Origin of the sequence: Nonomuraea mesophila (assembly GCF_004352805.1) — a bacterium.
GTDB classification, from domain to species: Bacteria; Actinomycetota; Actinomycetes; order Streptosporangiales; family Streptosporangiaceae; genus Nonomuraea; species Nonomuraea longispora.
This window is the reverse complement of record NZ_SMLD01000012.1, coordinates 1-109426: the sequence shown is the minus strand read 5'-3', so window position 1 is coordinate 109426 and position 109426 is coordinate 1. Positions and strand designations below refer to the sequence as shown.

104 protein-coding genes and 2 pseudogenes are annotated in these 109426 nt (G+C 69.0%); 54 read left to right on the top strand and 52 right to left on the bottom strand.

The window, feature by feature from the left end:
* Positions 1 to 244 precede the first annotated feature (244 nt).
* From E1295_RS07455 to E1295_RS07440, 4 genes are all read left to right on the top strand, one after another.
* Positions 245 to 1453, top strand: a complete 1209-nt coding sequence (locus tag E1295_RS07455) for a cytochrome P450 (protein WP_132628928.1) — start codon at positions 245 to 247, stop codon at positions 1451 to 1453.
* Between the two features lie 5 nt (positions 1454 to 1458).
* The gene (locus tag E1295_RS07450; RefSeq protein WP_132628927.1) at positions 1459 to 2385 is read left to right on the top strand and encodes an ATP-binding cassette domain-containing protein; all 927 of its coding nucleotides are present in this window, start codon (positions 1459 to 1461) and stop codon (positions 2383 to 2385) included.
* Positions 2382 to 3140: an ABC transporter permease gene (locus E1295_RS07445; protein WP_132628926.1), complete on the top strand. Its 759-nt coding sequence runs from the start codon at positions 2382 to 2384 to the stop codon at positions 3138 to 3140. Before E1295_RS07450 ends, E1295_RS07445 begins: the two co-directional genes overlap by 4 nt.
* A gap of 395 nt (positions 3141 to 3535) precedes the next feature.
* Positions 3536 to 3760: a hypothetical protein gene (locus E1295_RS07440; RefSeq protein WP_132628925.1), complete on the top strand. Its 225-nt coding sequence runs from the start codon at positions 3536 to 3538 to the stop codon at positions 3758 to 3760.
* A 226-nt stretch (positions 3761 to 3986) separates the two neighbouring features.
* On the opposite strand, the gene E1295_RS07435 is transcribed toward E1295_RS07440, so the two are convergent.
* Entirely contained in the window at positions 3987 to 4097 is a 111-nt protein-coding gene (locus E1295_RS07435) for a TetR family transcriptional regulator (RefSeq protein ID WP_166427126.1), read from the bottom strand.
* 248 nt (positions 4098 to 4345) lie between these two features.
* Here E1295_RS07435 and E1295_RS07430 point away from each other — a divergent pair, with 248 nt between their 5' ends.
* Positions 4346 to 4768 carry a hypothetical protein gene (locus E1295_RS07430; protein ID WP_132628923.1) on the top strand — a complete coding sequence of 141 codons (423 nt, stop codon included), beginning with the start codon at positions 4346 to 4348 and terminating at the stop codon, positions 4766 to 4768.
* A gap of 63 nt (positions 4769 to 4831) precedes the next feature.
* Here the strand turns inward: E1295_RS07430 and E1295_RS07425 are convergent, their stop codons facing one another.
* The gene (locus tag E1295_RS07425) at positions 4832 to 5110 is read right to left on the bottom strand and encodes a DUF6191 domain-containing protein (protein WP_132628922.1); all 279 of its coding nucleotides are present in this window, start codon (positions 5108 to 5110) and stop codon (positions 4832 to 4834) included.
* A gap of 399 nt (positions 5111 to 5509) precedes the next feature.
* On the opposite strand from E1295_RS07425, the gene E1295_RS07420 reads away from it, so the two are divergent.
* The gene (locus E1295_RS07420; RefSeq protein ID WP_132628921.1) at positions 5510 to 5695 is read left to right on the top strand and encodes a hypothetical protein; all 186 of its coding nucleotides are present in this window, start codon (positions 5510 to 5512) and stop codon (positions 5693 to 5695) included.
* 50 nt (positions 5696 to 5745) lie between these two features.
* Here E1295_RS07420 and E1295_RS07415 read toward each other — a convergent pair whose 3' ends face one another.
* Positions 5746 to 6684 carry a trypsin-like serine peptidase gene (locus E1295_RS07415; protein ID WP_132628920.1) on the bottom strand — a complete coding sequence of 313 codons (939 nt, stop codon included), beginning with the start codon at positions 6682 to 6684 and terminating at the stop codon, positions 5746 to 5748.
* Between E1295_RS07415 and E1295_RS07410 the strand changes: the two genes are divergently transcribed.
* The gene (locus E1295_RS07410; RefSeq protein WP_132628919.1) at positions 6674 to 6889 is read left to right on the top strand and encodes a hypothetical protein; all 216 of its coding nucleotides are present in this window, start codon (positions 6674 to 6676) and stop codon (positions 6887 to 6889) included. The two genes, E1295_RS07415 and E1295_RS07410, sit on opposite strands and share 11 nt — an antisense overlap.
* Positions 6890 to 7104: 215 nt before the next feature.
* Here the strand turns inward: E1295_RS07410 and E1295_RS07405 are convergent, their stop codons facing one another.
* A complete protein-coding gene (locus E1295_RS07405; RefSeq protein ID WP_132628918.1) occupies positions 7105 to 7512 on the bottom strand; it encodes a hypothetical protein in 408 nt (135 codons plus the stop codon).
* Positions 7513 to 7575: 63 nt separating this feature from the next.
* Here E1295_RS07405 and E1295_RS07400 point away from each other — a divergent pair, with 63 nt between their 5' ends.
* Genes E1295_RS07400 through E1295_RS07390 form a run of 3 tightly spaced genes read left to right on the top strand, consistent with a single transcriptional unit; the run spans position 7576 to position 9104 of the window.
* On the top strand, positions 7576 to 7953 hold the full coding sequence (locus E1295_RS07400) for an ArsR/SmtB family transcription factor (protein WP_132628917.1): 378 nt from the start codon (positions 7576 to 7578) through the stop codon (positions 7951 to 7953).
* Between the two features lie 12 nt (positions 7954 to 7965).
* Positions 7966 to 8613 (top strand): SRPBCC family protein, encoded by a 648-nt coding sequence (locus E1295_RS07395; protein ID WP_166427125.1) that lies wholly within the window; start codon positions 7966 to 7968, stop codon positions 8611 to 8613.
* Positions 8613 to 9104 (top strand): SRPBCC family protein, encoded by a 492-nt coding sequence (locus E1295_RS07390; protein ID WP_132628916.1) that lies wholly within the window; start codon positions 8613 to 8615, stop codon positions 9102 to 9104. The genes E1295_RS07395 and E1295_RS07390 overlap by 1 nt, the downstream gene beginning before the upstream one ends.
* Before the next feature lie 179 nt (positions 9105 to 9283).
* Here the strand turns inward: E1295_RS07390 and E1295_RS50010 are convergent, their stop codons facing one another.
* From E1295_RS50010 to E1295_RS07350, 8 genes are all read right to left on the bottom strand, one after another.
* The gene (locus tag E1295_RS50010; protein WP_220448589.1) at positions 9284 to 10327 is read right to left on the bottom strand and encodes a TetR/AcrR family transcriptional regulator; all 1044 of its coding nucleotides are present in this window, start codon (positions 10325 to 10327) and stop codon (positions 9284 to 9286) included.
* 29 nt (positions 10328 to 10356) lie between these two features.
* Complete coding sequence (locus E1295_RS07380) at positions 10357 to 10749, bottom strand: ester cyclase (RefSeq protein WP_132628915.1); 393 nt, start codon at positions 10747 to 10749, stop codon at positions 10357 to 10359.
* A gap of 33 nt (positions 10750 to 10782) precedes the next feature.
* Positions 10783 to 11748, bottom strand: coding sequence for an alpha/beta hydrolase (locus E1295_RS07375; RefSeq protein WP_132628914.1), 966 nt, complete (start codon positions 11746 to 11748; stop codon positions 10783 to 10785).
* A 122-nt stretch (positions 11749 to 11870) separates the two neighbouring features.
* Positions 11871 to 12695 carry an alpha/beta fold hydrolase gene (locus tag E1295_RS07370; protein ID WP_132628913.1) on the bottom strand — a complete coding sequence of 275 codons (825 nt, stop codon included), beginning with the start codon at positions 12693 to 12695 and terminating at the stop codon, positions 11871 to 11873.
* A 173-nt stretch (positions 12696 to 12868) separates the two neighbouring features.
* On the bottom strand, positions 12869 to 15628 hold the full coding sequence (locus E1295_RS07365; protein WP_220448588.1) for an ATP-binding protein: 2760 nt from the start codon (positions 15626 to 15628) through the stop codon (positions 12869 to 12871).
* A gap of 667 nt (positions 15629 to 16295) precedes the next feature.
* On the bottom strand, positions 16296 to 16982 hold the full coding sequence (locus E1295_RS07360; protein ID WP_132628911.1) for an SDR family NAD(P)-dependent oxidoreductase: 687 nt from the start codon (positions 16980 to 16982) through the stop codon (positions 16296 to 16298).
* A gap of 300 nt (positions 16983 to 17282) precedes the next feature.
* Complete coding sequence (locus E1295_RS07355; protein ID WP_220448587.1) at positions 17283 to 17996, bottom strand: SDR family NAD(P)-dependent oxidoreductase; 714 nt, start codon at positions 17994 to 17996, stop codon at positions 17283 to 17285.
* A 234-nt stretch (positions 17997 to 18230) separates the two neighbouring features.
* Entirely contained in the window at positions 18231 to 18641 is a 411-nt protein-coding gene (locus E1295_RS07350) for a RidA family protein (RefSeq protein WP_132628909.1), read from the bottom strand.
* Positions 18642 to 18720: 79 nt separating this feature from the next.
* On the opposite strand from E1295_RS07350, the gene E1295_RS07345 reads away from it, so the two are divergent.
* A complete protein-coding gene (locus E1295_RS07345; protein ID WP_132628908.1) occupies positions 18721 to 19092 on the top strand; it encodes a winged helix-turn-helix transcriptional regulator in 372 nt (123 codons plus the stop codon).
* A 43-nt stretch (positions 19093 to 19135) separates the two neighbouring features.
* Here the strand turns inward: E1295_RS07345 and E1295_RS07340 are convergent, their stop codons facing one another.
* Positions 19136 to 19882, bottom strand: a complete 747-nt coding sequence (locus E1295_RS07340; RefSeq protein WP_166427124.1) for an SDR family oxidoreductase — start codon at positions 19880 to 19882, stop codon at positions 19136 to 19138.
* 64 nt (positions 19883 to 19946) lie between these two features.
* On the bottom strand, positions 19947 to 20645 hold the full coding sequence (locus E1295_RS07335; protein WP_132628907.1) for an SDR family NAD(P)-dependent oxidoreductase: 699 nt from the start codon (positions 20643 to 20645) through the stop codon (positions 19947 to 19949).
* Positions 20646 to 20757: 112 nt separating this feature from the next.
* Between E1295_RS07335 and E1295_RS07330 the strand changes: the two genes are divergently transcribed.
* From E1295_RS07330 to E1295_RS48560, 4 genes are all read left to right on the top strand, one after another.
* Complete coding sequence (locus tag E1295_RS07330; RefSeq protein WP_220448586.1) at positions 20758 to 21627, top strand: helix-turn-helix transcriptional regulator; 870 nt, start codon at positions 20758 to 20760, stop codon at positions 21625 to 21627.
* Positions 21624 to 22289 carry an NADPH-dependent F420 reductase gene (locus E1295_RS07325; RefSeq protein ID WP_132628906.1) on the top strand — a complete coding sequence of 222 codons (666 nt, stop codon included), beginning with the start codon at positions 21624 to 21626 and terminating at the stop codon, positions 22287 to 22289. Before E1295_RS07330 ends, E1295_RS07325 begins: the two co-directional genes overlap by 4 nt.
* Before the next feature lie 132 nt (positions 22290 to 22421).
* Entirely contained in the window at positions 22422 to 23102 is a 681-nt protein-coding gene (locus tag E1295_RS52370; RefSeq protein WP_132628905.1) for an integrase core domain-containing protein, read from the top strand.
* Positions 23087 to 23254, top strand: a complete 168-nt coding sequence (locus E1295_RS48560; protein WP_166427123.1) for a hypothetical protein — start codon at positions 23087 to 23089, stop codon at positions 23252 to 23254. Before E1295_RS52370 ends, E1295_RS48560 begins: the two co-directional genes overlap by 16 nt.
* Here the strand turns inward: E1295_RS48560 and E1295_RS07315 are convergent.
* From E1295_RS07315 to E1295_RS07255, 13 genes are all read right to left on the bottom strand, one after another.
* On the bottom strand, positions 23251 to 24195 hold the full coding sequence (locus E1295_RS07315) for a phosphotransferase (protein WP_132628904.1): 945 nt from the start codon (positions 24193 to 24195) through the stop codon (positions 23251 to 23253). The two genes, E1295_RS48560 and E1295_RS07315, sit on opposite strands and share 4 nt — an antisense overlap.
* 204 nt (positions 24196 to 24399) lie before the next feature.
* Positions 24400 to 24783 carry a thiol-disulfide oxidoreductase DCC family protein gene (locus E1295_RS07310; RefSeq protein ID WP_281284722.1) on the bottom strand — a complete coding sequence of 128 codons (384 nt, stop codon included), beginning with the start codon at positions 24781 to 24783 and terminating at the stop codon, positions 24400 to 24402.
* 57 nt (positions 24784 to 24840) lie between these two features.
* The gene (locus E1295_RS07305; protein ID WP_166427122.1) at positions 24841 to 25860 is read right to left on the bottom strand and encodes a S66 family peptidase; all 1020 of its coding nucleotides are present in this window, start codon (positions 25858 to 25860) and stop codon (positions 24841 to 24843) included.
* Positions 25857 to 27068, bottom strand: coding sequence for an MFS transporter (locus E1295_RS07300; protein ID WP_132628901.1), 1212 nt, complete (start codon positions 27066 to 27068; stop codon positions 25857 to 25859). Before E1295_RS07300 ends, E1295_RS07305 begins: the two co-directional genes overlap by 4 nt.
* A 115-nt stretch (positions 27069 to 27183) precedes the next feature.
* A complete protein-coding gene (locus tag E1295_RS07295) occupies positions 27184 to 28452 on the bottom strand; it encodes an ATP-grasp domain-containing protein (RefSeq protein ID WP_132628900.1) in 1269 nt (422 codons plus the stop codon).
* Positions 28439 to 29464 carry a TauD/TfdA family dioxygenase gene (locus tag E1295_RS07290; protein WP_246079894.1) on the bottom strand — a complete coding sequence of 342 codons (1026 nt, stop codon included), beginning with the start codon at positions 29462 to 29464 and terminating at the stop codon, positions 28439 to 28441. The genes E1295_RS07295 and E1295_RS07290 overlap by 14 nt, the downstream gene beginning before the upstream one ends.
* Positions 29403 to 30698 carry a methylaspartate mutase gene (locus E1295_RS07285; RefSeq protein ID WP_246079893.1) on the bottom strand — a complete coding sequence of 432 codons (1296 nt, stop codon included), beginning with the start codon at positions 30696 to 30698 and terminating at the stop codon, positions 29403 to 29405. Before E1295_RS07285 ends, E1295_RS07290 begins: the two co-directional genes overlap by 62 nt.
* 42 nt (positions 30699 to 30740) lie before the next feature.
* The gene (locus tag E1295_RS07280) at positions 30741 to 31175 is read right to left on the bottom strand and encodes a cobalamin B12-binding domain-containing protein (protein ID WP_132628899.1); all 435 of its coding nucleotides are present in this window, start codon (positions 31173 to 31175) and stop codon (positions 30741 to 30743) included.
* Between the two features lie 121 nt (positions 31176 to 31296).
* On the bottom strand, positions 31297 to 32256 hold the full coding sequence (locus E1295_RS07275) for a diiron oxygenase (RefSeq protein ID WP_132628898.1): 960 nt from the start codon (positions 32254 to 32256) through the stop codon (positions 31297 to 31299).
* Entirely contained in the window at positions 32253 to 33506 is a 1254-nt protein-coding gene (gene ectB, locus E1295_RS07270) for a diaminobutyrate--2-oxoglutarate transaminase (protein ID WP_132628897.1), read from the bottom strand. The genes E1295_RS07275 and ectB overlap by 4 nt, the downstream gene beginning before the upstream one ends.
* 16 nt (positions 33507 to 33522) lie before the next feature.
* Positions 33523 to 34758 carry an ATP-grasp domain-containing protein gene (locus tag E1295_RS07265; RefSeq protein WP_132628896.1) on the bottom strand — a complete coding sequence of 412 codons (1236 nt, stop codon included), beginning with the start codon at positions 34756 to 34758 and terminating at the stop codon, positions 33523 to 33525.
* Entirely contained in the window at positions 34755 to 35981 is a 1227-nt protein-coding gene (locus E1295_RS07260; RefSeq protein WP_220448585.1) for a cytochrome P450, read from the bottom strand. Before E1295_RS07260 ends, E1295_RS07265 begins: the two co-directional genes overlap by 4 nt.
* 2 nt (positions 35982 to 35983) lie before the next feature.
* Entirely contained in the window at positions 35984 to 37723 is a 1740-nt protein-coding gene (locus tag E1295_RS07255; RefSeq protein ID WP_132628894.1) for a non-ribosomal peptide synthetase, read from the bottom strand.
* A gap of 140 nt (positions 37724 to 37863) precedes the next feature.
* Between E1295_RS07255 and E1295_RS07250 the strand changes: the two genes are divergently transcribed.
* The 12 genes from E1295_RS07250 (at position 37864) to E1295_RS07195 (ending at position 61389) form a co-directional block, all read left to right on the top strand.
* Positions 37864 to 39771, top strand: coding sequence for a hypothetical protein (locus E1295_RS07250; RefSeq protein WP_132628893.1), 1908 nt, complete (start codon positions 37864 to 37866; stop codon positions 39769 to 39771).
* Between the two features lie 443 nt (positions 39772 to 40214).
* Positions 40215 to 41228 (top strand): helix-turn-helix transcriptional regulator, encoded by a 1014-nt coding sequence (locus tag E1295_RS07245; protein WP_166427121.1) that lies wholly within the window; start codon positions 40215 to 40217, stop codon positions 41226 to 41228.
* Positions 41221 to 42708 (top strand): alpha/beta fold hydrolase, encoded by a 1488-nt coding sequence (locus E1295_RS48555; RefSeq protein WP_166427120.1) that lies wholly within the window; start codon positions 41221 to 41223, stop codon positions 42706 to 42708. Before E1295_RS07245 ends, E1295_RS48555 begins: the two co-directional genes overlap by 8 nt.
* 11 nt (positions 42709 to 42719) lie before the next feature.
* Positions 42720 to 51992 (top strand): non-ribosomal peptide synthetase/type I polyketide synthase, encoded by a 9273-nt coding sequence (locus tag E1295_RS07235; RefSeq protein WP_132628891.1) that lies wholly within the window; start codon positions 42720 to 42722, stop codon positions 51990 to 51992.
* Between the two features lie 172 nt (positions 51993 to 52164).
* On the top strand, positions 52165 to 52725 hold the full coding sequence (locus E1295_RS07230; protein WP_132628890.1) for a hypothetical protein: 561 nt from the start codon (positions 52165 to 52167) through the stop codon (positions 52723 to 52725).
* 1 nt (position 52726) lies between these two features.
* Positions 52727 to 53641 (top strand): hypothetical protein, encoded by a 915-nt coding sequence (locus E1295_RS07225; RefSeq protein WP_132628889.1) that lies wholly within the window; start codon positions 52727 to 52729, stop codon positions 53639 to 53641.
* Between the two features lie 11 nt (positions 53642 to 53652).
* Positions 53653 to 54693 carry an amino acid--tRNA ligase-related protein gene (locus E1295_RS07220; RefSeq protein ID WP_132628888.1) on the top strand — a complete coding sequence of 347 codons (1041 nt, stop codon included), beginning with the start codon at positions 53653 to 53655 and terminating at the stop codon, positions 54691 to 54693.
* 50 nt (positions 54694 to 54743) lie between these two features.
* Positions 54744 to 55610 carry a class I SAM-dependent methyltransferase gene (locus E1295_RS07215; protein ID WP_132628887.1) on the top strand — a complete coding sequence of 289 codons (867 nt, stop codon included), beginning with the start codon at positions 54744 to 54746 and terminating at the stop codon, positions 55608 to 55610.
* A 108-nt stretch (positions 55611 to 55718) separates the two neighbouring features.
* Positions 55719 to 56984: an ATP-grasp domain-containing protein gene (locus E1295_RS07210; RefSeq protein ID WP_166427119.1), complete on the top strand. Its 1266-nt coding sequence runs from the start codon at positions 55719 to 55721 to the stop codon at positions 56982 to 56984.
* Positions 56985 to 58028, top strand: coding sequence for a phenylalanine--tRNA ligase subunit alpha (pheS, locus tag E1295_RS07205; RefSeq protein ID WP_132628885.1), 1044 nt, complete (start codon positions 56985 to 56987; stop codon positions 58026 to 58028).
* Positions 58025 to 60115 carry a phenylalanine--tRNA ligase subunit beta gene (locus tag E1295_RS07200; protein ID WP_132628884.1) on the top strand — a complete coding sequence of 697 codons (2091 nt, stop codon included), beginning with the start codon at positions 58025 to 58027 and terminating at the stop codon, positions 60113 to 60115. Before pheS ends, E1295_RS07200 begins: the two co-directional genes overlap by 4 nt.
* Positions 60112 to 61389 (top strand): alanine--tRNA ligase-related protein, encoded by a 1278-nt coding sequence (locus E1295_RS07195; RefSeq protein WP_132628883.1) that lies wholly within the window; start codon positions 60112 to 60114, stop codon positions 61387 to 61389. Before E1295_RS07200 ends, E1295_RS07195 begins: the two co-directional genes overlap by 4 nt.
* A 60-nt stretch (positions 61390 to 61449) precedes the next feature.
* On the opposite strand, the gene E1295_RS07190 is transcribed toward E1295_RS07195, so the two are convergent.
* Positions 61450 to 61902, bottom strand: a complete 453-nt coding sequence (locus E1295_RS07190) for a MarR family winged helix-turn-helix transcriptional regulator (RefSeq protein WP_220448584.1) — start codon at positions 61900 to 61902, stop codon at positions 61450 to 61452.
* Positions 61903 to 61988: 86 nt separating this feature from the next.
* On the opposite strand from E1295_RS07190, the gene E1295_RS07185 reads away from it, so the two are divergent.
* The 3 genes from E1295_RS07185 to E1295_RS07175 all read left to right on the top strand — a co-directional run bounded on the left by E1295_RS07185 (position 61989) and on the right by E1295_RS07175 (position 64797).
* Entirely contained in the window at positions 61989 to 62558 is a 570-nt protein-coding gene (locus tag E1295_RS07185) for an NADPH-dependent FMN reductase (RefSeq protein WP_132628882.1), read from the top strand.
* A gap of 33 nt (positions 62559 to 62591) precedes the next feature.
* Positions 62592 to 64133, top strand: a complete 1542-nt coding sequence (locus E1295_RS07180; RefSeq protein ID WP_132628881.1) for an amidohydrolase family protein — start codon at positions 62592 to 62594, stop codon at positions 64131 to 64133.
* Between the two features lie 202 nt (positions 64134 to 64335).
* Entirely contained in the window at positions 64336 to 64797 is a 462-nt protein-coding gene (locus E1295_RS07175) for an alpha/beta hydrolase (protein WP_132628880.1), read from the top strand.
* Between the two features lie 97 nt (positions 64798 to 64894).
* Here the strand turns inward: E1295_RS07175 and E1295_RS07170 are convergent, their stop codons facing one another.
* The gene (locus E1295_RS07170; RefSeq protein WP_132628879.1) at positions 64895 to 66364 is read right to left on the bottom strand and encodes an alpha/beta fold hydrolase; all 1470 of its coding nucleotides are present in this window, start codon (positions 66362 to 66364) and stop codon (positions 64895 to 64897) included.
* A gap of 146 nt (positions 66365 to 66510) precedes the next feature.
* Between E1295_RS07170 and E1295_RS07165 the strand changes: the two genes are divergently transcribed.
* The 3 genes from E1295_RS07165 (at position 66511) to E1295_RS07155 (ending at position 69519) form a co-directional block, all read left to right on the top strand.
* The gene (locus E1295_RS07165) at positions 66511 to 67758 is read left to right on the top strand and encodes a sensor histidine kinase (protein ID WP_166427118.1); all 1248 of its coding nucleotides are present in this window, start codon (positions 66511 to 66513) and stop codon (positions 67756 to 67758) included.
* A 12-nt stretch (positions 67759 to 67770) separates the two neighbouring features.
* Positions 67771 to 68415, top strand: a complete 645-nt coding sequence (locus tag E1295_RS07160; RefSeq protein ID WP_132628877.1) for a response regulator — start codon at positions 67771 to 67773, stop codon at positions 68413 to 68415.
* Positions 68416 to 68685: 270 nt separating this feature from the next.
* The gene (locus E1295_RS07155; protein ID WP_132628876.1) at positions 68686 to 69519 is read left to right on the top strand and encodes an SDR family NAD(P)-dependent oxidoreductase; all 834 of its coding nucleotides are present in this window, start codon (positions 68686 to 68688) and stop codon (positions 69517 to 69519) included.
* A gap of 108 nt (positions 69520 to 69627) precedes the next feature.
* On the opposite strand, the gene E1295_RS07150 is transcribed toward E1295_RS07155, so the two are convergent.
* A complete protein-coding gene (locus tag E1295_RS07150) occupies positions 69628 to 70077 on the bottom strand; it encodes a DUF1801 domain-containing protein (protein WP_132628875.1) in 450 nt (149 codons plus the stop codon).
* 229 nt (positions 70078 to 70306) lie between these two features.
* On the opposite strand from E1295_RS07150, the gene E1295_RS07145 reads away from it, so the two are divergent.
* Positions 70307 to 70660 carry a VOC family protein gene (locus E1295_RS07145; RefSeq protein WP_220448583.1) on the top strand — a complete coding sequence of 118 codons (354 nt, stop codon included), beginning with the start codon at positions 70307 to 70309 and terminating at the stop codon, positions 70658 to 70660.
* A 184-nt stretch (positions 70661 to 70844) separates the two neighbouring features.
* Here E1295_RS07145 and E1295_RS51770 read toward each other — a convergent pair whose 3' ends face one another.
* From E1295_RS51770 to E1295_RS48550, 3 genes are read right to left on the bottom strand one after another with little or no spacing between them, the layout of a single operon-like run.
* Positions 70845 to 72092, bottom strand: coding sequence for a sensor histidine kinase (locus tag E1295_RS51770; protein WP_220448582.1), 1248 nt, complete (start codon positions 72090 to 72092; stop codon positions 70845 to 70847).
* 2 nt (positions 72093 to 72094) lie between these two features.
* Entirely contained in the window at positions 72095 to 72748 is a 654-nt protein-coding gene (locus E1295_RS07135) for a response regulator transcription factor (RefSeq protein WP_132628873.1), read from the bottom strand.
* A gap of 48 nt (positions 72749 to 72796) precedes the next feature.
* Positions 72797 to 73039 (bottom strand): hypothetical protein, encoded by a 243-nt coding sequence (locus tag E1295_RS48550; RefSeq protein WP_166427117.1) that lies wholly within the window; start codon positions 73037 to 73039, stop codon positions 72797 to 72799.
* Between the two features lie 64 nt (positions 73040 to 73103).
* Between E1295_RS48550 and E1295_RS07130 the strand changes: the two genes are divergently transcribed.
* Complete coding sequence (locus E1295_RS07130) at positions 73104 to 74186, top strand: serine hydrolase domain-containing protein (RefSeq protein WP_166427116.1); 1083 nt, start codon at positions 73104 to 73106, stop codon at positions 74184 to 74186.
* On the opposite strand, the gene E1295_RS07125 is transcribed toward E1295_RS07130, so the two are convergent.
* On the bottom strand, positions 74187 to 74987 hold the full coding sequence (locus tag E1295_RS07125; protein WP_246079891.1) for an aldo/keto reductase: 801 nt from the start codon (positions 74985 to 74987) through the stop codon (positions 74187 to 74189).
* A complete protein-coding gene (locus tag E1295_RS07120) occupies positions 74909 to 75580 on the bottom strand; it encodes a TetR/AcrR family transcriptional regulator (RefSeq protein WP_132628871.1) in 672 nt (223 codons plus the stop codon). Before E1295_RS07120 ends, E1295_RS07125 begins: the two co-directional genes overlap by 79 nt.
* A 39-nt stretch (positions 75581 to 75619) precedes the next feature.
* Between E1295_RS07120 and E1295_RS50005 the strand changes: the two genes are divergently transcribed.
* From E1295_RS50005 to E1295_RS07095, 7 genes and pseudogenes are all read left to right on the top strand, one after another.
* A complete protein-coding gene (locus E1295_RS50005) occupies positions 75620 to 76003 on the top strand; it encodes a hypothetical protein (protein ID WP_220448581.1) in 384 nt (127 codons plus the stop codon).
* Between the two features lie 24 nt (positions 76004 to 76027).
* On the top strand, positions 76028 to 76411 hold the full coding sequence (locus tag E1295_RS50000) for an MFS transporter (protein WP_281284721.1): 384 nt from the start codon (positions 76028 to 76030) through the stop codon (positions 76409 to 76411).
* A 5-nt stretch (positions 76412 to 76416) separates the two neighbouring features.
* Positions 76417 to 76599: a hypothetical protein gene (locus E1295_RS49995; protein WP_220448579.1), complete on the top strand. Its 183-nt coding sequence runs from the start codon at positions 76417 to 76419 to the stop codon at positions 76597 to 76599.
* The gene (locus E1295_RS07110) at positions 76596 to 77594 is read left to right on the top strand and encodes a saccharopine dehydrogenase family protein (RefSeq protein ID WP_132628870.1); all 999 of its coding nucleotides are present in this window, start codon (positions 76596 to 76598) and stop codon (positions 77592 to 77594) included. The genes E1295_RS49995 and E1295_RS07110 overlap by 4 nt, the downstream gene beginning before the upstream one ends.
* Positions 77591 to 77875: pseudogene (locus E1295_RS50735) on the top strand (DUF418 domain-containing protein); the annotation flags it as partial. The gene E1295_RS07110 and the pseudogene E1295_RS50735, both read left to right, overlap by 4 nt.
* Before the next feature lie 79 nt (positions 77876 to 77954).
* Positions 77955 to 78674: a DsbA family protein gene (locus tag E1295_RS07100; protein WP_246079890.1), complete on the top strand. Its 720-nt coding sequence runs from the start codon at positions 77955 to 77957 to the stop codon at positions 78672 to 78674.
* Positions 78655 to 79296 carry a vitamin K epoxide reductase family protein gene (locus E1295_RS07095; protein ID WP_220448576.1) on the top strand — a complete coding sequence of 214 codons (642 nt, stop codon included), beginning with the start codon at positions 78655 to 78657 and terminating at the stop codon, positions 79294 to 79296. The genes E1295_RS07100 and E1295_RS07095 overlap by 20 nt, the downstream gene beginning before the upstream one ends.
* 349 nt (positions 79297 to 79645) lie before the next feature.
* On the opposite strand, the gene E1295_RS07090 is transcribed toward E1295_RS07095, so the two are convergent.
* Positions 79646 to 80767: an epoxide hydrolase family protein gene (locus E1295_RS07090; protein ID WP_220448575.1), complete on the bottom strand. Its 1122-nt coding sequence runs from the start codon at positions 80765 to 80767 to the stop codon at positions 79646 to 79648.
* Between the two features lie 65 nt (positions 80768 to 80832).
* On the opposite strand from E1295_RS07090, the gene E1295_RS07085 reads away from it, so the two are divergent.
* The 3 genes and pseudogenes from E1295_RS07085 (at position 80833) to E1295_RS07075 (ending at position 85763) form a co-directional block, all read left to right on the top strand.
* Complete coding sequence (locus E1295_RS07085; RefSeq protein ID WP_132628867.1) at positions 80833 to 83454, top strand: ATP-binding protein; 2622 nt, start codon at positions 80833 to 80835, stop codon at positions 83452 to 83454.
* Positions 83455 to 83469: 15 nt separating this feature from the next.
* A pseudogene (locus tag E1295_RS07080) lies at positions 83470 to 83775 on the top strand (STAS domain-containing protein); the annotation flags it as partial.
* A 956-nt stretch (positions 83776 to 84731) separates the two neighbouring features.
* Complete coding sequence (locus tag E1295_RS07075; RefSeq protein WP_132628865.1) at positions 84732 to 85763, top strand: TerC/Alx family metal homeostasis membrane protein; 1032 nt, start codon at positions 84732 to 84734, stop codon at positions 85761 to 85763.
* A 294-nt stretch (positions 85764 to 86057) separates the two neighbouring features.
* Here E1295_RS07075 and E1295_RS07070 read toward each other — a convergent pair whose 3' ends face one another.
* The 4 genes from E1295_RS07070 to E1295_RS07050 all read right to left on the bottom strand — a co-directional run bounded on the left by E1295_RS07070 (position 86058) and on the right by E1295_RS07050 (position 90818).
* Complete coding sequence (locus E1295_RS07070; protein ID WP_246079888.1) at positions 86058 to 87080, bottom strand: L-threonylcarbamoyladenylate synthase; 1023 nt, start codon at positions 87078 to 87080, stop codon at positions 86058 to 86060.
* Positions 87081 to 87280: 200 nt separating this feature from the next.
* Entirely contained in the window at positions 87281 to 87913 is a 633-nt protein-coding gene (locus E1295_RS07065; protein WP_132628863.1) for a carbonic anhydrase, read from the bottom strand.
* Positions 87914 to 88814: 901 nt separating this feature from the next.
* Positions 88815 to 89432, bottom strand: a complete 618-nt coding sequence (locus E1295_RS07060) for a reverse transcriptase family protein (RefSeq protein WP_220448574.1) — start codon at positions 89430 to 89432, stop codon at positions 88815 to 88817.
* A 327-nt stretch (positions 89433 to 89759) separates the two neighbouring features.
* Positions 89760 to 90818, bottom strand: coding sequence for a helix-turn-helix transcriptional regulator (locus E1295_RS07050; protein ID WP_132628862.1), 1059 nt, complete (start codon positions 90816 to 90818; stop codon positions 89760 to 89762).
* 62 nt (positions 90819 to 90880) lie between these two features.
* On the opposite strand from E1295_RS07050, the gene E1295_RS07045 reads away from it, so the two are divergent.
* Together E1295_RS07045 and E1295_RS50730 are read left to right on the top strand one after the other, a co-directional pair.
* On the top strand, positions 90881 to 92002 hold the full coding sequence (locus tag E1295_RS07045) for an epoxide hydrolase family protein (protein WP_132628861.1): 1122 nt from the start codon (positions 90881 to 90883) through the stop codon (positions 92000 to 92002).
* Positions 92003 to 92596: 594 nt separating this feature from the next.
* Complete coding sequence (locus E1295_RS50730) at positions 92597 to 92959, top strand: hypothetical protein (protein WP_246079887.1); 363 nt, start codon at positions 92597 to 92599, stop codon at positions 92957 to 92959.
* 83 nt (positions 92960 to 93042) lie between these two features.
* On the opposite strand, the gene E1295_RS07035 is transcribed toward E1295_RS50730, so the two are convergent.
* The 7 genes from E1295_RS07035 to E1295_RS07005 form a co-directional block, all read right to left on the bottom strand.
* The gene (locus tag E1295_RS07035; RefSeq protein WP_132628860.1) at positions 93043 to 94017 is read right to left on the bottom strand and encodes a hypothetical protein; all 975 of its coding nucleotides are present in this window, start codon (positions 94015 to 94017) and stop codon (positions 93043 to 93045) included.
* A 209-nt stretch (positions 94018 to 94226) separates the two neighbouring features.
* A complete protein-coding gene (locus E1295_RS07030) occupies positions 94227 to 94667 on the bottom strand; it encodes an IS3 family transposase (protein WP_166427115.1) in 441 nt (146 codons plus the stop codon).
* Between the two features lie 52 nt (positions 94668 to 94719).
* A complete protein-coding gene (locus E1295_RS07025) occupies positions 94720 to 95064 on the bottom strand; it encodes a hypothetical protein (protein WP_132628858.1) in 345 nt (114 codons plus the stop codon).
* Positions 95065 to 95148: 84 nt separating this feature from the next.
* The gene (locus E1295_RS07020; RefSeq protein WP_132628857.1) at positions 95149 to 96303 is read right to left on the bottom strand and encodes an alpha/beta hydrolase family protein; all 1155 of its coding nucleotides are present in this window, start codon (positions 96301 to 96303) and stop codon (positions 95149 to 95151) included.
* A gap of 11 nt (positions 96304 to 96314) precedes the next feature.
* Positions 96315 to 97727, bottom strand: coding sequence for a S41 family peptidase (locus E1295_RS07015; protein ID WP_132628856.1), 1413 nt, complete (start codon positions 97725 to 97727; stop codon positions 96315 to 96317).
* On the bottom strand, positions 97724 to 98776 hold the full coding sequence (locus E1295_RS07010; RefSeq protein WP_132628855.1) for an ABC transporter permease: 1053 nt from the start codon (positions 98774 to 98776) through the stop codon (positions 97724 to 97726). Before E1295_RS07010 ends, E1295_RS07015 begins: the two co-directional genes overlap by 4 nt.
* Positions 98773 to 99663, bottom strand: a complete 891-nt coding sequence (locus E1295_RS07005) for an ABC transporter ATP-binding protein (RefSeq protein WP_132628854.1) — start codon at positions 99661 to 99663, stop codon at positions 98773 to 98775. The genes E1295_RS07010 and E1295_RS07005 overlap by 4 nt, the downstream gene beginning before the upstream one ends.
* Positions 99664 to 99839: 176 nt before the next feature.
* Here E1295_RS07005 and E1295_RS06995 point away from each other — a divergent pair, with 176 nt between their 5' ends.
* From E1295_RS06995 to E1295_RS06985, 3 genes are all read left to right on the top strand, one after another.
* Positions 99840 to 100496: a response regulator transcription factor gene (locus E1295_RS06995; protein WP_132628853.1), complete on the top strand. Its 657-nt coding sequence runs from the start codon at positions 99840 to 99842 to the stop codon at positions 100494 to 100496.
* A gap of 27 nt (positions 100497 to 100523) precedes the next feature.
* On the top strand, positions 100524 to 101720 hold the full coding sequence (locus E1295_RS06990) for a sensor histidine kinase (RefSeq protein ID WP_166427114.1): 1197 nt from the start codon (positions 100524 to 100526) through the stop codon (positions 101718 to 101720).
* Between the two features lie 94 nt (positions 101721 to 101814).
* Positions 101815 to 102123, top strand: a complete 309-nt coding sequence (locus tag E1295_RS06985; protein WP_132628851.1) for a hypothetical protein — start codon at positions 101815 to 101817, stop codon at positions 102121 to 102123.
* A gap of 570 nt (positions 102124 to 102693) precedes the next feature.
* On the opposite strand, the gene E1295_RS06980 is transcribed toward E1295_RS06985, so the two are convergent.
* Positions 102694 to 103284 carry a TetR/AcrR family transcriptional regulator gene (locus tag E1295_RS06980; RefSeq protein ID WP_246079886.1) on the bottom strand — a complete coding sequence of 197 codons (591 nt, stop codon included), beginning with the start codon at positions 103282 to 103284 and terminating at the stop codon, positions 102694 to 102696.
* 148 nt (positions 103285 to 103432) lie between these two features.
* Here E1295_RS06980 and E1295_RS06975 point away from each other — a divergent pair, with 148 nt between their 5' ends.
* The 3 genes from E1295_RS06975 to E1295_RS06965 all read left to right on the top strand — a co-directional run bounded on the left by E1295_RS06975 (position 103433) and on the right by E1295_RS06965 (position 104570).
* Positions 103433 to 103966: a dihydrofolate reductase family protein gene (locus E1295_RS06975; protein WP_220448573.1), complete on the top strand. Its 534-nt coding sequence runs from the start codon at positions 103433 to 103435 to the stop codon at positions 103964 to 103966.
* An 81-nt stretch (positions 103967 to 104047) separates the two neighbouring features.
* Positions 104048 to 104254: a hypothetical protein gene (locus E1295_RS06970; protein WP_132628848.1), complete on the top strand. Its 207-nt coding sequence runs from the start codon at positions 104048 to 104050 to the stop codon at positions 104252 to 104254.
* A 133-nt stretch (positions 104255 to 104387) separates the two neighbouring features.
* The gene (locus E1295_RS06965; RefSeq protein WP_132628847.1) at positions 104388 to 104570 is read left to right on the top strand and encodes a hypothetical protein; all 183 of its coding nucleotides are present in this window, start codon (positions 104388 to 104390) and stop codon (positions 104568 to 104570) included.
* Positions 104571 to 104759: 189 nt separating this feature from the next.
* Here the strand turns inward: E1295_RS06965 and E1295_RS06960 are convergent, their stop codons facing one another.
* The 3 genes from E1295_RS06960 to E1295_RS06950 all read right to left on the bottom strand — a co-directional run bounded on the left by E1295_RS06960 (position 104760) and on the right by E1295_RS06950 (position 107528).
* Positions 104760 to 106031 carry a glycosyltransferase gene (locus E1295_RS06960; RefSeq protein ID WP_132628846.1) on the bottom strand — a complete coding sequence of 424 codons (1272 nt, stop codon included), beginning with the start codon at positions 106029 to 106031 and terminating at the stop codon, positions 104760 to 104762.
* Entirely contained in the window at positions 106024 to 106884 is an 861-nt protein-coding gene (locus tag E1295_RS06955) for a TetR/AcrR family transcriptional regulator (protein ID WP_132628845.1), read from the bottom strand. Before E1295_RS06955 ends, E1295_RS06960 begins: the two co-directional genes overlap by 8 nt.
* 107 nt (positions 106885 to 106991) lie before the next feature.
* Entirely contained in the window at positions 106992 to 107528 is a 537-nt protein-coding gene (locus E1295_RS06950) for a VOC family protein (RefSeq protein ID WP_246079885.1), read from the bottom strand.
* Between the two features lie 91 nt (positions 107529 to 107619).
* On the opposite strand from E1295_RS06950, the gene E1295_RS06945 reads away from it, so the two are divergent.
* Positions 107620 to 108624 (top strand): helix-turn-helix transcriptional regulator, encoded by a 1005-nt coding sequence (locus E1295_RS06945; RefSeq protein ID WP_132628844.1) that lies wholly within the window; start codon positions 107620 to 107622, stop codon positions 108622 to 108624.
* A gap of 191 nt (positions 108625 to 108815) precedes the next feature.
* Here the strand turns inward: E1295_RS06945 and E1295_RS06940 are convergent.
* A partial coding sequence (locus E1295_RS06940; protein ID WP_132628843.1) for a LysR substrate-binding domain-containing protein occupies positions 108816 to 109426 on the bottom strand: 611 nt, incomplete at its 5' end.

The following is a 109426-nucleotide window of genomic DNA, read 5'->3' as shown; positions in this document are numbered from 1 at the left end:
GGTTGTGATGGGCGTGGTTGTGGTGATCAACCCATCTACCAGGAGCTCTGCTGCGTCATGGGGCTAACCTCGGACTTGCGATCATGCTGTGACCAGGGCACTCGATGCGGAGCCTGAAATAGGTTCAATGCAACGTATCGTTGCCTTTAGTCTCAGTGTCAACGCATCAATTTATTGGTCTTGACCTGGGTTGCAGCGCATCAATTGATTGACGGAATTTCTGAACGCAACGTAGCTTTCAATCATGTCAAACGCGAACTATCGCGTGGAACCGGTCACTTTGTCCCTGGACCGCGCACCCGCGTGCCCCTTCGATCCCGCCCCTTCGCTCACCGCCCTGCGCGCAGAGCAGCCGATCTCCCGCCTGGCCGCACCCGAGGGCGCGCCCGGCGTCTGGATGATCACCGGATACGACCTGATCCGCCAGATCCTCGCCGATCCACGGTTCAGCTCTCGCTACGAAACCCACTACCACCCCCTGGCGGGCGGCCGCCTGCCGCCCGCCCCTGTCGGCGACCTGACCGGCATGGACGCACCCAAGCACACCCGCTTCCGCAAACTGCTGGCGGGCAAGTTCACCGTCCGCAGGATGAACCTGCTCACTGAGCGGGTCGCCGAGATCACCCGTGAGCGGCTCGACGCGATGGAGCGGCAGGGGCCGCCCGCCGACCTCGTCGAGGTCTTCGCGCAGCCGGTACCAGCGCTGATGATCTGCGAGCTGCTCGGCGTGCCGTACGAGGACCGCGACCAATTCCAGAGCTCCACCCGGACTCTGTCCGACCCCGAGACCGCTGAGGCGCAGTACGCCACCTTCGTCGAGCTCGGCACCTACCTGCGGGAACTCGCGCTCGCCAAGCGCGAGCAGCCGACCGACGACCTGCTCAGCGACCTGGCCACCGGCGGCGACCTGACCGACGAGGAGCTCGGCGGCGTGGCCGCGTTCCTGCTCGGAGCCGGGCTCGACACCACCGCCAATATGCTCGCACTCGGCACGTTCGCCCTGCTGCGCAACCCGGCCCAGCTCACCGCCCTGCGCGACGACCCCGACCATGCTGTCGGCGCCGTGGAGGAGCTGCTGCGTTACCTGTCCGTCGCCGCCACCGGGATGCGCGGCGTACTCGAGGACGTGGAGCTCGGCGGCAGGCGGCTCAAGGCGGGCGACACGGTCATCCTCGCGATCAACGCCGCCAACAGGGACCCGGCCAGGTTCCCCGATCCCGACGTACTCGATCTGCGCCGCTCGGCCGCCGAGCATCTGGCCTTCGGCCACGGCGTCCATCAGTGCCTCGGTCAGCAGCTGGCCCGCATCGAGATGCGGGTCGCGTTTCCCGCGCTGCTCACCCGCTTCCCGACGCTGCGGCTCGCCGTACCGGCTGGAGAGCTTTCGCTGCGCACCGACCCCTCGCAGGTGTACGGCGTGCACAGCCTGCCCGTCACTTGGGATCGGGGGTGAACGCGATGCGGACCTTCGTCTCGGTGGCGGGGCTGCGTAAGTCCTACGGCGCTTACCGCGTCCTGGACAGCGTCGACCTGTCCATCCCGCAGGGCACCGTCTTCTCGCTGCTCGGCCCGAACGGCGCGGGCAAGACCACCATGGTCCAGATCCTGTCCACCCTGGTCAAGGCCGACGCCGGCGAGATCCGCGTCGCCGGGCACGACCTGGCCACGGAACCCGACAAGGTGCGGGCGGCGATCGGCGTCACCGGCCAGTTCTCCGCTGTCGACAGCTTCCTCACCGGCGAGGAGAACCTGCGCCTTATGGCCGACCTGCTCCACCTCGGCCGCGCCCGCGGACGCGAGCGCGCCCGCGAACTGCTGGAACGCTTCGACCTCACCGACGCCGCGCGCAAGCCCGCGGCCACCTACTCCGGCGGCATGCGCCGCCGACTCGCCCTCGCCATGACCCTCGTCGGCACTCCCAAGCTCATCTTCCTCGACGAGCCGACCACCGGCCTGGACCCGCGCAGCCGCCGCACCATGTGGCAGATCGTCCGCGACCTCGTCCAGCAGGACGGCGTGACCATCTTCCTGACCACCCAATACCTGGACGAGGCCGACGAACTCGCCGACCGCATCGCGCTGCTCAGCCAGGGCCGGCTGGTGGCCGAGGGCACCCCTGCGGAACTCAAACGCATGGTCCCCGGCGGACACGTCGTCGTACGCTTCGCCGACTCCGACGGTTACCTCAGGGCGGCCTCCCACCTGAGGGCCACCTCGCTCGACGAGGAGTCCCGCACGGTGCAGATCCCCGACACCGGCGTCAGCACACTGCGTCAACTCCTGGAATGGTTCGATGCACAGGCCATCGACATCGCTGAACTGTCGGTGCACACACCCGACCTCGACGACGTCTTCCTCGCCCTGACCGAGGAGTCCTCCCGATGAGAGCGATCACCGACTCGGCGACGATGCTGCGCCGCCAGATCAGGCACCTCTGGCGTTACCCCACACTGATCCTCACCTACGCGGGCATCCCGGTGGTGCTCCTGCTGCTGTTCGTCTATGTCCTCGGCGGCATCATGGGCGCCGGGATCGGCGGCGACCGCGCCGCCTACGCCGCTTACATCACCCCCGGCATCATGATCATGACGATCGCGAGCGCCGCGCAGGGAACAGCGATCTCGGTGGCCGTGGACATGACCGAGGGCATCATCGCCAGGTTCAAGACCATGGCCATCGCCCGCGTCTCCGTCCTCACCGGGCACGTGCTCGGCGCGCTGATCCAAAACTTCATCGCGATCACTGCGGTGACGCTGACGGCCCTGCTGATCGGCTTCCGCCCCACCGCCTCCGCACTGGACTGGCTCGGGGTAATCGGCGTGCTGGCGATGTTCACCTTCGCCATCACCTGGCTGTCAGCCGCGCTGGGCATGGTCACCAAGAACGTGGCCACGGCCAGCAACCTGCCGATGCCGCTGATGCTGCTGCCCTTCCTGGGCAGCGGCGTAGTCCCTGCGGAGTCGATGCCGGGCCCGCTGCGCTGGTTCGCCGAGCACCAGCCGTTCACGCCGGTCATCGAAACCCTGCGCGCGCTGCTGGCCGGGCAGCCCGCGGCATCCAGCTTCGCGGCGGCGGCACTCTGGAGCGTGGTCATCGCACTGGGCGGGTACCTGTGGGCACGCAGGCTCTACAACCGGTGAGGGCGCGCTGCTGATCCGCGAGGTGGCCCGCCGGTGACGGCTGGGGTGGCCGGGGATCATCCTGCTCGGGCTCGCCTATGCCGTGATCGAGGAGGGCCTGCTCACCCGGTCGCTGTTCGATCCCGACTATGTCGGGCTGCGGGTGCTCGACTACGGGTTCATCCCGGCGCTGGGCATCGGCGCCTACTGGACCGTGTTCGTCCTGGCCATCCATGGGGTGTGGAGCATCGCGGTGCCGATCTCGATGGTAGAGGCGGGCTCACGCGGCCGGACACGCCCTGGCCCGGCAAGGTGGGCCTCACCGTGTCAGCCGTCCTGTTCCTGCTGGGCGGCGCGGTGCCCCCCTCATCCCTGCCACGCCGGCCAGCCCGTGGACCGTCTTCGCGATCACCATCGTGGCCGGGCTGGCGTTCTGGCTCCCCACTCTGCTCGCCATGGTGGGGATCAAGCTGGAGTCCGTCGTGCCCGCGTGGATCACGGTCGGCTTCCACCTCGCGCTCTACGCCACGATGACGCTGCTCATCCTGCGCTGGTCCCGATGCATGGGCTGGGGACCCTGGCACAGGTTCGCCCTGAGCGCTGCCGGCCTGGTCACCTACGCCTGGCACGGCTTCCTGTAGCCGCCGAGTTTCCCCGCGCCCGCGCATGTGGACCTCATCGGCAACGCGGTCTTCGCGTTGGCCGCCCTCGGGCTGCTCGCCTTTGTGCTGGTACGGCTCCGCCGCACCGCTCCGCCGACTTGATTTTCGACCTTGGCGCTTGCGAGATCGCTCCAGATTTCTTAAGCACACGCTCAGCTTGGCCTTGCCGTCGTAGGAGGTGATCGGGGGCAACACCGTGCTCCTCCTACGCCGAGACCGCCTCGTCGGGATCGAGGTGACGGTAGATCGTGGCGCGGGTGACGCCGAGCCGGTCGGCGATCTGCCGGACGGTGTAGCGGCGCTTGCCGTTCGGCAAGGAGTTCCAGCCCTCCGCGCAGTCGATCCGTACCTGGGTGCGCCAGGCAGATGACGCGCCGCCTCACCCGCAGCGCCCGCGCCAGGTCGTCCTGGGGAAAGGTTTCGTGACCGCACTGCTGCGGGTTACCGTGTCGCGGAACCCACCAAACGCGACAAGCTGATCCGCAGCCATACGGCCACGAAACCCCTTGGTGAGTGACCCTCATGGGATCTCGAACCGAGCAATGCCTGAACTGCGAGGCGCCCTTGCCCCCACCCGTCGCCCGCGGCGGCCGGCCTCGCAAGTACTGCTCCGACACCTGCCGGTGGGCCTTCTGCCGGACCCGCGCCAGACGCTGGCGCCCGCTCACCCAGCGCCACCAACGCCAGGACAACACCCGCAAACAGCGCCGCCATCTCCGCGACCAGGCCGAACACCTCGCTCAAGCAGCCGGGAAACTGGTCCTCGACCTGCACGCGGAAGATCTCGCGCCGCCCACCCAGCAGACCGGCTGGAAGCCCGGCCCCATCGCCGGCTACACCAACGCCGCGCTGCCCCTGCTCGCCCAAGCCCGCGCCGTCCTGGCCGCGGCCGTCACCGCCGACCGAACCGCTGGCGCCACCTGGGACGAGATCGCCGCCGTGCTCGACGTCAGCACCGACACCGCCGCACGCCGCTTCCACCCTTGATCCAACGCACGTCGTGGTTCGCAGGCCCTATCTCTGAGCGCGTCGGCCTCCATTACCAGCTCATCACCTCCGCCGGTCGCCGTTCACCCGGATGACTGCTCGTCCACTGGTCAGGTCAATACGGAGGGAAGACGGAGGCGCGCCGTCGGTCTCGTCGTCGCGCAGCATCAGCTCGCTCTGACGCTGCTCCAGCTCTATCCGCTTCGACCCCTGGAAAGCGGCTGCCAGTTCCTCGACCCCGGGCGCAGTCACTACACGGCCGGAGCGCTTCACCCCGGACGCCCACCGCCACAGACGCTCAAGGAACACGACGAAGATCAGCAGAAGCGCCACCAGTTCCATCCGCCCGTCCCCTCGCACTAAGCCGATATGCAAGGTCACATTACCCGCAAAACACCCCACGCGCCCGGGCCTGGCCTCCACGCTGACAGGCCCCGGCCTACGCCGTGTGACGACCGGCCGTCGTACTGCTACACCCGCGTTGCCCTGCTCGCTGAGTCGCCGTCTATCTCCGCCAGCCAAATGGCTCTGTGAGCGTATTCCTCTCCACCCGCGCCTCAAGACCCAGCGCGAAAGCCGCAGGATGTCACACAGCTCACGCTGATCAACAACAACTGGAGGGTTCAGCAACACCCTCTTACCGGCACCCCTATTCCCGCCGCTTCGGTGGACGCGCCGGGCCATCCCCGGCGAAGAATCCGCTGACCGGTTTCCTTCCGCGTCGGGTCGTATGATGGCCGTATGAGACGAAAAGGCGTCGCATTGCTGGTGATCGCCGCCGCCGCATTCGTCGTGGCTGGAGTGGTCGCGATCCTAGGGGACATGGCTCCCGAGGAGGCGGCCAGAGGCGTAGAGAACACCCGATCTCCTGAAGACATTTCGTCTTACTGGACCAGGGAGCGCATGGACGAGGCCACCGGAGGGTGAGGGAAAGCGCGTGCGAGGAGCCGCGCAGACCCCTCGCACGCGATGGCAGGCTAGTTCGCGGTCACGTCGTTGTAGATGTTGAGGGCGGCGTCACCGTGGTTGGGCGACTTGTAGACGATGCTGGTCGGGTTCTGGTCGTCATCGACGTCACGGTGGCTGTTGGCCCCGATGATGTAGCCCCATCCCCGGTCGAGCTGTAGCTCCTGGAGCCACGGACCACCGCTGGACCCGTGGAACATGTCGTTATCCATGTGCATGCGATCGTCCAAGATGCCCGCCCGGCTGACGTCGCCGAAGCAGTACCACAGATCGTCACCGGTGAAGTCGGTGCGCTGGTAGCCGTCCTCGGGGTAGCCAAAGGCGTGGATGTCGGTGAAGTCCTGGCCGTATCCGAACCGGTAGCCTTGCGAGCCGACCCAGTCCTGCAGGTTTCCGCGCTGCGACTGCGGGTTGAAGGCGATGGCCGCGACATCGTAGCTCCAGTCGCCGTCCTCATACCAGCCGTTGGCGGTGGCGGCGTAGCGCCAGGTCCACCGGCCGTGCGGTTCGAGCCCGTTGTCGGTGTCGGGGACGAACATGAAGTTGCTGTACCAGTTGGCTTCACCGCCGCCGCCGGCGTGGATGCAGTGACCGGAGGTCCAGACGGTGTTCTTGTTGTCGGCCGTGATCACGCTGCCGCTGCAGTAGCCCGGTGTGCCGTTGTTGCGAACGTAGTAGATCTTGCCGATGGTGATGGCGGGCATGCTCCCCTGGCGCTGCCAGCGCTCGGCCTGTGCCCCGGCGAGGATGCCGGCCGATGGGCCGATGGGTTGGTCGAGTTTCCTGGTCGGCCGCGAGCCCTCGGCCTCCTGGCCCGGCAGGACGTTCTGGGGCGGCTCACCCTTCTGGATGAGCGGCGGGGACGAGGGGATCGGTTCCGGCGTGGCCGCGCGGACTCGCTCCTCGGTCCAGTAGCTGAGGACCCGCTTGCCGTCGGCCTTGTTCACCACGCCCTTCGACGATGCGGCAGGCGATGGCTTTGTGGTGCTGGTGGTGGAGGTCTGGCCGGAGGCGGTCGCGCTCATCCCCGAGACGGCCAGCAACGCCAATAAGACGACGATTGCGGCGTGCCTTGAGCGTGCGCTCATAACTCTTCCCTTCAAGAAGGTGGTCGGCGAAACCACCTCATCATGGGCGCAAGTTTCCGCCACGTAAAGGGGCGAGTCAGTAGATTCCCGCCAGCCGTCAAATGATGTGGGCATATTCTGCTCGCGCCGACTCCCCAGAAGGTTCCGGTTCAGCGCATGGAAATGCCAAGCCCTGGCACATGACGCTTATCGCGCGAACTTACCGGCGTCCGCAATACCTAATTCACGGACCGCATAAATACGAAATTCAGCTGACAGCTGACTATTCCGCTCCTCCTGGTGTCATCGGCGTGGGGGGTCTCGGATGAGTACGGCGCCGTCAACACCTCGGTCAGCGGGATGAAGCCCGGTCATGAAGATCCCTTCCGGTCGGCAGGCGCAAGTCCGCACAGAGAACAGAGCCGTGGCCGGGCACAGGAATACCAGCGTTGCGGCCGGGGACGCGGTGTTGGGCTCGCCCTTGCCGTCGCCGGTGAGGTCGATGATCGAGACAGCCTCGGCGAAGCGCATCAACATCATGCTTCCGGAGCGCTTCGGTGTCCCCCACAACGACGAGACGGAAGGTTGCATCGCCCCATCCGCGCGTGCAGAAGGCCGAGCAGGAGGAGCCGTCGCGTCCACCGTGCGGATGCCGGTCTCGGTCGACACCAGCATCGATGGGGCGTGCCAGGTGTCGATGTGCGTCGACATCCGGGGTCAACGCGGCAGTGCCAGCCTTGGCTTATATAAGTCCGATCTGGTAGCTTCTGGTTCGTGTACGCGTTCGACATCCTCGGCGACCCATTACGCCGGCGCATTCTGGAGCTGCTCGCCGAGGGTGAGCAGACCTCTGGGGCGATCAGAGGGGTGATCCGGGCTGTGTTCGCACTGTCCCAGCCGGCTGTTTCCCAGCGTCTTCGGGTTGTGCGTGAGAACGGGTTCGCGTCGGTCCGGGTCGAGAGGGCTCGCCGGTTCTATGCCGTCGGCCCGACGTCGCTCAGCGAGGTTGACGTGTGGTTGGACCGGTCTCCTGGGTTCTGGGATCAGCGGCTCGATGCCCTGGGCACTGAGTTGGTCCGAGGCAGGCGTGCATCCCGGGCCTGCCGGCAGCCCAACACGGCACCGACGTCGGCAAGGCCGATCCGCCAGTGAAAGGAACATGACATGAAGGACGTGCTGGACGAACTGGCCGCTGCGCGCCGGACGATGGGAACAGCGACCCTGCCCGCCGGCGACGCGTACACGATGGAGTTGCGGCGCCGCTACGACGCGCCGGTCGACGACGTGTGGAACGCCATCACCGACCCTGAGCGGCTGGGCCGTTGGTTGAAGTCGGTCACCGGAGACCTGCGGCTCGGCGGGTCGTTCGCGTTGGACGGCGGTGAGCACGGAGAGATCCTCCGGTGCGAGCCGCCGCGTCTGCTGCGGGTGTCCTGGCTCTTCGGGCCGGACGCCGACGAGTGGCCGGGCACGAGCGAGGTCGAGGTGCGTCTGTCCCCGGGCCCTGCCCTGGACACCGAGCTTGAACTGATCCATGCAGCGGCCGTCGGGGAGCCCATGTTCCCGACCTACGGCCCGGGTGCCGGCGGTGTGGGCTGGGACCTGCATCTCCTCACCCTGGCCAAGTTCCTGGCAGACGGCGAGACCCTCGATCACGAGAAGTTCCGGACCTCGTCCACGGGGCGCGAATTCGTGCGGCGCAGCGCTGCGGCTTGGGGCGAAGCTCACCTGGCCGCCGGTGGCGATCCGGATCACGTGGCGGCCGCCGTCAAGGCCACCACCGCGTTCTACGCCCCCGAAGGGAACGCTTGATGAAGTACACCACCTCGATCGAGATCGCCCTGCCGCGCGAGAAGGTGCTCCAGATGCTCGCGGACCCGGCGCACATGCCGAAGTGGCTGCGGGGCCTGGTACTGCACGAGCCGGTGAACGGAGCGCACGGCCAGCTCGGCACCACCTCGCGAGTCGTGTTTCAGATGGGGAAGCAGAGGATGGAGGCCACCGAGACCATCACGCGCCTGGAACCTGAAGACCTGCACGCCATCCCCAGTTCTGTCGTCGTGCACTACGACCGCGAGATCGCCGGCGAGGGCATGTGGCAGGCCCAGCGCGACCGGCTGATCGCCGCCGGTCCGGACACCACGTTGTGGGAGAGCGAGAGCGAATTCCGGTTCGACGGATTGCTGATGCGGCTGGTGGGGCTTGTGATGCCTGGCTCTTTCCGCAAGCAGTCGCAGCAGCACATGGAGGACTTCAAGGCGTTCGCCGAGCACGGGACGGACGTCCGCCAAGGGGCGAACTGATCTGCCACTGCGTTGGGTCTGAGCATCATGGCTCGCGCACCCACACGGGATGGTGCCGGCTACGTCGCCATCCGACGGCGTGAGATCCGCATCGAAGCCGGTCCGGCGAGCTGGTGACCTGTGCCCTGTTCGGCCTGCGCCTGCGACCCTCACGCTCTATGACTCTGTGCCGGCCCGGCTCACACTCGCGTTTCACAATCTTGTACTGGATGTCGACGGCGGGGACCTGATGAATTGCCTTTTCCATCTCCGTCGCCGGTTGGAAGTAAAAGGCTTTGATCTCTGCTGCCAAGGAGCACGAGCGGACGTCGGGACATCAGGCCAACTCCGGCAATTCTCCAACGGCCGCTTGGGATACGTCTTGGCGTCCGTGGCACCGGGCGAAGCACTCGAGGAAGTCGACTTGTTCGCACCCGCTCAGCCTCACGAGATCGCTTCAATGGAGCAACAACGTGAAGCCATCTTCCGTTTTTATGGGTGGCGTCAGGATTCGCATAGAGCCGGGAAGGAGAAGCCCGGCCCGGAATCGTGATCGCCTGCCAGTCCCGCCCGCGCGCCAGGGCCGCCTGGGGCTCCGGCGCAGTGCCCGCAGCGCACCGAAGGCGAGTGAGTCGTTCATGGCGCTCCGGCAGAGAGTTCGTCCTCGCGAGACGACCGTTACCTCTAGTCGGCCACGGCCGGGGCAACTTCGTCTGAGCCGACCAGGCGGGCCAGCTGCCGACCCGCCGCCCATAGGGTTCTTCGCTGCGGTTGACCTGGGCCGTCACTTCGGCGCCTTCCAGGGTGCTGATGATCGTGGTCGCCACGTCCCGGGCGTCCTCGGCGCGGAGGCCTGAGTGCAGCAGCTTGTCGTGGACCAACCGCTCCCAGCTGCGCAGCGCGGCCGCGCACGCCTGCTGGATCTCGGAGTCGGTGCCCAGCGTCTCCAGCGCCGCTGTGGTGACCGGGCAGCCGTCGATCCAGCCGGACTCGCGCAATGAGTCGGCGAGCCGCCTTGCGCAGGCCTCCACGGCCGCGCTCGGGTCCTCCTCGCTGTCCAGCGCTTCGCGGAGGACGGCCGCGAATTCCTGGTCGCCGTGCTTGATGGCGGCGACCGCGACGGCTTCCTTGCCGTCCGGGAAGAAGTGGTAAACCGAGCCGAGCGTGGCCTGCGCCTCCGCGGCGTCGGCCGTGCAGGGGCGCTGAAACAGAGCGGGGTGCCCCGGCCGGAAGGGCCGGGGCACCCCACTTTTGCGTTGCCGCGTCTGACGGGTCAGCCTGTGAGCTGCTTCCGCAGGGTTTCGCCGTCGTGGACGGCCGACATGTGCAGGAACTTCCCGTCGCGGACCCGGTAGATGGCGTACTCGACGATCTCGATCGGCTTGCCGTTGGGAGCGACCCCGAGCCACTCCTTGGCAGGGGTGCCGGTGTTGATCGCGCGGACGGCGATGCTGTCGCCGTTGATGGCGAGCTCCTGGACCTCCCAGTGGAAGTCGGGGACCGCGTCGACGATGCTGTTCAACTGTGCCAGGAGGGCGTCGCGGGAGCTCGGCTCGCTGTGCATGACGATGGATTCGTGGACGAACTCGTCCATGCGGTCGAACTCTCGCGCGTTGAGTGCGTCGACGTAACGCTGGTAGAAGTCGCGCAGGTTGGTGTCGGACATGATGGTCTCCTTATCTCGGGTGAAGGTGCCGGCTCAGGCGGTGCGCAGGGCCGAGCGGAGTGCGGTGACGGCCTGGGTGATGGCGGCTTCGGCGGCCTGGGTGCCGCGCAGGGCGTTCAGCATGACGAAGTCGTGAATGATGCCCTGGTAGCGGGTGGCCGTGACGGGGACGCCGGCGGCGCGCAGCTTGTTGGCGTACGCCTCGCCCTCATCGCGCAGGACGTCGGCCTCGGCGGTGATGATCAGCGCCGGGGGCAGGCCGGTGAGCTGCTCGGCGGTGGCGCGCAACGGGGATGCGGTGATCTCGGCGCGCTGTGCGGGGTCGGTGGTGTACTGGTCCCAGAACCACTGCATGGCGTCGCGGCGCAGGAAGTAGCCCTCGGCGAACTGGTGGTAGGAGCCGGTGTCGAAGTTCGCGTCGGTGACCGGGTAGAACAGCACCTGCTGCACCAGCGGCACGTCGCCGCGTTCCTTGGCCATCAGGGTCAGGGCGGCGCTCATGTTGCCGCCCACGGAGTCACCCGCGACCGCGATGCGCGAGGCGTCCAGGTCGTTGTTCGCGCCTTCGCGGACGACCCACTGCGCGACGGTGTAGTTCTGCTCGATGGCGATGGGGTAGCGAGCCTCGGGCGAGAGGTCGTATTCGGGGAAGACGACGGCGGCGTGCACGCCGGTGGCGAGTTCGCGGACCAGGCGGTCGTGGGTGTGGGCGTTGCCGAACACCCAGCCCGCGCCGTGGATGTAGAGGATGACGGGCAGCATCCCGGTGGCGCCGGCCGGGCGGACGATGCGGGCCCTGACACTGCCGGTCGGGCCGCCGGGCACAGTGATCCACTCCTCGTCGACCTGCGGCTTGGCGATCTCACCTGACTGCACCTCATCGACCGTCTTGCGGCCCTCGACGGGGCCCAGGTCGAACAGGTACGGCGGGTTGGCGGTGGCCGCGGCGAACTCGGCGGCGGCGGTTTCCAGAACGGGGGCAGTGGTGTGATGCGACATGGCGGAACTCCTTGAACATGGGTGGGAGTGATGGGTCGGTAGGCCGCCTGCTCACGAAGCAGGGGCTGAGCCGGGAAGTCGTGTTCGGTATTCCCCGGCCGGGCACCCGGGCCCGGCGGGTGTCAGCTCTTGATGAAGTCGAGGAGGTCGGCGTTGATGGTCTCGGCATTGACGGTGCCTATGCCGTGCGACAGCCCCGGGTAGACCTTCAGGCCAGCGTTCTTGACCAGCGTGACCGCCACCTCGGCGGAGCAGGCGGTGGGAACGATCTGATCGTCGTCGCCGTGCATGATGAGCGTGGGCACGTCGATCGCCCGGAGATCGTCGGTGAAGTCGGTCTCCGAGAACGCCTTGATGCCCTCGTAGTGCGCCTGCGCGCCACCGGCCATCCCCTGACGCCACCAGTTCCAGATGACGCCCTGGGACACCTCCGCGCCCGGCCGGTTGAACCCGTAGAACGGCCCGGAGGCGAGGTCGAGGTAGAACTGGGAGCGGCCGGTGGCCACGGCCTCGCGGAAGCCGTCGAAGACCTCGATCGGCACCCCTCCCGGATTCGATGCGGTTCGGACCAGGAGCGGCGGGACCGCTGCGATGAGGACGGCCTTGGCGACCCGTCCGGCGCCGTGCCCGGCGATGTACCGGGCGACCTCTCCACCGCCGGTGGAGTGACCGACGTGGACGACGTCGCGCAGGCCGAGGTGCGCCACCACGGCAGCGGCGTCCGCCGCGTAGTGGTCCATGTCGTGCCCGTGGCCGACCTGGGCGGAGCGCCCATGTCCCCGCCGGTCGTGGGCGATGACGCGGTAGCCCCGCTGGAGGAGGAACAACAGCTGGGCGTCCCACTCGTCCGAGCTCAGCGGCCAGCCGTGGTGGAACATGATGGGCCGGCCCGAGCCCCAGTCCTTGTAGAAGATCTCGGTCCCGTCGCCGGTGGTGACGAACGGCATGGTCTGCTCCTCGTGGTCCCGCCCGAGTGCCGGGCGGCTTCGATGTCTCCACAAGAGTGGCTCGGCGACCATGCCGGCAGCCTCCGTCAGCTGACTGACATCCGACCGGCTCCGTCAGGTGACTGACACCGGCCGACGGATCTTACGTCCGACCGTGGGCAGTACTGCGGCCGTCACGCCTCGGCGGCCGGCGGCTCGGGGGGCAACGCGTCCAGAGCGTCGCGGAGTTCGGCGCGTGAGGTGATGCCCAGCTTCGGGAACACGTGGTAGAGATGGGACGACACCGTCCGCGGCGACAGGAACAGACGGGACGCGATCTGCGGGTTCGACAACCCCGACGCCGCCAGCCTGGCGACCTCCAGCTCCTGCGGGGTCAGGGCCTCCCCAGCCTTGCCCCGGGCCGTCCGCGTCATTCCGGTGGCCCGGAGTTCCGCCGCCGCCCGGGCCTCCCACGGGCGGGCCCCGAGCTCCTCGAAGAGCCTGCGGGCGGCCGTCAACTGCGCCCGGGACTCGCGGTTGAGTCCTTGACGGCGCAGCGCCTCGCCGTACGCCAGATGAACGCGGCCGACCTCGAAGGGCCACTGTTCGGCGCCCGGCAGTGCGAGGGCCTCCTCGAAGCGCTGGGTCATGTCCTCGGGAGCCGAGGTCATCGCCGTGATCGTGGTCACCGTCAGCGCCATTCGCGACGACAGGCGGCCGATGCCGGATTCGCGTATCGCTTCCGCGTGCCGTCGCGCTTCCGCGTGCCGCCCGATCCGCAAGGCGGCTTCGACGAGGTCGGGTGCGGACAACTCCACATCGGGGTTGAAGGGCGGCAGCACCCCGGGGGCACAGATCGCCGTGGCGTGCCGGTAGGCCGTCTCGAAGTCGGCGGCGCCGACGGCCGCCCGGGCCGCCGCCTGGTGGGCGTGGTTCACCAGCCGCCGCAGCCGCCTCGGCCCCGACCAGTCCCAGATGGCCCGGCAGTGCTCATGGCACCCGTCGAGGTCGCCGCGCTGCGCCGCGGCCATCGCGGAGAAGTAGTGCCCCACCTGGGCGAACAAGTGGTATCCGGTCTCCTCGCACAGCGCGATGAGTTCGGCCGCGGCCTCGGCCGACGCCTGCCACCGGCTGGCGTACATATCGTCGACGGCGACGAAGATCAGACCCGGCATGCTCGACCCCACCGCTCCGCCGTCGCGGATGACCCGGAACACCTCCTCGCGACAGCCCGGGAGCCGATCGACGTACTCCGCCACCAGGGCGGTGCGGATGACCACGTCGGCGTCGGTCTGACCCTTCAGCCGCGAGATCTCCTCGTCCAGGCGGCGCAGCATGTCGTCGGTGACGGAGCCGAGGTCATGGTGGATGCGCCCCAGCGTCGCCGCGGCGGCGGGCGACGCTTCGGGAAGCCGGCCGAGCACCTCGACCAGAGGTCGCCAGTGCTCCTCCCGGCCCGAGAACTGGGTGGCGAGCGTGACGGTGAAGAGCGCGGTCTCCAGCTCGCCGTGCGGCGGGTCGGACAGGGCAGGGGCCTGCTCGATCGCGTCCATCAGCAGCGCGTGGGCCGTGTCGGCATCCCCCTCCGTGACGAGCACCAGGAAGCCGGCGGCCGCGGCCGCCGAAAGCGACCGGGCCACCGGATCGCCCCGCACCTCGCGCATGATCTCGTGCGAGACGTCCAGGTGTCCCGCGACCCAAGCGGCGAGGTACGCGGCCCGCGACAGGCGGCGCCTGCGCTCCGCCCGGTCGGGACTCAGCTCGGCCGCCCGGCGCAGCCTCGCGACCGCGCCGTCGGCGTCGCCGCGCCGCAGGCTGCTCTCGGCCGCCGACTCGATCACCGCCGCGACCCCCTCGTCGGGCACGGTCGTGGCTCTCGCGAGGTGATCACCACGCCGCTCGGGCTGGTCCACCAGCACGTCGGCCAGCCGGCGGTGGGCGCTGCGCCGCTGCTCGCCGGTGGAGCCGTCGACCACCGCGGACCGGACCAGCGGATGCCGGAAGCGCACGGCGCGGCCGTTCTCCGCGACCATGACCAGGTGGTCGCGTTCCGCCGGGGCGAGCCCTTCGAGCCCGTCCGGCCCGCCGGCCGCCTCCAGGACGCCGATGTCGCCGGAGCCTTCGAGAGCCGCGAGCAGCAGCAGGTCGCGCGTCCGCTGCGGCAGCCGTTCGACGCGGGCGCCGAACAGGGCACGGACGTCTCGCCCCGGGCCGCTCGCCCAGCCCGCGCCAGCACCGTTGCGGTCGCCGGACACGCTGGTGGACCCGGCGAACTCGAGCAAGGCGAGGGGATTGCCCTGCGCTTCCCGCGCCACGGTGGAAAGAATGCGACGGGGCAGGTGCGCGAAGCGTCGTGACAGCAGTCGCAGCGCGTCCGCGTCGTCGAGCGGCGTGATCTCGACCTCTGTCAGGCCGGTGGCCGGGAAGGGTTCGCCGGACTCCGGTCGCCGGGCTCCGAGCAGCCCGATGCGGCGGCCGGCCAGTCTCCTGGCGACGAATCCCACCGCGGACCGGCTCGCGTGGTCGACGACATGGAGATCGTCGACGACGAGGAGCAGCGGCTGCTCCTTCGCGGCCTCATCGAACAGCGACAGTGCCGCGTTCATGACGGCGATCGGTTTCGGCGCGGGACCGGCGCCGAGACCGAGCGCGACCTCGAGGGCCTCCCGCATGGCGGGCGGCAGACGGCCGAGCTCGTCCGGCAGTGCGGCGACGAGCTGGTGGAGCCCCGCGAAGCTGATGTCCGTCTCGTACTCGACGCCGCTCCCGCGGACGACCCGGGCTCCCTTGGCGACCGCCAACTCGGCGGTCGCGTCGAGGAGCGCCGTCTTTCCCACCCCCGGCTCACCGGTGAGCAGGACGGTGGCTCCGTCCGCCGCGGTCTTGTCCAGGAACATCGCGAGCTCGGCGAGCTCGCGGTCTCGGCCGATCAGCCCGATCGGGTCGAAGCCCACGCCTATCACTGATTCTGCCCGTCCCACATCCGCTGTGTTGCTCCTCCTGCCGCACGAAGCAGTCAAACGACCAAGCCACACATATGGCCCGAAACTATCTCATCGGCGGGCGGCGTGGTCCGGGAGATCTGCCGCGAGCTGGTCGGACGCCTGGGACCGTCCGGTAAGCGATCTTGTCGTGGGCCGGAATCCTGCGCTCTTGGCAAGGTAGGCGGCTGGGCTGCGCGCGGCCGTGGGGCGCGCCCACGAGGACAAGGCCGGGCACCTGATCGCCAGTCATCCACAGCAACTCCTGCCGGGATGCGCGGAGGAGGCTCGTGTACTGGCTTACCGCCCGGTGGGCGCGAGGACGCAATGCGACGAGATACCGCTTGGACGCCCCGTCGCCTTGCCCGCCTCCCTATCGCTCGCTTCCCGGCGTCCTTCGGACGACTGCCGGTTGGCCGGCAGCGGCAGCGGTCGAACGCGCAGCCCCGGTCACCGGGCCCCCTACCGGGCCCGGTGCTCGCGAGGGCGGGGAAGACCCTGCCGGCCGACCGGACACGGATTCCCGGCAGCTCCCGGATCGGCGTCCAGGGCATGGTGGTGGCCATGGCTGCGACCGTCTTCTACGCCGCCCCCAGGGCCCGCCGCCGGCTGGTGCGTTTCATCGAGGGTTCCTACGCGGCTACCAGGGCAATACCCCGTTCTCGTCCTGGAAGGTGCCCGTCGGTCCGTCCGCGTCGAGGGTCGCCAGCCCCACGACGACCTTGGCACTCTCTTCGGGAGCCCTTCCGATCCCGAAGGCCGCGGTCATGTCCGTGGCGGTGGTGCCGGGCTCCAGCGCGTTGAATTTGATGCCCGGGTGGGCCTTGGCGTACTGGAGCGTCAGCATGGTGGCCGCGGCCTTGGACGCGGCGTAGAGAACGGCCGACAGGTGGAACTCGGGCCGGTCGGGGTTGGTTGCCGCCCAGAACGACCCGGCGCTGCTCGAAACGGTGACGACGGTGGGGTTCGAGGAATTGCGCAGCAGGGGGAGCGCCGCCTCGGTGACCCGTACGATCCCCACCGCGTTGGTGTCGAAGGCGTGCAGAGCCGAGGGGCCGTCGAGGTCGCCGAGCGGCAGGATGCCCGCGTTGTTCACCAAGACGTCGAGCCGGCCCTCGGCCGCGCCGATCGTCGCCAGCGCGTTGTTCACCGACGCGTCGTCGGTCACGTCGAGCTGAACGAATCGGGCGCCGATCGCTGCCGCTGCCTTTTCTCCCCGCTCGACGTCGCGCGCGCCGATGTAGACAACGTGGCCCAACTCCAGAAGCTGTTTGGCTGTCTCGAAACCGATGCCCTTGTTGGCCCCGGTGATCAGTGTGATGGTCATGGGTTCCCTTTCCAATTATGTGGCCCAAGCGGCCACTGGACACGCTATGCGGGGCCGTTCTTCGATCCCGAAGCCCTGTGGAGCCGGAGGCTGTGACAGAGGCCCGCGGGCACGCCGAGTTGCGTTCTGCGCGGGTCACCGGCGGCCGTCGAAGCCTTCCGAAGCTCCGGCGATCGTGACGAGGCCGGGCAGCGAGCTGGCCGACCAGCCACGAGCCGATTGGCGCGCGGCGCGGCGATGCCCGGCACGGCAGCCACGCCACCGGGCGCGGGTGCCGCGACGTGGTCCTCAGGACCGGACTCAGCCGGTCCTGAACTTGTCGGCGAGCTGGAACTCGTCCGCCTCGGGCAGGTCGTAGTGGAAGATCTCGGGGGCGTCGCGTTCGACGTGGGCCTTCCAGTAGAGGTCGGCGATCACGTCCGGCTCCGAGTTCGGCCGGCCGCTCCCGATTCTCGCACCCAGGGCGACGTGCGCGACGTGCACTCCCCGGCCGGCGACGGACTGGTTCAGTGCGAGGAGCCAGTTGCGCATGGCAGCGTTCGCGACGTTCGCGTTGGCGACCTGGGGGACGACCATCGGGCCCGATCCGGCACCGCTCGTGCCGATGATGGTGCCGGCACCACGCTCGATCATGCCGGGAAGCACCTGGCGAACAGCGGCGATCGCGCCGAAGAAGTAGGTCTCGAGCTCGGGCACAACCGCTTCGACAGTGAGATCGACCGCGGAGACGAGCGGCCGATCCGCCAGGTCGGGCAGCGTCGGAGCAGGTGAGTACTCCAGCACGTCGATGGATCCGAAGTGCTCCTCCGCAGCCGCCAGCGCCTTGCCGAGACTCGGGCGATCAGTGACGTCGACCGGGAAAGCGGCAGCCGACATCCCCGCACGCCGGAATCTGTCGACCACGGCCGCAAGTTGCGCTTCACTTCGCGCCACGAGCGCCACGTTGAAGCCGCCCTTCTCGGCGAACTTCGCACCGATGGCGAACCCGAGTTGCGGCCCGGCCCCCACGATCACAATGGTGGACACAGCTCCTCCTCCAACAGTAGATCTGCATGCCCTGGCGCCGGCCATCGCAGTGGCGGACCCGGGTCCGGCTCACCGACCGGCCAATGGCCGACCTCGCGGCGGTGTGCTTGCCACGAGCGCAGGTCCTTGTGTAGTGCGACCTGTGGACGGTTCGGCACGGCAACCTACGCTCGTTCACCTTTACGCCGCACCTCGGACGCGACACGGTCCATGTGCACCGCATCAGTCGAGCAGCGCGGTCGCCTCGACCTCGACGAGCACATCCGGCTCGAAGAGGTACTCCACGCCGATGAGGCTGGCCGGCGGCATGGGAAGCGGGAGGCCGATCTCTTCGGCGACAGCCTCTACTCCAGCCATGAAGTCGCCGATCTTCTCCGGGCTCCACTGGGTCACATAAAAGGTCAGCCGCAGCACGTCCGCGAACGAGGCGCCCGCGCCCGCCAGGCCGAGCGCGGTGTTCCGCAGTGCCTGGGCGACCTGCCCGGCAAGATCGCCGGGGGCCACCGGGGTTCCGTCGGCCCGGCGGGCCACCTGGCCGCTGACATGCACCTGCGTCGTGCCCTTGCCGACGGCCACGTGATGGTAGGGGGTGGGCTGCATCATGCCTTCCGGCGTGAAGTGCTGGACAGTCATGGCCATTTCTCCTTCACAATATAGGTATATGTAAGATATCTAGTATAAGAAGGACACTTCAACGAGACTAGGTTTCACCATGGATACCGACGGCGAACTCCGCATCGACGCCCCGCACCGCGAGCTCCTCGATCAGGTGCTCGACAAGTGGTCACTCGGTGTGCTTAACGAGCTCTGCGAACGCCCCTCCCGCTTCAACGAGCTGCGCCGGGCCATTCCCGCGGTCACGCAGAAGTCGCTGACCGCCACTCTCCGCCGGCTTGAGCGCAACGGGGTGATCGAGCGTGAGGTCGTCTCCACGAGGCCGGTGGCGATCAGGTACCGGATCACACCGCTCGGCAAGACCCTGCGGGAGCCCATCGACGTGCTGCTGGCGTGGGCCTCGGAGCACATGCCGACCATCGAACGTGCGCGCGACGCTTTCGACACGCGGGAAGAGACAACCTTCTGAGCCTTCTTCCGCGACCGGTCACGGCCAGATCTCCATGGGGCCGTCAGGCGGTGAAGCCGCCGTCGATATTCAGGCTGGAGCCAGTGATGTAGTCGGCGTCAGGCCCGGCGAGGTAGGACACGAAGGCGCCGACCTCTGCGGCGGTGCCGTAGCGGTCGGTCGCCATGACACCGAGCATGGCCTGCGCGGTGGGTCCGTCGGCGGGGTTGGCATCGGTGTCGATCGGTCCGGGCTGGATGTTGTTGATGGTGATCCGGCGTGGTGCCAGTTCACGCGCGAGGCCGCGGGTGAGGCTCGCCAGCGCGCCCTTGGTCAGTGCGTAGATCGACTGGTCGGGGAACGGCGTGCGGTCGGCGTTGATGCTGCCGATGTTGATGATCCGCCCGCCTGCGCCCATGTGAGCCAGGGATCGGCGGATCGCGACGATGGCGGACCGTACGTTGATCGTGAGCATCGCGTCGATCTCGTCCATCGTCAGGTCGGTGATCGGCGCGACGGAGGCGACGGCGGCGTTGTTCACGAGAATGTCCAGGCCGCCGAACCGCTCGACGGTCCGCGTGACGGCGGTTTCGACGTCCCGCTCGTGCATGCTGTCGGCGCGGATCGGCAACGCGGTGCCTCCCGACGCGACGACCGCGGCCGCTACGGCGTCCGCACGCTCGTGGGAGCGGGCATAGGTGAACGTCACCGCCGCGCCGTCGGCCGCCAGGCGGGCGACGATGCCGGCGCCGATTCCTCGGGATCCTCCGGTCACCAAGGCGGTCTTGCCCTTGAGTGGTTGTGCGGTCATGAGTCTTCCTCTCGGCGATGTGGTGCTGGTCAGGCATCAGTGATCACGGACGTTGCGCTCCGCTTCACCAGGTGAGGGGGCCGTAGCGGTCGATGATCCGCCCGGTTCCTGCGCTGGGGTTCTCGGTGGCCAGCGTCACGATGGCGTCGGTTCCCTCGGTCACGGTCTGGGTGCCGGTGTGGCCGTTGAGGTCGGTCGCGGTGTAGCCGGGATCGACGGCGTTGAACCGGACGTCGCCGAACGCCTTCGCGTACTGCGTGGTCAGTATCGTGACGGCGGCCTTGGAGGCCGCGTAGGCGGGAGCGATCACCTCGGACTCGACCCGTCCGGGGTCATGGGTGAGTGCGAGGGAGCCCAGGCCGCTGGTGACGTTGACGACGGCCGGAGCGTCGGAGGCGCGCAGGAGCGGCAGGAAGGCGGTGGTGACCCGCACGACGCCGGCCACGTTGGTGTCGAGCACCAGAGCGGCCTCCGCGCCGGTCAGCGCCTCGGCCGACACGCCGCCGCCGGTGATGCCGGCGTTGTTGATCAGTACGTCGATCCGGCCCTCGTTGGCCGCGACGTCGGCGGCCGCGGCCGCGACCGAGGCGTCGTCGGTGACATCGATCTGAACGAAGCGGGCACCGAGCTCCGCCGCCGCACGGCGTCCGCGATCGGCGTCGCGGGCACCGAGGAGCACGGTGTGGCCCAGCTCGGTGAGGCGGCGGGCGGCCTCGAATCCGAGGCCCTTGTTGGCGCCGGTGACGAAGGTGGTCTTAGGCATGCCCCAAGCCTTGCCGAATCGGCCGTGACCAGCTAGGGAACGGTTTTCGGTAGGACCAGCAGTACCACCGGGAGAGCACCGAAACCGGCGTGCGGCTGCCTAGGATGCAGGGGTGAAGAACGGACATATCGTCGACAATCAGCTGGGAGCGACGCTTCGGGCCTGGCGGGATCGGCTCTCGCCGGAAGCCGTGGGGCTGCCGATGGACCGGGCGCGTCGATCGCCGGGCCTGCGGCGTGAGGAGCTCGCCGAGCTGGCCGGTCTCTCCGTCGACTACCTCGTGCGGCTCGAGCAGGGCCGGGCCGTCAGCCCCTCCGAGCAGATCGTCGGCTCGCTGGCCCGCGCCCTGCAGCTCTCCGAGGACGAGCGGGACCACCTCCACCGGCTGGCCGGGTTCGGGCCGCCGCAGGACCAGCGGGTCGTCGACGACATTCCGCCGAGCATGCGACGGCTGCTGGCTCTGCTCGGCTCCACTCCGGTCGCGGTCTTCGCCGCAGACTGGAATCTGGTCTGGTGGAACGCCAGGTGGGCAGCGTTGTTCGGCGACCCCACGCGGATCGGGGCCGAGGAGCGCAACCTGGTGCGGCTGCGCTTTCCGGTCGCCTCGGACCGCGGCCGTCTGACGAGCTGGCCGGTGATCCCGGTCAACGCCGAGGCCGCCGACCGGGCCCTCGTGGCCGACCTGCGCCGGGCCGCGGCCCGCTTCCCCGACGATCCGCGCGTGTCCGAGCTGGTGGCCAGCAGGGTCGCCGGCAATCCTCGGTTCGCCGCGTTCTGGGCCGATGCCGCCGTGGGCCGGCACGCCGAGGACCGCAAGACCATCCGGCACCCCGACATCGGGGAGGTGAGCGTCGACTGTGACGTCCTGACGGACGGCGACACCGACCTCAAGGTCGTCGCCTATACGGCGGTCCCGGGCAGCGAGGACGAGTCCAAGCTCGAGCAGGCCGGCATCATCTCTGTAGCGAGGAGCGACGCATGACCACCACGATCGGCATCATCGGAGCGGGCGAGGTGGGCAGCCAGCTCGCCCGCGCAGCCGTCGCCCACGGTTACCAGGTGGTCATCGCCAATTCACGAGGACCGGAGACGCTGACGCGCCTCGTCGACGAGCTCGGACCCTCGGCCCGTGCCGCGACAGCGGCCGGCGCCGCCGAAGCGGGTGACTTCGTGATCATCGCCGTCCCCCTCAAGCTGGTCAACGACATGCCGGTGGAGCAGCTGGCCGGCAAGATCGTGCTCGACACCAACAACTACATGTCCTGGCGCGACGGCCACTTCCCTGCCATCGACTCAGGGGAGAAGACCGTGCACGAGCTGCGGCAGGAGCAGTTGCCCACCTCAAAGGTCGCCAAGGCGTTCACCCACATCCAGGCTCCGCGCCTCTTCCTGTCCGCGAGTCCCCCGGGCACGCCCGGCCGGCACGCCCTCTCGGTCTCCAGCGACCACTCCGAGGCGGTGGAGCTCGTCACACGCCTGTACGACGAGTTCGGGTTCGACACCGTCGACAACAGTCCGCTCAGCGAATCCTGGCGAAGCGGCCCGGGCCAGCCCGCCTGGGCGGCGCACGCCCACCAGACGCGCGAGCAACTCGCTGCCAACCTGGCCGGCGCACGCCGGATCACGTACCCAGTCCGAGGCTGAACCTGACCTCTGACCTTGCCAGTGCACTCGACCCGCTGATCCCGTGTTGTCGGCGGGGACGAAATTCACGAGATCGGGGCCGGCCTGGCTCGTTCGTCGCCTAGGAATGCTGGGAGACCCGCGCCCACCTCGATGCCGATCTCCCGCAAGGTCATCTGGTGGGAGATCTGGCCGACCGAGAACGGCGCCCTGGCCAAGGAGTTCATCGAGCGCGCCATCGAGGGCAACGGCGGGATCGCACCTGACGCGATCCACGCCGATCGCGGCACGTCGATGACCTCGAACACCGTCACTGGCCTGCTCGCGCAGCTCGGGATCGATCAGTCGTATTCACGGCCGCGCGTGTCCAACGACAACCCCTATTCGGAGGCGCAGTTCAAGACACTCAAATATTGCCCGGCGTTTCCCGGGAGGTTCGGCTCGATCGAAGACACCCGCATCTTCTGTGAGCAGTTCTTTGATTATTACAACAACGAGCATCGTCATTCGGGCATCGCGATGCACACTCCCGCGTCCGTGCACGACGGCACCGCCGTCAAGATCCACGCCCAGCGGATCGCCACGCTGAACGCGGCCTTGCTGGCCCGCCCCGAGCGGTTCCGCGGCCAGCGCCCTACCCGCCGTCGCTGCCTTCGCATGCTGCTCAGCCCCCGTGACCAGGCGGATCACAATCCCTTTGAAGCACAGCCGATCCGGCACGCGCGGCCGGTGGCATCCGAGGGTCGTGGGGGCTGGGGTGCACTCGGCATGAAACCGGGACCAACCCGACGACCGGTGGATGGTCACCCGCCAAACGTGTGCAGGAGCGCATAGTCGAGCTGCAGCTCGCCGACCCGGGACCGGAACTGCTCGACGAACTCACGGAGTGCGCCATTCTCGGCCTCAAGGTGGATGTTGCGCGTTATGCCGGCTGGCAGCAGTCGGAGGTCCCCATTTCGCACACCATCTCCACCGGCGGCAGTTAGCGAAGCGCGTTCAGCTCGTCGAGGGCGCGATGGCCGCGCTTGACCACCCCTGGAACGACATCGTGGCGCCCGCGACGGATGGGGACCTCGAGCATGAAGAGGATCTGTGCCGCTGCGAGCAGCGCCGCCCCCTCCCAGCCGACCAGGTCGAGGATTCTCGTCCACAGCCGCCTTCGGACACCGTCCAGCAGCGGATCCTGGAAGGTGTACCACACGAGGGTGGTGAGATCAGTCGCCCGCGTGCCGCTACCTGCGTTCCCGATATCCACGACAGCCACCACCACTCTGTCACGGACCAGGATGTTGCTGGGGGTTGAGAGATCGGCATGGACCATGTCAGGTGTCTCTCGTGGTGGTGGGACGTCGGCACACACGAGCCGCAGGCGCTCGACCAAGGCCGACACCACGGAGGAATACCCCGAGAGCCTGGCCACGGACTGGCGGAGACGCGACTGCTCCGGCGTCTCGTTGGAGTCCAGCCCGGCGACAGCCGATTCCTGGCCGGTGGCGATCAGCCAGGCGTACGACCAGTGGTCGTAGGGCTCGGAGGCTTGGCCGGCCTGCAGTTCGATGATCTCCATCAGCTGCTCAACGAGGGACGGGGTCAGCTCTGGCGCGGGAGCCGCGTCAACGAAGTCCATCAGATGCCACACATGAGTGGCTGTGGCCCCCACTCCGAGCCAGGCCGGGGTGGGATAGCCGCGCCTACGCATGTGCTCGACCACTCTCTGGGCCCGCAACGTCTCGTCCAGGTGGTGGGGGTGGGCCCTGGGCACTGCTTTGAGCACTGCATGTGCCCCTCCGGCCAGCTGGACGCGCATGGCACCCCCATTGACGCCTCCGGGTAGGCGACTGAGAAGAGTGACCTTTGCCCCGACCACGCTGGCCACGTCGTCCAGGACCTCGGCCGGCAGCTCTTCGGGATGGGTGCCCTGGTTCATTCTTGTGGAGTGTACGCCTGGCTGCGTGCAGGCCGCTGGACACTGAGCTGGCCGAGCCGTCCCGACGAAGACAGTACGCGCGTGCAAGACTCGATCGGGTTGGCCGTGCGCAGATGCCGCCAGTGTTCGGCGGGTTGTCGTGTGGGGCGCCGACCCCTCGATCGCGCCGGCGCTCGTCAGCACGGTGCGGGGCTGGTGGTGGCACTATTCGTCGGAGTGCAGCCTCTCCGGTGGAAGCGCGCACGCCGAGCCGGCGCCGGGCAGACGGTACCGGTTGTCGGCGACGAGACGATAGAGAGCGTGCGCCGCCCAGCGCATCGGCGGCAGGCGCAGGGTCAGTCCCAGCAGGCTCCATGGCGGCCCGGCGTCGATCAGCAGCTTGGCCACCGCCTGTGCTCCGCCGTACACGCCTCGCTCGCAGATCCAGAGCAGCTCGTATTGCGCCCGCTCCCGCGTCACGCCGAGGCCGGCCAGATCAGCGGACTGCCAGGGGGTGATCCGTGCCCGAATGCGCATGTGCCGCCGGACAATTTCGATGCATTTGGTACAGAATCCGCAGTCGCCGTCGAAGACGAGAACAGCTCCCATGAGATACCGCGCAATCATTCGGCGCCGGACGGGCAGCGGACTGTCGGAGGGAAGCCCTCATCGCACTGCGCCGTCGACGAACGTAACGGTCACGGGCCGTCCTGGGCCCGCTGTGATGTCGGCGGTCAGCCCGTACGGAACGCTGAACATGGGATCGGTGTGGCCGATGTCCAGGCCGCACACGACGGGTCCGCCGAATCCCGTCAACGCCCTGCTCAGCACAGGCTCCAGCACCGCCGGCCGGTTGAGTCGCCGTGCGTGCCCGAACCGGCCGAAGCCGATCGCCGAGATCTTGTTCAGTATGCCGGTTTGACGGAGTTGGGTGAGTTCGGCGTCGAGCTGGGACGGCGTGGTCTCCAGAGAGGATTCCAGGAGCAGAAGATGATCTGTCAGATCCGGCCAGTACGGCGTGCCCGCCAGGCGCAGCAGCGTCGTGAGATTCGCTGCGTACAGGGGTCCTGTCGCGCGGCCGGGGCGTAGTGCCCATGGCCCGGCGTTGGCGTGCGTCGCGCGGGGCCGGTCGTCGGCGGTGTCCCACGGCAGGAACTCGTCCGTCCAGGCCGGCGAGGCGTCGATCAGTTCGGCGGGAGCAGGGCTTGCCAGTGTTCTGTGCCAAGCCCGCATCGTGTAGTCCAGGCAGCCGCCGTACTCTCCGAACTGAGGCAGGAGCTGCGGGCCCATGACGACGCCCAGGCCCGTTCGCACCCAGATCGCGGTCAGCAACGCGGTCACGTCGCTGTAGCCGACCAACAGTTTGGGGTGGGCCACGATCAGGTCGAAGTCCAGCAGATCGAGAAGCTGGTTGGAGTTGTTTCCGCCGATCGCCGTGACGATCGCCGTCACCGACGGGTCGGCGAAGAAGTGATGGAGGTCCTCAGCGCGTTCCTCAGGCGTTCCGGCTGTGTAGTCGCCGGTGCTACAGGCGGACGGGGCGAAGCGCACCTGATAACCGTGGTCGCGTAGGAAGCCGGCGGCCCTGAGCCGGCGCCGGGGGTAGCGTGCCGCCTCGTCCGAGGAAGGCGACAACACGCCGACCGTATCGCCCGGCCGCAGCGCCGGGGGCAGGACACGTTTCACGATGCTCCCTTGGATACGACCTCGCGGGCCTCGCCGCTCTTGTCCCTGAGCAGGATCGTCGCCGACACCGCCGCGCACAGCAGCACCCCGATCCCTCCTCCGATCATCACGGGTCGCGCTCCGAACAGCTCGGCCGTCAGGCCGGCGGCGACGGCGCCGAGTGCGGCGGCCGCATGAGACAGGCTGAAGGACGTGGCCATCACGCGTCCGAGCGTCGAGTTGTCCGTCGTCCGCTGCCGATACGCGTTGGCGGCCACGTGCCAGACGAACGCCGCCACGCCGGCGCAGAAGTACGCGATATAGGCGGCGATCAGGCCATCGGCCAGACCGAAGAGGAGCCGGGCCGCACCTTGCAGCGCCACGGAGAGCACGAGGACCACCGGCGTGCCGAACGTGTGGACGAGCTTCGGCGCGAGCATTCCGCCCATGACGCTGCCCACGGCGGCGACCGTGAAGAGCATGCCGAACTGAGGGTCGCTCAGCCGCAGGTCTTCCTTGGCGTAGATGACCAGGATCGCCGCTCCCGCCATGAGCATGAAGTTGACGACCGCCGCCATGAGCATGATCTGCCGGAGCACTGGAGTGCTCAGCGTCACGCGCACTCCCTCCTTGGCCGCGGCGAGCAGCCCCTGCCCCGTGCGCGCCGGGGCGGGGGCGGGCGGGACCAGGAAGATGAGCAGCGCCGCGACCACGAACGTGAATCCGTCGATGATGAACGGCGCGGCGGCGGAGAAGGCGAACAGGAAGCCCGCCGCCGGTGAGCCGAGGACGTCCTGGCTCAGGATGCGGCCGATGTAGAACCGCGCGTTCGCCTTCTCCAGTCCTTTGTCCGGTACGGCCTGCTGGATCAGCGGGACGGACGCCGTGTCCACCACCGCCTCGAAGATCGGCAGGGTGAAGGCCAGGACGTACACGTGCCACATCTGGGCCTGCCCGGTCAACACGGCGATCACCAGCAGGCTCAGCGGCACGACGCGGGCGATGTTGGCCACGAATACGGCGAGCCGCCTGTTCACCCGATCGACCAGCACTCCGACGAACGTGCCGCCCAGAATCCAGGGAAGGGAGGAAAGAATGGCGACAAGCGAGATATCGAGCGGTTCCGAGCTGATCTGATAGGCGAGCAACGGCAGCGCGACGTAGCGCATTCCGTCGCCGAAATTAGAGATGGTCGAGGAAAGCCATAAGGGCAGGAACCCTTTTCCCATGAGCACGTTTATCCGAGGTGAGATGACGGCGGGGGCACGGGCCGGCCGGGGCCGGCGTACGACATGACACTCAAGCGGCGGCGCGGGATCCGCCACCCGCGGGGACGTCCGGCGATCATGCTGAGAGGGCGTCCCGGATCTGCTGGACGATGCTGGGCTCGAGGAAGCGGTGCCGGTCGTTCAGCTCGTCCAGCGCCTTGACGAACGGGCCCTCCTCCCGGAATTCGCAGGACACGACCATGTTGCCGCCGTGGTCCTGCCCGCTTATCCGCAGTTCCCCGGCCCGCACCACGTCGATCATGGCCGTGGCATCGCGGATCAGGGACGGCGTGGGCTCGACGACAGGGAACTCCAGTGCCCATCTGACCCCGGGCAGGAGTGCGCCGCCGGGCTCGCGCCAGGTGCCGAGCGCCATCTGGAGCAGTTCGGCATAGGTGTTGCGGTCAGAGGCCACGCTGGACAACAACGTCGTCCCCGAGACCCGGGGGTTGATCTCGATGACGTGGTAAGTGCCGTCGCGGTAGATCATCTCTACTTCGATGGCGCCCTTGACGTCGAGTTCGGCGCATGCGCGGATCAAGCGCTCGGCGAGATCCTCGAACTGCCTCTCAGCCTCCTTGCCGGGCCCGGCATAGCGCAGGGAACCGAACAGGAAAGACGGCTCGCCTCCCGTCGTGCCCTTCCACACGAGAGGCTGTACCAGATAGACGCCGTCCCGGCCGATGATCTCGACCGAGCACAGCTCGCCGTGCAGGCATCGTTCCAGCATGATGGTGCCGTCCGGCGGCCGGCCGAGATATTCCGCCAGCGCCGCACGATCGCCCAGGAAGCGGATCCCGTTGCCGAAGCTGTCCCACAACGGCTTCCCGAGCAGCGGGAAGCCGATCCCGGCCGCCCTGTCGGCAATGTGGTCACGGTAGCCGGGCATGAAAACGGTCCTGCCGTTCAGCACGTCACCGTCCACAACGAGGTCATCAGGGGCGCGAATGCCGGCGCGGCGGAGGAATGCCTTGGTGTCCGCCTTGTTCGCCAGCATGCCCGTGGTCTCCGCACCGTGCATGACGGTCGAGACACCGTCGGCGCTGAGCTCACCGGCGACGAGGGCGTCCCGTAACGCGTTCTCGTCACGCAGTGAGATCGAGATGAACGCGTCGGCTCCCCATCGCCTGATCCTCTCCGCGATCTGGCGGGGGCTCGCGTCCGCGGGGAGCTTCTCGCACGTGCCGGGAAAGTCGCCGGGTCCGCAACTCCCGTCCGTGTAGAAGAGTCTCGCTTCTGCCGCCGCCGCCCGCAGCGGCGCGTCCAGCTGCTGAATGTGAGGCGCGGCCCGCTGGATCTCGACCGAGCGGAGGAACGCCACCCGTCGCACGTCAGGCGTGGACACGTCGGCTCCCGGTCTCGGCCCTGTCGCGGATGTTCCAGAGGCTGCGCCTGATGTACGTGCGCTGCAACCAGCGGTCCTGCCCGTTGTAGCGAGCAAGGAACTGGGTACGGGCGTGCAGCCCCTTGCGGTTGTTGATCAGGAGCGCCTGACCGGGCGCGAGCCGGACCACGCTGGCCGCCTCGGGAGCCCGGCAGGCTGCCTGCAGCTGGTCGAAGGCTTCGGCTGCCTCTGCGGTGACGCATCGTACCCCGTTGGCCGCGACCGCGATCTCGGGAGCGTGGTCGGGTCCTGAGAGTATCGCGATCGGGTCTGAGTACACCTCCTTCCCGCCCGCGAACATGCGTACATATCCGCCAGGCGCGTTGAGCTGGAACAAGGGCGAGCGCAGGATCTCCACGGCGCGTGGATCGAGCACGCGCAGGACGTCGCGCGCGTCCGCGTACCACGTCTCGGCCTCGGCGGTGATGTCGGCACGCAGGCAGTTGAGCACCAGGAAGTCCGGGTTGCTGATGTCATAGCGGCCGCTCGTGTCGTGCACGATGTCGTTGTGGAAGTTGAGGAAGACCTTCGAGCCTTGGCTGGTCTGGGTGGTGGCGCCGGTCGCCGTGGGAATCACGTCGTGCACCACCCTGCCGTCCTTCTCGGTGACGAAGCCGACCGGCTCTCCGAGCAGCCCTGACAACCCGAGCAGCACACCTTCCGCGACGAACGTCGGCTTGCCGGCGCAGGGGCCGCCGTCCACCGGCGTCGGCGGGAGGTCCGGCTCGTTCGGAAGGTTGCTGACCAGCATCACGCCCGGAGTCTCGACATGGCGCCCGAAGTCGAGGACGGCCCGCAGCAGCGGCAGCGGCAGCCGGGCGAAGATCTGGTGGGTACGGGTCATGGCGTCGTCGAGGTCCGACGTCGGGTCGGGAAGGCTGAGCAGGCCCTCGAGGACGTCGTCACGGACGTCATCGGGAAGGGCCAGTTCGATCAGGCCGTTGCGCGGCCGCTGATGCTCCGTCATCGTCATGGTGCCGGCCTTTCTCATGAAGGTGGTCAGGGCTGTCGAATCGGCGCCGGTTGTAGGCGAGCATGTCGAGCAGGTCCGCGGCCGACACGCGAGTCGTGCCGTCCGGAGGGCGAGCGGCGATGGGCATGTCTCCCGTCGCGGCCCAGCGCAGGCGTCCCGCCGAGTCGATGACGGTGCGGGCCTGGTTGGCGTTGTCGGGATGAAGGCAGTAGGGGACGTCGAGCAATCCTCTGCGGAAGGCGCGGACCAGCGCGGCGCCCACCGACGAGCTCTGTTCGAGCACGGCGTCGATGAGCGCGCCCGCCTCCTGGTAGGCGTCATCGCCGTTGTCGCGGGTGTCGCCGTCGCCGGGCGTTGTGCGCCGCGCGGTCATCGCCGCCCATTCCAGGGCCTGCACGTTCTCTTTCACCGTGGGAATGCGGAAGGCTTCGGCGACGGTCTTCACGATGAGACGCTCGCAGCCTGTGAGCGCGGCCAACCGGGCGCTCTCGCCGAGCAGGGCCAGCGCTCCTTCGCGGCTCACCGGATAGAGGCCCATGAAGGTGTAGACGGTGACGTGCCAGGAGGCGCCGCCGAGCCGTTCGCCGGCCAGCCTGCGCAGGGCGGTGATGGCTTCGATGTCCTGCCGGTGGTTGGTCTGCTGGGCGTAACTGAGGGAGATGTCGCGTACCCCGTGCTGGAGGAAGAAGAGCCCCTCCAGGATGTTCAGCGCGATGAGCAGGCTCGGCGGGCAGAGCTGCCCGAGCATGCACCCGCCGAACGTCTCCAGATGGGCGGGGCCGCCCGGGCCGTCATAGGCGGCCAGGAGCTCGCACGAACGCGACCATTCCGCCACTGCCGCGGCCAGCGGCTCCCTGCTGTACGGAAGGCAGTACGAAACCGGCCCGCCCTCTGTCGCGGCGATGCCGGCGGCGAGCATCTCCCTGAAGATTTCGTACGGCCTGGCGGAGCCGTGCCGGAGCTGGACGGGAAAGACGCTCTGATCGAATTCCGCGATCAGCTCACGGGTTGTGGCAGCCCCGTGCGCCAGCAGCGGGAACCCGTTCAAGGGCGTTCCGCGCAGCAGTTCTTCTCTGGCGCGGTGCCGGTCACCGGTTCTGGTGAAGCTGTCCAGAGTGATCGTGCCGACCGTCTCGGCCCCCGCGTCGCGGACCGCCCGAAGCCCCTCCGCCATCCGCGCCGGGTCGGAGAACCCCATCCTGGACTGCACCACCAGTTCGCCACGGCCGGCCACTCGTCCGCCGAAACAACCCAGCCCTGCCAAGGGAACCCCACTTCACCCGGCAGCGGCCGTGCCGAACCGGGCCAGAAAGTATTCAAATTCCTGAACCGAACCGGCGGTGACGAAGACGCCGTCGAAGCCGAGGCGCAGCAGCGTCCTGACGTCCTTTTCCGGCACCTCACCGTTGACATTGAGAATGCCGCCGATGACCACGGGCAGCCTCCGTAACTCGGCACACTGCCGAATTCTGCGAATGTATTCGGGTGCCTCAATGGACCCATGGCCGTTGACCGTGCTCAGGACGAGCAGCTGAGGTCGTTCGGTCAGACAGCCGCTGACCAGCTCGCCGACCGGCACGCACGCACCGAGGTTTCGCACGTTGAACCCATATTCCTCGAGCAGGAGCTGGAGAAATACCAGGTTCCAGGTGTGCGAGTCCGAGGCGGTGGTGGACACTACGGCGCGAGGTCGGCTCAATTCTCTGCCCATAGTCCGGATCCACCCTCGTTCACCTTCTCACCCAAGGACTCGTGCACAATCATCGCGACGTGCCACCGGGCAAGTCCAGGGAAGGAGCCTGCGCGCGCAGGACATGGCCGGAAGACGTCAGTCACCTTTCTGTCTCAACAGCCGAGACGAAATCCGCATCGATGTCCATTTCCCGGGCCAGCCGCTCGACACCGGAAAAGTCGCGCACCAGCAAGGAACTCGCGCCTCCGCGTTTGCAGTCCTCCACGATGTCCGCCGCCTGTTCGATGCCGGCATGCCGGAGAATTCTCGGCCACGCCTCGTAATCCTGCGCGGCGAAGGCGTGCATCGCCTTGGGCAGGGCGCGTGCGAACATCCGCTGCTGGGCCGCGCTCATGCGGACGTAGAGCTCCTTGGCCACCTCCACCATCACGGAGCCGTGCGCGGCCTCGTCACGAGCGTGCAGCCGGGGCACCAGCGCGTGCATCGGCTGGATCGTCTCGTCACGGGAGAGCAACTCCAGGTAGGCGTTCACGCTGACCTCCGTCACCGTGGTCCACACCAGGGCGAGCAGGTCCCGATGCCACGCATCGGAGACCTTCTCCTGTTCGGCGAGCAGGTGCCGATAGGTCACCGCGTGCGGATAGTCAGGTTCGGGATCGAGCCGGCGCGCTTCGCGCGTGTGGTGCATCGCCATCATGTGCATGTAGGTGTGCCAGGTCTCGTCCACGTGTGCCTGCTGCACGGCCAGCTTGAGTTCCATGCGTTCGCTTCCTGGGAAAACACCGTGCACGATTTTCGCGAACGTGGGATTGGCGATGTGCTCCTCAGCGGTGATGACGCGCGCGTTGTACATCATCCAGGCGTGTGTCAGCACGGCCTGGCGCTTGTCGAAGGAGGCGTCGGCGTAGCCGGGATGCTCGGCGAAGGGAAGGAACCTTTCCGGATAGTCCGGCACGAGCGGATCGTGTTCCTGCGGAGCGGCCAGGAGGTCCATGTGGCTGCGGATGGTCGCCCGGCGCGGCCATGCCGCGGATATCCGCCGCAGCGTGGCCGGCCCGATCTCGGTCTCAGTCTCGGTCTCGGTCTCGGTCTCGGTCATCGAGTGCCCGCCTTCCTCTTCGAGAGAACCTCTTGGACGGAGTCGTCAAGGATGTCCATGCCGCGGTGCAGCGCGTCGTCGTCGATGGTCAGCGGCGGCATGATCTTCACGACCTGGCTCGCCGCGCCCGACGTCTCCAGCAGGAGACCCCGCCTGAACGCCGCCAGCGAGATCTCGGCGGCCACGGCGCCTTCCGCGAAGAACAGGCCCCTGAGCAGCCCGCGTCCACGTTCGATGCCGCTGGTCATGCCGCGCACCCGTTCGGCCAGCAACAGGCACTTCTTGTCGAGATCGGCTGTGAACTGCGGTGACGACCACAAGCCGAGGGCGGCCGAGGCGGTGACGAAGGCGAGGTTGTGCCCGCGAAACGTCCCGCTGTGTTCGCCCGGCCCGAGCAGGTCGAGGTCGGGGCGAATGAGGGTGAGCGCCAAGGGCAGCCCGTAACCGCTGATCGACTTGGCCAGGCACACGATGTCGGGGCTCAGTCCCGCCTCCTCGAAACTGAAGAAGGAGCCGGTACGGCCGCACCCTGCCTGGATGTCGTCGACGATCAGGACGATGCCCCGTTCGTGTGCCACCTTCTCCACCCGCCGCAGCCATTGCGGTCGCGCGACGTTCAGGCCGCCCTCGCCCTGCACCGTCTCCAGGACGATCGCCGCCGGCGGGTCGATGCCGCTGCCCGGGTCATCGAGCAGTTTTTCCAGATAGTCCACGGTGTCGACGTCCTGGCCGAGGTAGCCGTCGTACGGCAGGCGCGTGACCCGGTCGAGGGGCACGCCGGAGGCCGCTCTCTTGCCCAGGTTGCCCGCCAGGGCCAGCGCCCCGAGCGACATGCCGTGGAAACCGTTGGTGAAGGCGATGACGTTGGTGCGTCCCGTCGCCCTGCGCGCGACCTTGAGCGCGGCCTCGACCGCGTTGGCGCCGGTAGGGCCGGTGAACTGGACCCGATAGGCCAGCCCGCGTGGACGCAGGACGATGTCGTCGAGCCCGCGGAGCAGATCCGCCTTGGCCTCGGTGTGCAGATCCATCGTGTGGACAGGTCCGTCCGCCGCCAGATAGTCGAGCAGCGCCGCCTTGATCGCCGGATGGTTGTGACCGTAGTTGAGCGCTCCCGCCCCGGAGAGGAAGTCGATGTACGAGCGGCCCTCCTGGTCCCAGAGCACGTGCCCGCGTGCTCTGACGAAGACGGCGGGAAATCTCCGGCAGTAGGTTCTGACGTTGGATTCCAGTTCGTCGAAGATGGTGACCATGCCCGTCTCCTGAAAGTCAGTCGTCGTACTCGACGCAATCGGCCGCGGCGCGTTCCAGGGCGCGGATGACCGGAGGCAGTGAGGCCGGGCGATCGGTTTCGGCCCAGACGGTGAACATCCGTTCGAGGCCGCCCCGCCTCCAGTCGAGCCGCTGGCCCGTCCGCACTCCCCCGTCCACCGCCCAGACCTCCGGATGGGCACGGAACCAGGACGGCATGTGCGCCGCCCGTACGGTGACGGGCCTGAGGGGTGGCAGCACCCGGTACGCGAGAACGCACCGGTCGAAGACCGGCTCCCTCGGCTTGACGTCCTGGCCCAGGGCGATCTCCAGGGCCAGCCTGAACGGGTCGAGATCGCTGCCCCTGCGCAGCAGCCGCCCTGTCGTTCCCCCCATCCGGCCGTTGACCTCGATCACCCGCGGCCCTTCCGGGGTGAACTTGACCTCGACGTGGGAGATGCCGGTGGTGATGCCTACCGCGTGGATGGCGGTTTCCGCCGCCTCCAGCACCTGCTCGCGGTAGTCGTCCGGGAGGTTGTCCGGGATCACGAATCCGGTCTCCCTGCAGGGCGCCGTCAGCGGAAGTCTTTCCACGATCGCGAAGTGCCAGCAGCGGCCGTGGCTGACGGCGGTCTCGACCGAGCAGTAGTCGCCGAGCCACGGTGAGGAGGGGTTCCGTCCAGGGGACAACATCTCCTCCACGACCCAGGCTCCCGCCTGCGACGAGGGGTTGATCGCTCGTACGTCCGCCCAGGATGCGCAGCGGTAGACGTCCACGCTGGCCGTGCCGCGAGCGGGTTTGATGATGACGGGGAAACCGATCTCCCGTACAGCGCGCTCGAAGCCCTCCGGGCCTGGGACGGTCACCTGCCGAAGCGGCGCCGCACCGCTGCCGTTCAGCAGGGACCGTTGCCGCACCTTGTCGGTGAGTGCGCCGACGACCTCCGGCGAGTGGAAGGGCAGGCCGAGACGTTCCGCCAGCGTGGCCGTCTCGGCCAGCACGAACTCGCTGTACGTCGTGATCCCCCGCACCCGTCCGGCGAGCCGGGCGGCGATGCCCTCTTCTGAGGACTCGGCGAGGTCGTACGTTTCCGCCATCTCCTCCATGAACGCCAGTACGGACCTGGTGTGCTCCTGACGGCCGTCGGCGACGAAGACCACCTCGCACAGGCCGTCGGCGGCGTCCATGATCTCGGCGGGGCTGGCGGAGCCGAGGGCATAGACGACCAGGACGGTGGGAAGCTCCTGTGTCATGCCGGCTCCACCGCTGTGAACTCGATCGGCATGCCGGTGATGCCCAGGATGAAGTTCGAGCGCAGGCGGGTGATCTCGCCGGCCACCCGGAAACCGAGATCGCCGGAGAACAACCGCTTGAACAGGACGCTGAGCTCGATCTGGGCCACCATCGCGCCGATGCAGCGATGGATTCCCTGTCCATAGGACAGGTGACGGTTCGGCGTGCGCCGGATGTCGAAGCGGTCCGCGGCAGGAAACTGCTTCTCGTCGCGGTTGGCCGAGACGTTCCACAGCGTCACGTGATCGCCTCGGGAGAGGTCTTTCCCCTTGACGGTGACGTCCCGGGTGACCACGCGCTGGACGTACGCGTTGGTGGAGCTCCAGCGCAGCATCTCGTTGAGCGCGCTGTCCATGAGCCCCTGGTCGGCGCGTAGGAGCGCCTGCTGAGCGGGATTCTCGACGAACGCGAGCAGTCCCGTGCAGGCCGTGTACGAGGAGGTCTCGTCACCGCCCACGGCGACGTTCAGGCAGTTGTAGAGGATGTCCTCCTCCGGCCAGGGCCTGCCGTTGATCTCCGAGCCGAGCAGGATGCTCATCAGGTCGTCCCCCGGGTTCGCGCGGCGCTCGCGGACGAGATCGGCGAAGATGTCGAAGATCTCGCCCTGGATCTCGGCCAGCCTGAGCCGGTCGTCGTCGGCGGTGTCCACCAGGAGCGGGTCCTGGAACCCGATCATTTTCCTGGTCAGGCCGATGAGTTCGTGTGCCTGGGCGTAGGAGACGCCCGCTATGGTCATCAGCGCGGCCGCGGGTAGCTCCGTCGCGATCTGCGTGGCGAAGTCGCAGCCGCCGTCGGCCCGCGCGCGTGCCAGGGCCGCGTCGACCAGTTCGGCGACCTTCGCTCCGATCAGGTGCACGGTCTGTTGCGCGAACGCACGATGAATCTGCTGGCGCAGCATACGGTGCCTGGGCGGATCCGAGGCCACCAGCATGCGGCCAGCGGCCGTGTCGGCCTCGCTGCGGAAGGAGCCGCCGAGCATCGCGCCGCCCTGGGAGCTGAAAACGGCGTGGTCGTTGTAGGCGGCGGCCACGTCATCGTAGGCGGTCAGAGCCCAGAAACCGGCGCCGGCACCGGTCTGGTGCCAGTGCACGGGGTCGTGCGCCCGTAGCCAGGCGAACATGTCGTGGTGCCTGCCGCTGACGAAGTGGTCGGGGTCCAGCAGGTCGATGGTCAGCGCGTCCATGCTCAGCCCTTCCGTTCGATGCCGACGGCGGCCTCATCGATCAGCTTGGCCAGATCCCTGAGCACGGTGTTGTCGAGAATGTCGCGGAACCCGATGGATACGCCCTTGTCCTGCTGGAGCATGCGCCGGACGCGGAAGGCGAGCAGGGAGTTGCCGCCGATCTCGAAGAAGTCGTCGTTGGCTCCGATGTGCTCGACGGACAGCAGGCGCTCCCACAGGTCCGACAGATAACGTTCCGTTCCGTCCGCGGGCGGTACGTAGCCGCGCCAACGGGACTGGTGGTCATGGAGCTGCTGCTCCAGCGCCTGCCTGTCGCGTTTGCCGTGGTCGTTGGAGGGGATCTCCTGCAGCGGCAGGATGGCGCTCGGGACCATGTAGTCCGGCAGTTCTCCGGCCAGGCTCCTGCGTAGCTCCTTCGGCGGCAGGGTGTCGTCCACCACCACGAAGGCGACCAGCCGGACGCCGTCCCCGTCGCCGGCCGGCAGCACGACCACGTCCCTGACCTGGGGATGCCGTCCGATGACGCGCTCCACCTCTCCCGGCTCGACCCGGTAGCCGCGCACCTTCACCTGGTCGTCGGCACGGCCGACGAACTCGAGCAGGCCGTCCGCGCGTTCGCGGACAAGATCACCGGTCGCGTACATGCGCCCGCCGTCGCCGGCGAAAGGGTCGGGCGGGAACCGCTCGTCGGTGAGTTCGGGCTGGTCGAGATAGCCACGGCCGACCCCGGGACCGCCCACGTGGAGCTCCCCCATTTCACCCTGGGGAACCGGCCTTCCGTCGGCGTCGAGAACGTAGGTGGTGACCCCGTCCAGGGCTCGCCCGATGGGGACGGTGTCCTCGTCCGGGCCCACGTGCCGCACCCGGTACGCCGTGCAGGCGGTCGTCGCCTCGGATGGGCCGTAGAGGTTGACGAACTCCCCGGAGAACTCCCCTGCCAGCAGATCACGGCAGGTCGAGGGAAGCAGGACGTCTCCCCCGGTGTGCAGGATCCGCAACGCGGAGAAGGCGTTCCTGTCCATTCGCACGATGTGGTTCAGGGCCATCGTCGGTGCCAGCATGACGCTGATCCGCCGCCTGCGCAGCTCACGCTGCAGATCCGAATTGAGCAGCTCGGTTATCGGCGGCACCACCACGATCTCGGCCCCATAGGCGAAGCTGCACCATGTCTCGAAGCTGAAGGCGTCGAAGGAGACATTGGAGATCTGAGCGGTACGGTCGGTGGGCAGCAACGTGGGCAACCCTTTGTTCCTGGCGAAGGCGACCAGGTTGCGGTGTTCCAGCACGATCGCCTTGGGCACACCTGAAGAGCCGGAGGTGAACAATATGCAGGCCGCCGCCTCAGGAGGCACCACGGGCCCCGCGGCGGGGACATCCTCGAATGCGCCGCCGCTCTCCCATTCGAGCACGGCCTCGCCGAAATGCGTCAGCGACCGCCGCCCGCCGGGTCCCACCAGGATCAGCTTCGCACCGCTCCGGCGAATCATGAGGTCACGGCGCGCCTCCGGATATCTGAGGTCGACGGCGACGTACGCGGCTCCGGCCTTGAGCACACCGAGGATGGCGACGAAGGTGTCGACCGAACGCGGCAGGCAGATCGCCACCCGGTCCTCGGCCGCCACACCGAGCCGCCCGAGCCGCGCGGCCAGCACGCTGGAGCGTCGGTCCAGTTCCGCATAACTCAGAACCTGATCGTCATCGCTGACCGCCGGTTTCCCTGAATACGCGGCGGCCGTCTCCATGAATAACTCCACCAGATTACACAAAGCGGCACTCCTTTACTCGGGACCGAATTCAAAATTTTCCATCGAGAATGCCTTGACTGGATCGGAGATAACGACGCAGACTGCCTGTCAGGCAAATGCTCATGGAGAGAGGTCGAATGGTGTATGCGCAGCGCACGGAAATTCACTCTGATATCGAGCTGTTCCGGCGTGCGGCCGAGGAATGGTCTCGTGAGCGGCGATTCCCCCTGCTGGCCGGCCCGGAGATAAACCGTGCCGCGTACTGGCTGACCAGGAACGGCGACGTCGCCGATCTGCCCGCCGTCTCCCCCGAGCCGCGTCCCGGTGTCGTGGTCTCGTGCGGGGACGGCGCCGTCGCCGCGATCGCGGGGCTGCTGGCCCGGGCGACCGACCGCCCCCACGAGCACGTCGCGCCGTCCGAGGTGCCCCACCTGCTGACGCACCGGGCCGGCGAGCTCGTGGCGCTGGTCGGCCTGCCGGACGACATCGAGGCGATCGGAGACTGGCCGGGCCAATGGGCGCCGGCTGTCGGCGTGGTCACCGCTCGAGGTCTTCCCGCGCTGGCCGCGCTCGTCTACCGGTCGCTCATCCTGCCCGATCTGCCGACAGCCCCTGACCGGCGGCTGGTCCATCCCTCCATGCCGGGCTCCCAGGACGCCGATGTCACCAGCTACGGCGAGAAGGAACTGCTCACCGAGCGTCCCTCGCGCGTGCTCACCCTGCGGAGCCACGGCAGGGAATGTTGCGTGCACCTGCCGGACGGAGTCATCTGTGGCCGCTCGGACTCGCTCGGCACGCACCACGAGGCGCAGCCCGGCCGCCGTCTGCCCTCGTGCCTGCTTGGTGCCGGCTGCTTCCGCCTCGACCTCGATCCCGGGGACCGGATTCCGGCCCGCAGCGTCGCCGCCAGCGTGATCTATGTGCACGCCTGTGACCCCGTCGCGCCGGGAGTGAACGCGATGCCGCACTCCGTCAACGTGGCGCTGGGATTCCTCGACGGCACCGCGGTGGCCGTGGTCGGCGCCGTCGGCAGGCAGCGAGCCGATCCGGACGCCGAGAAGGTGCTGGTGGACGCGCTCAACGCGCGACTGCGGCTCGGGGAGGCGGTGGCCCTGCTCAACGAGCACGGCCAGGGAGTCGGCGGCGAGATGAGCGTCACCGGCCTGCTGGGGGACCCGGCCGTCATCGTGCGCGACGCCGCCGTCTCCGATGTCGTCGAACAGGACGCCGGCCGAGCCATGCCGGCCGCCATAGCCGTCGATCCCGCCCACATCGACGAGGCGTGCTACCTGACCGGCAGTGTGCTGCGCCCCCTCGATGTCCTTCGCTGGGCCGACGTGCCCGCGGACCCGGCCGAGCTCGCCCGGCTCGACGATGCCGCACTGCTGGTCGCGCAGGCCTGCATGCAGGCCGGTCATCCGGCCGCCGGGCAGGTGCCCACCCTGCTCAAGGAACTGGCCGACGACCTGGTGTCGGTGCAACAACGTATGCTCGACGGGCTCGCAGGCAACGCCTACAGCACCTGGTGGCAGTTCGGCGGGCCGACCCGGACCGTCTACCGGCAGGAGTCCGCCCACGCCGAACGGTGCCCTCACTGCGGGCGTCCGTCCGGCCGGAGGGTCGTCTACCGTCACCGTGTCAAGGAGGCGCTGGAACTGCGGGTGGGGCTCTGCCGGCGCTGCGGGCCCTGGCAATGGCGCATCGGCCGGGAGGAGACCGTCCGTCATCGGGCGGACATCGACCGGATCGCCTACGTGGGCGAGCCGTCCACGGTCACGATGGCACTGGAGAATCCGTCCGAGCGGACCGTCCGCGGAGCGGCGGCGTTCTGCTTCGTCAACGGAGCCTACGAACGGCAGCAGCAGCCCGCGTGCTGGCCGCTTGCCCTCGGCCCCGGCGAGCGACGAGAGGTCACCGCAGCCGTGACCGTCCAGCGTGAGGTGAACCCGGACCTGCACGAGGCGGTCTTCATGACGCTGCTGGACGGCACGCTCACCGTCCTGCCGATCTTCTTCGATGTACGACCCATGACGAGCGTGCAATGACCCAGGCATCGATGGCCCTCCGCGGAAATGGCTCCCGGACTCGGGCGCGGCCAAGTATTCGCGAGCGGTGAAGCCGCATGGAGAAATGAGCAGCTCTGCTCGTTGAGATTCTGCAAGCACGGGCCGCCCGAAACCAGATTCCCCGTGGGCCTGCCGGGGCCATGGCACCGACTCGCCATTCCGCGGCAGGCATCTCACCATCTGGACGTCGGCGGTCACCTCTCCGGGACGGCGGGAATGTCCGGTAGATGTCCGGCTGGTGTCCTGCTGTTCTCTCCCCGCCCGTGGAAAACTGAGGGCCCACCGAAACCGGCCGGCGACTCCGTTAAGCATTCGATCGGAACTCGCCCCGCAGCGATCGCCGAGCAGCGCGGGGAGGCAATATCATGAATAACACGTCTCACATCGCCACGACGGACGATCTGGCGCGCCGGCTCTATCGGATGGCGCGCATCCAGGCGGGCTGGTCGCCCATCGAGTTCGCCGGCGAAGCAGCGGTTTCCGGCCAGGAGATCGAAGAATCACTGGAACGGCTGGAACAACTCGGGCTGTTGCGTCCGTGCCGGCGATCACCGTCGGGTTACCGGGCGATGGATCCGCGCCGGGCGCTGGATCGGCTCCTTCACATGGAATTGGCGCAGATCGATCACTATCGGCGACACGTGACCAGCACACATAACGCCATCAGAATGCTCACCGAAGACTTCTCCGGCTTCGACGAGGACCGTCGCCAGGCCGTCAGGGTCGAGATCATACGCGACCCGGCGGAGGTGGACGCGTTCCTGCACGACGCGATAGCGCTGCTCCACGGGCACGAATACCTCATGTATCAGGGAGCCACGCCGTCCGTCGAACTCGTCGACGAGATGCTGCTCCGCGACTGTCACGCTCTGGGCCGCGGCATTCAGGTCAAGGCGCTGCACGTACGCCATATCGCCGAAGTGCAGCACGTCCGCGACTACCTCATCGACGTCAGGCACCGAGGCGCGGACGTTCGCCTGGCCGACTGGCTTCCCCTGCACTTGATGATCCTCGACGACGCCCTCGCTCTGATCCCGATCGATCCGGAGGGCCCCCTGGCCGGCTTCCTCGCGGTCTTCAGCAGGGAGGTCGCCCGCTCCTACCGAGCGATCTTCGATTTCTCGTGGCTCGCAGCGGTGCCACTCGACGCGGCGCAGGCCGCCGACGAGACGGTGGGCGTCGAAAAGCTCCAGCTCACCCCGCAGGAGCTCGCCATCGCACGGATGCTCGCCACAGGCACCACCAACCACGCGATCGCGCGCCATCTGGGGGTCTCCGCTCGGACACTGAGCAGGTTGATCACCACCCTGCTCGAGCGCCTGCAGGTTCAGACCCGTTTCCAGGCAGGGATGAAGATCGCCCAGCTGGATCTGCTGACGACGAACGGGATTCCTCCCGCCGAGAGCGCGGCCGGACGACGATCTCCTGGTGAGTAGCGTGCGGAGGTCCTCGACCAAGCCCGTGCTGTTCTGCGTCCCCCACGCGGGCGGCACGGCCAGTTCCTTCGCCGCCTGGCGTGACCTGCTCCACGACTGCGCCGAAATCCGTCCCGTCGAACTCGCCGGCAAGGGCGCCAGGACCGGCGAGCGGCCCTACACGAGGCTGCAGGACGCGGCGGCGGACGTCGCGGACATCGTCCAGGAAGGGGCCGCCGGCCGTCCATGGGCGATCATCGGGCACAGCCTGGGCGCGCTGATCGCTTACGAGGCCGTACGCGTGCTGGGGGCTCGCGGCCACCCACCCGCCCAGCGCCTTGTCGTCTCCGGGTGTCCCGCGCCCCGGCCGGGCTCGCGCGCGAACGACGACCCGCAGGACGACAAGGAGGTCGCGCGGCTTCTTCAGCGGCTCGACGGCATACCGCCGGAGATCTCCGACGACCCTGAAGCGGTGTCGTACTTCGCCGGCCTCGTCCGGGACGACGGCCGGCTCCTCGCCGCGTACACGCATGTGCCACCGTCCGCCCCCTTTCCGTGTCCCGTCACCGTGCTGGTGAGCACGGACGATCCGATCACCAGCGGCAAGGACCCCGCCGACTGGGAGCTGGCGGTGGCCAGGCCGGTACGCATCCGCCAGGTGACCGAGCCGGGCCACTTCTTCCCGATGAGCGATCCGCGGCAATGCGCGCGGGTGGTGCGCGACGAGTTCGGCTGGCCGCCGGCGCCCGGCGACACGGGCTCCCGGTTGTACCTGAACCTGTTGAAGAAGATCCTGACGAACGTCATCTACGAGGATCCTCCTGTCCCCAGTGAGTGGAACCACGGTCGCGCCTACGACCGGGTCGACCGGGTGGCCGGACTGGACTGGCCGAGCCGCGCCCACACGATGGTGGGGATGCGCCGCCTGGACAACGTCCAAACGTGCATCGAACGCGTACTGCGCGACGAGGTTCCAGGAGATCTCATCGAGACCGGCGTCTGGCGTGGCGGCACCACCATCTTCATGCGAGCGGTGCTGGCCGCCTGGGAGGTCCGGGACCGGGTGGTCTGGGTGGCGGACTCCTTCCAGGGCATGCCCGAACCGAAGCCGGGCTCGCACCGGGAGGATGCGCGGCTGGGCACCCACACGTTCAACGACTTCATCGGCGTGCCGCTGGACACGGTGAAGCGGAACTTCACGGCGTATGGGCTGCTCGATGAGCAGGTCAGGTTTCTGCCGGGGTGGTTCAGCGACACACTCCCCGCCGCCCCCATGGAGCGGCTGGCGGTGTTGCGACTGGACGCCGATCTGTACGAGTCCACGATGGACGCGCTCACCCACCTCTACCCGAAGCTCTCCCCCGGCGGTTTCGTCATCATCGACGACTACTTCCTCAAGGTGTGCAGGGACGCGGTGTACGACTTCCGCCGACGGCACGGCATCGACGACGAGATCAGGGACATCGACGGCTACGGCGCGTTCTGGCGTCGTGGGCCTTAGGAGAACGCCTCATGCCGATCCGTGCCGAAGTCCACGGCCCCCCGCACGATGCCGGCCGGCACCCGGCCTCATTGGCGGATGCCCTGGTGCGCGCCGCCGCGGAGGCGCCCGACCACGGCGTCGTGATAGCCGCGCCAGGCGACCGGCCCTGCACCATGATGACATATCCAGACTTGCTGCGATCAGCACGGTCTATCCTGGCCGGGCTGCGGCGCGCGGGGTGCGCCCCGGGCGAGACGGTCATCCTGTACGGCCTCGATCTGCCTGGCTATTTCCCCTCCTTGTGGGCCTGCCTGCTCGGTGGGCTGGTGCCGCTCCCCCTGGACGTCGGCGCCGACGTCACCTCGCGCCTTCGTTCGGCCGACCGCCTGACCGGCGTGAGCGACCTCCTCGGCGGCCCGCGCGTCCTGAGCTGCGCGCAGGCCATCACGGGGCTCGCCGGTGCGCGGTCCCTGCGGCTCATGGACCTCGACGACTGCCGCGGCCCGGCGGAAGACGCGCCAGAGCCCCCGCGCGTGGCGGAGGAGGACGAGGTCGCTCTGCTCATGCTCTCGTCGGGAAGCACGGGGGTGCCCAAGGTCATCCCGCTGACCCACGGAGGGCTGAACGACTTCGCGGCGGGCAACCGGCGGATGCTGGGGTGGGAACGCCAGGAGAGCACGCTCAACTGGCTTCCGCTCGACCTCAGCGCCAGCCTGCTGCTGTATCACCTGCTCCCGGTGTACGCGCAGATGACGAACGTCCACGTGCGGCCGCAGCACGTGCTCGCCCGGCCGGCGCACTGGCTCGACCTCGTCGCACGCCACCGGGCGCACCACACGTGGGCACCCGCGTTCGGCTTCCAGCTGATGCTCGCGGAGCTCGCGGACGGCGATCAGCGACCGGACTGGGACCTCTCACACGTGCGCTCGCTCGTGTGCGGCGGCGAGCAGATCACCACTCGCCTGGCCGACGGTGTCGTCGCAGCGCTGGCACCGTACGGCGTCGCTCCGGACTGCTTCGTCCCGGCCTGGGGCATGACGGAGACCTGCACCGGCATCACCTTCGGCCGCTACGGCCGGCCCGGCAGCGTGCACCGTCTGCGGCCTCCCGTCCTCAGCGGCCCGATCCTGCCGGCCGGTCCCGGCGTCCCGGACGAGGAGTGCGTCACCTTCGTCGCACTCGGCCGGCCCGCGCCAGGTGCCGGTCTCCGGGTGGTCGACGACCAGAACCAGGTGCTCAGGGAGGACGAGGTGGGGCACCTGCAGGTGCGATCCGCGCGCGTGACACCCGGCTACCTGCACAACGACGAGGCGAACGCCGTGGCGTTCGCGGGCGATGGCCATGGTCATGATCGCTGGCTGAGCACCGGCGACCTGGCCTTCATCTCGGACGGCCAGATCGTTATGGTCGGCCGGCGGCACGACGTCATCGTGCTCAACGGCGAGAAACACTCGTGCCTGCGCATCGAGGAGATCGTCGCATCCGTGGCAGGGGTCCTGGAAGGAGCGGTGGCCGCCTGCGCCGTACGCGACGAGGACATCGGCAGCGAACGGCTCGCCGTCTTCTTCGCACCCTCTCCGGGAGGCAGGTCCCCGGAGGAGATCGCCGAGGAGGTGGGACGGACCCTCATGCGCCGGCTGGGCCAGATGCCCCGGCACGTCGTTCCCCTCGCGCCCGCCGACTTCCCCAGAACGCCCGGGGGCAAGCTCCGTCGCGCCGAGCTGATCACGCGCCTGCCCACAGCCCGGCACGCGCACGCGCCGCGGCCCGGCCCTTCGACAGACCTGCACCGCCTGCTGCGCGAGGAGATCAACCGGGCGGGTGGCCAGGTCGACGCGCACGGCGCCTGCGACCACCGGCCGTTCTACGAGCTCGGGCTGACCTCGGTCTCCGTCGTACGGCTGCACGCGCGTCTGTGCCGGGCGCTCGGCGAGCGCTTCCCCGTCCATGTGCTCTTCGAGCATCCCTCCATCGCTGAGCTGGCCGCGTACCTCGGCGGGGAGAACCGCCTGCCCGGCCATGCCCCACGGCCCGGCCGCGTCGGGCCCGGCGCGCCGATCGCCGTCATCGGGGTGGGCCTGCGATTCCCCGGCGCGACCACGCCTGACGAGTTCTGGGAGAACCTGCGCGCCGGCAAGGACTGCACGACGAAGTTCGGCGATCGCCTCAGGCCGGACGCCTCCCCGGTCGTGGCCGTCGGTGGGGTCCTGGACGACGTCATGTCCTTCGACCCCCGCTTCTTCGGCATGAGCCCGCACGAGGCGGCTCTCACGCATCCCGCGCACCGGCTGTTCCTCGAATGCGCCTACCGGGCGTTGGAGTCCGCGGGATACGCCGATCGGCGCGACGGAATCCGCGTCGCGGTCTTCGCCGGTCAGGGCATGACGCTGCTCGATTACCAGTCTTCCGCCCACGGCGAGGAGGCCGGACTCGCGGATGCCATGGGGGCCGCGATCGGGCGGCAGGGCGACTTCCTCGCATCGAGAGTCTCCTACCGGCTCGGACTGTCCGGACCTGCGATCGGCGTGCAGACGGCGTGCTCCACGTCTCTGGTGGCGGTGCATCTCGCCGTCCAGGCCCTGCGCGCGGGCGAGGCGGATCTGGCGCTGGCCGGGGCCGCCGCGATCCACCTGCCCCAGGACACCGGCTATGTGCACCATCCCGAGTCGGTGCTGTCCCCGTCCGGCGTCTGCCGGCCGTTCGACGCCGCGGCGGACGGCACCGTACCGGGAAACGGGGTGGGCGTCGTCCTGCTCAAGCCTCTCGACGCGGCGCTCGCGGACAACGATCCGATCCTCGCGGTCATCAGCGGCACGGCCGTCAACAACGACGGCGCGCGCAAGGCCGGTTTCACCGCGCCCAGCGTTCAGGGCCAGGTGGACGTGATCCGTACGGCGCTGCGCCGAGCACGTTCGCGTCCCGAGGACCTGAGCTACGTGGAGGCGCACGGGACCGGGACCCCCGTGGGAGACCCCATGGAGCTCAGCGCACTGCACCAGGCACTGCGCCCGGATCCCCGAGCGGGGCGGCCCTGCGTGGTCGGCTCGGTGAAATCCAGCGTCGGACACCTCGACACCTGCTCCGGCATCGCCGGGCTGATCAAGGTGGTGCTGATGCTGCGGCATCGGCGGCTGGTGCCGACCAGGAACCTGCGGCATCCGAGTCCGGCGCTGCAGTCGGCGAAGGGCGCTCTCGTCCTGGCGGATGCGGAGTACGAGGCCCCTTGGACCCGGGAGGACGGCGCTCCGCTTCGCGCGGGGGTCAACTGCCTCGGAGTGGGAGGCACCAACGCCTTCGTGGTCGTGGAGGAACCGCCCGCGCAGCGGGCACCCGGCCTCCCGCGGTCCGAGCCCCGCCCCTGTCCCGTGCCGCTGTCGGGACGCACGGAGAAGAGTGTGGGTCAGATGGCGACCGTGCTCGCCGACTGGCTGGCCGAGCATCCCGACACTCCCGTGGCCGACGTGCTGGCCTCGCTGGCCGCTCGTCCCGGCTTCGACGTCCGGGCGGCCGTCACCGGCTCCTCCGCCTCCGAACTGGCACGGAATCTGCGTGAGAGCGCCGCCGCCGGGATCCGCACTGAGCCGCGCGACGGATCCCTCGCGTTCGTGTTCTCCGGGCAGGGCAGCGCCCGGTACGGCATGGCGTCCGGCCTCTACGCGATGCTTCCCGAGTTCCAGGCGGTCCTGCGCGAATGCGATCAGGCGTACCAGGAGTGCGCCGGCGGTGGCCTGCTGGACGCGCTCCTCGACGACGGCGCGACCAGCCCCCTTCCCCATGTCCTGGCTCAGCCCGCGCTCTTCGCCTTTCAGGCGGCTCTGACCCGCCAGTGGCGCGCGTGGGGGCTTGAGCCCGCGTACGTGTGCGGTCACAGCCTCGGCGAGATCTCCGCGCTCCACGCGGCCGGCGCGCTCACGGCGGCCGAAGGCGTGCGGTTGACCGCGCGGCGCGGCGAGCTCATCGGATCGCGGGTGAGCGCGGGCGGCATGGTCGCCGTACGCGGCGACGGCGCCGAGGTCGAGCGTGTCTCCCGGGCCGGCGGGCTGGAGATCGGCGCACGCAACGGCGGACGGGACTTCGTGCTCTCGGGGCCACCCGAGAGGCTCCGGCACGCCGAGTCACTGCTGACGGAGGCGGGACTCGACTGGTGGCTTCTGGAGACGGACCGCGCCTTCCACTCCTCCATGCTCGACACGATGGTGCCCGCGTGGGAACAGGTCGTCGCCCGGACCACGTTCGCGCCTCTCGGCACACCGCTCGTCTCGACTGTTGACGGGGCGATCCTGCCCGCAGGCGCACACCTGCCTCCTGGACATCTCGCACGGCAGATCAGACAGGCCGTACGTTTCGACCGCGCCGTCTCGTCCCTGAACACCGCCGGCTGCGAGATCTTCCTCGAGATCGGGCCCAGAGACGAGTTGAGCGCCCTGGGACGGAGAAACCTGGCTCACTGCGCCTGGATCCCGGCCCTCAAGCGCGGTGCGTCCCCGCTCGGCGGCCTGGCGTCGGCCGCGGCCGAGCTGTACCGCTCGGGCTGTGCTGTGGACTGGGGCCGGTTCGCCCCGGAGGGGGAGCGGATCGCCCTGCCCCCTCATCCCTTCGAGCGCCAGATCATTCCATATCCCGGTTCGCAGGAGACGGCGGCGATGCAGAACGAGGTTCTCGACGGTATCCGATCGATGACGGCGCTCCGGCTCGGCCTCTCCCCCGACGAGGTCAGCGCCGACAGGACGTTCGTAGCGCTGGGCGGCGACTCGTTGTCCCTCGTCTCGCTGGCCGGTCAGGTCGAGCGACGATTCGGCGTGCGCGTCGCCCTGCGAGCGTTGTTCGAGGAGGCCGACACACCACGCAAACTCGCCCACATGGTGGCCCGTGACACCCGTGGCGCGGATCCCACGCCGTCTGCACTCGTCCGGGAACGGCCTGCGACCGCGTACGCCCCTGCTCCGCCCGGCTCCGGCGACCTCTACACGGAGCAGCTCAGGCTGGCCGAGAAGATGGTCGACTCGGTCACCAGTCTCATGGCACGCCAACTCGACACGCTGGCGACCGCGCCCGCACCACCGCCACCCGCACCACCTTCACGGGCACCTTCACCGGCACCTTCACCGGCACCGCGGGAGCGCCCGCCGGTCAGCGTCTCCGGGACCTGGCCGTGTGACTTCAGCCTCTCTTTCTTCGGCGACTATCCGGACCAGGACGCGCCGGCCAAGTATCACCACATTCTCGCCGCCGCCGAGTTCGCCGATCAGAACGGATTGCACACCATCTGGATGCCGGAGCGTCACTTCCACTCCTTCGGCGGCCTGTTCCCCAGCCCTTCGGTGCTGGCCGCGGCACTGGCGGCGCGCACGACGCGGGTCCGGCTGCACGCGGGCTCCGTGGTCCTGCCCCTCCACAATCCCATCCGCGTCGCCGAAGAGTGGTCGATGGTCGACAACCTGTCGCAGGGCCGCGCGGGGCTCTGCGTGGCCTCCGGCTGGCACGCCAACGACTTCGCACTGGCGCCGGAGAACTTCGGCGACCACCGTGACCTGATGTACGACCAGCTCGCCACGGTACGCAGGCTGTGGGCGGGAGAGCAGATCCCGGTCACCTCGGGCACGGGTGAGACCATCGAGATCACGTTGTTCCCTCGCCCTGTCCAGCCCCGGCCACCCCTGTTCGCCGCCGTGGTGGGCAACCCCGCCAGTTACCGCCGCGCGGCGGAGAACGACCTGGGCATCGTCACCAATCTGATGTCGCAGAGTGTCGGGCAGCTCGCCGCCAACGTCGCTCTGTACCGGCGCACGCGGCGCGAGCTGGGGCTCGATCCCGACGGGGGACGGGTGGTCGTCCTCGTGCACACCTATCTCGGGGACGAACTCGACCAGGTCCGGCACGAGGCGGCGGGCCCCTTCAAGGCGTACCTCCGAAGCTCGTTGCACCTGCTGGGGGACCTCGCGCGGAGCATCGGGATCGACGGCGACGTCTCAACGGCGAGCGAGGACGACCTGAACTTCCTGCTCGACGAGGCGTATCGCCGCTACTGTGCCGACCGGGCGCTGGTGGGCACAGTGGACACCTGCCGGCCCATCGTGGACGCGATCGTTGCGGCGGGCGCGGACGAGATCGCCTGCTTCGTGGACTTCGGCCTGCCGGGTGACCGGATGTCGGCGGGGCTGGAGCTGCTGCCGCGGCTGCGCGCCTCAGCGCCGCCGGCGGCTCGGCCGGGCCCCGCGCGGGACATGTCGGCTCCCGCCTCTGCGGCCCAGCGCCGGCTGTGGACCGTCGAACGGATGTATCCGGATCGCCGTGACTACTGGGAGTCCAAGGGTGTGCTCCTCAAGGGAACGCTGGACGTCGTGGCCCTCCAGGGAGCGCTGGACCGGGCCGTCGCCCGCCACCCGCAGGTGAACTCCGTCTTCCGCGAGGCCGACGGCGAGGTCAGGCAGGTCTTTCACGCCCCCGCGGCACTCCCGTGCCCGCTCGTCGACATGACGGGCCGTCCCATGGAGGAGGCGTTCGCCGAGCTGGCGGGCAAAGCGCGGGCCGCGGCACCGGACCTCGGTACCGGACCGCTGCTCCTCGCCCGTCTCGCCCATCTCGGTGAGGACCGCCACCTGCTCTTCCTGTCGGCTCACCACATCGTCTTCGACTCCTTCTCCACCGGTGTCCTCATCCGGGACCTGGCGGCCTTCTACCGGGCATGGCCCGCACAGCCGGCTGATCTGCCCCAGGCCCATGAGCAGCCGGATCGCCCGGACCTCGCACCGCTCGACGGGGAGACGAGCCTCGCCTTCTGGCGCGAGGAACTGGCCGGGTGCGAGCGGCTCTCCCTCCCGGCCGACCACGCCGCGCCGGCTCGGTCACGTGGGTCCTGCACCACCTGGGAGTTTCCGGACGGGCTGGGAGGGCGCGTCGCCGAGTACGCCGTCGAAAGGGGAGCCACACCGTTCATGGTGCTGCTGAGCGCGCTCGGCGCGGTGCTCGGCCGGATGAGCGGCCAAGCCGACTTCATGCTGGGCACCGCCGTCACGAAACGTCCCGCCGGCACCGAGAACCGCGTCGGCATGTACGTCAACACGGTGGTCCTGCGCATGGACCTGACCGCCGATCCGTGCTTCGACCAGCTCGTACGACGTGTGCGCGAGCACAGCGCGAACGCCTACGAACATCAGGACGTGCCCTTCGACGACCTGGTGGCCGCCCTCAATCCCGAGCGGGTGGCAGGTGTCAACCCGCTCTTCGGCGTCATGGTCGAATACGAGAACGCGGCCGGCGTCGACTTCGACCCACCTCGCGTGAACGCCGAGCTCCTGGACCTCCCCACGGATCGTGCGCCCTTCGACCTGACCTTCTACCTGACCGGTCATGGCGACGACCTGCGCTGTGCGGTGGAGTATGACGCCGCTCTGTTCGAGGAGGCCACGGTGCTGCGCGTCCTCGACTACATGGAGCAGCTGCTCGCACGCGCGCTGGCCGGCCCTCCGGCACGGTTGTCCGAGCTGACCGCGGTGACGGGGGCGGATCGCTCTCTCCTGTCCGCCCGCCATGCTCCCGTCCGGTCCGATCCGCCCGCGTGCCTGCACCAACTCGTCGAGGAGCAGGCTCGGCACACCCCCGACGCGCCGGCGATCGCGGGCGACGAGGAGGAGATCACCTACCGGATACTGGACCAGTCGGCCAACGCCGTGGCGCATGACCTGGCGCGGCGAGGCATCGGCCGCGGCGACAGAGTGGCCGTGTGCATGGCGCCGGGTGCGCCGCTCGTGATCGCGCTGCTCGCCGTCCTCAAGTCCGGTGCCGCGTACGTCCCGCTGGACGTCTCGCTCCCCGCGTCACGGATCGAGCTCTGTCTCGCGGACAGCGGTGCCGTCCTGCTCATCGTGGACGAGGGCTTCGCGGCGACGCATCCTGACCTTGCCCGCGATCATCAGCTGTACGTCACCGGCATGGCCGGCGAGGTCCCGCTCACCACCGATCCTCCCTCCGCCCCCTGCCGTCCTGAGGACCTCGCCTACTGCATCTACACCTCAGGGTCGACCGGGCGGCCCAAGGCGGTTCTGGTCCCGCATCGCGGGCCCGTCAACCTGGTGCGCTGGCAGCTCTGTCACCATCAGCCGCTGCGCACGCTGCAGTGGACCTCGCCGGGGTTCGACGTCAGCGTGCAGGAGATCTTCGCGACTCTCGCCTCAGGCGGCACTCTGGTCGTCGTGTCCGAAGGCACCCGGCGAGACGCCGAGGCGCTGGGCGCGGCGATGAACCGGCACGGCGTGCAACGGCTGCATCTGCCGGTCACCCCGCTGAAATATCTGGCGGAATGCGGCCTGAGCGTCCCCACGCTGCGCGAGATCTGGGTCGCGGGTGAGCCTCTCACCATCACGGCCGAGCTGAGGAGGTTCCTGCGGGCGCATCCAGGAGCGCGGCTCTTCAACCAGTACGGCCCGACGGAGGCCTCCGTGATCGTCACGAGTCACGAGGTCACCGACCTCGGTGATCCGCGGATCCCGATCGGCATGCCCATCGACAACGTGGCGCTGCACGTCCTGGACCCCGACGGGCAGGCGGTGCCCTTCGGAACGATCGGCGAGCTGTACATAGGCGGCCCCGCCGTGGCGTCGGGCTATCTCAACGACGCGGACGCCACGGCCGCGTGCTTCCTGCCGCGACCCGGCGCACCGGAGGAACTGCTCTACCGTACGGGTGACTTCGTCCGCTGGCGGGCCGACGGGAATCTGGAGTTCCACGGCAGGAAGGACGAGCAGGTCAAGATCCGTGGCCACCGGGTCGAGCCCGCCGAGACGCGCTGGGCGCTCGGGCAACTCGCCGACGTGCGCGACAGCGCCGTTGTGGTGCAGACGGACGCCGGCGGCGAGGCGCATCTGGTGACGTACGTCGTGCTCGAGCCGGGCGCCGTGGAGGGACCGGCTTGGAGCACGCCTCTGCGGGAGCGCCTGCGCGCCATGCTGCCGTCGTATCTGGTGCCCGACAGGTGGATTCGCGTGAACGAGCTCCCCATGAACGCCAACGGCAAGGTCGTCCTCCCCCGCCTTCCCGCGCCCGAGGCGGGCGGGGCCGGAGAAGTGCCGGCCACCCCCACGCAGAAAGCGCTCCACGAGATGTGGTGCGCGGAACTCCAGGTCTCATCGATACCGGTGACCGGTTCATTCTTCGATGCCGGCGGAAACTCGCTGAAGGCGCTGCGCGTCATCACCCTTCTTCGCGAGCGTTTCGGCTGTCAGTACCCCCTGGCCGACTTCATGGCCGCACCTGATATCCGTACGGTCGCCGACCGGCTCGATCGGGAGGCACGAGGTACGTGACGGACGCCCTTCGCGCGTCTCACCATCTGAAATGATGCGCCGTCTGACGGATCAGCGTCATGGCGACAATGCTTGAGCCGCGGGGGTGGCTACATCGAGACGCACCACTCCAGAATGACAACCACGGCATCATGGCAATTCAGGCGGCAGGCGGTGAAAGTTGGCCCAACGGATGAAGAAATCAGCCGGTTGGTGGCTCCTCGTCGCCGCCACGGCCACCTACATGGGCATCCAGCTCTCGCAGACCATAAGGAACAGAAACGCGTGGCCTTTTTGCTCGTACAACATGTTCAACTACTACATCCCCGATCGAGCCACGCAGGTCCGGGTCGTCCTCATGACGGACAAGGGCCGGATGATCGGCCCCGCCGACCCCTGGCCATTGCTCCCTCTGGAATTCTTCCGGGTGATCTCCTTCATCGTCCGGGTCTTCGTCAGCTCGTCCGACACGGTGGTTCGGGACCGGTTCTGCGAGGCTGCGATAAAAGGCATGAACGAAAGGCCGTGGCGCGATTGGGACGAGGTCAGGGCCTCGTTCAGGGCGCCACCGGGAGAACGTTTCGCAGGTATGGAGCTTTATATGGTCGAGGTCGATTTCCGGATGTGCGATCCGGGTGACAGGGCCCACGTGCTGAAGGCGGATCTGATCCACCGGTACGACCCGGGCGGCTGGTTCGGCGATGCGCCCGAACCGTCCTTGTGGCGAATCGTGGACTGCGTCGGGAAGGAGTGAGATGAATCGTGACGGTCATCCGCGTGGCCGTCCGGCGCGCACCGCGCTCGGCGCGGTCTCCCGCCGGCTCGCCGACATCTGGCTGAACCAGCCCGGCGCCCGCGCTCGCCTGTCGCTGACCAGATACACCACCGGCGCCGCGATCATGCGTCATGTGGCGCACATGCCCCGTGGCGAAGTCCTGCAGGAACAACTCGCCATCCTGGAAGCGGCCGGGCAGCCCCGCGGCTCCCGCCGCTGGGAGCGCACGACCTACGAAGCGCTTCGCGTCCTCACGTTGGCGTCGGCCGCGGCCTGGACCTTGGGCAACGACCATCCGGCGATCAGGATCACGACCAACCTGAGTTTCCTCGCCCTCCAGCGTCGGCTCGTCGCCGTGCACAAGGACCTGTACAGCTACACCTCGCATCTCAACGTTTTCCTGCTCCTGTTGTCCGTCGTCGACTCGCGAGGCACGACCGCCACATCGTCCAGGCAGGACGAGGTCGCCTCGGCGGCGTTGGCCGCCATGCAGATCTACTACGCGACGATGTATCTGCAGTCGGGGCTGTCGAAGGTCATGGTCACCGGCCCGAAGTGGATGGACGGCCGCACACTCCGTGGCGCCATGGCCGAACTCGGCACGCCGTTCGGCAAGTCGATGAGCCGGCGCGACCTGCGCCTTCTGGCGGCGGCCAGCGCCGCGTCCGTCGCCTTCGAGCTGGGATTCCTTCCGGCCATGCTGCTGGGCTGGCCCTACCGGCATCTGCTGGGGCTGTCGTCCGTCGCCTTCCACGGCTCGGTGAAGGCGACCATGAACATCTCGTTCTGGCACCTGTCCTGTTTCGCGATTCCGCTGTTCGTGTTGTCGCCGGACGTGGAGCGCCGCGTCAGGCAGACGGCGCGGCTCGTCCGCCGCCATCTGACACCTTGCTGAGGAGAACTGTCTTGACCGATCTCGTCACCGTAACGACGTCCACGGTAAGCCCGCCGCGCTCCTGGGCCGACGCCCGCACCCACTACGAGGTGGCGCTCAAACACCCCTGGTACCGCGCGATGGTCGAGCTCAACGACGTCTTCCACACCAGCACCGTGGACTTCTGGCGGGCCCGCGGCGTCAAGTCGGTCTATCTTCCGATCACCACCGGGTCCATATCCAGCCCGATGGGACGGGGCAGCGACTCGACTCCGGTGCGGGTCACCGTGGAGGGCGTGGAGACATATCTTGCCGACTCCATGCAGTTCCTGCTGGAGTACGGCTGCCGTCTGTGGGGCGGCGGCTGCTACTACGTGATGCCGTCCTTCCGCGGCGAAGCCGCCGACGCCCGCCACCTTTGCCAGTTCTTCCACAGCGAGGCGGAGATCGTCGGCGACCTCGGTGACGTGATGAACGTCGTGCAGGACTATCTGCGCCACCTCGCCGCCGACTTCCTGGAGCGCTCCGGCGACCTTGTCGCGAGCGTCGCGGGCGACACCGGCCACTTGAAGGAGCTGTCCCAGGCGGACGTCTTCCGGCAGATGACCTTTCATGAGGCCGCCACGGCGCTGGGCCACGACCCGGCCTACGTGCAGGAGAAGCAACCGGGGATCCGCACGCTCACCAACGCCGGTGAACGTGAGCTGATGAGCCGTTTCGGGCAGTTCACCTGGGTCACGCACTATGACCACCTGGCGGTCCCGTTCTATCAGGCCTTCGAGTCCGGCGACGAGAGCGTGGCCCGCAACGGCGACCTGCTCTTCGGCATCGGGGAGTCGGTGGGCTGTGGCGAGCGGCACGCGCAGACCTCAACCCTGCGCCGGGCCCTCGAACTGCACGAGGTTTGCGAGGACGACTACGACTGGTATCTGCGGATGCGGGAGATGGTCCCGCTACGCACGTCGGGGTTCGGTATGGGCGTCGAGAGATTCATGCTCTGGGTCCTGCGACGCGATGACATCCGCGACATACCCCTGCTTCTCCGGTTCAACGGCCAGCAGATCGATCCCTGACCGCGAACACGGCATCGCCCGCGCCCGCCAGCCTCGTCGAAGGAGCCAGCATGACGCCCGGTCACACCACTGAAGTCATCGAATATTTCCGTCGCAAGGCCGACGGATACGACCGTGTCGACGAACAAGTGTACTGGCGTCTTTCTGACGAGCTGTTATGGGAGGCCATGTCCCGCTACGTCATCCCGCACATTCCGAACAATGCCGCATTGCTCGACGCCGGCGGTGGCACCGGCCGCTGGACCGACCGGATACTGCGCCATCGTCCCGACATGAGCGCGCTGCTCTTCGACCTGTCCGCGCACATGACCCGGCACGCCGAGGAAAAGGCGGAACGTGGCGGATACAGCGAGCGCCTTTCCATCGTGAACGGCGACCTGGCCGATCTGGTGGAGAAGTCCGGTGACCGGACATTCGACATCGCGATCAGCTTCCACAATGTGCTCGGTTTCGTGCGTGACGTCCGCTCGGTGCTCCGGCAGATCGGCACGGTGCTGAACCCCGGCGGGCAGTTGGTGCTGGTGCTGCCCAACCGCTATCACGCGGTGTTCTTCAACTTGCTCACCGGTTCGGTGAGCGAGGCGGAGAGCGCCGCTTTCGACCGGCGGGGACGGTTCACCTCGGACATGCCTGCCATGCATCTTTTCACACCGGCCGAGTTGGTCGGCGCGCTCAACGAGTCGGGTCTGCCCGTCGCCGTCAGCACGGGTTTTCCCGTCGCGGTCTATCCAGGTTTCCAGGAAACGCAGATCGCCGGAACGAGCGGGCTGGTCAGCGACGTGTTCGCCGATCAAAGTGCTTACGACCGCATCAAAGCGATCGAGTTCAGGCTGCTCGGCGAGCCCGGTCTGGCAGAGCGGGGCAATAACCTTTTCGTGGTGGCCCGCAAGCCGCCGGAGCCGCCGTCACGCCCGTGAATGCCAACTCGGCGAGCCGCCCGGCCATCTGGGGTAGCCTGTGGCAGGTCGCGACCGGCGGTTCGTCGCCATCACCCCCCTGCCATTCCCGTGACGACGGAGGACGACGTGCAGATTCTCTTCTGCAAATGGGAGGAGGTCTCCCTGCGGGCGTTGTTGAACCGCGGAGCACGGGTGCACCTCGTTCTCGACGCTTTCGATCTCGACCATGCGCGGCCCGATCCCGAATTACTCGGCAGGATGGCCGCGGTCTGGAGGGTGAGTCATTTCGACTCCATCGACGAGTTGAGCGCGGTGGCCGCCGATCTGCTCGTGTCCGGGGTCCACATCGACCGCATCGCCAGCTTCACCGAGTTCAGTCAATTCGGCGCCGGCCTGCTGGCGGAACTACTCGGACTGGACGACACGTCACCCCGGCTCGCGCTCCATGCCCGCGACAAGCGGATGATGAAGATCAAGGCGAAGGCGGCGGGTTGGCGGCACGCCCGCTTCGCCGGCGTTTCCCGGCACGATCAGCGGCCGGACCCGGCAACGCTGGCCGAGACGGTCGGGTTTCCGATGGTCGCCAAACCCGTGAACGGGATGGGCTCGTTGTCCACCACCCTCGTCCGTGACGCCGACGGGCTCGAAGCCCTGCTGAAGCAGCCCGCGTTCGCCCCCGAACTGCACTCGCGCCAATTGGTGCTGGAGGAACACATCTCCGGCTCCGAGTACCACGTGGATGCCGTGTGGCGACGGGGAAAACCGTGGCAGCTCCACATCAGCCGCTATCTCAGGCCCCGCATCGAGGCCGTCGACCCGGGGCACGACAACGGTTCGCTGATCGTGCCGCGTGAGGACGATCCGGAGCTCTACGCCTATGTGGAGGACCGCCATGTCGCGCTCAACGCCGAACTGGGCTTCGACACCGGCGTCACGCATCTGGAGCTGTTCAGGACGGGTTCCGATGAGATCTATTTCTCGGAGATCGCCACACGTCTCGCGGGAGCCAACGTTCCCGAGGCGATCGGCGCGTACTGCGGGGTCAACCTGCGCGAGGCGTGGGTGCACGAACTGTGCGGCGGTTCGCCGGAGTCGCTGGAGTACACCGGCCCTCCCTTCCGCTATGTCGGCTGGATCAACCTTGCGCCGGCAGGTGACGGCGTCATCTCCGGCATGCCGTCGAAAGAGGCTCTCGCCGCCGACCCCAACATTCTCGACTGGACATTCCTCCACGATGTGGGCGATCAGGTTGAACTGGCACACCCATCGGTGTGGTGCCTGCTCCTGGTGATCGGCGCCGACACGATGGAGGATTTTCACGCAGCAGTGGCCAGGATCGAGCGAGAGCACCCGCTCTCGGTGGCCGGCATCGACACCAACGGCGGTTCCTAGATGACCCAAGAGCACGACATCCACGAGATCGCCGCCGCCTTCGACGCGGCTGTGCGGGCGGCGACCACCTACGCCGAGCTCGACTCCGTCCGGTCGTCCTTTCTCGGCAAGCGCGGCCCCATCAAGGCCATGTCCCGCCGGCTCGGATCCCTGCCGGAGGACGAGCGCATCCGGCGGGCCGTGGTGTTGAACGAGGTCTCCGCCCGCATGCAGGCGGAGCTCGACCGCCTGCTTCCAGAGGCGCAGCGGCGGGAGCTGGAGGCGCGCTGGCGCAGCGAGGAAATCGACGTCACGCTGCCGGGCACGACGCACCGGCGCGGGGCCTGGAACCCGCTCAGCCAGGTGGAGCAGCGCAGCCTCGCCGTTCTCCGTCGCCTGGGCTTCGAATACCGCGAAGGGCCCGAGGTCGAGGACCCTTACTACAACTTCGACGCGCTCAACATCCCCAAGCATCACCCCGCCCGCGACCTGCAGGACACCTTCTGGCTCGACGGCAACCTGGTCCTGCGCTCGCACACCACCACCGTGCAGGCCAGGGTGCTGGCCGAACGACCGGAGCTTCCGATCAAGGTGGCATCCGCAGGACGCGTCTATCGCAACGAAGCGGTCGACGCCACGCACATGGCGATGTTCCATCAGCTGGAGGGATTCTGGCTGGCGCCCGGTCTCACTCTGGCGCATCTCAAGGGTGTGCTGGCCTTCGTGGTGCGCGAACTGTACGGGCCGGAGGTCCGCATCCGTTTCAAGCCCAAGTACTACCCGTACACAGAGCCGTCGATCGGGCTGGACATCTCCTGCACGCGGTGCCGTGGCGCGGGTTGCGATGCCTGCCACTCCGTCGGCTGGGTGACGCTGATGGGCGCCGGCATGATCCATCCCAATGTCCTGCGCGAGTTCGGCTACCACCGCCCGGGAGTGCGAGGGCTCGCGTTCGGCTGGGGCACGACGCGCATGACCGCGCAGTGGCTGGAGCTGAACAAAGTACGCCGCCTGTACGAGACCCAGCAGCGTCACCTGCGTTACCTGACCCGGGGGTTGATGTGAAGTTGTCCTTGGCGGGCCTGCGCGCCCATTGTCCCGCGCTGCCCGACGACCCCGAGGCCGTGCGGCTCCTGCTCGACGACGCGGGCATCGAGGTGAAAGGCGTATCGCAGTCGGGCGAGGACACCGTCATCGCGGTGGAGCTGCTGGCCAACCGGGGAGACCATCGCTGCTACGCGGGCGTGGCGCTGGAGTTGGCGGCGCGTCTCGATGGCCGGGTCGTCCCGTTGCCTGTCGCCGGCGTGACCGTCTCTTCCCCTGACGCCGGCGCGACCGGCATGCGGGTCGCCGGTGCCGTGACAGGCAGCGGGTGTCTCAGCTACACCCTCACTCCCCTGCGCGTCGTCGACGACAAGGCGGAACTGCCGGCCTCCGTCCGCCGGATCCTCGCCCTGGAAGGTGGCCTGACAGGCTCGGCCATCGTCGACGCCTCCAACGCCGTGTCCCTGGAACTCGGGCAACCGACCCACGCCTTCGACGCCGACCAGGTCAAGGGCGGCGTCCAGGTCCGGCCGAGCCTGTCCGGCGAGGTGGCCTGGCTCCTGGGCGAGGACGAACTCCGCGAGCTGCCTACGGGCACGTTGGTCATCGCCGACGATGTCAAGATCCTCGCGATCGCGGGCGTGATCGGTTGCGAAGAATCCAGGGTGACCGGGAGAACCACCCGCGTCCTGCTGGAGTCAGCGGTCTTCGACCCGGTCGAAGTGCGTAAGGCCGCCTCCGCTCTGGGCGTGCAGACCAGCGCGTCCCAGCGTTTCGAGCGCGGCGGCGATCCCACGGCCGTCCTGGCCGGCGTGGGCCGTCTGGTCAGGCTCCTGGAGGATGCGGGCGCGGCCGAAGTGACCGGGCCCAGCATCGTGCTGCGCGAGTGGCCGGGTCCGCTTCCGCGGGTCCAGATCGACTTCGAGGACCTCGGCGACTTCCTGGGCGTCCGCCTCACGCCGCAGGAGGCCGCCGACCGCCTGACCCGCTACGGCCTGACCCATGTCGGTGACGGGCTCTTCGAGGTGCCGGGACACCGCATCTGGGATCTGGTGGAAGCCCAGGACCTCTATGAGGAGGTCGCCCGTGGCATCGGCTATGACGCTCTGCCCACGACCCTTCCCGCCGGGAGCATCGGCGCGGCGCGGCCCGCGGCCGAGGAGGGGGCGTGGCTGGCCGGCGAGGTCCTGGTCTCGCACGGGTTCTACGAGGTCTTCACCGACGGTTTCTACAACCGGGAACTGCTGCGCCAGCTCGGCGTCGAGCCGGGCTCCGCGCTGGATGAGCACGTCGCGACGGCCAACGCCGCCGATCGTCGTTACGCCCTGCTGAAGAACAACTGTCTCGCGCAGGCGGTGGAGGCCGTCTCCACCAATGTGCGGTACCGGACCGCCGACGTCCGGTTGTTCGAACTGGCCACCGTCTTCGTCCCCGACGCCGGCGCGAACAACGGCGTGTGCACGGAAAAGGGTGTCCTGTGGGCCATCGCCGCAGGCTCGCTGCTGCCGGACACCTGGAGCGACGATCACCGGCAGCAGGACTTCTTCTCGCTCAAGGGGATCGCCGAGGAGATCGCACACCAGCTGGGGCGGGACCTCACCGTCACCGTGCTCGACGAGAAGCATCCCCTCAGCCCTTTCCTGCACCCCTTCCGCAGCGCGAGCCTGTACCTCGACGGGCGGCAGGCCGGCGTGCTGGGCGAAGTGCACCCCGCGGTCGTGAAACGGTTCGGCATCAAGGAAGTGCGCCCGATCTATCTCGAACTGGCACGATTCGGGCTGCTCCCAGCGCAAGCCGGCCCACGGCCGACGCTGGAGGACTCACCCCCCATCGATCGCATGCTCGACTTCGTGCTCCCGCAGGGAGTGCGAAGCACCGACGTCGAGCAGGTGCTCCGTGCGGCGGCGCCGGCCCGGCTTCGCGGGCTCGACGTGGTGGACGTCTTCACCGACCCGGCGCAGTTCGGTGAAGGAGCCCGGTCCATCACCTACAAGCTGCTCCTGGCCGTCGAGCCCACCCCGACGTCCGAAGAGCTCAACGCGGAGATCAAACTCATGATCGACGCCGTGGCTTCGAGTCTCGGTGAGCGAGGTGTGCGCCTGCGATGAGAGCCGCCGATGTCGAAGAGGCACGGACCCGCAGGGCACGGCTCGACCGGCTCGCGGACCAGTTCGTCGGGCACTTCCTCGACGTCGGCGTCGAGCCGCTCACCGCGGAGCCGTGCGTACCGAGCCAGGACCGGACGATCTTGTTCACCAACTCGGCTGTGGTGTCGTTCAAGCCGTTCCTCCGGGGTGAGATCCCGCTCGGCGCCGCCGGAGTCGTCGTCCGGCAGCCATGCGTGCGTGTGCACAACCTGCGCGCCACCTTCACCGACCAGTTCACGAACGATTTCATCCTGCAGTTCGAAATGCTCGGTGTACTGGCGCCGGCGGGTTCACGGCAGCGTCTGTCGGGCAGCGTGGCGCGGTATTTCGCCCAGGTGCTCGGGCTGGATCAGGCCGATGTGGCGCTCCGCGTGGCAGCGGACGATCTCGATCTCATCGGCATGTGGAGTGCGGCGTGGTCCGGCCCTCTCCTGGAGGACACCCACGAGCGCGACTACTACCGCTGGAGTTTCGGCGACCCCGGCCTGACCGGCCGCGGCGCCACCTTCGCCATCGCCCAGGGCGACGGGACATACCGTGACCTGGGAAACCTCATCGCCTTCGAACGCGACGGCTCCGTGGCCGGATACGGCTTCGGCGTCGGAGTGGAGACGCTGGCGGCGTGTCTGGATCGCCACCCATGGATTCTGCACAGCGTGCCGGCAGGAGCCGTGCCGCCTCCTTCGACCGAGGAGGAGGCGAAGCTGGCCGACCTCGTCGGGCTCCTGGTCCGCCTGTACGCGGAGGGCGTACGCATCCGCTCACGGGCCCAAGGGCATGTCCTGCGCAAGGCGGTGGTCAACACGTTGCGGCTGGCGGCCCGGCTCCATGTGGACGAAGCCCGGCTGCTGCAGAGGATCGAGGCGCTGGCCACGGTCGAAGCCCCAGGCCGGCCCGTGAAAGGCCTCGTCAGCGCGGACCTCGCCCGGCTGGCGGAGGAGCGCCCGGCGACGTACTCACATGATCTTTCCTTCTGGTGCGATCGCGGTGTGACACCGGACGAACTGGCCGTCGCGGCCGCTCAGGTGACCCTGGACGGGCTGCTCGGCATCGCCTGCCAGGTGAAGGACGTCTGGAAGGGCGACCATGACCGTGGTCGCATGTCGGTGACGCTGGAGGTCGGCCTGGACCTTCCCGCGAACACCGGGAAGGACGTGCGCAAGTCCGTGCTGCGGAAGGTCGCCGCCCGGCTGGCCGAAGACTTCAAGGCCGAGTTGCGCGGCGAGATCAGCTGACCCTTCCACGCCGAGTTGCCCCGGGAGATCAGCTGACCCTTCCACCGCGCCGACCGCCGGTCACGGTTCTGCTTCCAGGCTGTCGAGGATCTTGGTGGCGAGGGAGGCGAACTGGTCGAGCTCCTCGCGGGTCAGCCGGTCGACGAACAGGCGCCGTACCTCCTCGGCGTGGTCGGGCGCGGCCTTCTTCAGCGAGGCCAGGCCCTCGTCGGTGAGCACGGCGTCTATGCCGCGGGAGCCGCAGCGTTGCCTGGCGACCAGGCCGCGCCGCTCCATCCGGGTGAGCTGGTGGTGCATGCGGCTCTTCTCCCAGCCGGCGACCCGTGCCAGTTCGTAGGCGCGCAGCCGCCTGCCGGGTGTCTCGGACAGCAGCGCGAGCACGGTGTAGTCGGCGTTGGACAGGTCGCTGCTGGCCTGCAGTTGCTGCTCGATGCGGTTGCGCAGCTGCTCCACCATCCGGAAGGACGTCCGCCATGCGCGAAGTTCGTGTTCGGTCAATCCCTGCTGGGCCATGAGGTGAGCCTACCAGTGAGTTGACATATCCACTCGACGACTTCTAGCCTCCAGTGGACACGTCAACTCACTGGAGAGAGACCGCCATGACCCGTATCGGCATCATCGTGGGCAGCACCCGCCCCAACCGGAACAGCGAGAAGGTGGCCGCCTGGGTGCACTCCATCGCCTCGCAACGGGACGACGCCGTCTTCGAGCTCATAGACCTGCGTGACTTCCCGCTGCCGCACCTGGACGAGGCGCTCCTGCCGGCGTTCGGCTCCTACGACAACGATCACACCAGGCAGTGGGCTGGCATCATCGCCTCCTTCGACGGCTTCGTCATCGTGACCCCCGAGTACAACCACAGCATCCCCGGCGTGCTGAAGAACGCCATCGACTACCTGTACGCCGAGTGGGGCAACAAATCGGTCGGCTTCGTGTCGTACGGCATGGCGGGCGGAGCCCGCGCAGTGGAGCACCTGCGGATGATCGTTGGCAACCTGCATGTGGCCGATGTGCGCCAGCAGGTCACCCTCCACCTGATGACGGACTTCCAGGACCTCACCGTGTTCACGCCCGGCGACCATCACCTCGAGTCACTCGACACCATGCTCGGCCAGGTCGTGTCCTGGAGCGCCGCGCTCGCCCCCCTGCGGGCCGTCCCCGTCCCCTGATCACTCTTGAGCACCGTTTGAAAGGCGATTCACATGTCGAACAAGAGCGTGGCCCGACGCCGGGATTTCCTGAAGACCTCGGCCGCGGCCGCGGCGGCGGGCGCGAGCCTGCTCGCGGCAACACCGGCCGCGGCTCGGAGCGGTGATCAGGCGCCGGCCGGCAGCGGCAGCCCTGGCCGGCGCTACGTCATCCGGGGCGGGGCGGTGATGTCGATGGACCCGGAGGTGGGCGACTTCGAGGTCGCCGACGTGCTGGTCGAAGGCAAGAAGATCGTGGCGGTCGGGCCCCGCGTCAATGCCGGCGGAGCCCAGGTGATCGATGCGCGCGGGCGCATCGTCATGCCCGGTTTCGTGGACACGCACCACCATCAGTTCGAGACGGCCGAACGCTCGTTTCTCCCCAATGGCCTGCTGCAGGACGACGGCTCCGGGTCGCCGAGCGCGTCCCCGAACTACATCGAGCACGTCCTGCGCGGGTTCGCGAAGTTGTACCGGCCGCAGGACGTGTACGTCAACGAGCTGTTCGCGGGGCTCGCCCAGCTGGACGCGGGAGTGACCACGGTCCTCGACGTGTCGCAGATCCACCACTCCCCCGAGCACAGCGACGCGGCGGTCCAGGCGTTGATGGACACCGGGCGGCGGGGGGTGTTCGGCTATTTCGAGGGCGACGGCCGCGAGGGAGCCCGCTACCCGGAGGACGCCCGCCGCATCAGGAACCGATGGTTCTCCTCGGACGACCAGTTGGTGACCATGGTCATGGGCGGCGAGCTGCACCTGGACAAGGAGGTGTACACCAAGGCCTGGACGATCGGCCGCGAGCTGGGCCTCAAGCTCGTCGCGCACGCGGTCGGCTCCTTCGGCATGCGGCCGGTGCTCGACGAGGTGGCCCAGGGCGCCGGAGGGCTCAAGGTCGGGCCGGACAACCTCTTCATCCACATGACCGGCATGTCCGACGAGACGTGGAAGAAGATCCGGGACGCCGGGGCGCAGGTCTCTCTCGCCATCCCCATCGAGATGGTCATGCGGCACGGCACGCCGCCGATCCTCAAGATGCGGGAGCTGGGTATGCAGCCCTCGCTCAGCTCCGACGTCGAGACCACGATGGCCGCGGACCCGTTCACGCTGATGCGCGGCGCGATGACCATGCAGCGCATGCTCGTCAACCAGCTGGTCCTGGACCAGGGTGACCCGGTGCCACCGAACCACTGGCCGACGCCGGCCGAGGGCACCCCGTCCCTGCTCACCGTCCAGGAGACGCTGCGGTACGCGACCTGCAACGGCGCCGAGCACCTCGGGCTCGGCGACAGGACGGGTACGCTCACCCCCGGCAAGCAGGCCGACATCGTCCTGCTCGATGCCACCGCGCTCAACGTGGCTCCGCTCAACAACGTGCCCGGGGCGGTCGTGTCGCTGATGGACCGCACCAACGTCGAAACCGTGATCGTCGCCGGCAAGGTCCGCAAGTGGCGCGGGCGCCTGCTCGACGCGGACCTCGGCCGGCTCCGGCGCGAACTCGAAGCCTCACGCGACTACCTCTTCAAGACGTACGGCATGCGCAAGGACCTGTTCGCGTAGCGCCCAGCAAGGCCCTTCCCGCATCGTCAACGGGATCGAGCCCCGCGGCTGGTGTGCATCGCCCGCCCGTACTGCGACAACACGCCGGCAACCACGCCGACCCGGCCGGCGCGGCGCAGGAGGACGTCGTCACTCCCCCTCGGGCGACCAGCTGCCCTCGAAATGGGACGAATCCGGCCGGATCGACCGCTCCCGCATCGCCATGGTCGGCCAGTCGATCGGCGGGTCCAGCGCCATGGCGACCATGCTCGAAGACTCCCGCGTGCGGGCCGGAATCGACATGGACGGCACCGCCTACGCCCGGATCCCCAAGAGCGGCTTCTCCCGGCCGTTCATGTTCCTGGGCTCGGCCCAGCACGTCTCCGGAGGCCCCGCCGACACGTGGGACCGAGACTGGAAGCTGCTCACCGGATGGAAACGCTGGATCGTGCTGTCGGGCGCCGAGCACCAATCTTTCACCGACATCCCGTTGCTGTCCGACGCCCTCGGCATCACGCCCCTCCCCGGCGTCCTGCCCGCGGCGCGCGCCTCCGAGCTCACCCGCGCCTACGGGGCGGCCTTCCTCGACCAGCACCTGAAGGGCAAGCGGCATCCCCTCCTGGACCAGCCGTCCTCGCGCTACCCCGAGGCCGAATTCTGCCCCGGAAGCTGCGCTCCGTCCTGAGGCCCGGCGGTCCCTGAAGCCGCCGACGGATGCCGAAGACGCCGGATGCCTGCATCGCCCGGGTGCACGGCGGCGAGCCCAGGCCTCCGACATGGCGTCATTCGGCAGGGCAGATGCTGCCAGCCTTGGGCAGCCTCAGGCTGGTCAGATACGTGGTGGCGTGTTGGACAGGGCACTTCTTGCCCGACAAGTACATGACATGGCCGGGCCCGTCGTAGCCGACGGTCACTGATCCTGGGATCATCCTGGTGAAGCTCTCGGTCCACGCGTAGTCGCCCCACGTACTGCCGACTCCCAGGAATGGCGGCAGGCCGCGAGCCGGCAGCGGGCGGGACGGGTTGGCGACCGGTAGCGGCCAGCCGGCGCATCCGAGCGCGTCGAACGAGGCTCCCCCGAAGTTCGGCGAGATCTTCCGCGCCTGACGGCGGACCTTCTGCAACTGCGCGTAGCCGCGATACCCACGCTCATCTCCGCACGTCATCGCCAGCGCTCCGGGCGCGGCCCAGATCCGCGCGTTGCCGAGAGCGAAATCGGCGAAACCGGACCCGTCCCCGCCCCGGGCCTTGGCAACCGCCTCGGCGAAGGCCAGCCACCGCGAATGGTTCGGTCCGGGGTCGCCGATGAAGCCGAAACTCCTCAGATGCCATCCGGTCAGCTCGCCCTCGCCGAACTCGGACGACGTGACCGGGATCGGCCTGCGATCGGCGTCTCGAATGAGCTCGCGCCAGACCGCCCCGGCGTCCTGTCCGTGCAACGCGCAGGCGGGAGTGTCCGCACACCAGGTGGTGAACCGGGTGAAGACCCGTTCCAGGACGGGCAGAGCCCGCAGCGCCTGCTCGGGCCAGCCGTCGACCTGGTTGATCGTCCCGTCGAGATACATGGCGCGGATGCGCTGCGGGAACAGCCTGGCATAGGCCCCGGCGGCCACTCCTCCGTAGGAGTTGGCCATGAAACTCAGCCGCTCCTCGCCCAGAGCCTCGCGAACCGCGTCCATGTCCCTGGCCACCGACAGAGAGTCCATGTGGGCGAACAGGCCGGTCCTGTCCGCGCGCCGGCAGGCGTCGAAGGCCCTGGCCATCGCCGCGGCCAAAGCCTTGTACTGCTTCTGGCCCTGCGGCTCGAACAGTGACGCTCCCGGCTGCATGCAGGAAGGAGGCATCTGATCACGCCACACGGTGGTGCGCGGCTTGTAGGCGACAAGATCGAACCTGCGCCGCAGTTCGGTGAGGTCGGTCGCGGCGCGCTTCAGGTCGTCGATCCCGTTGCCCCCGGGACCGCCGGGAACCCCCAGCACGCTGCCGATCCGCTGCGCGGGCTCGGTGGCGGGCAGCCGCGCCAGGTCCAGCCCGACCTTCGGCCCGCCCGGCTCGGCCCAGTCCACGGGCACCTCGATCGCAGCACACTCCATGCCCGCCGGTCCGCCCTGCCCGGCGCAGTCCCGCCAGGTCGGCTGCTCATCCCGAGCGGCGGAGGCCCCCGGAGCCATTCCTGCCAGCGCCGCCACCGTTACACCGATGACCAGCCCCCTGACCCTGCCGCGCCCGCGCCCCTGCTTGGTTGTCGTCATGACGATCACTGTGGCGGCACCGAACGGATGGCCACCACCGGGACGTCCTCCGTCTTGGTTCCGGGATGTCCCCCCGGGCCGGCCGGGTGTTCTCGCGCGTGCGTTTCCGCCAGGCTGGACGCGTACGGCGTCTCGCGAGGAGGAGCGTGGACAGGCAAGCAGAGGGGTTGATCACTACTCCGGTGCGGGAGCGGTCGCAGCGTGAGCTCGCTTACGTGCTGATGTTGCCCTTCATGGCAGGAGCCGGCCTGGTCCACCTCGTATTCATGCTGCTGAGCGTCATCCTGGCAGCGAATCTCGTCGGAATGCCGATGCTGGCCCTGAGCGTGAGGGCGGCCCGAGGGCTCGGCACGGCCAATCGACGACTGGCACGAGCGTACGCAGGAGTGCGGGTGCCCGACCCCGCCCCGCTCCGTGCCGGGCCGGGCCTGCTGAACCGGCTCGGCACGGCGCTCGGTGACGTGACAGGATGGCGCGCCGTCATCCACAGCCTGCTCCGGCTGCCGGCGGCCATGCTCGCCTGCACGGCCGCCGCCGGGTTGTGGGGAGGCGGCCTGCTCCTGCTCGGCTGCCCCCTGTGGGGGCACTTCCCCGCCTGGGCGCACCTGACTCCCCCCGGCTGGCCGGTCGCGGCGCTCGTGAGCGCCGCCGGACTGGCGCTGCTGCTCCTCGCCCCCTGGGGCGTCCACCTCGCCCTGGCCCTCGAGCGCGTGCTCGCCCGTACGCTGCTCGGGCCCGCCCCGGGCGAGATCCGGATCCGCCGGCTGGAGCAGGCACGGGCACTGACCGCAGAGGACGCGGTCACCAGGCTCCGCCGGATCGAGCGGGACCTGCACGACGGGACGGCGGCACGGCTGGTGACGCTGGCCATGAGCCTGGGCATGGCCCAGGACGAGCTCGATCAGGCCGACCAGCCCCAACGCCTCCAGCACGCCCGCGTCCTCGTCGACAACGCGCACCGCAGCGCCAAGGAGACCGTGGCCGAACTGCGTGACCTGATCCGCGGCATCCACCCGCCGGCGCTCGACCAAGGGCTGGAAGTCGCCCTCGCCACGCTCACCGCACGGAACCCGATCCCCGTCCGGTTCGACGCCGACCTGCCCGAACGACCGGCCCCGGCCATCGAGGCCATCGCCTACTTCTGCACGACGGAACTGCTCGCCAACGTGGTCAAGCACAGCGGCGCCAGACACGCCGCCATCGAGGTACGGGTGCGTGACGGCCTGCTGACCCTGCGCGTGCGCGACGACGGCACCGGCGGCGCGGCGATCGGCACCGGATTCGGACTACGCGGACTGGCAGCCCGGATCCAGACGTTGGACGGCATGATCGACATTCACAGCCCGGCAGGAGGACCTACGGTGATCACAGTCCAACTCCCCCTGCACATCTGAACGGAGCAGCACATGCGCATCGTCATCGCCGAGGACGCCGTGATGCTCCGGGAGGGCCTGTGCATGCTGCTCACCTCCCGCGACCACGAGGTGGTGGCCGCCGTGGGCGACGGCGACGCACTCCTGGCCGCCGTCGCGCAACACGGCCCCGACATCGCCGTGATCGACGTACGCATGCCGCCCTCCCACACCGACGAAGGCCTGCGAGCCGCGATCCGGATTCGCCGTGAACACCCAGACGTGGGCGTGCTGGTGTTCTCCCAGTACGTCGAGACGCGCTACGCGACCCAACTGCTCGCCGGCGGCGCCCATGGCGTGGGATACCTGCTGAAGGAACGCGTCGCCGACATCAAGGACTTCCTGGCCGCGCTCGACCGGATCGCGGCCGGGCAGACCGTCCTCGATCCCGAGGTCGTCACCCAGCTCATGGGCGCCAGCCGCCGTACGGAGACCCTGGGCACGCTCACCCCGAGGGAACGCGAAGTGCTGGCCATGATGGCGGAAGGGCGTTCCAACCACGCCATCGCCGCCGCGCTGTTCCTGTCGTACGGCTCGGTGGAGAAGCACGTCACGCAGATCTTCACCAAGCTCGGCCTGTCTCCGTCGGACAACGACCACCGCCGGGTCCTTGCCGTCCTGCACTACCTGCAGGCCTGAGGCTCCTCCATACCCGCTACTGCCTGCCCGCCCCCGATCTCGGCATCCACACACAAGCCGCCGCGCCCCACCGCCGCGTGACATTCGTGCCCGTGTCACATGTCACACAGCGGCACCGTCACAGAGAAGGGATCGCCGACGCCTCATGTTTGGTCAAGACACCGCGCGAACGTTCCGCGCGGCCACACATCTCCACGCATGAAGGCCCTGGCCCGGCGCGCGGTGAGCGCCGCACGACCACCGCGGCCCGGACGGCAACGGAAGGACACCATGAGCAAGGTCTGGTACATCACTGGCTCGTCGCGCGGGCTCGGCCGTAACTTCGTCGAGGCCGCCCTGTCCCGGGGCGACCGCGTCGCCGCGACCGCCCGCACCACCGCGAGCCTGGACGACCTGGTCACCGCCTACGGCGACGCGCTGCTGCCGCTCGAATTGGACGTGACCGACAAGCCGGCTGTCTTCGACAGCGTGAAACAGGCCAAGGAGCACTTCGGCCGCCTGGACGTCATCGTGAACAACGCCGGCTACACCCAGATCGGCGCAGTCGAGGAACTGAGCGAGCAGGAACTGCGCGACCAGATGGAGACCAACCTGTTCGGCGCGGTGTGGGTGATCCAGGCCGCCCTGCCCCACCTGCGCGAGCGGCGCTCCGGGCACATCATCCAGCTCTCCTCGGTGGCCGGGCTCGTCGCCATGCCGCTCGTCGGCGCCTACCACGCCTCCAAGTGGGCTCTGGAAGGCCTCAACGAGGCCCTCGCCGGCGAGGTCGCCGCCTTCGGCGTCAAGGTGACCATCATCGAGCCGGACGCCTTCGCCACCCGCGATGGCGACAACCCTCTCGACTACGGCCACATGGCGCAGATGGACCCGGCCTACGACGAACTGCGCCAGAGCCTCTCGGCCACCGCGCAGCAACCCACGGGCGACCCGGCCGCCGCCGCCCAGGCGCTGCTCACTCTCGCCGACACCGACGACCCGCCCCTGCGCGTGTTGTTCGGCCACGACTTCCACCCCATGATCCAGCAGGCGTACGCGGACCGGCTCACGACCTGGGCCGACTGGCGGGACCTTTCGACACAGGCGCACGGCCCGCTCGGCACCTGACGTCCACGGCCACCCCGCGCCGCCGTACCCCGCGTGAGCGGTCCGGCGCAGCCGGGTGCGCGGGATGGTGCCGTCGCCGCGGCGGGCCAGTCGGTCAACGCACGTGCGTCAGCTCACGGCCTGCTTCACGAGAGCGGTGATCGTCTTGACGGCTTCGTCGCTCAGTCCGGTCACAGCGAACGACGTGGGCCACAGGCCGCTGTCGTCGGAGAGGTTGGCCTCGGCGGTGAAGCTGAAGGTCGAGTAAGGCTCTTTGTCCACGTGCCCGCTCCGGAAGAAGCACACAACCTTCCCCTTCCTGGCGTAGGCCGGCTGCCCGTAATACAGCTTCGGCGACAGCTCCGGGGCATTGGCGGTGACGATGGCGTGGATGCGTTCGGCCATCGCACGGTCCGACGGCTCCATCTCCGCGATCTTCGAAAGCACGTCACGTTCTTCGGCCGCCGCCTTGCTGCCATGACCGCGGCTCGCCTCCTTCTTCAACTCCGCGGCACGCTCCTTGATGGCAGCACGCTCTTCCTCCGAGAAGCCGCCCGTGGCGCTACTGTCCGCGCTCATCGCCGTCACCCTCCTGCTCGTCATCGATGTGAAGTGCTTGCGACGCTAACCGTCCGCAGAAGCCGGCGCTTCTCGATTCCTGATCGATGCCGCCCCCGCGCGGGTGAGCCCGGACTCATGATGGCGACGACCCCCGTCGCAAGCGAGACACGGGTCGGCTGGCTGCTGGTGAGGACGCCCCCTCGACGGAGAGATAGGTGGGCCGCCGGTCCTGCCTATGATCAGACCCATGGCACTGCAATGGGAACAGATCATCGTCGACTCCGCCGACCCCATCGCCCTCGGGCGCTGGTGGGCTGAGGCTCTCCACTGGGTAGTGGTCGACGAATCCGAGGAGATCATCGAGATCCGGCCTGAGCCGAACCAGATGCCGGGACTGCTCTTCGTCCCTGTCCCCGAGGGCAAGACGTCGAAGAACCGGCTCCATCCCGACTTCCGCCCCGACGACCAGAAGGCCGAGGTCGCCCGGCTGCTCTCCCTCGGCGCCCGCCGCGCCGACACCGGGCAGGACGAGCAGCACTGGGTGACCCTCCTCGACCCGGAGGGCAACGAGTTCTGCATTTTGAGTGACCGGAAGAGCTGAGCGGAAACACTGGGGAAACACTGGAGCCGTAAAGAAACAAGGCGTTGCCTTTCGATCTTGAACTCGTTGACTTGGTATGGGCATACCGAGCGAGGTCCGCGATCAGCTCGTCTCGCGGTTCAGGGTGCTGTTTCAGTTGCCGGTCTCCTTGACGATGCGCACAGCGCCCGCCCGGAACTCCGGGTCAAACTTCCGCCTGGTGCCTCCCACGACCCAACCTCATCTCGGGTTCGGTCTCTACGCTACGAGGGGAAGCGCAGTTCCTGGGTTCCTCAACCCCGAAACTGATCCGGACCCGTAGGCCTCCCTCTGGGAGGGCGCGGGCGTCGAGCTGGGAATCGTGGGCGGCGGCGATGGCGGCCACGATGGACAGCCCCAACCCCGACCCGCCTTCCTGTCCAGTCCGCGCCGTGACAAGTCTGCGGAAGGGCTCGAACAGGGAACCGACCTGATCAGCGGGAATGACCGGCCCGCTGTTGCTCACCCACAGAGTCGGCCGCCCGGCGTCGAGGCCTGTCCGGACCCGCACCCAGCCTCCTTCGGCGGTGTTGTGACGTACGGCGTTGTCCACCAGGTTCGCCACCAGCCGCTCGACGAGAGTTGGATCGCCCGACGTGCAGGCCTCGTCCAGCCGAGTCTCCAGCCGTAGCCCACGCGCGGCGGCGTGCTCGCGGGTGGAGCCGAGGACGGTGGCGGCGGCCTTGGCCAGGTCAAGGCCGTGGAGCTGATCCAGCCCTCGCTGGCTGCGGGCGAGGGTGAGGAGCGCCTCGATGACCCGCTCCTGGCTCTGGTTGCCGGCCAGGACCCGTTCGCAGACGGCCCGCAGGTCCTGGGCGCTCACGTCGGGGTCCGCAAGAGTGATCTCCAGTAGGCTTCGCTCGAAGGTCAGCGGCGTGCGCAGCTCGTGAGAGGCGTTGGCCACGAACGCCTGTTGTGCTTCGAACGCGGCCTCGAGGCGGTCGAGCAGCCCGTTGATCGTGTCCGTCAGGTCCTTGATCTCGTCATCGGGTCCCCGGACGTCCAAGCGCCGATGTAGGTAGCGCACGGTGATGTCCCGCGCGGTCGTGATGATCGTCCGCAGGGGTCGCAACACCCGCCCCGCGACCGCCCAGCCGAGCCCAGCGGACACGAACGTCATCACTACCAGCGCCAGCGCCGACGCCGTCAGGAACTGCCTCATGTCTTCGGCCCGCTGCTGCGCCGGCCCGTCCTGAAGGTCCGGCATCGGCAGTGTCGGCGGCGTGATCGTGTCCCGCAGGTTGGGCCGCGCCGGTGGTTCCACCTGAATGAAGGGCAACACGTGGTCCATGAGCACGTAGGTGAGGCCGAGCAGCAGCGCCCCCGTCCCGAGGACGAGCCCGCCGTACAGCAGCGTCAGCCGCAGCCGTACCGTCCATCGTGCGATCGGCCGCGTGAGGAACAACGTGCGCACCGTCAGAGCCGGTAGCCGGCGTGCGGGATCGTTTCGACCAGCGGGGGATCGCCAAGTTTGCGGCGCAGGCGGCTGATGGTCACCTTGACGGTGGCGGTGAAAGGGTCCGCGGCCTCGTCCCACGCGCGTTCCAGCAGTTCCTCGGCCGAGACCACCCGGCCTTGGGCGGTCAGGAGCAGTTCCAGGACGGCGAACTCCTTGGGGCTGAGCTCCAGCCTGCGGCCGTTGCGCATGGCGAGGCGGTGCCCGGGGTCGAGGCGGAGCTCGCCGTGCACCAGGATCGGGGGGACGGCGGGTTGCGCGCGCCTGGCCAGAGCCCGGACGCGGGCCACGAGTTCGGCGAAGGCGAAGGGTTTGGGCAGGTAGTCATCGGCGCCGGAGCTCAACCCGTCGACCTTGTCCTCGATGGTGGCGGCCGCGGTGAGCATCAGCACCCGCGCCGGATACCGTTCCGTCATCAACGTCCGGCACACCTCGTCGCCGTGCAGAGCCGGCAGGTCACGATCGAGCACGACGACCTCGTAGCGGTTGACGGAGGTACGTTGCAACGCTTGCGCGCCGTCGTAGGCCACGTCGACCGCCATGCCCTCGCGGCGTAGCCCGCCCGCCAAGGTGTCGGCAAGCTCGCGGTGATCCTCCACCACCAGCACCCTCATCGCACATCCCCCAAGATCAGCACCGGCGTCAGTATCCCGGACGAGGGGTTACACCGAGGTAAAGGCGGCCGTTCCCTCCGAGTAACTGGCATTGCGGTTGAGTGCCTCCCGGTAACCGACCATCGATCCTTCCAGGAGTGGCTCCATGTCCACCAGCAGCAGCGATTCGCCATCCCGCCGATACGTCGAACGGCTTGCGGCAGTCGCAGCAGCCGCCGCCATCATGGTGACGGCGTCCGCGGCGGCGCTGCCGCCGTCGCCCACGCCATTCACGCCGCCGGGACCGGCCAAGCCAGCCTCCCCGCACTGCGAAGACGTCTGCCTGGCCGCACCCGTACAGCCCGCCAAGCCGGAGGTGGACAGCGCGACCCTGGACCGGCTGCGCGACGACGTGCGAGCCGTGCATGCGACGGGGGTGGTGGGAGTGCTCGGCGAGGTGGACACACGATCGGGACGGTTGCCCGCGCGCAGCGGGGTCGCCGACCTGACCACCAAGAAGGCCATACCGTTGAACGGCTACTTCCGGATCGGCAGCACCACCAAGACCTTCGTCGCCACAGTGGTGCTGCAACTGGTCGGTGAGGGCAAATTGTCGCTGGACGACACCGTGGACATGTGGCTGCCGGGCGTCGTACGCGGCAACGGCAACGACGGACGCGAGATCATCGTGCGGCAGCTCCTGCAGCACACCAGCGGCATCCCCGAATACCTGCGGCCGGCCACGTCCGTGGATCAATGGCGCCAAGCGCAGCTGCGGACCTGGCAGCCCGAGCAACTCGTCGCGCTGGCGATGGAGCACAAGCCGTCGTTCGAGCCCGGCGCGAAGTGGGGCTACTCCAACACCAACTACGTCCTCGCCGGCATGATCATCCGGAAGGTGACCGGGCGCACCTGGGGCGAGGAGATCGAGCGGCGCATCCTGACCCCGCTGGCCATGCGGCACACCGTAATTCCCGGCGCCGATCCGCGCCTGCCGAACCCGCACGCCAAGGCCTACACCCGGTTCACGCCGGACGGCCCGCTGACAGACGTCACCACACACAACCAGAGCCTGGGTGACGCGGCCGGGGCGATGATCAGCACCACCGGCGACCTCAACCGGTTCTTCCGCGCCCTGCTGAGCGGCAGGCTTCTCGCACCAGCTCAGCTGGCCGACATGAAGAAGACCGTTCCGGCCAAGGCGCTCCAGGACATGGGAGTCGCTGGCGCCGCCTACGGCCTCGGGCTTATGTACCAGCCGCTGAGCTGCGGCGGCGGCTACTGGGGCCACGGCGGTGACGAGGCGGGCTTCAGCACCAGGGTAGGCGCTGTCCCCGGTGGCGGACGTAGCGTCGCGGTCGAGGTCACCTCCCGCTCTCCCGCCGACCTTGAAGCCTTGCTGCACACCGATCGCGCCCTCACGACGCTGGTCGACCACGCCCTCTGCGGCACCAGCTGATCAACCAGGACAGACCAGCTTTCCGACGGCACGAGACCCGGCCTCAGCACATTCGCCAACGGCACCAACGGCTCGGTGACCAAGCGGCCGCACCTCCTGCGCCGATCGCATGCCGACCACGATGCCCGTGACGGAGGGGTGATGCAGGGGGAAGGCCATGGCGGCCTGGGGGGCCGCCTCGAAGTGTTCCTCGGCATCGTGCAGGAACAGTACGTCGATCCGGTCGACGCCCATGCGGGTCAGGGAGTCCTCGACGCTGCGCCGGATGCCGTTGCGTGAGAAGTCCCAGACCCGGCGGTGGGTGGCCGGTACGGCGAAGGCCTCGTCCATCCGGCCCTGCGGTTCCTGCGGGACCAGCAGCCGGCCCACCTTCGTCGACAGGGTGTACTGCGCCCGAGGCTTGCCGCGCAGCAGTTCACCGATGCGGCGCTCGGAGTGCCCGATGCCGTAGTGGGGCGAGGTGTCGAAGTAGCGGATCCCCGCGTCCCAGCCGGCCGCCAGGGACGACAGGGTGGTGCCGCCCAGATAGGCCGCGCCCAGTTCGGCGGAGGTCAGCCGCAGGTCGGGCCGGGCCGGCGTACGTTCGCAGGTGACGGAATCCTCGTCGGCACGCAGGTGGTAGCGGCCGGCGTTCCACGGGCAGAACGTGTCCTGGACCTCCAGGACCAGGTCCAGCGAGGTCGAGTAACGGCGTGTCTTTCCTGGGTTCGCTGAGACGGGATTCAGGCGTGGAGGTCCGGCGTGGTGAGCAGGCGGGCGAGCGCGTCGGTGGCCCAGTCGTACCACCGCTGGTGGGTCCATCCACGGTCGTTGACGAGCAGGTTGTAGGTCTCCGGCGAGAGCAGCGCCAGGGCGATGTCTGCGGCGGCTTCGGCGGTGAGCCCGTCGCGCAGGGCCGCCTTGCGGGCCAGGGCGTCGGCGAAGACGCGCTGGACGGTGAGCCGTTGCTGGAGGTTGGTGGTCCAGACCTCGGCGAGGTCGGGGTCGGTGGTGGCGGCGCTGCGCACGACGTCGAGCAGGGGTGCGGCACGCAGGTAGATGTCTCCGGCGCCCACGACCTGGCGGCGCAGCTGCCGGAGTGGGTCTGGGTCGGCGAGCGCGTCGCGGACCCAGGGGCGTTCCAGGGTGGGGACGGGTTCGTCGTCACCGGCGATGGCCAGGTCGAGGGCGGTGGTGAGGATGGCCCGTTTGGTGCCGAAGGCGTAGTAGACGGTCTGCTCGCTCACCCCCGCCTTGTCGGCGACGGCGGTGATGCTTGTGGCGGTGTAGCCCGCCGTGGTGAACAGGTCGGTGGCGGCGGCGGTGATGCGGGCGCGGGTGGATCGGGCTCGCGCGGTGCGCCCGTCTTCCTTCTCGGGTGCGCGTCCGGCTTGGTGTCGTCGTGTTTGGCTCACGATTTGACTATAGCGTCACTATAGAAACATTCTTGTAGCATGGCTACAAGAACATGGGGCTGGGGCGGGCTCGCGGCGTTACTGCTGCTGACCTCGGTCGAGCTCGTGCTGTTCCTCGAGGTCTCCATCGTCAACGTCGCGCTCCCGACGCTGGGCGTGGCGCTGGCGTTCACCGAAACCGGCCTGGCCCTGGATCTGGTAGGCGCACTCACCGGCACCGGGTGCCTGCTGGCGCTGGTGTTCGTGGCCTCCGAACTCCCCGCACGTGGCTGGGACACCCGCGCCCTCGCCGCGACCACGGTCACCGTGGCGTTCGCCGGCGTCTTCGCGGTCAACCAGCGGCGCCACCCGCAACCGATCCTGCCCCCGGGCTGCTTCGCGAGCGCGAGGTGCGCGCGGGCACCGTGGCCAATGCACTGGTGAGGCGCCGCGCACGTACCGGCGTTCGTGCTCCTGTCGCCCATGCTGCACGAGGTCATGGGATATTCGGCGATCGCCGCCGGGTTCGCCGTGCTGCCGATCGCGATGGTCAACATGGAGACCGCGAGGACCGTGCCGCCCTGGGCGGTGGGACGTTTCGGGACGCGCCTGGTGCTGGCGGCGGGCATGGGCCTGCTCGGGTTCGGACTGACCGGATACGCGCTCTTCCTGCACCCCGGTGCCGGATTCCTCACCGTCGTGCTGCCCTTCAGCATCGCCTTCGCCATGGGACTACCGGCCGTCTTCGTCGGCTCCACCGCCTCCGCCGTACGCGCCGCACCCGCCGACCAGCAAGGGGCCGCCTCCGGCCTGCTCAACACCGCCCAGCGGGTGGGCGTCGCGTCGGCCTGACCGGCGTGCTGATGGCCGCGGCCGCGTGGACCGGCTCGTCAGGAGACGTCGCCGACACCCTCAGGGGAGGCTTCGCCATCGCCGCCGGCCTGGCAGTCCTCGGGATCGCCTGCGCCCTGGTCATGTTCACCCGCCGGTACGCAGACCCGGCCACCACCCCGCAACCGCAAGGAGCGCACCGCCGATGAACACCATCCTCATCCTGGGCGGCTACGGCGCGGTCGGCCGCGAGGCCGCCGCCGCGCTCGTCAGCCGTCCCGGCACGAACGTCATCGTGGCCGGGCGCAACCCGGGCAAGGCCTCGCCCGTTCCCCGGACCACGGCGATGCGCGTGGACGCCGCCGACCCGGCCGATCTGTCCCGGGCGTTGGACGGGGTCGGCACCGTTCTCATGTGCGCAGAGATCGACAACGTCCGCGTCGCCCGCGCCTGCGTGGAGCGCGGCATCAGCTACGTGGACGTGACGGCCTCCCACCCGCTGCTCACCGGCCTGCAGCAGTTGGACGGGCCGGCCAGGGAACACAGCGCCACGCTCGCACTCAGCGTCGGCCTCATCCCCGGTGTCACCAACCTGCTGGCGCGCTTCTGCGCCGAGCACTCGGCGGCGGACGGCCTGCTCATCGGCGCGTTGCTCGGCTCAGGTGAAGCGCACGGGCCCGCCGCGCTGGCCTGGACGTTGGACGGGCTCGGGCGGTTGGAGGGCTCATGGACGATGCGGTTCCCGGAGTCGTATGGCGAGCGCACCGTGCACCGCTTCCCGTTCTCCGACCAGTACACCTTGCCCACCACCCTGGGGGTGGGCGCGGCCCGTACGGGGCTGTGCCTGGACTCTCGCCTGCTCACCCGGCTGCTGTCGGTGGCCAGGCGGCCGGCCGTCGCCCGCCTGCTGCGCCGTCCCCAGGTTCGCCGCCTGCTGCTGGCCGTGCTCGGCGCGGTCCATGTCGGCGGGGACGGCTTCGCCGTGACGGTGCGCGGCGGCACGGTCCAGGCCTCCTTCAGCGGACGGCGGCAAAGCCGCGCCACCGGGCGAATGGCCGCCCTGCTCATCCGCCACCTGCCCGGCCTGCCGGCCGGCGCACACCACGTCGAGCAGCTCGTGGATCCCGCTGCCTTCCTGACCGAACTGGCCGCCGACGGATTCGACCTCGACCTCGGCGACGGCCGTCAGGCCACGCCCGCATGACCGTCACCGAAGCCGCCCGCGGCGCGCGGGTGCTGGCACCGGACCTGGCCTGGGGCGGCATGCTCCTGCTCATCGCCGTGGGCAAACGCTCCCTGTCGGCCTACCTCGCGCAATCGCTGCTCTGCGCCCCCATGCTCGCCGCGTGGGGCCTCGGGCTCGGCTCCCGCCTGCACAGCGCGGCCATCGCCGGCTACGCGGTCGCCGTATGGCTGATCACCGTGGCCGCAGCCCGCGTTCTGGAGCGCCGCCGGCACCCAGGACCCGCCGAGACCGTGCTGCGCCGGTTGTCGCGGCGAAACGCCGGCCTGCGAACCCATGACCAGCGGACGAATGTTCCGCATCGATCCATCAGGAGAACGAGTGTCACAACAGGACCGGGCCCAGGCCCGGCGCACCAAGATAGAGGCCATCCGCGCCGACGACCGGCGCGAGGCGACGCGCAGGAAGAACGCCGTGATCTCGCTGTCGGTTGCCGGCGTGTTCGTCGTGGTACTGGCCGTCATGCTCGCCGTCAACACCTCCCGTCCTGACACTGGCGCGGCCGGCGAGTCACGGCTGGTGCGCCCTGACAGCCACCGCCTGCAGGTCGCCCCGGACGGCAAGGTGACGCTGGTGGAGTTCCTCGACTTCCAGTGCGCCGGCTGCAAGGCGCACTACCCCGTGATAGAACGGCTGCGCCGGAAGTACGCCGGAAAGATCACCCTTGTGGTCCGGCACTTCCCGCTCGCCGCCCACATCAACGCCATGCCCGCCGCCCGCGCGGTGGAGGCCGCTGCCCAGCAGGGCCACTTCGAGGCGATGTACCGGCTGATGTATGAGACCCAGGACCATTGGGGCCGGCAGCAGAGGTCCGCCGAGGGAGTCTTCCGCGGCTATGCCAAGGGGCTCGGGCTGGACATGAACGCCTGGAACAAGGCCTACGACGACCCGGCCACCCTCGCCCGCGTACAGAAAGACGCGGCCGACGGCGAGGCCTTGGGCGTCCAGGGCACCCCGACGTTCTTCCTCAACGGCACGAAGATCCAGCCTCGATCCGAGGACGAGTTCACGGCGGCCATCGATGCGGCGCTCGCCAGGTGACCGCGCGGCGCCGCCCGCAAATCCGCCCGCGATGCCGCCCTTTCCTCGGCTGCTGCCAGCTCTGCTGCTGATCGGCGGCGCCGCCGGACTGCTCGCATCGTTCGTACTCACCGTCGAGAAGATCGCGCTGCTGAAGGATCCGGCTTACGAGCCGAGTTGCAGCATCAATCCCATCCTCGCCTGCGGCTCCATCATGCGAACCCCCCAGGCGGAGCTGTTCGGCTTCCCGAACCCGCTGCTGGGCATCGCAGGCTTCGCCGTCGTCACGACCGTGGGCGCCACCCTGCTGGCCGGGGCCCGGCTCGGTCGGTGGTTCTGGCTCGGCTTACAGGCAGGCGCCACGGTAGGTGTCGTCTTCGTGCATTGGCTGATCCTTCAGAGCCTCTACGTCATTGGCGCGTTGTGCCCCTATTGCATGATCGTCTGGACGGTCACCATTCCGATCTTCTGGTACGTCACCCTGCACAACGCGACCACCGGCGACCTGCGCCCATCAGCGGCCGCGCGGCGGGCGGCCCAGGCGGCGGCCGGCTATCACACCGTGGCCCTGACCCTGTGGTTCCTCGGCATCGTGACCTTGATCGCGGCGCGGTTCTGGGCGTACTGGAGCACCTTGATCTGAGCCGATCAGGGTCAACGCCTGGCTGGCCCCGTCACCCCCCGAGGCGTACGAGCCCCGCCTGGACATCGACTTCACCCGCCTGCATGACGGGCTGGCCGAGGCCTGATCGTTGACTGGGTGTCCGTAGCCGGCTTCCAACCCGGTCAGTTGGCACGATCGATCTAGGCTCAGCCGGTTCTTCCCGAGTTCTCCGGCTGTGGCCGAACACTCTCTATGCCGTGCCGGCAGGCGAGGAGGGCGGCCTGGGTCCGATTGGCGCAGCCCAGCTGGACCTGCTGCGGATGGCCGGATCGCTCATCGCGCTCGACTGAATCCCTGCCACGGTCGAGCGCGAAAATCGCTCGGTCTGCTACTCCCCGGCGTCGCCGGTGGTGGTGAGGGTGGCGTAGAACGCCCGCACGTCCTCCACCAGCAGCCCGGGCGACTCGAGCGCCAGGTAGGCGCCGCCGCCGGCGAGCTCGGTCCACCGCACGATAATGGCATCACGCTCGGCGAAGCGGCGGATCGTGACGTCTTCCCTCGCCAGGAGCACCCCGGTGGGGACCGTCACCCGCTGCTTGGGCGCGTAGGCGCCTGGGTCGTGACCCACCTCGTAGTAAAGGTTGGCCACCGAACCGGCGGTGGCGGTGAACCACATGACGCTCACGTCGGTCAGGATCCGGTCGCGGGAGAAGGCGTCCTCGGGCAGTTCGGCCGCCGAGTCGGTCCATTCCTTGAACTTCTCCACGATCCACGCGAGCTGTGCGACCGGAGAGTCGGTCAAGCCGTAGGAGATGGTCTGCGGCCGGGTGGACATGATCTGGTTGAAGCCCAAGCCGTCCTGCATGAAGGTCTGCATGATGCCCAGGCGCCGCTGTTCATCGGCGGTGAACTCGCTCTCGTCCGGAGAGGGGAAGGCGACGTAGGCGTTGACGTGCACGCCGATCAGCCGCTCCGGCACCTGGCGAGCCAGCTCCAGTCCCAAGTTGGCGCCTCCGCCGCCGCCCTGCGTGCCGTACCGCTCGTAGCCGAGTCTGGACATCAGCTCGGCGAAGGCGGCAGCCGTCCGGGGGACCGTCCAGCCCGGGGAGGCGAGGTAGCCGGAGAAGCCGACACCCGGGCAGGAGGGCACGACCAGGTGGAAGTGGCGCGACAGCGGTTCGAGGACGTCAAGGAATCCGATGACGCCGCCGGGGTTGTCGTGCAGGAGCAGCAGCGGCAGAGCGTCCTCGGAGCTGGATCGGATGTGGAGGAAGTGGATGTTCTGCCCGTCGATTTCGGTGACGAACTGCGGGTGTTTGTTGTACTCGGCCTCGGCCGCCCGCCAGTCGAAGTCGTTGAGCCAGTAGTCGGTCAGTCCCTTGAGGTAGTCGAGCGGCACGCCCCGGCTCCAGCCCTGTCCCGCGATCTCGCGGGTCCATCGGGTACGGCGGAGCCGTTCGTGCAGGTCATCGAGGTCGGCTTGGGCAATGTTCACGCTGAAGGGCTTCATGTCCACGACTCTAGGCAGGGCTCGACGCGGCAGCATGAGTCATCGCATAGGTAATATCCGGACATATGCTTCGGGGCCGAACGCGCGAGTCGCGCACCATTGACGAGTTGCTCAGTGACGCACGGGCCAGCCGTAGCGGCGCCCTGGTCATCCTCGGCGAGCCGGGCATCGGCAAGACGGCCCTGCTGAACCACGCCGCGGCGGCCGATGATCTGCAGATCTTGCAGACGACCGGCATCGAGGCGGAGGCCGAACTGGCCTTCGCCTCGCTCCACCTGCTGTTCGGGCCAGTGCTCAGCCGCCTCGACCGCATCCCCGAACGGCAGGCCGCCGCCCTGCGCGGCGCCTTCGGGCTCGGCCCGGCCGGTACGGGAGACCGGTTCCTGATCGGGCTGGCCGTCCTGTCACTGCTCGCGGAACTGGCAGAGGACGGCCCGGTGCTGTGCCTGGTGGACGACGCGCAATGGCTTGACCGCGCCTCGGCGGACGCACTGGTCATCGCCGCCAGGCGGCTGGCCGGTGAAGGGGTGGCGATGCTGCTGGCCGCCCGCACCGGGTTCACCGCGCCAGGGCTGCCGGTACTGGAACTGGCAGGCCTGGATGAGGTGGCCTCCGGCGAGGTGCTCAACTCCGCCGCCCGCCCGCTGACCGCCGAGTTTCGGCAGCGGATCCTCGCCGAGGCCGCCGGAAACCCGCTCGCACTCCTGGAGCTGCCGAAGTCCGGTGAAAGCCAGGGGGAACTCTCGCTCACCACCCGGCTGGAGGAGGGCTTCGCCCACCAGGTGGACGGGCTATCCACGGCCGCGCGCGTCCTGCTCCAGGTCGCCGCCGCCGACGCCACCGCGGATCCCGCGATCATACTGGCCGCAGCGCGCACGCTGGGCTGCGCCCCGGAACACCTGGAAGAGATCAGCGCGGCCGGTCTGATCCGTACGGCCGACGGTTCACGGCTGGAGTTCCGTCATCCGCTGGTCCGGGCGGCTGTCTGGCAGCGGACGCCGCTGGCCCGGCGGCTGGCCGTCCATCACGCCCTCAGCCACGTTCTGGAAGGTACGGCGGACGCCGACCGCAGTGCCTGGCACCTGGCCGCCGCCACGCTGACGGCCGATGAGCAGGTCGCGGCGCGGTTGGAGGCGACCGCCGCCCGTGCCCACGTCCGCAGCGGCTACGCCGCGGCAGCCTCGGCCTACGAACGTGCCGCCGCGCTCAGCCCTTCGGCCGACGAGCGCGCCCGCAGGCTCACCCTGGCGGCCGAGGCCACCGAATTCAGCGGCCGTTTCGATCGGGCCAGAACCTTGGCGCTCGGCGCCGGGAACCCCGGCGCCGAGCTGACGTCCCGCCTGATCCGCGTGCGGGCCTGCTCCGACTACGGCGAGGGACACCTGCAGGGCGCGCACGCAATGCTGTCGGCCGGTGTCGACCACCTGGCCGCTACCGACCCGAGTTCGGCGGCCTGGCTGCTGCTGGATGCCGCCTCCATGATCTGGCTCGACGGCGACCGTGACATGGCCCACCGCACCGCCGAGCAGCTCGACGCGCTGCGGGTGCCGCCCGACGCCGACGTCGTCGCGATCCACCAGCTGTGCCGCTGGTTCGTGGTGCTCGCCCTCGCCCGACCCTCCGCCGGGCTGCCGCCACTGGCCCAGGTGATCGAGTCCGCTCGCGCGCAAGCCGGACCCGACCGCCGCGGACTGCTGCTGATCGGCGGGCTCGGCCTGGCCGACCACGACGCCCGCACCCACCAACTCGCCCTGGCGGCCACCGCCACCATCCGCGCCGAGGGCCGCATCGGGCTGCTACCGCAGGCGCTGACCTTCCTGTCCCGCGTCGAGTACGCCCGCGGCCGCTACGCCGACGCGCGCGGCTTCGCTGAAGAGGCCGCCAGCATCGCCGCTGACACCGGGCAACCCGCCTGGTCACGTCTGGCCACCATCTTGCTGGACCAGCTTGCCGCCGTCCACGGAGACCCGCTCGACCCCGCCAGCGCCAACCCCGCCGCGCTCACGCTCCTCGACCTCGGCCAGGGCCGCCCCGAGCAGGCCCTGCTCGGGCTGGAGGCGCTCGTGTACGGCAAATCCCGCAACAGAACCCCCGCCATGCACCTGGTACCCGACCTGGTCGAGGCCGCCGTGCGCAGCGGTAGGAACGCCCGCGCGGCAGAGCCGTTCACCCGGCTGGAGTCCTGGGCCGAGATGCTGCACCAGCGGTGGGCCGACGCGCTGGTCTCCCGCTGCCGTGCCCTGCTGTCCACCACCCCGGACGCCGACGCGCACTTCCGTGCCGCGCTTGCCTCGCACGAACGGCCCTTCGGCCGCGCTCGCACCGAACTGCTGTACGGCGAATGGCTGCGCAGGGCACGCCAAACCAGCGACGCGCAAGAGCACCTGCGGGCCGCGCTGGAGGCGTTCGAGTGGCTCGGCGCGCGCCCCTGGGCCGAGCGGGCACGCACGGAGCTGGGCGCCACCGGCTGGAGCACCCAGCGCAACACTGGTGCCGACCGCTGCGCCCAGCTCACACCGCAGGAACGACAGATCGTTCGCTTGGCCGCCCAAGGGCTGTCGAACAAGGACATCGCCGCGCATCTGTTCCTGAGCCCGAGAACCGTGGGGCAACACCTCTACAAGGCCTTTCCGAAGCTCGGCGTCACCGCACGCACCCAGCTCGCGAAGCTCACCCTCAGTGACTGAGCAGACTTCTGCGATTCGATGGGCGTCGGCATCTTGGTGCTGCTGCTGCGCCAGAGCCGGGAACAGCAGAGCACGCTGCTCTTGTCGGCCGTCCCGCACCACATGGAGCGCATTTTGGCCGTCACCGGCCTGCTGACCGCCTTCCACATCGAGGCGTCGGTGGAGGAGGCTGTCCAGGTCGTGCAAGGCAGCACCAAGGCCGGCGGCCGCGCCACAGCCACCGGGCGTCGTGCCGGGCCGCCACCTGCGTCATCCCAGCCAGAACACCGTTGCCGTGAAACGGCTCATCGACTTGTTCGCCGGTACCGTCGCAGGCCCTGACACGCGCAGCGGCGCCGAGGCCGAACAGTAGGCAGAGGCACCTCGGCGGCGTTCGACGCGCGCGGCGCGCCTGGCCTGGTTCTCGCCCGAGTACCGCGGCGCGTTCGTGCGGACGTGCCGCCGTCGGTCGAGGAGACGCCGTACGTGCGACTGGGTGCCGCTCTGGCGAGCGGGATCACGCTCGGGGCGCAGCCGCGGCAGTCGCCCGGCGGATCACCGGCCCTGACTGATCGAAGCCTGCGATGCCACCACGACTGGCATCGACGAACCGTCGCCGCGGCATGCTTCAGGTTCCTGCCCCTGTCTGCTGGCGGTCCGGTGGGCACTTCGGCAGATTGACAGGCTCGGCATTCTTGTCAGCCACGCCTTCCCGGCCAATCCCGGCGGTCCTCGACAGGCTGCCTGCGGGAAGCGGCGCGGCGGCGGACGGCGACGTGGGACCGTCGCGGTGGAACCCACAGCGCAGCGGCGCTGATGATCGCGGAAAAGATCAGCAGAATACCTGCCAAGATCTCAAGCAGCACACTGATCGACATAAGGACTCCCCCTCGGCCTCGCCTGGAGATGCGGCCACGAGGACGAAGGTCTTCCCGCACCCTCCGCCTCTGCAGCCGCGTCGGGCAGGCCGCGAGCAAGACGGCGGAGGGCCATCCTGCCGGGCCTGTCCAGGCGTGCAGACCGTGATGACGACCGGGATGCCGGATGGCGGGTACTCCCCTTGCGTGCTCCTTCCACTATCAACCCAGCTCGCGGTGCCGGTCAAACGCTTGACGATCACCACGGGGAGCCGCCGAAGTGGAGCTGACCAGGGGGTTCGCCTAGCCTGGAAGGGCGAGGGGAGTACTTCCCAAGAGCCGGCCCGGTCAGTACGGGCGTGACCTCGTCCCCGGGCGGCCGCCCGCACGGTCGTGGGTGAAGGAGACCTCGAACAGCCCTGTCGCGTTCGAGGAGGTTCCATGCCCGCCCCAACCAGTCTGATGACGGCTGCTCCGCTGGAGACGATCGGCTCGCCGCAGCTGTGGGCGATCACCGTTGGCTGCCTCGCGCTGCTGCTGGGCGCGGATTTCCTCGTGACGCGGCGCCCGCACGAGGTGCAGATGACTGAGGCGGTCGGCTGGTCGGTCTTCTACCTGGCGCTTCCTCTGCTGTTCGGCGTCTATGTGTGGCGTGCGTTCGGATCGCAGGCGGCGGTGGAGTTCTACACCGGGTACGTGGTGGAGAAGTCGCTGTCGGTGGACAACCTGTTCGTGTTCATGCTGCTGCTGTCGGCCTTCGCGGTGCCACGCGAGCTGGCCCAGCGGGTGCTGCTGTACGGCATCATCGGGGCACTGGCGCTGCGCGCGGTCTTCATCGCCTTGGGCGCGGCAGCGCTGCAGAGGGGTACCTGGGCGTTCCTGCTGTTCGGCGCGATCCTGATCGTCACCGCGGGGAAGATCCTCGCCGACGCGCTAAGCGGCAAGGAGCAGGAGGTGGACATCTCCTCGATGCGCTCGGTCGGTCTGCTGCAGCACTTCATGCCGATCACCGGCGACTACCGCGGCCCTCGCCTGATGGTCCACGAGCAGGGCCGACGCGCCCTGACCCCGCTGGCGCTGGCCATCGTGGCCGTGTTCGCCACCGACATCGTCTTCGCGGTTGACTCGGTGCCCGCAGTGTACGGCGTGACCGAAGACCCCTTCCTCGTCTTCGCCACCAACGCTTTCGCCCTGCTGGGCCTGCGGGCGCTGTACTTCGTGCTGCTGGGCGTGCTGGAGAAGCTACGGCACCTCAACCACGGGCTCGGCGTCATTCTCGGTTTCATCGGGGTCAAGCTCCTCCTGCACTGGGCGCACGGCATCTGGCCTGCGGTCCCAGACATCCCCACCCTCGTCTCACTCGGCGTCATCATCGTGGTCCTGACGACCGTCACGATCACCAGTGTGCACGCCAACCGCCGCGACGCCCGCCGTGATGTCCAACGTGTCACCGGCTCACGCCCGGATGGTTGACCCCGCGTGGCGCCCCGGTTTCCGCTCCGAAGCCATTTCAGGGCCCAAATGGCCCGCGTATGGGGGGCGCAGGACAGGACGATCAACGCCTGGGCCGGACTCGGTGGTCCTCCCGGCGTCCCTCGGGCGTGTACATCTAACGACTGTTAGATGTACACGCCGGACCCGGCTTCGGAAGGCCGTCCACGTGCGGGATCCACCCGGGCTTAGCGCTAATACTCGTGAGCAGAGTCCCGACACCCCGTCCACGTCTGCCCGGCCGGTCATTGTCATACAGAGGGGCGGCGGTGCCGCTCACACGGCGGGCCGAGGTCCTGCGGCCCGGCGCAGCCGGTTGGCGATCGCGGCTCCCATCCCCTGCTCCGCCGGCGGGGAGGCGATGATGAGGTCGCAGCCTCGCTGGTCGAGTTCGCGCAAGAAGGCGTACAGCTCGCGCGCGTAGGCGGGCATCGACGCGGGCAGCGCCACCACGGCGTGCGCTTTCACCTCGGCCTCGGCGAAGCCGGCAGGAAGCAGGACGCCCACCCGGTGCCCCGATTCCTGCGCGCGTTCCGCTTCGGCGATCACCTTGTCGGGCTCGACCAGGACGACCCGGGCCCGCGGCGCGTAGTGCGAGGGATGCTGGCCGGGCACCCGGATGTGGCTCGTCGATGGGACCGCGAACGGGCGCCCCAGCGCCGCTTGCAGGTCTTCGCGCGTCACTCCGCCGGGCCGCAGGATGCTCGGAGCATCGCCCGTGGCGTCGACGATGGTCGACTCGACACCGACCTGGCACCGGCCGCCGTCCAGCACGACGTCGACGGCGTCGCCGAGTTCGGCGCGGACGTGGCCGGCCGTGGTGGGGCTGACCGAGCCGAAGCGGTTGGCTGAGGGGGCCGCGATGCCGCCGCCGAAGGCGGCCAGCAGCGCGAGCGCGACAGGATGGGCGGGCACGCGCACGGCCACCGTCTCCAGGCCGCCGGTCGTCTCCAGGGGCACCCGGCGGCCGCGCCGAAGCACCAGCGTCAACGGCCCCGGCCAGAAGCGTTCAGCCAGCAGCCGCGTGGGGGCGGGCACGTCCGCCACCCAGTCGCCCAGCTGCTCCGCGTCGGCGAGGTGGACGATCAGCGGGTGGGAGGGCGGCCGCCCCTTGGCCTGGAAGACGCGCGTGACGGCGGCGCCGTCGGCGGCGTTGGCACCCAGCCCATAGACGGTCTCGGTCGGGAAGGCCACCAGACCTCCGCCGCGCAGCACCCCGGCCGCCCTGTCGATGGCCGCCCTGTCGATGGCCGCCCTGTCCGCGGCCGCGCTGTCGATGTCACCTGGTCTTGCCGTCACCCTCGCCATCCTTCCACTGCTGTTTGCCGCCGCATTCCGTGCGCAGCGACGCGACGATGTTCAATGACGCTCCGGTACCCCGCCCGCGCAAGCTAGAGCAGCCGGCAGCGCCACCACTCCTTCAGGGCCCAGCCCTTCTGCCCGAGCACGTGCAATGCCTGCTCGCCCAGGCAATCCGAAGCCGCCACCCGGAGGCGTATTCAGACCGCAGCCCTGCTCAGGCCATGCGCGGCGACCAGCCGCGCACTGCCATCAGCCAGCCGATACGACAGGCCCACCACCGCCAGGCGGCCATCGGCCACCCGCTCGGCCAGCACGCGCGAGCGCTCCAGCAGCAGGTCGGCGCTGTGCCGTATGTGCTCATGCAGGATCTGCTCGCCCTGATCGTGTCCGGCGGCGCGGGCCGCCAGCACGCTCGGCATCACCCGCTCGACGACGTCACGGACGAACCCGGCCGGAGTGCTGCCGCCGTCGGCGGCGGCCCGCGCCGCCGCGATGGCTCCGCACGACTCATGGCCCAAGACCACGACCAGCGGGCAGCCCAGCACGCTCACCCCGAACTCGATGCTGCCCAGCACCTCAGTGCCGGCCACGTGTCCGGCCGTGCGGACCACGAACAGATCACCCAGGCCCCGATCGAAGATGATCTCGGCGGCCAGCCGGGAATCGGAGCACCCGAACAGCACCGCGAACGGGCTCTGCGCCGGCGCGGTCTCGGCGCGGCGGGCGGCATCTTGGTTGGGGTGCTCCGGCGTACCGGCGACGAACCGCTGGTTACCCTCCAGCAGCATCGCCAACGCATCATCGGGCGTCAGCCTCAGGATCTCAGTCATGGCCGCAGGCTACTGGGTATCAGGCCACGGCCCACGTACCGTCCCGATGCCGGCCGCACGCGCCCCCACGCTCGGCTCCACCAACGCGGCCACTCGATGCCGGAAAACTGCTTCCGGTATTCTGGACGCTGTTGGGTCCGGCCCAGCACCGACCATGCTCGGCCACCGCCCACCGTGGCAGCAGGCACGATGTCGAACCTCCACCCCGTTCCCGCCGTCACACCCTGCGGGCACCGTGGCGCCGGCCGACGACTGATCGTGACGGCATGGGCGTCCCGGAACACCGCGTGACTGGCGCCTGGATGCCCACGCCCCTCACGGCCTGGCTCCCCCTCCAGCAGCTCAGCCACCGTTCATGCATACCAGCAAGTGGGGGCACCGATCGTGAACGTCCCGGACTGGGGCTCCGACCGATGTCAGGAGAGGGCCGGCTCTTGCCTCACGCCAGCACGCGACGGTCGCCGTTTTCCGGGCTCGATGGTGGAAACGCAGGAGGAGCCATCGCACCCTGTTCGTCGAGCAGGTCGGTGACCAAGACCCTTGGCTCCGTCCCAAGCCATGCGGGCGGCCACGGCCACACCGATCCCGCCGGCGCCACTGTCACGACAACTACCGTGTCCTGCGGACCAGACATGCTCGTCTTTTCCTGTTGTTCGTTGATTCGTCGGGAAGTACGGGGTCAGGCGTTCGAGACGCCGGTGGCCGCGGTTGCGCGGGTGTAGTCGGAGAAATCGGGTGGCCGGTGACCACCGTGACACCAGCCAAACAGGTCCTGAGCTGCGCAAACAACTTCCGCTTTCAGCTCGGCTCGCACCGTTCGATGTCCGACGGCAGGACGGCTCGTTGGCCCGTCTAGATCATCGAGGCTCGTGTCTGCTCTTTGCCTATCCGATGTCGAGGCCTATCTGATGCCGAGCGCCCCGCTGGGGCACAGCCGGACGGCCTCGGGCGCGGTGAGCGCGCACATGCCGGCGCTGATGCAGACGGTGGCGTCGGCGGTGATCCGCATGCTCCACCTACCAGGTGACGGGCAGTTCGTGGATGCCGTACGCGAGATTTCCGTGTTCGTCAGGCAGTTCGTCCATCTCCTCGGCTTCGGCTTTCGGTCCGGTGAACCCGAGCAGGTGGTCATCGCAGTAGCGCACATACCGCAGTCGCCGGAAGCCGGGATCGTAGGATCCACGCTCGGCAGGCTCCGCATTCGATCACGGGCCTTCCGGGCTTCGGCTGGGTCTCCGGCTCTGCGGGCCCGCGCGAGTGTGTTGGCCTCCTTGAGGTAGGCAGGGTTGCGCGACCCGCCTCCCCCTCGGGTGTATTCCGGGATAAGAACCGTCTCGACGAAGACGTCCAACCGGTGCAGATAGATGTTCGAGAGGATGGGTGAAGCGCAACCGCCTTGCGGTGCACCGCTGAGCGTCGCGTTCCAGACCCAGTCCTCCAGGTATCCGGCTTGGAGCATGTTGCGCAGCAGCCTCAGGAACCGGTTGTCGTGGATCTTCTCCGCCAGGATCGAGAGCATGACCTGATGATCAAGGCTCCCGAAGCAGTCGGCGATGTCTCCCTCGATGAACCAGGGTCACGGTCGTCGCGGGGCATGGGTGACGCCGCTGATCGACGCTCCAGCTGGACATTTCTGACCAACCACGCCCGCGTGCTGCTGATCATTGCGGCGGATCCGCAGGTGCGGATCCGCGGCATCGCCGAGAGCATCGGCATTACCGAACGAGCCGCCCAGGGCATCGTGACCGACCTGCTGGAAGCCGGCGAGACGGGACGAAACCTCCCTTGTCGACGATGCGATGACCGCTATGACGGCTATGACGAACCGTCATTCAGGTATCGGACTTCAGTCATGGCGTGGACCCGTGCGCCATCCTGGCGCGCCGGCCGCTTCGCCGCCCTGGACGACACTGCGCGATGCCGCTGGTCCATGGCGGGTGGGCCGAGCGTCCGGCGCCACGATGGCGTCCATGAGGCGGGCGGCCAGCGTCCGGATGTGCTCGGCCAGTTCAGGTGGCTCGTGCGCGGTGAACGGCGCCCCTATCAGAGCCACCCACAGAGCCAGTTCGTCGAGTGAGTTGGAGCCGCAGACCAGCGTGCACGTCCGCTCGTCGATGGGCTCGACCGTGCCGGTCGTAGGGGAAACACGCTCGGCCACGGTCTCCGCGGGGGCGTGGACGGTGAAGCGGCCCTGGTAGCGGTAGGGGGCGCTGGAGATCGTGTGGGAGGTGTATCCCGCGAGGTCGGTGGCGGGCGGGTCGCGGGGGACGAAGCGCGGGCCGTTGGGTGAGCGCAGGCTGAGCCGGTCGAGGCGGAAGGTGCGCCAGTCGGCGCGCTCGGTGTCGTAGGCGACCAGGTACCAGCGGCGGCCGGTGGCCACCAGCCGGTACGGCTCCGCCATCCGGCTGCTGTGGACGCCGTCGTGAGAGCGGTAGTCGAAGCGCAGGGTCTCATGATCGCGGCAGGCCGCCGCGATGGCGGTCAAGGCGCCGGGGTCGACCGCGGGCATGTTGGTGGTCATCGGGACCGTCATCGACTGCAGCGCGTGGACGCGGTGCCGCAACCGGGGCGGCAGCACCTGCTCCAGCTTGATCAGCGCCCGGACCGAACTCTCCTCGATTCCGGTCACGGTGCCGCCCGCGGCGGTGCGCAACCCCACGGCGACCGCCACCGCCTCCTCGTCGTCCAACAGCAGCGGCGGCAGGTCGGCTCCGCCGCCCAGCTGGTATCCCGCCACCCCGGCGACCGCGTGGACGGTATAGCCGAGCTCGCGCAACCGGTCGACGTCGCGGCGTACGGTGCGCGGGGTCACGCCGAGGCGGTCCGCCAATTCCGCGCCCGGCCACCGGCGACGGGTCTGCAGGAGGGTCAGGAGCTTGAGCAGCCGAGCCGAGGTTTTCAGCATGGCTCCATCCTGCCGGACACCTAGGACTCATCCTGTCCTAGGTGTCCCCTAATGTCGGCGTCATGAGCGACAACGACTTCGAGATTCGCCCGTTCCGCATTCAGATCCCCCAGGCCGAACTGGACGACCTGCGTGAGCGGATCGGCCGCGCCCGCTGGCCGAGCGAGATCGACGGCCAGGACTGGAGCCGCGGAGTGCCCGTCGGCTATCTCAAGGACCTGGCCGCCTATTGGGCCGAGGGCTACGACTGGCGCGTCTGGGAAGCCAGACTGAACGCCTATCCGCAGTTCACCACCGAGATCGGCGGACAGGACATCCACTTCCTGCACGTCCGCTCCACCAGGCCCGACGCCCTGCCGCTGATCCTCACCCACGGCTGGCCCGGCTCAGTCGTGGAGTTCCTCGACCTGATCGAGCCGCTCTCGGAGGACTTCCACCTGGTCATCCCCTCCATCCCGGGCTTCGGCTTCTCCGGGCCGACCCGGGAGGCCGGCTGGACGACCACGCGCATCGCCGCCGCCTGGGCCGAGCTCATGCGCCGACTCGGCTACGACAGGTACGGCGCCCAGGGCGGCGACTTCGGCGGCGGCATTGCCCGGGCGCTGGGCCTGGTCGCTGCGGACAACGTCGTCGCGGTGCACGTCAACGGCGGCACGACCTACCCGAGCACCGCCGAAGACGACCCCACGCTCACCGATCGGGAACGGGCCAGGGTGCGGCGGCTGCAGGAGTTCATGAACGAGGCCGGCGGCTACATCGCCATCCAGTCCACCAGGCCGCAGACCCTCGCCTACGGACTGACCGACTCTCCGGTCGGCCAGCTCGCCTGGATCATCGACAAGATCCGCGACATGACCGACCTGGCCAAGCCGCTTCCGCACGAGGCGATCGACCGGGACCTGCTGCTCACCGATGTGACGATCTACTGGCTGACCGGCACGGCGGGCTCCTCGGCGGCGCTCTACTACGAGGACGGGCAGGAGTGGGGCGAGCAGAAGACGTCCTCGGTGCCGACGGCCGTGGCCCTGTTCACCATCCAGGACATCGCGCTGCGCCGCGATGAGGAGAAGATCAACAATGTCGTGCGCTGGTCGGACTTCGACCGTGGCGGCCACTTCGCCGCGATGGAGGCCCCCGATCTGCTGCTCGGCGACCTACGGGAGTTCTTCGGCGCCTACCGGTGACCCCACTGGTCCGAGCCGCGGCCCGGATCACGGCCAGGACCTGGGCCTAGCGAGATCCCCGTGATCGCGTTCGCGGTGCCCTCACCGTGATCCCGCACCCCTCGCCCCCGGCCTGCGCGAGCGCGCCTGGGGCATCGGCTCATCCATCCGGCGCGGCGACAAGGAGAACCCCTCGCCGGGGCGGTGCGCCACTCCGGCACGTTGTCCGGTACATCGCGGCGGACGTCGCATGGTGGCCGGCATGAGCTCCGCGCTGAAGGTCGCCGTCCTGCGCGGGGTGGCCAGGAACCGCAACCGCGCCGCCATCGCCTTCTGGCTGATCTGGTGCCAGACCAAGAAGCACTGGGCCGCGCCATCGGTCCCAGCCGACGTCGAACGCCGCAAGGAGAGCGCCGACGAGACCCGCGCGGTCGCCAAGACCACCATCCACCGGCTGCTGTCCCGCCGCGACATCCCGCTCCGGGCGAAGACGCTGTGGCGGATGCTGTACGAGACGGCGGCCCGGGCCGCGGAGATCCTGGCGCTGAACGTCGAAGACCTCGACGTGGAGCACCGCCGCGCCCCGTCCGCTCCAAAGGCGGGGCCACCGAGGGGGTGTATCGGGACAGCGGCACCGCCCACCTGCTGCCCCGGCTCCTCCAGCTCCCGGACGGCAGCACACGCACGCACGGCCCGCTGTTCCTGTCCGAACGCCGCCAGGTCCCCGCCCGACGCCCGGCCGCTGCCGACATCTGCCCGCACACCGGCCGCGCCCGCCTCGGCTACGACCGCGCCCGCGTCCTGCTGGAGAAGTACGCCGGGCTCGATCTGCACCAGCTACGCCACAGCGCCGCCACCCACCTCGGCGAAGCCGAAGTCCCGCTGCAGCTCATCATGGGCAAGACCCGGCACAAACCCGGCGCCGAAGCCATCGCCAAGGTCACCGAGGTTCTGGCGCTCCGTCCCCGTACCCACTGATCAACTGAGTGGCGGCTCGCAGGAGCTATAGGAGTTCCGGGCCTGGTCTGGCGGTTGCCACGCCCGCAAGCGCAGGGATCTGATCATGTCGGCGAGACTTCTGCGTGGCTCCCGGTGCCGGGGAGGCGGAAACACTCGCACAGGCGTTCGAGGCCCAGGCCGCTGATGATCAGGCGTTCCTTCGCGTTGCTGAGTACGTCCGCGCTCCAGGTGACCCCTCCGCCGTCGCCGAGGTTGAGGTCGTCTCCGCTCGGGCTGGTGGCGCGAATCTCGAAGCAGGCGCCGGTGTAGTAACCCCGGCCGCTGCTGCGGTCGTCGTCGAAGGCGAACACGGTGCCGGGATGCGCCGCCGCGAGTCGGTCCAGGACGTTCGTCCGCAAGGCTCGGCGGTGCTGTCCGCCGGTGAGATCGGTGACCGTCACGCGTATCGCGTCGGCCTGGTATCCGAGGGCGCGGGCACCCTCCAGGACATCGAGGAGGGCGCCGATCTGCTCGGCCAAGGCCGCCATCTCGAAAGCTATGCAGCCCTCATCGCGGCCGGCGGTGCATAGACCCAGCAGCGCGAAGTGCGCCGTCATGGCTGGTGTGGCGAAGGCCTGGCCGCGTATCACCCGATGGACGGCTGCCAGGCGCACCCGCTCGCGTGAACGTGGATCGGCCCGCAAGAGGTCCCGGCGGCGTGCCGCACACTCCAAGGCCAGAACATTGGTGACGTCCGCGACGACCTCGGTGGTGCGCATGGTCGTCACTACTTTGTTCTGATCTGCGGTCGCCACCGCCGAGACGGTCCCGAGCGGGCACAGTGGCGACAAGGTCAGGCTGGTGAAGAAGTGCTCGGCCAGCCGATCGTGTACCAGGATCTCCAGGGAGGCCAGCTCGGCAGGGTCCAGCTCCGAGGGGCGAGTAAACCGGTTGTGTTCGTAGGACCGGAGCAGATGGGCAGGTGCTACAACGGCGGCGCGGCGGCGGGAGACTTCCAGTAGCAGCGTCTGCAGATCAGTCGGCGATAACCGTTCGGTGAGCGCGTCCAGCAGTTCGGGGACGCCGCTCGTGCGCACGATCCTGCCCGTTCGGCTTCTGAGCTGGTGTGGAAGGTGCGCCGGTCGAGGAGTTCGCACTCCAGTGAGGCGAAGAAGCTCTCGGTGATCGCGTTGTCGAAGCACGTGCCGGTGTGCGCCCTGTCGACGGGCGCACACCGGCCTGTTCACACCGCGGGCCGAAGGCGATCGAGGTGTACTGTACTGGCTGCCGTTGTCGCTGTGGTGAATCACCCCGGCCTGCGGGCGGCGGGTGGATTGCCATCGCCGCGGCGGGAGAACACGTCCAGCACCACCGCCAGGTACACGAAGCCCTGCCAGGTCGGCATGTAGATGATGTCGGCCGTCCAGACCTGGTTCGGCTCATCGGCGGTGAATCGGCGTTTGACCAGGTCGGATGCGGACGCAGCGCGCGGGTCGGGGATGGTGGTGCGACAGCCCTTGCGCCTGCTCACCCCGGCCAGCCCGGCGGCTCGCATCAACCGGGCCACCCGCTCGCCGTCGATCTCGCGCAGATCGGCATGGATGCGCGGCGCACCGTAGATCTCGTCCGAGGCCTGGTGACGCCGCTGGATCTTCGCGGTCAGCCCGGCGTCGCGTCCGGCCCGTGCCGACGGGCCACGCCGCAGCCGGGCGACCCAGGCGTAGTACAGACTCCTTCTTCCGGGCACCAGGGTTCCCCAGAGATCAGGTGTCCACCAAACCGGGTCAACTCCATGACGCTCAACTGCCGCTGGTCTTGCTGGGGGTCATGCTTGGGATGCTCTGCGGCTGGTACTGCTTGCAGGCTTCCTCGGCCTTCTTGAACTCCGGGGTGTTGGATTTGTCGTTCTTCACGAAGGCGCCGTCTGTGCCGGGGTCGGGGAACGACGGCACGCCGTTCTCGCGCATGCACGTGGCGAAGGCTGCTGCATCACCCTGCGGCGCCATGGACGCCTCGGTCCCGCCGGGTTCCGGGTCACCTCCGCAGGCCGCGCCGCCCAAGGCGACTGCGGCCAGCACGATGGCCGCCACGATGCTCCTGCGCGAGCGCTTCTGACCGGGGATGCTGTTCATGTCGATCTCCATCGTTTGTCGGTGTATGGGTGTTCGGGGTCGTCGGTTCGTCGGCGGTGCTGGGTGGCAGCCCTCCGGCCCACGGCGGGCGGGGATTCATGATTGACCGCAGGTCTCGGGGCACAGCTTGGCCTCGGGGTAGCGCGATGACGGTTTGTCAAGGATGGGCTGCCGCTGCGACATCAGGTGCTGGTCGAAGAAGGCCGCCACGTACGCACGGGTGAGCTCGATGGCGCGCGCCGCCGGCAGGACGCCGTAGGAGGGCTTGCTGCCGAGGGCCTCCGCCAGCAGCGGGCCGTCAGTGAAGGACTGGTGTTCGGCGCCCGTCAGCACGATCCAGCGCTTCCACCCGGTCAACAGCTTCCAATCGCGGTCCCAGGTGGGGGCGGCGCCGCCGGGAACGTGCTGCGCAGAGCCCAGGAACATGAACGGCCGGGAGAACCCGTTCTTGGGGATGCGGGCGTAGGTGGTGCCGTCCATGTCGATCCCGGCGCGGATCCGAGTGTCCTTGATCATGGCCGACATGGCGCTGGCCCCGCCGATCGACTGGCCCGCCATCGCGATTTTGGAGCGATCGATCAGGCCGGAACCGTCCCACTTCGTCGTCAGCTGGTCGAGCACGAAGGAGACGTCGGCCGCCCGGCCCGTCACCACCCCAGTGCCGAAGCCCGCGTCGGTGTCGCTGTCGCACGCGAGGCATTCGGCGACCTGCCCGTCAGCCAGGGCCGTGGCGTAGCTTTCGTAGGTGTGGTCGATGCCGGCCACCACGTAGCCTCGGCTGGCCAGATCCTCGGCCAGGGACGTGAGCATGCTCATCGGCCTGGTGAAGCCGGGGGACAGCACCACCAGCGGCAGTTTGCGCCCCGCGGGTTTCGCGTCTTTGACGGCGTTGGTTCGCGTCTTGCTCAGCGTGTCGTCCGGCACGCCGCCGATCCCCCACCCCCTCAGGACGAGCTCCGACTCCTTCGGCGACATGTACGGCGCCTTCCGCCCGTCGCGCTGCTTGGTCGGATACCACAGAGTGACCTTGAGCTCCCTGGCATCGACGTCGAGGTTCCAGGGATCGGGGCGCGAAGTGTCCTTCATATGCAGGACGGTGGTGCCGACCGGATGGACGCCGGTGGGTGCGGGCAGGACGGCGGGGCCGGTGGGCGTGGCCGACGGGACAGCGGAGCGAGGCGGCGCGGGCGCGGAGCAGGCGGACGCGGCCAGGACGGCCAGTCCGGCGGCGGCTGCCAGGAGGAGTCTCATCGAGGAGTCCTTCATTTGCGCAGCAGGGTCAGGGCCTTGGCCAGCGCGGGGTCGCGCCCGGCGGCGGCGTCCTGCGGGGTCAGGGGCACGTGGTGGTCGGGAGCCACACCGATCCGGTTGATCTCCTCGCGGTCGGCCCCCAGGCCGTGCCTCGATGGGAAGGCCAGGATCGTGTTGTTGCTGAGCAGGTACGGCTGCGCCGGGCCGGACATGAGGCCGGCGGTTCTGGTGCCGACCAGCTTGCCGATGCGCAGGTCCTTGACGGCGGAGCTGACATGCTCGCACGCCGAGGCGCAGCCGCGATCGGTGAGCACGATCAGCGGCAGGTTGAGCAGCTCGACGGTGTCGTCAGTCCGCAGGCTTTCGCATTTGTCGTCCACGGTGCACAGGTAGTGGGTGGTCTTGCCGTGGACGAACGCGCTCAGCAGCCGGGTCGATTCCGTGATTCGGCCGCCGCCGTTGCCACGCAGGTCCAGCACGATCCCGGCGAGCGTCCGATCGGTGCGCAACCTGAAGAGCGCCTTGAGTGCCCTATCCGCCGAATCGGGAGCGAACCCGCGCACCCGCACATAGGCGACGTCGTCGTCCAGCAGCTTCGACTGCACCACTTGCAGGGTGGCCAGGTCCCGCTGGTAGAGGCCGGGCTTGAGCGACACGCTCCACCGGCGGCCAGTGCTTTCCCGCAAGATCCCCAGCCGGACCGGACGCTCCTGCGGGTATCGCGGGAAGAGGGCGGCGATCGCGGGCGTGGCCTTCCCATCGATGAAGGGCGCCGAACCGTTGATCGATTCGATGATGTCACCCGGGCGCAGCCCGGCCTTCTGCGCCGCGCCACCCTGCACGGTGGTCACGAACAGCGGGGGCAGGGCCACCCCCAGGTTGCGGTCGCCATCGACGTTCGCCTGCAGACCCAGGCCGTAGCCGTCGCCTTCGTAGGACTCGGGGTGCCGCCCTTTGACGTCGTGTGCCCAGGACGCGTGGTTGTCGTCAAGGCTGGCCACCATGGCCTCCAAGGTGGCCACGGCCAGCTTGACGTGCAGGTCGGGGACCTGATCGGTGATCTTCCGGAAGGTGGCCTCGAAAGCGGTCCAGTCGGCTTTGCGGTCACCTTTCAGCGCCGGCATGGTCGCCTCGGGCGCGTCACGCCCGTTACGGTTGAGCTCCTGCGTCAAGGCGATGAACCCGGCGATCAACAGCGAGCGGGCGTCCATCGTGGCGCCGCTGTAGTAGTTGCCGAGGATGCAGAAGTACGCCTGCTCGACCACGTCGATCGTGGTGGGCTTCTCCACGCCGGGAGCGCTCTGGGGCGCCGCGCAGACCGTACCGCCCGCCGTGCTCGCCTGGCTGCGCGGGGGCGTCGGCGCCGTGCAAGCCGCCGCCAGGAGGAGGGCGAGCCCCGCGGTGGCGGTCCTGATGACGGTCATGGCAGCCGCCTGCGGATCCACCGGAAGGACAACCAGGTGAGGGCGAGGGTGAGGACGGCGTAGATCCCGGTCTCGATCCACTGCAAGGGCCAGAAACGTTCGAGGGGCTGGTAGGTCGCCTGCTGCCGGTAGCCGAGCCGGTTGATCTCGGCCAAGCAGCCGTCCTGACCGGCGGCCGATCCCGATGGTGCACAGGGTCCCGACGTCGTGGAGATCCGGATGGGGGCTCCACCATCACCACCGGCGATCGCGCGTCCGGATGGGTCGAGCAGATTGTTGGTCAGGACCCAGGCGCCCGCGTGGCCGGGAACAGCCGAATTCAGCGTGATAGTCGGGTATCGGCCTCCGTCCCGTGGAATGTTAATGCTGTCCACGTTCGCCCGGCCGAGTTCGAAGGGCGCGGTGATCGAGGGCATCAGGTGGGGCCGGACCAGCAGCGGCATGGCGAGCTGGATCGCGGCGAAGACGGTCAGCGTGAGGGCCATGGCAGGGAGCGTGCGCCGCACCAGCATGCCGACGGTCACCCCCAGGACGAAGGCGAAGGCCGCATACCCCATCGGGGCGATGCCCCGCGCGCCGAACACCAGGGGAGCCATCAGGGCCAAGTTTCCGGGGGCGGAGTTGTCCAGGGGGGCGGACCACCAGGTCACCATGAGGCCGCACAGGCAGGCGGCGGCCATGGCGGTCAGGCCGGTGAGCCCGAGCTTGACCGCCAGCCAGCGGCCGCGGGTGATGCTCTGGTTCCACACCAGCAGGTGCGTGCCCGCCTCCAGCTCGCGGCTGATCAACGGTGCTCCCCAGAAGAGCCCGACCAACGCCGGCAGCAGCAGCACGACGAGACTGACGGCCATGAACGGCATCTCGTACGCGCCGAAGAAGCGGTCGTAGAAGCGGCCGCAGGTGTCGTCCTGGGCACAGGCGGTGATCCCGGCGGAGTAGCCGGAGGCCAGGTCGGGGCCGGTCAGAGCCAGGGCGACGGCGAAGATGACGAGTACGGCGGCCATCATCGCGGCCGAGCCGCGCAGCTGGCGCCAGGTCAGCCAGATCATCGCTGCACCTCCAGCGCGGCGCGCCGGCTGTCGGCGGTCTGCTTGTCCATGTAGGCCAGGACGAGATCCTCCAGGCTGAGCTGGGTAACCTTCCAGGCGGGGTCGTGGATCGGGGCGTCGGCACGGACCACGAACGTGCTCTGCCGGTCGGTGTGGCGCGCGGACACCATGTGCTGGTCGGCGGGGAGCCGGTCGGGATCGCGGCGCGAGCCGGTGAGCCGGTGATGGGTGGCCAGCAGCTTGTCGACCTCTCCGGCCACCTGCACGCGCGATTCGACGAGCACGATCAGGTAATCGCATGTCCTATCCAGGTCGGAGACCAAGTGGGAGGAGAGCACCACGCTGAACCGGTGCTCGACGGTGGCCTCTATCAGCCCTTGCAGGAACTCATGGCGGGCCAGCGGGTCGAGTGAAGCGACCGGCTCGTCCAGGATGAGCAGCTCGGGCCGCTTGGCCAGGCCCAGGGTGAGGGCGAGCTGGGCGCGCTGACCACCCGACAGCCTGCCCGCCCGGTGGCTGGGATCGAGGGCGAGCCGCGCGATACGCTCCCGCGCCAAGCCGGCGTCCCAGCGGGGGTTGAGCCGTGCTCCCAACCGCAGGTGCTCGGCGACGGTCAGGCCCGCGTAGACGGGCGTGTCCTGGGCGACGAACCCGACCCGGGCCAGCTGCGCGGGCGTGCCCCCCGGCCGGCCGCCGAGCACGGTGATCCCGCCCCCGGTCGGCTCCAGCTGGCCGCAGGCCAGCTTCAGCAGCGTGGTCTTGCCGGCGCCGTTGGGCCCCACCAACCCGACCACGTGGCCCGCCGGGATGTCGACGGTGCACTCGCGCAGCGCCCAGCGCTTGCCGTATTTCTTGCCCAGCGCCTGGGCCTGCAGAACAGAAGTCACGCTATGTCCTCCTGAGAGGTGGTCCGAAAGGTGGTCATGAACAGGGCCTCGATGCTTTCGTCGTCGAGGCCGGCCCGGCGGGCCTTGCCAGCGATCACATCTACCGGCCGGCGCTTATCGGCGGGCGATCGGCGGACCATATGTGATCCATATGCGAGTGTTGCGATACTGCCCGGATGCGTGTGCTTTTGGTCGAAGACGAGCAGCCCCTCGCCGGGTACATCGAAGCGGGGCTGCGCAAGCACGGCTTCACCGTCGACGTCGCCCTCGACGGCCAAAGCGCGCTGGACAAGTGCGAGATCACGCCGTATGAGGTGGTAGTCCTGGACCGGGACCTGCCGGTCGTCCACGGCGACGCGGTGTGCCGCCGGCTCGTCCAGCAGGGAGTGTCGCGGGTGCTGATGCTGACCGCGTCCGACGCCGTTGAGGACCGAGTGGGCGGACTGATGCTGGGCGCCGACGACTACCTGGGCAAGCCGTTCGCGTTCTCCGAGTTGGTCGCCAGGGTGCACGCCCTGATACGGCGCAGCGCACCGGCCCGCCCGCCGGTGCTGCGCGCCGCCGGCGTGACCCTGGACCCGGCCCGGCGCAGCGCCGAGCGGGACGGGCGGCTGCTGCGCCTGACGCCCAAGGAGCTCGGCGTGCTCGAGCAACTGCTCGCCGCCGGCGGTGACGTGGTCAGCGCGGAAACCCTCCTGGACAAGGTGTGGGACGAGCACGCGGACCCGTTCACCAACGCGGTGCGGATCACCGTCGGCACGCTGCGCCGCAAGCTCGGCGACCCGCCGCTGATCGAGACCGTCACCGGCGCCGGCTACCGAATTGGAGGGTGAGGGGTGGTCCGACTCAGGATGGCCCGGTTGACTGCCCGGGCTCGACTCACTCTGCTGCAGACCGCCCTGGTGCTGACCGCCGGCGCCGCGCTGACCGGGCTGACCTACCTGCTGATGCGCCGCGGCACCTTCGTCACCCGCCCGAACCAGAACGGCGCTGGCCCATCAGGCACACCCCCGCCGATGCCGACAGCCGAGGACCTGCAAGTTCTCGCCGACCGGGTGCAGACCGACACCCTGTCCGCGCTGCTGCCCCAGGCCGCTCTGGCGCTCATCGTGGTAACCGCCCTGGCCGCCGTACTCGGCTGGCTGGTGGCCGACCGAGTGCTGCGCCCGATCCGCGTCATCTCCTCCACCGCCCGGCAGCTGTCGGCTGAGAACCTCACCGAGCGGGTCCCGATCAACACCCCCGCCGACGAACTGTCGGCATTGGCGGGCACGGTCAACGACATGCTCGACCGCATCCAGCGCGGCGTCGCCGAGCGGGACCGCATCCTGGACAGCCAGCGGCTGTTCACCGCCAACGCCGCCCACGAGCTACGCACGCCGCTGACCACTACGCGCACGGCGATCGACGTCACCCTGGACGGCAACCCCAGCCGTGCCGAACTTCTCACGATGGTCGGTGACGTACGCGACGCAGTCGAGCACATGCAGTGCGTCCTGAACGGACTGCTGCTGCTGGCACGCAGCCAGGCCGGGCTCACTGCGCGGGAACAGGTCGACCTGGCCGCCATCGCGGCCGCCGCCCTCTACACCGTCCAAGCCCGGGCGACAGCCGCCGACCTCACCGTACGATCCGAGCTTCACCCGACACCGGTCACCGGCGAACCCATCCTGCTCGAACGCATGATCGGCAACCTGGTCGACAACGCCATCCGCTACAACCGACCGGGCGGGCACCTGGCCGTCGCGACGTGCCCGGCGGATGGGCGCGCCGTGCTGCGGATCTCCAACACCGGCCGACACATCTCGCCCGGCGAGGCGGAGAAGCTGCTCGAACCGTTCGCGCATGGGCAGGGCACCCGCATCCGCACCGAAGGTCTAGGGTTGGGACTGTCGATCGTGCGCGCGGTCACCCTCGCTCACCAGGGACGGATCACGGTCGACGCCCGCACCGGCGGCGGCCTCGACATCACCATCGACCTCCCGCAGAACCCGGTGACGAAGGACGCGAGATCGCAGGATACCGATTCACTTCAGGAAACGGCGGCCCTTCCGTGAAGCAACCTTGCGGCATGGCTCAGCAGACGCCCAGCTCGGCCGTTTCGGCCGAGGGGCAGGATCGCCGCAAAGTCACTTACGAAAGGTTGTCGGCTTGTCCGGAAAGCTCGACCCGCGCTCGCCACCGGGCTGCGCCGCGCCGAGATCGCCGGCCTGGACCTGGCCCAGCTGGAGCCGCGCGAGCCCGAGCAGTTGCGACGGGCGAAGAAGGCGGCTGTCGCCGCGCTCGGTCAACACCATCGTCGCCGAGATCGGCGCCATCCATGACCTGCAGGTCCAAGACGCCGACCGGCAGCTTGGCGCGCTGCTGGAACGACGCCTTGGCCACGCCAACGAGCGGTACCTGAAGCTGTACACCAACCCGCCCGAGGAGATCGCCGCCGGCTACGTCGAAGACCTGTAATGCCGCCCCCTCCGTGTCAGGCTTAAGTGGGACATATGGTTATGGGCACGTGAGTCCAAGGTGTCCCTGCGCTCCCGAAGGTGCGACCTGCAGGAGCTCATCCGATGAACGACCACACCCAGCGGCCTCCCGCCGGAGGTCCGCTACGCCGACGAGCCGGCCAGGCTCAACGACGAGGACGACGACGGCGACAGGCCGCCCGGTTGGGTCGAGGCGTTCTCAAGGCTGGAACTCGCGCTGGACGTGAGGTGAGTCGTCGGCGCCGAGGTTGGCCGCCGCTCGCCGCACCTCCAGGTCGTGACAGGTCGTGCGTCCTCGCTTCGCTGTGGGGCGCTCCACCTGAACCTGCGGCTTCGCCACGGCACGGGCGGCAGCTATCGAGGAAGGCCGGGGACTGCCGCGGTCGCGACCAGCTCGCCAAGGTGGTTCTCAAACTCACCGACACGGCCCTGCGGCCATTTCGATCATGAGAGCCAATCTCCGACAAACAACTCTCATTCTCACCGACATAGCCAGCCGGGAGGGGCTGTACGCCTGTGGTTGGGCACTGCCCGAACGCGGATGATCACGTCAGGGAGTTGCGAAGCGCGCGGCGACCGTTCGGGCTGCTTCGTCGACCGCTCGCGTCTGCTCTTCCTTGGTGATCGACCACGTACCGTGCATGAGGCGCGGCCAGAAGATCGCGGACGCGATCATGCCGAGGAACTGTGCGGATGCCAGATCCGGATCATCGATGTCGGCGCTTCCTGCGGCGTGTGCCTCCCGCAGATAGCGCCCCAGTGCCTGCAGCACAGGCAGCGTGCCGAAGTCGAAGGTCCGCTCGCGCAGTTCGGGGAAGTGATGCGATTCGGCGATCACGGTTCGCATCAGGGCGACCATGCGAGGACGAGTCAACAGTTCCGAATACGCGCGACCTAGCACCACCAAACCGGCGTAGAGGTCGCCGGTCGGGATCTCGACCGGTTCCGGAGCCGGTGATCCGCCTGCCGCGAGCACCGTTGCCTCGAAGAGCTCGGCCTTGGTCGGGAACTGCTTGAAGAGCGTCGCCTTGGACACCCCTGCGCGCTCGGCGACACGCGCCAGTGGCGTGCGGTCGTACCCGAACTCCAGGAAGAGCTGCGCGGCGGCGCCGAGGATCGCCTCGCGATTGGTCGCGGCCACCGCACGGTGATACGAGGAGCGTCCACGTGTCATCCGTTCAGTATCTCATCGAGGCGAGTTCCTTGACTCACCATTACGAACACGATTAGGTTGATAGAGGTGAGTCGATCGACTCACCTCTCGGAGGTAGGAGCGGCTTATGGCTACCGTGATCGTCCACGCGACCATCACTCTTGACGGGTTCATGGCAAAGGAGGACGGCGGGGTCGACTGGATGTTCGGCCGACCCTCCGCTCCCGAGGATCACGCCGTCGTCGAGACAGTGATGAGCCGGATCGGCGCGGTGGTCGGCGGCGCGAACAAGACCCAGACCATCGAGGACGGCGAGATCCCGTATGGCGGCATGCTGAAGGTCCCGGTCTACCTGATGACCCACAGCGCCCATGAGCCGATCGAGCGCGACGGCACCACGTACAACTTCGTCGTCGACGACATCAACGAGGCCGTCAGGCTGGCCACACAAGCGGCCGGGGACGGCTGGGTCAGCCTGCTCGGAGGGTCCATCTCACGACAGTGCCTGCGGCTCGGTCTCGTCGACGAGCTCCACCTGCACGTTGCGCCGGTCCTGCTCGGCGACGGCATCTCGCTGTTCGCAGGCCTTGGGCGGCACATCGAGCTTGAGCGCCTCGATACATCAGCCTTCGCGAGTGAGGCTCATCTTCGCTACCGAGTCCTCCGTTAGCCAACGTGCAGGTCCTCCGAGCTATCGGGTCCGCTTCTCCTGATCCGTTTCCCGGCAGGCACGCACAGTGTGGTGAGAAGGGTGCCGAACATCCGGGCAGGGCGCGGGCTGAGCATCGACGAATTCCTGTTCCCGGGTGAGAAGGACCGCAAGCCGTGGGCGCCCGACTCGATGTCCGTGACGGGAGGCATCATCACCAAGGGCGGCATGGCCAGTCTGTTCGTCCAGGAGGAGCCGATGCCCGCGGAAGAGGCGGCGCTCCAGGTCGAGAAGCAGGGGTGCGCATGATCGCGCGTACCGTCCTTGTCGCGGCACTCTTAGCCGGGACGGCCGGCTTCGCGCTCCCGCCTCAGCAGCCGCCGGCCAGGGGGCGACCCTGATCATCGGCGACCGGGTCGAGGTCATCGGCAACGGCCACCGCGTGATCTCCGGACCCGGGCGGGACGTGGCGTACACGAGGCAGGTTCGCGACGGCCACCTGCACGTGGTCCCGTCCGATGCCAGGCCGCTGTTCGCTGCCGGGCTGCTGGACGAGCGCCTGTTCGACGTCACCCAGCTGCTCAGATGGCAGTACGGCGACGCCGACCGGGCCGACATCCCCTGATCGCCCAGGGCATGGACGTTCAGGGATCCCGGACGGTCCGGCGGATGGCCGGCCTCGGCATGACGGCGCTCCGCGGCCGGGCAGCGCGGGGAGCGACGCAGCGCGGGGCCCGGGCAGTGTGGGGCGGGTCAGCTCGGCAGCGGCTGTGGCGGCCCGAAGGGTTCGGCCGGGTTGCGTCCAGGGGCGTCGTCAGCCCTGCCGTCCCGCTGGTGTGGTGAGGGATTCCAGCTCGGTGACTGCCAGGTCGGTGGCCGTCTCGGAGGCGATCTCGGCCGACAGCCGCCGCGCTTCGCGCTGGTAGGACGGCTCGTGCAGGACCTGCGACACCGCCCGGGCGATGGTGCCGGGTGAGGCGTTCTTGCCCACGGTGATCCCGGCCCCGGCGGCCTGAACGTGGCGTGCCACACCCCCTTGGTCGCGCCCGAGCGGCATGCAGACCAGGGGGACCCCGGCGGCCAGGGACTTGACGGCCGTCCCGTGGCCGGCGTGGGTGATCGTCACGGCGGCGTGGCGCAGCGCGAGGTTGTGCGGGGCGGACGCCGTGACCAGGACGTTGCCGGGAGCGCGGATCGTGGCGGCGTCCACGGCCGGGCCTGTGGTCAGCAGCCCGCGCACCGGCAGCGTGCCGAGGGCTTCGGCGATGCGCTGCAGCAGCGGGCCCTGGTTCATGAACGATGAGCTCAGGCCGACCAGGACCAGCGGCGCGTCCCCTTCGGGCAAATGCAGGTCCCCGGTCCAGGACGGATCGTCGAGGCGGGCGCCGACGTGCCGTACGTGGGCGGGGAAGCGCCTGCCGGGGTGGTCGAGCGCGCGCGGGGACAGCACGAGCACCCGGTCGGCGCGCTCGAACGCGTCGAGCACCGAGTCGACCGGCGGCAGGCCGTTCGCGGCGCGGGCGGCGTTCAGTGCGGGAAGTCCCTTCGCCCACGGCATGAGCACCAACCGGCTCAGCATCCGGTCGCGCAAGCGGCCCAGCGCGCCCGAGCCGGGGGCGAGGCCCACCCCGGGCGGCGGCCCTTCCGGGGTGGGCAGCGGATAGAGGGTGGTCACGAGCGAGGCTGCGGGGACACCCGCGGCCTCGGCGCCGATGAGCGCCCCGAGCAGCATCTGCTCGGTGACCAGTACGTCGGCCGGCCGGGCGCGCAGCTCGGCCAGCGTGTCCCTGGCGTAGTCGGCCGCGGGGCCGCAGACGATGCGGTCTCTCAGCCGCGCGAACGCGCCCAACGGGGTGCGGGTCTCGAAGTCCCTGATGACGTCCTTGGCCGGGTCGGCGGGGTCACCCTGGGGCGCGGTGGTCCAGGCGACCGGTTCCAGTCCGGCGGCGGCGACCTCCTCATGCAACGACGTGTCGGACAACACCCGGACCTCGTGGCCCCGTTCGCGCAGCGCGCGGGCGACCGACAGGACGGGCGGGACGGCTCCGCCGCCTGCCCAGGTGGCGAACAGGAAGTTCTCAGGCATTGTTTCTCTTTCGTGGGTCGATCGAGGTCAGCAGGTCGCGCATGGCGCGTTCGGCGTCCTCGCGCGACAGGCCGAGGTCGCGCCGCCACAACTTCCACAGGTAGACGTCCGTGGCGGCGTGGTGCAGGTTCAGCGCATGTTCGCGGGCGGGGCCCGATGCGGGGAGGCGGTCGGCGAAGACCTGTTCCAGCCATGCCCGATGCTGGTCGCGGGCGTGTGCGGCCACCCGTCCCGCCATGGGGATGCGGTCCATCTGCGCGATCCAGAGCACGTTGCCCTCGCCGCGCCCCTCGTAGTCCGCGAAGAGCACGGCCACGATCGCGTCGACGTCACCGATCGGCGCCTGGCGGCTGATCATCGTTTGCGCGGCCACCCAGTCGGCGACGGCGTCGGCCAGGCCCTCCTTTCCGCCGAAGCGGTTGACGATCGTCTGCACCGACACGTCCGCCTCGTCGGCGACGTCCTGCAGCGTGACGTCGTCATACCAGTGCCGCATCCACAGCGTGGCCGCCGCCTGCATCACGCGCATACGCGTGGCCTTCATGGCCGCGGCCCGGGCGCCCATGCGATATGAACGCCTTGCCCCACTTTCCATGGAGTCATAACTACATTCGTTTGACTCACGAGTCAAACGAAAGGGCCTACCCCCACGCCTCGGCGCGGCCTCCACGATGAGGGAGAGCTTGGCGAACTGCTGGTCGATGGCGAGTTCGTTGCCCTCGACGGTGGAGGAGAAGCCGCACTGCGGCGAGATGCACACCTGGTCGAGATCCACGAACTTGGCCGCCTCGTCGATGCGCCGCTTCAGCGTGTCCTTACTGCCGATCAAGCGATCGCGCATCGAGCGCGCCATGTCAGGACTCCTCACGCAGCCGGACGTGGGCGGATCTGGACATCCGCCACCGCACGGCAGCAACCAGCGCCACCACCGCGCGACCGCGACGGCCCCCGCGGTGCCCGTCAGCCGGGCGGCCGGACCGGTGCGCTTCTGCGGCCTCGGACGCGGCCGCTGAGTTCGGCGTCCAATGTTTCCTGGGCGACGCGCATGCCCGCCGCGTAGACGGGTTCTTGCAGGCGCTTCCACATCTCTTGTTCGGGGACGTCCTCGACGTGGGAGACCACCCACCAGATGTTGCCGAAGGGGTCCTTGATCCGGCCGCCCCGCTGTCCGAAGGCGTCGGAGGCGACAGGGGTGACGACGGTGCCGCCCGCCTCGACGGCGCGGGTGAAGACCGCCTCTGCGTCGTGCACGAACACGCGCAGGAGGCTCGGCATGGCGGGCCAGTCCGGGCGCCGGTCGAAGGCGAGGACGACGGTGTCACCCACGCGGATCTCGCCGTGGCCGATCAACCCGTCCTCGGTGGCCACCCGGCCGAGTTCCGTGCCGTTGAAGGCATAGGAGACGTAGTCGAGGAAGGCCCCGGTGTCATCGGTGACGACCCACGGCGCGACACTGGTGTAGCCCTTGGGGGCGGCGCTGACCTGCTCGGACATCATGATCCCGTTCCCTGGTGTGCGGCTGTGGAAGACAGAGCGTAGGCAGGAATTAGGCTTGTTCCGGTCCTAGATGGCCGACATACTCTGCATCATGTCCGGTCCCACGTCGCGGCTGCTCTCGCTGCTCTCACTTCTGCAGACGCAGCGCACCTGGCCCGGGAGAGAACTGGCCGAGCGGCTCGGTGTCACCCACCGCACAGTCCGGCGCGACGTCGAGCGGCTCCGCGAGATGGGCTATCCGGTGGCGGCCGACCTCGGCGCGCACGGTGGTTACCGGCTCATCGCGGGCTCGGCGCTGCCGCCGCTGCTGCTGGAGGACGACGAGGCGATCGCCGTCGCGCTGGGGCTGCGCACCGTTGCCGTGCAAGGTGTGCCCGAACTGGAGGAGGCCGGGCTCCGGGCCCTGGCGAAGCTGAGCAATTCGCTGCCCGTCCGCCTGCGCCACCGCGTCCGCGCCTTGGGCGGCTCGATTTCGGGCTGGGTGCCTCCTGGCCGCACCGCCGACCCCGATGTCCTCACCACTCTTGCCGTTGCCGCCGCGGGCGGCGAACGGCTGCGGATGCGCTACCGGGACCGGAAAGGCGAGATGACCGCCCGGCACGTCGAACCGCAGCGGCTGGTCAGCGCGCACCACCGCTGGTATCTGGTTGCCTTCGACATCGACCGCCGCGCCTGGCGCACTTTCCGAGCCGATCGCATCCAGGCTCCGCGCGGAACGGGCGCCCGCACCTCGCAGCGCCTGTCCGAGGAAGACGTGCGGACCCACCTCGCGCAGGCTGCCCTGGCCATGGCGCCGGTCCACCGCGCCGACGTGACCCTCCACCTCACCCTCGCCGAAGCGGTCCTCCGGCTACAGGACCACCTCGGCGACGGCTCTCTCACCCCCGAGGGCGACCGGACCCGCTGGCGTAGCGCCTGCGACACCGTCGAGTGGCTCGCGCTCCGCCTCCTGTCCCTCGACTGCCCCTTCGAGGTTCACAGCCCGCCGGCCCTCCTGGACCACCTGGCCCGCATTCACGACCACATCCGGACCACCGCCCCTGGAGACGAACGCCGCTCAGATCAAGAGCCTCCAACCGCCTCCGATCAAACCTAGAGAGCTGTTTCACAGGCGTGCACCTGTGAAACAGCCGCCGGGCGTCCGGTCGTCCAGGGCGTTCCCGCGCCGATTCTGTTCCATCTACGCCCGCGCCACACGGCGCCCCGGACTCGAGCGCGCCGTGATCCGTCCAGCGTGGTGTTCACCGGTTCGAGGCCGCCGGCGGCTGCGCGGGCTTCTCCGGAATCTCACCCGGTTTTTCCCGGGCCGGCGGTCAGGCTCCACAGCGCCGCCACCAACGGCCGCCGCAGATCCGCCCGCCGTACGCACAATCCCACCTTCAGCGGCGCCGGCGCCGGATCCGCCGCCACCACCCGCACCCGGTCGCGCACCCCGCTGTTCTCCAGCACCATGCGCGGCACCACTCCCGTCCCGTATCCGAGCGCGACCAGGGCCAGCAGCGCCTCGTGCCCCTCCGGTTCGGCCACCACCTCGGGCCGCCACGGCAGCCGCGCCCGCAACCACCGGTCGGCCGCCTCCCGCACCAGCCCGCGCCGCGGCAGGACGAACGGCCCTTCCAGCCCGCGACCCTCCAAGGTTTCATCAGGGACTTCGTGCGGGCCGGTGACGAACACGAGCTCAGTGACCGCGACCGTCCGGCTCACCAGCGACGCCGGCAGCCGGGCCGGGATCGCCGCCACCGCCGCGTCCACCTCCCCCTCGTCCAGCCGCGCCAGCGCCGCCGCCGCGTCCCCCGTCCGCAGATCGACCCGGATGCGCGGATGCGCCGCCCGGAACGGCGCCAGCAGGTCCGGCAGCAGCGCCTGGCAGGCCGTCACCGTCGCGAACACCCCCAGCC

Coding starts and splice junctions, on each gene's coding strand:
- E1295_RS07095 (WP_220448576.1), top strand. CDS start 78,655: ATGCGGCGCTCGCCAGGTGACCGCGCGGCGCCGCCCGCAAATCCGCCC.
- E1295_RS07390 (WP_132628916.1), top strand. CDS start 8,613: ATGAAGTACACCACCTCGATCGAGATCGCCCTGCCGCGCGAGAAGGTG.
- E1295_RS07420 (WP_132628921.1), top strand. CDS start 5,510: ATGAGACGAAAAGGCGTCGCATTGCTGGTGATCGCCGCCGCCGCATTC.
- E1295_RS06960 (WP_132628846.1), bottom strand. CDS start 106,031: ATGCCTGAGAACTTCCTGTTCGCCACCTGGGCAGGCGGCGGAGCCGTC.
- E1295_RS06995 (WP_132628853.1), top strand. CDS start 99,840: ATGCGTGTGCTTTTGGTCGAAGACGAGCAGCCCCTCGCCGGGTACATC.
- E1295_RS07290 (WP_246079894.1), bottom strand. CDS start 29,464: ATGACGATGACGGAGCATCAGCGGCCGCGCAACGGCCTGATCGAACTG.
- E1295_RS06945 (WP_132628844.1), top strand. CDS start 107,620: ATGTCCGGTCCCACGTCGCGGCTGCTCTCGCTGCTCTCACTTCTGCAG.
- E1295_RS07245 (WP_166427121.1), top strand. CDS start 40,215: ATGGCGCGCATCCAGGCGGGCTGGTCGCCCATCGAGTTCGCCGGCGAA.
- pheS (WP_132628885.1), top strand. CDS start 56,985: ATGACCCAAGAGCACGACATCCACGAGATCGCCGCCGCCTTCGACGCG.
- E1295_RS07255 (WP_132628894.1), bottom strand. CDS start 37,723: ATGGAGACGGCCGCCGCGTATTCAGGGAAACCGGCGGTCAGCGATGAC.
- E1295_RS07280 (WP_132628899.1), bottom strand. CDS start 31,175: ATGGGCAGAGAATTGAGCCGACCTCGCGCCGTAGTGTCCACCACCGCC.
- E1295_RS07090 (WP_220448575.1), bottom strand. CDS start 80,767: ATGAAGCCCTTCAGCGTGAACATTGCCCAAGCCGACCTCGATGACCTG.
- E1295_RS07345 (WP_132628908.1), top strand. CDS start 18,721: ATGGATACCGACGGCGAACTCCGCATCGACGCCCCGCACCGCGAGCTC.
- ectB (WP_132628897.1), bottom strand. CDS start 33,506: ATGGTCACCATCTTCGACGAACTGGAATCCAACGTCAGAACCTACTGC.
- E1295_RS07135 (WP_132628873.1), bottom strand. CDS start 72,748: ATGAGGGTGCTGGTGGTGGAGGATCACCGCGAGCTTGCCGACACCTTG.
- E1295_RS07235 (WP_132628891.1), top strand. CDS start 42,720: ATGCCGATCCGTGCCGAAGTCCACGGCCCCCCGCACGATGCCGGCCGG.
- E1295_RS07215 (WP_132628887.1), top strand. CDS start 54,744: ATGACGCCCGGTCACACCACTGAAGTCATCGAATATTTCCGTCGCAAG.
- E1295_RS07450 (WP_132628927.1), top strand. CDS start 1,459: ATGCGGACCTTCGTCTCGGTGGCGGGGCTGCGTAAGTCCTACGGCGCT.
- E1295_RS07325 (WP_132628906.1), top strand. CDS start 21,624: ATGACCACCACGATCGGCATCATCGGAGCGGGCGAGGTGGGCAGCCAG.
- E1295_RS07445 (WP_132628926.1), top strand. CDS start 2,382: ATGAGAGCGATCACCGACTCGGCGACGATGCTGCGCCGCCAGATCAGG.
- E1295_RS07380 (WP_132628915.1), bottom strand. CDS start 10,749: ATGTCCGACACCAACCTGCGCGACTTCTACCAGCGTTACGTCGACGCA.
- E1295_RS07175 (WP_132628880.1), top strand. CDS start 64,336: ATGGTCGGCCAGTCGATCGGCGGGTCCAGCGCCATGGCGACCATGCTC.
- E1295_RS07160 (WP_132628877.1), top strand. CDS start 67,771: ATGCGCATCGTCATCGCCGAGGACGCCGTGATGCTCCGGGAGGGCCTG.
- E1295_RS07300 (WP_132628901.1), bottom strand. CDS start 27,068: ATGGGAAAAGGGTTCCTGCCCTTATGGCTTTCCTCGACCATCTCTAAT.
- E1295_RS07360 (WP_132628911.1), bottom strand. CDS start 16,982: ATGACCATCACACTGATCACCGGGGCCAACAAGGGCATCGGTTTCGAG.
- E1295_RS07335 (WP_132628907.1), bottom strand. CDS start 20,645: ATGCCTAAGACCACCTTCGTCACCGGCGCCAACAAGGGCCTCGGATTC.
- E1295_RS50005 (WP_220448581.1), top strand. CDS start 75,620: ATGGCTACAAGAACATGGGGCTGGGGCGGGCTCGCGGCGTTACTGCTG.
- E1295_RS07085 (WP_132628867.1), top strand. CDS start 80,833: ATGCTTCGGGGCCGAACGCGCGAGTCGCGCACCATTGACGAGTTGCTC.
- E1295_RS07145 (WP_220448583.1), top strand. CDS start 70,307: ATGGCACTGCAATGGGAACAGATCATCGTCGACTCCGCCGACCCCATC.
- E1295_RS07075 (WP_132628865.1), top strand. CDS start 84,732: ATGCCCGCCCCAACCAGTCTGATGACGGCTGCTCCGCTGGAGACGATC.
- E1295_RS07065 (WP_132628863.1), bottom strand. CDS start 87,913: ATGACTGAGATCCTGAGGCTGACGCCCGATGATGCGTTGGCGATGCTG.
- E1295_RS07425 (WP_132628922.1), bottom strand. CDS start 5,110: ATGGAACTGGTGGCGCTTCTGCTGATCTTCGTCGTGTTCCTTGAGCGT.
- E1295_RS07150 (WP_132628875.1), bottom strand. CDS start 70,077: ATGAGCGCGGACAGTAGCGCCACGGGCGGCTTCTCGGAGGAAGAGCGT.
- E1295_RS07350 (WP_132628909.1), bottom strand. CDS start 18,641: ATGACTGTCCAGCACTTCACGCCGGAAGGCATGATGCAGCCCACCCCC.
- E1295_RS07265 (WP_132628896.1), bottom strand. CDS start 34,758: ATGACACAGGAGCTTCCCACCGTCCTGGTCGTCTATGCCCTCGGCTCC.
- E1295_RS07405 (WP_132628918.1), bottom strand. CDS start 7,512: ATGTCGACGCACATCGACACCTGGCACGCCCCATCGATGCTGGTGTCG.
- E1295_RS07195 (WP_132628883.1), top strand. CDS start 60,112: ATGAGAGCCGCCGATGTCGAAGAGGCACGGACCCGCAGGGCACGGCTC.
- E1295_RS07125 (WP_246079891.1), bottom strand. CDS start 74,987: ATGGACCCACCAGCGGTGGTACGACTGGGCCACCGACGCGCTCGCCCG.
- E1295_RS07395 (WP_166427125.1), top strand. CDS start 7,966: ATGAAGGACGTGCTGGACGAACTGGCCGCTGCGCGCCGGACGATGGGA.
- E1295_RS07275 (WP_132628898.1), bottom strand. CDS start 32,256: ATGACCGAGACCGAGACCGAGACCGAGACTGAGACCGAGATCGGGCCG.
- E1295_RS07230 (WP_132628890.1), top strand. CDS start 52,165: ATGAAGAAATCAGCCGGTTGGTGGCTCCTCGTCGCCGCCACGGCCACC.
- E1295_RS07155 (WP_132628876.1), top strand. CDS start 68,686: ATGAGCAAGGTCTGGTACATCACTGGCTCGTCGCGCGGGCTCGGCCGT.
- E1295_RS07020 (WP_132628857.1), bottom strand. CDS start 96,303: ATGAGACTCCTCCTGGCAGCCGCCGCCGGACTGGCCGTCCTGGCCGCG.
- E1295_RS07050 (WP_132628862.1), bottom strand. CDS start 90,818: ATGCTGAAAACCTCGGCTCGGCTGCTCAAGCTCCTGACCCTCCTGCAG.
- E1295_RS06950 (WP_246079885.1), bottom strand. CDS start 107,528: ATGATGTCCGAGCAGGTCAGCGCCGCCCCCAAGGGCTACACCAGTGTC.
- E1295_RS52370 (WP_132628905.1), top strand. CDS start 22,422: ATGCCGATCTCCCGCAAGGTCATCTGGTGGGAGATCTGGCCGACCGAG.
- E1295_RS07110 (WP_132628870.1), top strand. CDS start 76,596: ATGAACACCATCCTCATCCTGGGCGGCTACGGCGCGGTCGGCCGCGAG.
- E1295_RS07310 (WP_281284722.1), bottom strand. CDS start 24,783: ATGGGAGCTGTTCTCGTCTTCGACGGCGACTGCGGATTCTGTACCAAA.
- E1295_RS07455 (WP_132628928.1), top strand. CDS start 245: ATGTCAAACGCGAACTATCGCGTGGAACCGGTCACTTTGTCCCTGGAC.
- E1295_RS07180 (WP_132628881.1), top strand. CDS start 62,592: ATGTCGAACAAGAGCGTGGCCCGACGCCGGGATTTCCTGAAGACCTCG.
- E1295_RS07340 (WP_166427124.1), bottom strand. CDS start 19,882: ATGACCGCACAACCACTCAAGGGCAAGACCGCCTTGGTGACCGGAGGA.
- E1295_RS07170 (WP_132628879.1), bottom strand. CDS start 66,364: ATGACGACAACCAAGCAGGGGCGCGGGCGCGGCAGGGTCAGGGGGCTG.
- E1295_RS06955 (WP_132628845.1), bottom strand. CDS start 106,884: ATGGCGCGCTCGATGCGCGATCGCTTGATCGGCAGTAAGGACACGCTG.
- E1295_RS07225 (WP_132628889.1), top strand. CDS start 52,727: ATGAATCGTGACGGTCATCCGCGTGGCCGTCCGGCGCGCACCGCGCTC.
- E1295_RS07190 (WP_220448584.1), bottom strand. CDS start 61,902: ATGGCCCAGCAGGGATTGACCGAACACGAACTTCGCGCATGGCGGACG.
- E1295_RS07015 (WP_132628856.1), bottom strand. CDS start 97,727: ATGACCGTCATCAGGACCGCCACCGCGGGGCTCGCCCTCCTCCTGGCG.
- E1295_RS07260 (WP_220448585.1), bottom strand. CDS start 35,981: ATGGACGCGCTGACCATCGACCTGCTGGACCCCGACCACTTCGTCAGC.
- E1295_RS07025 (WP_132628858.1), bottom strand. CDS start 95,064: ATGGAGATCGACATGAACAGCATCCCCGGTCAGAAGCGCTCGCGCAGG.
- E1295_RS07250 (WP_132628893.1), top strand. CDS start 37,864: ATGGTGTATGCGCAGCGCACGGAAATTCACTCTGATATCGAGCTGTTC.
- E1295_RS07185 (WP_132628882.1), top strand. CDS start 61,989: ATGACCCGTATCGGCATCATCGTGGGCAGCACCCGCCCCAACCGGAAC.
- E1295_RS07375 (WP_132628914.1), bottom strand. CDS start 11,748: ATGTCGCATCACACCACTGCCCCCGTTCTGGAAACCGCCGCCGCCGAG.
- E1295_RS07010 (WP_132628855.1), bottom strand. CDS start 98,776: ATGATCTGGCTGACCTGGCGCCAGCTGCGCGGCTCGGCCGCGATGATG.
- E1295_RS07370 (WP_132628913.1), bottom strand. CDS start 12,695: ATGCCGTTCGTCACCACCGGCGACGGGACCGAGATCTTCTACAAGGAC.
- E1295_RS07045 (WP_132628861.1), top strand. CDS start 90,881: ATGAGCGACAACGACTTCGAGATTCGCCCGTTCCGCATTCAGATCCCC.
- E1295_RS07315 (WP_132628904.1), bottom strand. CDS start 24,195: ATGAACCAGGGCACCCATCCCGAAGAGCTGCCGGCCGAGGTCCTGGAC.
- E1295_RS07060 (WP_220448574.1), bottom strand. CDS start 89,432: ATGCTCTCGATCCTGGCGGAGAAGATCCACGACAACCGGTTCCTGAGG.